We start from the raw sequence: 115,343 nt of genomic DNA on the forward strand, positions 1-115,343 counted from the left end.
AAGACTGTTCAGACGATCGTTTATTTGCCCTTCTTCCTTTCCTGGGTCATTATGGCCGGTATTTTCAAAGATTTCTTCTCCATCGACGGCATGATTAACGGTATCGTTCATAAGCTGAACGGCAGCGAACCGACTATGTTCTTCAGCAGCAACACCTGGTTCATGATTATCATCTATTTGACGGATGTATGGAAAGGCTTCGGGTTTAACGCTATCGTGTTTCTGGCGGCTCTGACGAGCATCAATCCGAACTTATATGAAGCAGCCGATGTAGACGGAGCTTCACGATGGGCCAAGCTGGTGAATATTACGCTGCCGAGCATAAAAGGTACGGTAGTGCTCATTCTCATATTAAGTCTTCAAGGGATTCTGAGCGGCGGCTTCGATCAAATCTTCAATTTGTACAATCCGCTTGTGTATCAGGTCGCTGATATTTACGACACGTATATTTATCGCATGGGCTTCCAGAGCAATCAATACGAGTTCGCTACTGCGGTTGGATTGTTCCGCTCGGCTGTGGCATTCATCTTCATTCTTGTCTCGCAATGGCTGGCAGAGAAGTATGGCGAATATAAGGTGTTCTAGATGACGGGGTGAAATTGATGGGGATTCGATTAACAAAAAGTGATATCATAACCAACACGATTATTTATAGTATTCTTACGATGCTAGCCTTAATGACGCTCGTTCCGCTGCTGAACATCCTGTCGATTTCATTTAGCAACAGCGCCAAGGCGACGGCAGGGCTTGTAACGGTTTACCCGCTTGGATTTAGCTGGACCACGTACACGACAATCTTTAAGGATCATGCGATTCTGACAGCGGTTGGCGTATCGGTGCAACGCGTCGTGCTTGCGCTCGTTATCGATATGGTGCTTGTCATCCTGGCGTCGTATCCATTGTCCAGAAGCAGCAAAGCGTTCCGTTCTCGGGGCATTTACATGTGGATCGTCATCGGTACAATGTTGTTTGGTCCAAGTCTAGTGCCGATGTTCTTTACGGTGAAGGATACGCACATGCTCGGCACAATCTGGGCGCTTGTCATTCCAGGCGCGGTCGGTCAGTTCAATATCATTCTCATGATGAACTACTTCCGCAACATTCCGTCTGAGCTGGAGGAATCGGCGAGCATCGATGGAGCGGGGCCATGGCGTCGTCTGCTGCAAATCTATGTACCGCTCTCCTTGCCGATTATGGCAACCATTGCACTCTTTATTGTCGTCGGCAACTGGAACGCTTATTTTGACGGCTTGATCTATTCCATCAATACGGACGACTACCCGCTGCAAACGTATATTCAGCAGCTTGTCGTCAATTACGATACGACGATCCGCGATGTGGATCAGGTTCGCAGCTTGCTAGCGGTCTCCAACCGCAGCCTTACGGCAGCGAAGCTCGTCATTACGATGATCCCAATACTGGTCGTATACCCGTTCATGCAGAAGTACTTCATTAGCGGTATTATGCTTGGTTCGGTGAAAGAATAGGGTTAGCCACCCTGCAAGCGGGCGATCGGAGGATTAAACCAAAGAATTAAATACGCTGTACGGGAGAAGAGCTGTATGTGAGGGTAGGTAACTACTCTTCCTGCAGCTCTTTTCATTCATTAAGCAGCTTGCAAGGTGTAAGAAAATCCAACCTACTAGCTTGGTTTATGATATAAAAGAACTATATCTCATACAGAACCATTATGTTGGAGGAATCATGTCGCATAACCACCAAATGCCCGTAACGGATCGATATCCCGCTTATAAGTCATTGTTTGATCATCATCCCGAAGCGATTTTATCTTTTGATTTGGAAGGTAGGCTTCTCGAATCCAATCATTCGGCACAGCGGAGGCTTGGATACGAGGCAAGCGAGCTTGCCGAATTGAGTCTGGATCGCTTGGCTGCCCCGGATTACAGGGAGCGAAGCAAGCAGGCGTTCGAGGACTCGGCAAACGGATCACAATACGAGTGCGAAATGGTCGTTTTGCATAAACGGGGACTACGTCTTGTGATGACATTAACGAGCTTCCCTATCATCATCAACGATGCAATTACTGGTGTTTATACGGTGCTGCGTGAGAGGGAGTCGAGTGATGGGGCTACTCTGGATGAGCAGCTTTCGAAAGCGCAGTTGAAATTCTTCTTTGCGAATGTCGATGATGCCTGCCTCGTACTGGATACGGAGCTGCATATTATTAAAATAAACAAAGCGTTCGAGTCCATATTCGGCTGGTCGGAAGAAGAAGTGCTCGGCATGCGGTTGCCGACAATTGTTGACCTGCAGCAGCAGGAGGTTGAACGTATTCGCAGCCTAGTGCTTGCCTCTCGGCAGGCGTATTGCTACGAAGCATTCCGAACCCGCAAGGACGGCAGCCTCGTCGAGATCGCCGTCTCCGCTGCCCCACTGCTCGGCAGTAATGGGGAGCCTGTCGCTATTGCATTGATAATGAAGGATATAGCTGAGCGTAAGAAGATGATCGAAGATCTGCGTGAAAGCGAGAAGCGACTGCGCGAGGTAATGAACGCCATGCCGGATCTCGTCAGCTATAAGGACGGGGAAGGTAGGTGGGTAGAAGCGAACCAGCATACGCTCATCATGTTTAAGTTAGAATCCATTCCTTACAAAGGGCTGACCAATAAGGAGTTGGCGGAGCAAAGCGGGCATTACGAAGAGATTCTCGCTAAAAGCCACGATTATGACGAGCAAGTTTGGGAGGTGGGTCATGCCATCCGTCAGCAGAATGGGCTTCCGGATACGCCGTACGGTGATCGTATATACGATATTATGAAGGTGCCGATCTTCCACGCGGACGGCAGGCGCAATGGTCTGCTGACGATAGGGCGCGATATCACAGAACTGAAGCAGACGGAGGAGTTACTCCGGACGACGGATAAACTCGCCGTAGTCGGTCAGCTTGCAGCAGGAATTGCCCACGAAATTCGTAACCCGCTAACGACGATAAAAGGGTTTATTAGCCTTCTAAACAAGCAGACGACCGACAAGAATGGCTGGTACCTCGATGTGATGCGCAGCGAGATTGAGCAGATGGAGTGGATTACGAACCAGTTCATGTCTGTCGCGAAGCCACAGTCGATGTCCTACAAGATGCACCGGATCGAGCTTGTACTGGCACAGGTAGCTTCGCTGCTCTATCCGCTCGCGCTGATGAATAATGTACAAATTCACCTGGAGACGGAGCCGGACATTCCAGAGGTGGAATGCGATGAGAATCAGCTTATCCAAGTATTCATTAACGTGATGAAGAATGCAATTGAAGCGATGAGCACCGGCGGCCAGATTAAAATTAATATAAGGCGAAGAGAAGAGAAGCATGTCTCCATTCGTGTCACCGACCACGGCTGCGGCATTCCATCGGAGCGCATCGCGCGGCTTGGCGAACCGTTCTATAGCATGAAGGAGAAAGGGACGGGCCTTGGCCTCATGATCTGCTACAAAATCGTGAAGGAGCATGGCGGGCAGATCAGCATCGAAAGTGAGCTCGGTCAGGGTACGACGGTTGATGTTGCCCTGCCGTTCACGCGCACAGCACGCTGATCTCTGCATTGACATCCTCGTATATACGATTTAATCTATATGTATTATAAAAAATATATATTAGATCGAGAGGATGTCCCAATGATGCAAGCTATTCGTCCTTCTTCCGTTCCTCTAGTTACAGTTGATCCTTATTTCAGCGTCTGGTCGGCGGCTGATCGCCTGACTGACGATTATACGCGCCACTGGACCGGCCAGCGCCATGCGATGACCGGCTTAGTACGTATCGATGGGGCAGTTTGGCGCTTCGCCGGCAAAGTGGAGCCGAGAGCGGACCGGTACTATACGGAGCCGCCTGCGCTTGCGCAGACCGGATTAACTGTGACGCCGCTTAGCACGGTGTACACGTTTGAAGCAGCAGGAGTAGCGATGTCGGTTCACTTCTTGACGCCGCTGCTGCTAGAGGATCTTGACGTCCTGTCGCGCCCAGCTTCGTATGTCTCCTTCGAAGTGAAGGCGACAGACGGACGCGAGCATGAGGTTAGTGTGTATTACGACGTGACGGGCGAATGGTGCGTCGATCTTCCGAAGCAAGCAGTGCTCTGCGAAGCGGTTGGCGGCGATGAGCTGCTAGCGCTACGCATGAGCCATGAGCAGCAGGACTATATGAACCGTTCGGGCGATGACCATCGCATCGATTGGGGTCATTTCTATCTGGCGGCGAAGCGCTCGGAGCCTGCCCGAATCTACGCGGGCACAGACGATCTGCGCAAGCGCTTCGTCCGTGGCGAGCAGCTGAAGGGCGAGCCAGTCGATGTGTCGGCAGCACGGGTGGTGGCGGATGCCAGCCCTGTGATGGCAGTTGTCTTCGACAGCGGCAGCGTCGGCGCGTCTCCTGTCAGCCATCTGGCTGTTCTTGCATACGATGACGTCTATGCCGTCGAGTATTTCGGCGATAAGCTGCAAGCGTATTGGCGCCGGAACGGTCAAGGCGCGGAAGAGATGCTCGCGGATGCCTTTGCGGAGTTTGATTCACTGCGCGAGCGCTGTGCGGCATTCGACCGGCAGCTGCTTGAAGATGGCACGAAGGCAGGCGGCGAACGCTATGCCGATCTGCTCGCTTTATCGTACCGGCAGTCCATCGCCGCGCATAAGCTCGTAACGGATACGGAAGGACAGCTGTTGTTCCTGTCCAAGGAATGTTACAGCAATGGCTGCATGGCGACGGTCGATGTCAGCTACCCGTCCATTCCGCTCTACCTGCTGTACAATCCAGCGCTCGTAGAGGGCATGATCCGTCCGATTCTGAAATATTCGTTGACCGATGCATGGCCGTTCGAGTTCGCGCCGCATGATATCGGCCAATATCCGATTGGCAACGGTCAAGTGTACAGCGATAACTCGCGAGATGGGCAAATGCCGGTCGAGGAATGCGGCAATATGCTCATCATGGCTGCTGCTGCATGTCTGGCTGGCGCAAACCGCCAATATATCTTCGACCATATCGAGCTGCTTGGCGAGTGGGCGTCATATCTGCTGGAGTACGGTCTCGATCCAGAGAACCAGCTGTGCACGGATGACTTTGCCGGTCATCTTGCCCGCAATGCGAACCTGTCCGTGAAAGCGATTATGGGCGTTGCGAGCTATTCGATTCTGAAGCAGCTGCAAGGCGAAGCAGAAGAAGCGGCTCGTTACCGCAGCGCAGCGCAAGATATGGCGGTTAAGTGGAACGAGCTCGCAGCAGATGGCGAACATACGAAGCTTGCTTTTGGCCAAGAAGGTACATGGAGCCTCAAATATAACTTGATCTGGGATGTGCTCTTCGGTACAGAGCTGTTCGACCGTGATATGATTCGCCGGGAAGTGGCTTGGTATGTGAAGCAAAGCAACAAGTACGGCACGCCGCTCGATAGCCGCGCGACGTATACGAAGTCGGACTGGCTCGTATGGTCGGCTGCGCTCGCGGAGCAAGACAGTGATTTCACTTCGCTGATCGAGCCAATCTGGCATATGCTGAATGACACGCCGGACCGTGTTCCGTTCTCGGATTGGACGGATACATTAACGACGAGACAGTTGAACTTCCAGCATCGCAGCGTTGTGGGCGGGATCTTCATGAAGGTGCTGAAGGACAAAGGCATCATGAAAGTATAGGTAACTTTCATAAAGAGGCGGCGTAAATGGACCATATACGCCGTCTTTCTTCATGTTTCAGCGCAGGCAGCAGGTGATACTTCCATTAGACAGACAGCCTAGGCAGGTGGGATAATAGCGGGAGTGAAATCATAAAGAGAGATAGATACGGGTGAATGGGATAGGAGAGCGAATCGTAAAATGAGTAGGGGAGAGCAACAATTAGGGGCACAGCAGCCCTCTTGGAAGAAGCTTACGCTGTTTGCGCTGGCATGGCCGATTCTGGTCGATACCGTCCTGCGGATGATGCTGGGCACGGCGGACGTCTTTATGTTAAGCCGTATTTCCGATGAAGTGGCCGGTGCGGTCGGGCTTGCGAATGAAATGATCATGTTCTGCGCGATGATGTTCGGGTTTGTTGCCGTCGGCACAAGCGTTGCGGTGACGCAATATCTGGGAGCCGGGCAGAAGGAAACGGCGAGCCGCATATCTGCGCAGGCGATTACGATGGTGTTTATTTTTGGCGTTGTGATCAGCGTGGTGCTCTTCTGCTTCAGCAAGCAGGGCCTTGAGCTGATGAACCTTGATCCAGCGCAGGTGGCGATTGCGAACAAGTACCTGAGGCTGATCGGCGGATTTATATGGATTGAGGCGCTCTCTTATGCCATCGCGTCGATCATTCGGGCGAACGGCAATACGAGAGGCGTTATGTATGTCACGCTCGGCATCAATTTGCTGCACGTTGCAGGCAACTATCTGCTCATCTTCGGTCACTTCGGCTTTCCGGAATGGGGCGTTACAGGTGCAGCGGTATCAACGATTACAAGTCGGTTGATCGGCGTACTGGTGCTGCTCGTGCTACTGTACCGAACGGTACCGAGCAAGATTCGGCTGAAGGATTACTTCCGTTTCGACAAGCAGTATGCGTCCAAAATATTAGGTATCGGCTTGCCGTCCGCAGGCGAGCATCTCGCATGGCAGTCGCAGCTGATGATGATTATGGTCTTTATTAACATGATCGGTCAGCAAGCGTTGAGCGCGCATGTGTACGTATGGAACATTTCGGCGTATTTCATGGCGATGTCGATGGCAATCGGCATGGCAACGGAGATTATCGTCGGTCATATGGTCGGGGCGGGCGAGAAGAGAGCGGCGTTCTTCCGGCTGCTGCGAAGCTTGAAGCTCAGCATTGCGTTAACGGCAGGCTTGGTGACGGTCGCTGCGTTATTCCGCTATCAGCTCCTCGGTTTGTTTACTGAGGATCCGAAGGTCATTGCAATCGGCGCTAGCATTCTTCTTCTGTCGATCGTTCTGGAGCCGGGACGTGTCTTCAACATCGTCGTCATTAACTCGCTCCGCGCAGCTGGCGACGCGAAGTTCCCGGTCCTCATGGGCATCTGTTCCATGTGGGGGATCTGCGTGCCACTCGCTTACTACCTGGGCATTCATCAGGATATGGGGCTGATCGGGGTCTGGATCGCTTTTGCCGTCGATGAATGGGTGAGGGGGCTGCTCATGCTCGCTCGTTGGAAGAGTGGCGTCTGGGCGCGCAAGTCGCTCGTCAGCCACGAGCATATGACCGTTTAAATGAGATGAAGCAAGCTATAGTCGGCATGACCGGGGCGACCCGCAACTCACAGATGTGACTTGCGGGTCGCTTTTTTTTTTTGGTTGAGAGTCGGAGTTTCCAACTCTCAGAGTTGATGACGAAGCTGAGAGACCACATAGGTTCTCTCAGCGCGAAAACCCGGCGCTTCGCTCGCTGAGAGAGCAAATACGCTCTCTCACGCTCGGAAAACGCCGAAACCTGGCTCGTTCCGAGTCTGAGTGACCGCATACGATCTCTCAGCGCGAAAACTCGGCGCTTCGCTCGCTGAGAGAGCAAATACGCTCTCTCGCGCTCGGAAAACGCCGAAACCTGGCTCGTTCCGAGTCTGAGAGACCACATAGGTTCTCTCAGCGCAAAAACCCCGGTGCTTCGCCCGCTGAGAGAGCAAATACGCTCTCTCACGCTCCGAGATCACCGCCCCCGGCTCGTACGCTCTCTCACGCTCCGAGATCACCGCCCCCGGCTCGTACGCTCTCTCGCGCGCGGAGATCGCTGCCCCCCGGCTCGTACGCTCTCTCTCGCTCCGAGATCGCCGCCCCCGGCTCGTACGCTCTCACACGCTCGGAGATCGCCGCCCCCCGGTTCGTACGCTCTCACACTCTCCGAGATCGCCGCCCCCAGTTCGTATGCTCTCTCGCGTCACGCGATTCCATTACGCATTCGGCTGCCAAACCTTCAGCTTGTTGCCGTCAAGGTCATAGCAGTCAAATTCTCTAAACCAACGATGTACGACCATCTCCTCGGCGCGAATGCCGTTCTCGCGGGCATGGTCATAAAGGCCGTCAATATCGTCTGTTCGAAAACAGACGACAGGCATCTCATAGCTTTCTCCGCTCTCGAGCCATTGATTCGTCTTGAAAGTTAGAGCCGTGCGGTCCGTTCGTTCACGCAAGAAAACCTCCTGTTTCCCTGCGAGCAAGTAATCCTCTTTGCGCTCTAGCCCAAGGTGCAGCGCGTACCACTCTTCCGCTTGCTTCCTGTCTGAAACAGGGATGTAGACACCGTCAATTCCAATCAACGCGGGCTGCTTCTTAACCATCCATTACACCGCCTCTGTAAAAATTGTCGAAAATAGACATTAATTATATAGTTTTGTCAGTCTATTTAAAGCCTAAATGAAATCGCTTACAATAGCAATTACGCACGGACATGCTTGGAAAAACCTACAATGGCATAGGAGTTGATTACACCGTTATGAAACTGCCTGTTGTACATTTGTGCGGGGATTTCGTCGTGAGGCGCAATTGGAAGCTGGAGCTGCGCCGGCTGGAACAGCATGAGCTCGTCTATTTCCCCATTGGAACGGGTACGACTTACCATATTGCAGGTAAGGTATATACGCTGGACAAGCCTTGCTGGGTCATTACGAGAGCGGGGGCCCTGCACGGCTATCAGTTCAGCGAGACGTCGGCGACCAGGCATCAATTTATACATTTTACGCTGGAAGACTGCTTCGAGCTTGCCCTGCTGACCGCGGATGGACCGGATGTCATTCCGATTCGCGATGGCGGATTTCAGGAGCAGATGCTTCGCCACCTAATTGAGGTTTCGTATACAGGCAAGGACAGCAGTCGCAGTGGATTCCTGCTTGCCGCGCTTCTCAATGAACTAAGCCAGCTAGGCTTCGCAGCCAAACAAAAAGAAACCGTTGCCGGTTCCTCTTATTCTCCTATAGTGGGCAAGGCGCTCGCCTATATTCGCCGCCATCTGGTCGAGCCCATCTCGGTTGTGGAAATCGCAAGCCACTGCGAGCTGTCGCAGGAGCATCTGTCACGATTGTTCGCACGCGAGGTGGGCATTCCGCTTCGCCAAATGATTATTCAGCTGCGACTGGAGCGTGCTGCCTATCATCTGCGCCACAGTACCCTCAGCATTAATGAAATTGCTTCCCAGTGCGGCTACTCCGAGAATCATTATTTCTCTAGAACGTTCGCCGCTTACTTCGGCATATCCGCTTCTGTGTACAGAGGGAAGTACGCAGCGCCTGCTGAGCGGCATGTCGTGTACGAGCAGCACATCGACGCGAAATACCCGATCAATACCTACATCTACGTTAACCCTTGATACCAGTCATCGTAATCCCCTCAATGATGTACCGCTGCAGCAGCAAGTAGACCACGAGAACCGGGATAACCGCGATTGTCGACCCTGACATCATGAGCGTCCAGTCCGTTACATACAGCCCCTTGAACGTACTCAGCATAAGCGGAACCGTAAACTTATCCGTCGTGCTTAAGAAAATAACCGGACGGAAGAAGTTGTTCCACGTTCCGAGGAAGGCAATAATGGCAAGCGCTGCGAGCGCTGGCTTCACGAGTGGAATCATAATACGCCAGTAGATGGTCCACTGGTTAGCGCCATCGACATACGCCGACTCTGATAGATCGCGTGGAATGCCGAGGAAGAATTGGCGAAGCAGGAAGACGCCGAACGCGCTGAATAACGAATCAGGAATAATCAGCGACAAGTGCGAGTCCAGCCAGCCGAGGTTTTTCAAAATAATATACAGCGGCACGATCGTTACTTGCTCCGGCACCATCAGCATCGACAGGAAAGCGATGAAGAGGATGTTGCGGAACGGAAAGTTGATTTTCGCAAAAGCAAACGCAGCCATGGAGCAGGTGAGAAGCTGGCCGATGACGATCGCAATTGAAATGTAGGCGCTGTTGAAGTAGGCCTTGTCGAACGGCATTGCCGTCAAGGAACGATGAATGTTCTCCCAGTGCCACGGATTCGGTAGTAGATTCGGCGGAACGAGAAAGATCTGAGACAGATCCTTCAGGCCGCTAGATACCATCCAGAAGAATGGGGCAATCATGAGCGCCGAAGCTACGATCAGAATGAGATGGAGAATGATGCCTGGGATATTCAGTTTGAGTGAAGCGCGCCTTGTAGCCGTACGCTGCTGCAGCTGCGTCATTGATTCCGTCTTCGCAGATTCCATGAACATTCATCCTCCTTATTCGGCGTAATGTACCCATTTGCGGGAGTAGTAGGTTTGCAGCACGGTTAGGACAAGAATGATTGCGAACAGAATAACAGCGGCCGATGCGCTTCTGCCGAACTGGAAATTCTTGAACGCGAGCTCGTACAGGTGGTAGACCATCGTGTAGCTGGCCTTTGCCGGTCCGCCGCTTGTCATGACGAAAGCGGTATCGAATACTTTGAAGGAATCGATAACGGCAATGATGGTGACGAACAGCGTCGTCGGTGACAGCAGCGGCACCGTAATGCGCCAGAACTGCTGATTTCTAGTCGCGCCGTCAATCATCGAAGCCTCGTAATAGTCTCTGGAAATGCCTTGCAGCCCGGCGAGGAACAGCACCATGTTGAAGCCGATTCCTTTCCAGATGCTTACGATTGCAAGCGATGGCAGCACGAGATTCAGGTCGGTCAGCCACTGCGGGCCTTTGACATTGAAGACCATCTTGAGCATAACATTGATGAGGCCGAAGTCGCCGTTAAGGAGCCACATCCACACGATTGCAACCGCAACCGAGCTCGTAACGACAGGCATGAAGAAGAATAGGCGATACAGCACGCGCATCCGCACGTTATTCAGGGCAACCGCAGTAAGCAGGGAGAGGAAGATGCCTGCAGGTACGGTGAGGACGGAGAACAGCAGCGTGTTCCTCATCGCTTTCTGAAAGTCAGGGTTATGGAAGGCATAGTTGAAATTATCGAGGCCGATAAATGTCGCCGCCTTAAACCCGTCCCAATCGAGCGTGCTGAGCACGAACGCACTGATAAGCGGGATGAGCGAGAAGGCTAGGAGCCCAATGAGCTGCGGGGCAATAAAGAAATAGCCCCATATGGTGTTCGAACGTTTAGGATTCATAACGCACCTCCGAAAGTAGCTCGAATGGAATAGTAGAGAAGGGGAGGAATGAATTCCTCCCCTTCTTAAGGCGTTGCTATATTATTTGGCATTAGCCTCAGCGATCTTCTTATTCACGCCTTCCGCCATTTTCTTCAGCGTCGTCTCTGCGTCCTGCTTGCCGAGCAGCAGCAAGTCGTAGTTATCCTTCACGACGTCCGAAGCGCCTGCTACAGCGGATTCCGAAGGCCAGAGCGCATAGCCGATTTCGCGAGCGTCCAGGAAGAACTGAGCGTGCGCAGGCTGAGCGTCTTTATCGAGAACCAGATCATCTACACCGGAAACGGAAGGAACGGCATTACCGCCTTTCAGACGGAACTGCTGGCCTGCCTTCGACACGAAGTAGGACAGGAAGTCATAGGTTTCATCTGGATGAGCCGTCTTCTTGTTCATAACCATGTAAGCGGTAGGGATGCCTGCTGGTTCCATTTTGTTACCTGTATTCGTAGGCAGAGGAACGATGTCGTACTGCAGCGCTGTGTTCGCGTTATACTGCGGCACCCACCAGCGTCCAGCGATACCGAAGCCGACTTGGTTGGACATGAACATGGCGTCAGGACCTTGTCCTTTCGGCAGGGAGCCGGAGAAGACGAAGTTCTTGCTCTTCACGTTGTCAGCCAGGTACTGGAAGGCTTCGAGCGATTTCGGATCTTTATCCGCAACGAATTGTCCGCCGAGATCTTTGTCGTACACTTTTCCGCCGTTTGTCGTTACCCACGAATAGATCGGGGAAGACCAATCTTCAAGCACGAGGCCGTATTTACCAGCCGCTTGGATCTTAGCCGTCAGCTCGGAGAGCTTCTGCCAGTTCCACTCGCCAGCTTCGTACAAGGCTTGCGGATCGTCCGTAATGCCGGCATCCTGCAGCACCTTCTTGTTGTAGTACATGACAAGCGGGTTACAGTCGACCGTTACGCCGAAGATTTGGTCGCCCTTCTTCGAACCGCCCCATAGCCCTTCGGCAAAATCAGACGCTTTGATCGGACTGCTTGGCTTGTCCATCAGCTGTGTCAGCTCAGTGATCGAGCCGTTGGCAATGAGCTTGACGACGGTCTGATCGCCCGCGTAGAACGCGTCTGGCGCTGTGCCGCCTTGCAGCTGCGTGATAAGCTTTTCTTCATAACCGTCGTTCGGTACAGCAACGAGCTCCCACTGTGTCTTCGGGTGATCTTTGTTGTACTGATCCGTTAATTCGTAGAAACGCTTTAGCTCGCCAGGGTTGCCCCAGGTACTCCATTTCAGGTGCAGCACTTCACCGTCAGAACCGGATTTGCCGCTGCTGCAAGCAGACAGCGCGAGTGATAGAACGACGAGTGAGCCTGCTGTAAATTTCAAACTTCTCTTCATTGTCCGAGTCGACCCCTTCCAGAATTGAAAATCTTCCAATTATGGCGATTTCTAGTGACTGTTCACGGATGTAAGTAAATTGTAATTCGAAATGGTAGCGGTTTCAATGTGCGTAATTCATACAAGATATGGACTTTTATGATCTGTGAAAGGAGCAAGTCCGTCTATTTTAAAGCGGAATAAGCCTTGTCAGACCTGGGTGGAAAGGGTATAAAGAAGAGGATAACAAGCTTCTCAATTTCTGGTAGAAGAGGAAGGGGCAGATACGCGTGGTGCTATCGCTTTCAAGCAAAGTGACGCTGAATAATGGCGTTCAAATGCCATGGCTAGGACTAGGAGTATGGCAGGGAAGACCGGAGGATGGCCCGCATGTCGAGGCCGCGGTGCGGACGGCAATTGAGGCCGGCTACCGCAGCATTGATACGGCGTCGGCTTATGAGAATGAACGCGGCGTCGGCCGGGCCGTTCGCGAGAGCGGCGTTCCGCGGGAAGAGATCTTCGTCACGACGAAGGTGGCGAACCCAGAACACGGCTATGACAAGACGCTGCGCGCAGTGGATCAGTCGCTTCGCGAGCTGAATATTGATTATGTGGATCTGTTTCTGATCCATTGGCCGGTTTCTGTTCGCGCGTCGTTCCTCGATACGTGGCGAGCGCTCGAGAAGGTGTACGCCGAAGGCAAGGTGAAAGCGATTGGCGTGAGCAACTTCCAAATTCACCATCTTGAGAAGCTGATTGGCGCAAGCGTTGTTGTGCCGGCTGTGAATCAAGTGGAGTATCATCCGCGGCTGACGCAGCTGGAGCTGCACAGCTACTGCAAGAGCAAAGGCATTCAGCTTGAGGCGTGGAGTCCGCTTATGCTCGGCCGTGTGCTTGAAGAGCCCGTCATTCAGGAGCTGAGCGAGCGTTACGGACGGACGCCCGCGCAGATCGTGCTGCGGTGGGACTTGCAGAATGGCGTCGTAACGATTCCAAAGTCTTCGAACCCGAAGCGAATCCACGAGAACGCCGAGTTGTTCGGCTTCGAGCTGTCGGCTGCCGACATGGAGCAGCTGAACGGCCTGAACCGGAACGAACGCTCTGGCATGGACCCGGATAAGTTCGAGCAGCTGTGGAGCTGGTAGCTCTGTTCTGTTCTGTTCTAGCTCTGTAGATAGAAACACCCTCGAAGCCCGATGTTACGGGCCCGAGGGTGTTTGTTGTTATAACGGCTATGCCGCTATGCCACGCCTTATGGCAAAATGTTGCCTGCCGCGCGGTAAATCGCGTACCACTCTTCGCGAGTAAGGCGAATCTCGCTTGCTTTGATGCAATCGAGCAGACGCTCCACATTCGTGGTGCCTGTTACCGGCTGCATGTTCGCCGGGTGACGGAGCAGCCAAGCGATTGCGATCGTTGTGTTGCTCACATCGTACTTCGCCGCGATCTCATCGATTTGGGCGTTTAGCTCAGGGAACTTGTCGTTGTCTAGGAATACGCCTTCGAAGAAGCCGTATTGGAACGGTGACCAAGGCTGAATCGTAATGTCGTTCAGGCGGCAGAAATCAAGAATGCTGCCGTCGCGGTGGATCGACGAATCGTTCACCATGTTTACGTTAACGCCATTAGAGATCATGTTGGCATTCGTGATGCTAAGCTGCAGCTGGTTCGCAATAATCGGCTGTTTAACCGATTTTCTAAGCAGCTGAATTTGGAGCGGGTTCTGGTTCGATACGCCGAAGTGGCGCACTTTGCCAGAGCTCTCAAGCTTATCGAATGCTTCCGCAACTTCGTCTGGCTCTACAAGAGCGTCAGGACGGTGAAGAAGCAGAATGTCCAGATAGTCGGTTCTTAGACGCTGAAGGATCTTATCGACCGACTCCAGGATATGCTCCTTGGAGAAGTCGAACTGACCTTGGCGAATTCCGCATTTGGATTGGAGGAAGATTTTCTCCCGAATCTCATCGTTCATATGTATGGCATCTGCAAAAATCTCCTCGCACTTCCCGCCGCCGTAAATATCAGCGTGATCGAAGAAGTTCGCACCTGCCTCTAGTGATGTTTGGACGAAACGCTCCGCCTCTGTCTTGCTAAGCGAATTGATGCGCATGCAGCCGACGGCCAGAACGGGCACTTCTAACGTGCTTGTACCAAGCTTAATCGTTCTCATTGGAATTGTTGTCCTCCTCTTCGTTTGGAAACGCTATACATCCCTTACCGATTGTGACACAGCTGGCCATACATCGCAAGGAGGCAGATTCAAGAACATCTGGCGCGAATTCCAATCTTGGCGGCTATGCAAGAGTATGTTATCGTGAGGATAGCGAACGAATGAACGAATGAACGAATGAACGAATGGTCGAATGAACGAACGAATGGAATGAACGAAAGACGCAAGGCGACCGGTACCACCTACCCGGGCGCCTTATTTTGTGCGGTTACCGCGCAACTGAAAGGAGGCATCCGTGTAGGTTATGAATGTAAAAACGTTAGTTATCTGTCTGTATGTCATGCTGATCTATTGGCTATCCTTACACGTATCCTTCCTGGATACGTTATTCTTCCCAACGATCGGCGCATTTAGCTTCTTGTTCCTGTCTCGTCCATTTACGAATCGCGAGCTGGCGAAGGTTGTATTAGGCGCTGTTGTGACGTCTCTGATTGGTTTGCTCCTCGTATCGTTGTATGCGAGTGCGATCACTTTATTTATCAATGTCGTCATTGCGATCTGGCTTATTCGCAAATTCAAATGGAATGCACCGCCGATTGCGGCTATTGCTCTTATGCCGTTCTTCTCTCATTCCCCACATCTGTGGGCGATTCCGATTTCGGTGACAATCGTGCTGCTAGGATTGATGGGCGTGCTCTACGTAGCTGGACTTGTGGAGAGTAAGTTCGGACAACGTCTGGAACTGCTTGCGGGCAGAAGCAAGGCGGCAGGAGAGCGCGATATTGCAAGTTAACCTTAGTGTCCACAGCCTGAAGAGGTTGTGGATTTTGTTGCTTTATATTCATATGTATAAATTGACTTACTCAAATTTGGTTGGATAAAATAATAGAAGCAAACTATAGAAACGTTAGTGGCATATCGTGCAGGAGGCAGACGTAATGGATTCAATTGGACTCATACTTGAAGGCGGGGGCATGCGGGGCATCTATACGGCGGGCGTGCTCGATTATTTCGCGGAGCAAAATCTTTATTTTCCATATACAATCGGGGTGTCGGCGGGGGCATGTATGGGGGCCAGCTACCTCTCTCGGCAGATCGGCCGGAACCGGGAAGTGAACGTGAACTGGGTGAGCGATCCGCGCTACATCTCGTGGAGCGGCTTTTTTAAGAAGGGCGAGCTGTTCGGGATGGACTTCATTTTCGACGAGCTTCCGAACCAGTTGGTGCCGTTCGATAATGAAGCATTCAACAACTGTCCGGAGGAATTCGTCATCGGCACGACCGATTGCGAAACAGGCGAGACGGTATACTATCGTAAGAGCGATCCGGATTTTGATTTATTAACCATTATTCGTGCGTCGAGCTCGCTTCCTTTTATCGCGCCGATTATTGAATATAAGGGACGTAAGCTACTGGATGGCGGCATCTCCGATCCGATTCCGCTGCGTCAGGCAGAGCGCGATGGCTATAAGCGCAATGTGCTCGTTCTTACCCGCAACGACGACTATCGCAAGTCGAGGAACCGGTTCGCCTTCATCGTTCGGCGCGCATACCGCAAATTCCCGAAATTCGTAGAGAAAATGCTGACGCGGGACCGTATCTATAACGATGAGCTGGACTATATCGCGGAGCAGGAGCGTAAGGGCAACGTATTCGTTATCCGTCCGCAGCAGAAGCTGATCGTCGGCCGTCTGGAGCGCGATTCGTCGAAGCTGGATGCGCTGTACTTGCAGGGCTATGAGGAAGCGAAGCTGCTGGCGCCGAAGCTGAAGGCGTGGCTGGAGCAGGGCTAGAGTGTACACGACTGAACTGAAAGCGATGAAAAACCCGGACCAAAGCGGTCCGGGTTTATTTTGTCGTTGTGTACATTTAGTGTGAAGCTTTCCGGCGCAGGCGGAATTGCTTCCAATGGAAATACATGAAGCAGCCTAAACAGAAGCCGCTTAAAGCGAGAACGACTGCAACTGTGAGCATGCCGAGGCCAATATAGCTCAGCACCGTGAGGTTTAGCGCATAGGCGACTAGTGTGACAGCGAGGAAAATGATCGCGAGCAGGTTGTTGAAGCGAAGAAGCTCGCGGCTCTCTGTTTTGGTGCTGACAGGGAATAGCGGCGACAGCACACGCACGAACAGGTTATAGCGCACGCCATAGGTTCGGCTGATGAGCTGAACGACAAGCGGTAGGAATAGAATCCACAGCTGACCGGTCAGGACGCTGACAATGATGCTGATCAAGATGCCCAGCTGGTTGCCGCGGACGCGGTGGAGCGGGACTTCATCAACGCAATCAAAAGATAAATTTATAGGTGGACGTTCCATGGAGATCAACCTCCGTTTCAATTAATTGGTGTCGATTTATTTTATTATACTCTAAAACATAGTTTTCGGGTAGGATTAATTTGAATGAAAATTCTACGTTTCTCGCCCGAACTCTTCTAGTTGGGTGGGCATGAGAATTTGCGGGAGTCTTTAGTGCCGAATATAGGTATAAAATACCACAATTTCTTCCATGGATTAGCAACTTTATATCGTTTACTATTAAGATTAATAGATTCAGCGTCATTAAATAATCGAATGACAATGGTTTGGGAGTCGATTATTAGAGGAGGGTTATAATGAGAAAGCAAGGGCTGATGAGGAAGGTTGCGGCACTGCTTGTTGTTGCGATGGTTGTAGGGCTCATACAGACCGCAGGGCTAGGCGCGGGGAAAGCAAAGGCAAGCGTTGTCGATGCTTTGGCAGGTTTGAGTTGGATTGCGAAGCCGGCGGTGACGAATGATCCGACGGAAATGTTCCGTACGGCTGCTTATGGGGCTGGAACGATTGTGGCGGCGGGTACGCCGACGATGTATTTCCCGGTTAATGATAGTGATAGCAATCCGAATAATGATACCGATGACTTGCTAGACATGCACGGTGGAAACTTCTATGAAACCTCTGAAACAGGGGCGTCATGGAATTCGGTAAATGCTGGAATTGCTCACGAATTGAGAAGCCTTGTATATGGGCCGACCGGTTTCGTAGGCGTTGGTTACGGCCAGCAGATTCAATACGGGCAGCAGAGCTACCATGGCAAAATAATGACCTCCGCCAATGGCTCGAATTGGTCGCTCACTACTCCTACAGAAGAGTCGGGTATGCAGCTATTTGGCATCACGACGAATGGGACTAACAAATATGTAGCGGTAGGCGCGCATAGCGATATTAATTTCAACCAGACGCCTGTTATTTTAACTTATAATGGAACGTCCTGGTCATCGCAATCTTCTGCGGTGAGCAGCGGGGCGATGAATGCTGTTACATATGGCAATAGCATGTATGTTGCGGTTGGCAGCAGCGGCGCGATTCAAACGTCGAGCGATGGTGGGAGCTGGACGCAGCAATCGTCTGGCGTTACATCAACTCTGCGCGGCGTTGCTTATGGTAACAGCAAATTCGTTGCTGTAGGAAGCAGCGGCAAAATCCTCACTTCGTCTAATGGATCGACATGGTCTGTGGCGACGCCTCCTGTGAGCGGGACTTTCAACAGTGTTGCCTATGGCAATGGAACTTTCGTCATTGCTGGCAATGGCGGAGTTATTCTGAGCTCGCAGGACGGATCTAGCTGGACCCAGCAGATATCAGGCACGACTCAAGTGTTGTACGGAGCAGCTTACGTGAACGGTGAGTTCATGGTGCTCGGCGCGAACGGCACGATTCTGATGGCGCAGCACAAGCTGAACTATACGGCAGACGCGAACGGTACGATTGCCGGCAATTCGGTGCAAGGCGCGAAGCTTGGCGGGAGCGGTACGGTTGTAACTCCAGTGGGGAGCACAGGATACGAGTTTGATAGCTGGAGCGACGGGCTCTTTGGGTCATCGGGCGGTGTGCGTACGGACAGCAGCATATCAGGCGATATCAGCGCAGTTGCTTCCTTTAAACGAATCATGCTTCCATTGACATACGTTACATCAGGTAATGGCCATATTGATGGATCGAGCAGCCAGTCGGTCCCGTATGGAGACAGCGGTACTGCGGTTACAGCCGTGCCGGATGATAACAATCATTTTGTGCAGTGGAGCGACGGGAACACGAGCGCAACTCGTACGGATCTGAACATCACGGCGAGCAAGACGATAACGGCTCAATTCGCGATCGATACTTACAATGTTGCCTACACAGCGGGCGCAGGCGGAACGGTTAGCGGTACGGCTTCGCAGACGGTGAACGTCGGAACGGATGGATCGCAAGTAACGGCGACTCCGAATACGGGGTATCATTTTGTCGAATGGGATGATGATAGTACGAATCCGACTCGCTCTGAAAGCAATGTTCGGGAAAACTTAAGCTTTACGGCTAGCTTTGCAATCGACACATTTACGCTGAAATATCGCGCAGGTACTGGCGGTAGCCTAACAGGCGGTGACGCAGATCAGACGGTAGAATACGGACAAGCTGCTACAGCAGTAACCGCAGTACCGGCTACAGGTTACAGCTTCGTTGAATGGAGTGACCATGTAACGACCGCAACGCGCTCAGACCTTAATGTTAAGAATAATATTGATGTACAAGCACTCTTTTCAATTAATAAATACACACTTTCTTATCCTGCAACTACAGGCGGCAGCGTTAGTGGCAGTGCTACTCAGATGGTAGATTACGGTTCTAACGGCACTGAGGTAACGGCTGTAGCGGATATAGGCTATCAATTTGTAGACTGGAGCGACGGAAACACGAACGAGACGCGACAGGATTTGGGCATAACAAGCAGCAAGTCATTTACGGCGAATTTTGCAATCAATACTTATCATCTCACTTATTCGGCGGGAGCTCACGGAACAGTTGACGGAACGCTGCAGCAAATCGTGAACTATGGTGCGGATGGCGCTGAAGTGACGGCGACACCTGAGACCGGGTACCACTTTGTGAAATGGTCCGACAATAATCTGTCAGCAAGCCGGACGGATGAGGAAGTCGAACAGGATATTACGGTGAGCGCGAGCTTTGCAATCAATCAGTACACGCTGGATTACGAGACGACCACAGGCGGAAGCTTGACAGGCAGCGCACATCAGAGCGTGAATTACAATGCTGACGGAACGGAGGTAACGGCTGTAGCGGGGACGGGCTATCACTTTGTTTCGTGGAGCGACGAGGTGTTGACGGCAACGCGTCAGGAGCTAGACGTTGCAGCGGACAAGCAGGTAACAGCGATTTTTGCAATTGACAGCTTTGTGCTGACCTATACAGCGGGAGCGAACGGCTCGATTACGGGCACAACGCCTCAAACTGTCGAGTATGGCGCGGATGGCGCGACTGTGACGGCGGTACCGGCAACAGGGTATCATTTTGTAAAATGGAGCGATAATGTTCTGAGGGCATCGCGGCAGGATACAGATGTGACCGGAGCGATTACGGTAACGGCGCAGTTTGCCATCGATACGTTTAACTTGAACTATACGGCTGGTGAAGGCGGCAGCATTGACGGAGAGGAAGCGCAAGTGGTTGAACGAGGCGCGGACGGCTCCGAAGTGACCGCAGTTCCAGTAACGGGCTATCACTTCGTAGATTGGAGTGACGGTGAAGATACAGCGTCCCGTACGGATACTGGCGTTACCGCTGACATTAGCGTAACAGCGAATTTCGCGATTAACGAATACACGCTGACGTATACCGCGGGAGCGCACGGATCATTGACCGGTGATCCGGAACAGACAGTGACGTACTTATCGGATGGCTCGGAAGTGACGGCAGTGCCGGCAACGAACTACCACTTCGTAGGCTGGAGCGATGGCGAAGATACGGCGACTCGTACAGACACTGATGTTACCGCCGGAATCAGCGTAACAGCGAATTTTGCGATTAACGAATATACGCTGACATATGCCGCTGGACTGAACGGAACATTGACAGGCGACACGGACCAGAAGGTAACGAATGGTTCAAATGGCGAAGCAGTGACGGCGGTTCCGGCAACAGGCTATCACTTTGTAGGCTGGAGCGATGGCGAGGAAACGGCGACCCGTACAGACATCGGCGTTACCGCTGACGTGAGCGTAACAGCGAATTTCGCGATAAACGTATATACACTGACGTATAGCGCGGGACCGAGCGGAACATTAACAGGCGTCACCGATCAAACGGTAACGTACGGCTCGGATGGCACGACAGTCGTGGCAGTCCCGGCAATGGGCTATCACTTTGTAGACTGGAGCGATAGCGAGGATACGGCGACTCGTACGGACATTGGCATAACCGCCGATCTAAGCGTAACCGCGAATTTTGCGATTAACGTATACACGCTGAAGTATATCGCGGGAACGAACGGAACATTGACAGGCAACGCTGACCAGACAGTCACACACGGCTTGAATGGCACGACCGTAACGGCTGTTCCGAACGCTGGTTACCGCTTTGTCAGCTGGAGCGATGGTGTTACAACTGCGGAGCGAACGGACTTGAATATCAGCAGCGACGTAACCGTAACCGCTTCGTTCAAGCACCTTACTACAAACAGCACTGGCGGCGGTGACAGCACGCCGCAGACGGAAGGCGCAGAAGTCATTATCGGAGGAAAACCGTACACGGTGGGCGAACTGCATGATTCTGAGCGTGACGGGCAAACCGTCACAACGGTAACGGTGGATGAAGGTAAAGTGAAAGAGCTGCTGGCAAGCGGGGGTCAAGCGCCTACGATTACGATACCAGTGAATACGGATGCCGACGTTGCGGTAGGCCAGCTCTCGGGCGGCATGCTTCAGCAGCTGGTCGCGAAGGAAGCGACTCTGCGAATAGAGACAGAAGGCGCAATCTATTCGCTGCCTACTCAGCTGATTGATCTGGAAGCGATGGCGAAGCAGTTCGGAACGGATGTACAGGCGAGTGACCTGACGGTAAGTATTGAAATCGGCAAGCCGACAGCGGCAGCTGCAGCAGCTGCTCAGCAAGCGGCGGAGAACGGGGATGTATCAATCATTGCCCCGCCGGTTAGCTTCTCGGTACATTTCTCCTATAACGGTCAATCGATCGAGCTGTCCTCGTTCCCTTCATACGTGGAGAGAATACTAAGTATTCCTGGAATGGATACGATGCAGGAAGCGACTACGGCAGTCATTATCGAGCCGGACGGCACGCTGCGTCATGTGCCGACAAAGCTGGTTCAGGTGGATGGCAAATGGTATGCAGTTGTAAACAGCTTGACGAACAGTATGTATGCCGTTGTGGACAAGCATGTTCATTTCACGGATATCATGAATCACTGGGCGAAGGATTCCATTATAAATATGGGATCACGTACAATCGTAGGCGGAACGGGCAATGAGTTATTTGAACCGAATAAAGCCATTACCCGCGCTGAGTTTGCAGCGATTATCGTTCGTGCACTTGGTCTTAAGCTGATGGATGGAACAGGCGGATTCACGGATGTTCAGCCATCGGCATGGTACGCGGATGCGGTTCAGACTGCTTATGCGAACAACCTTATTAACGGCTTCGAGGACGGCAGCTTCCGTCCGAATGCAAGCATTACCCGCGAGCAGGCGATGACGATGATCGCGAAGGCAATGAAGATCACAGGAATCGACGTGAATCTTCAAGCAGGCGACGCGGAAGCTCTGTTAATCCGCTTCGCGGATAAGGCGAGCGCTGGCGGATGGGCGGTAACCGGTATTGCAGCATGCTTGCAATCCGGCATCGTATCCGGTCAGAGTGCGGCTGCGCTAGCACCGAAAGCCGATATTACACGTGCAGAGGTTGCCGTTATTATCGAGCGGCTGCTGGTGAAGTCCAGCTTGATCTAATGTGGTTCAGAATATCGAATGACAGGAAAAAGGCAGTGACCAGGGGTCACTGCCTTTTTCTATGCCTGTTGGCGATTCTAACGGATCGTAATGAGCCTATTGAGTAACGTGTTCTAGGAGCATTATTGAGCTCAATTCCGGTCCGTTAGCGCATTCACTTCCACCTATTCATGCAGTTCATTCTCCATCCGAGCCTTATACTCCGCTGGGGTGTAGTCCGTGTACTTCTTGAACGACTTGCAGAAGTGGGCAGCGTCGAAGAAGCCCGTGTCGAGCGCAATGTCGGTCACTTGCAGATGGGTCGTGCGCAGCAGACGCTTCGCCTGCTCGATGCGAATCTTCATTAAGTAGCGGCCGAGCGGAATGCCGGTCATGCTCTTGAAGATTTGATTGAGGTACCGCTCGTTAAGCTCGTACCGCTCAGCGATTTCGGCTAGCGATAGGGGATCGCCGTAGTTTTCATTCAAGTCCTTGATGATCTCCTGGATCATCGGCTCATGCTTGAGTGTCTTCGAATTCGCCTTGCCATGGTACAGATGCACCGCGCGGTAGATCTTCACAAGAATATGAATGAACAGATGTTTAGTGAGATGAGGCGACGGCTTCCCTGAGCGCATCTCTGTGATCAGCGCTAAGAAGTCTTCTTCGAGACCCGGCAGTGTCAGCGGCTTCGATTGCAGATTTATGGTTTTGTAAATATGGCGCAGCTGCTCCTTGAGAGCTTCGTCCTTGAACTGAAAGGCAAGGAAGATGACCTTGAAGCTGCCTTCTTCACAGCTGCTATTGCGAATCGTATCGGGCAGGAAGAGCAGGTCATTCTGCGCAACATGTACAACGGTCCCGTCCTGCCGAATCGTATTCGTCCCTTGAATATAGTAGCTTAGCTCGAAGTCGTAGCCAACGCCATCCCAGCCCGTATTCCGCCAGATGCCGCCGGAATGCAGGTTCATTCGCGGCCATTCGAGATCAATCATCGCAATGAATTGTTCAAGCCCAGTCAGCAGTGTTTCGTTCGTTGTCAAAATTTATCCACCTTATTTTCTACCTTTTTTACAATCGCACTTCCATTATACAATACAGCCTTGTACATGCAACGTATAATCAAGTCATAAGTCAACCACATTAAAGGAGTGAACAAATATGCTACTCAAATTGACAGAACAAGAAAGACTGACAGGTGTCCCAGAACAGGAAACAATTGAGATTGCCATTGAGCAAATTAAGAAAAACGGATATATCGGTTTTGAAAGCGTACTCTCCGCTGAGCAAATTGCTGAGCTGAAGGATGCATTCCTTCCGATGTTCAACGAATATATTGAGCGTTTCGGCTACAACACAGGTACGAACCGTGCACAGATGCATCTACCTTTTGTACAACCATTTATTAATGATTACATGATTGCTAACGCGTTCGCGCTGCCAGTAATCAAAGCGGTTCTTGGCGAAGGCGTTCGCGCAACGTACCTCGCTTCGGATACAGCTTGCCCAGGCTCTGATTATCAGAACGTGCACTCGGATATGCCTCCGCTATTCCCTGACCTTGGCGTAGCGCTTCCTGCTTACAGCCTTGTCATGAACATTCCACTCGTGGATGTCAATGCAGAGAACGGCCCGCTTGAAGTATGGCCTGGCGGTACGCATCTGGATCCAGAGAACACGAAGCATACGTCGATTGACGGTCCTGACGTTCGCGCCGCAAAAACGATGTACTCGGAGAAAATCCATATGCCAGCTGGCTCGATCGTCATCCGTGACATCCGCATGTGGCACCGTGGCACGCCGAATGTAACGAACGAGAACCGCACGAACATTGCGCTCATCTACAACAACGATTGGTACGGCGCTGGCGGCTCGATCCACGTTCCGCAAGAAGCGTACGATCAAGCTTCCAAAGAAGTGAAGAGCCTGTTCCGTTGTGAAAGAATCGGCGTACCAGCTAAGATGCCTTGGCAGTGGTAATTTGCCCGAATTAGAGAAGGGCTGCAGCGAATTTGCTGCAGCCCTTTTTGGTGCGCGCGCTAACGATTCGTAAGACGACGCTTCTTCACTTCATTGATGCCAAATGCTCACTTAATGAGGATCTAGCCATGTCAGCCGATTCGCCGCGCATAATCCTGGAGCTGGATGGGCAAATCAATCGTAACGCTCGTGCCATGACCGGCCGTGCTGTCGATGCGCAGCTCTGCTTGCCTGCCGAACAGATGCTCAATTCGCTGCTTCGAATTCGGCAGCCCGATATGCCGAAGCCCCGGACTGCGGCGGCTCTCGCCTTCCTCCCATATGGACGCGAGTTGTCCATCCTCAATGCCGATGCCGTCATCGGCAATCGTAATGATGAGCCTGCCGTCGCGTGCGGTAGCGCTTAAACGGATAACGCCGTTATCATCCTTCGGGCAGATGCCGTGGAAGATCGCATTCTCGACGAACGGTTGAATCAGGTTGCGTGGAATGCTGCAATCCATCGCCGCATCGTCAATCGCCCACTCCACCTCGAACATATCCGCGTACCTGTAAGATTGAATCGCCAAGTAGTCGCGCAGCAGCGCAATATCCTCACGAAGTGGAATGAACGACTGCGCCCCTCCCATCTTGACCGCATCCTGCAAAATCCGAATGAACGAGCTGACCATCCGCACAATATCGTCGTTGCCTTGCTTTTGTGCCATGTAGATGACCGCATTAAGCGTGTTGTAGACGAAATGCGGGTTCAGCTGGGTTAATAGCAGCTCAAGCTCCATCTCTTTCTTCTCCTGCGCGTAGCGGATCGTTTCCTCCAAATGGACGCGAAGCTGGTCGATCATCCGGTTAAAGCCGACACCTAGCTTCTCGATCTCATCGCCCGTATGGATCGCCACGGACGTCTGCAGATTGCCGCTTGAGGCAGCGTTCATCGCATGATACAGCTGCATGATCGGCCGCGTAATGCGGAAGATCGCCGGCATCATGAGCAGCAGAATAAGCGCGGTGCTCGTGAGCGTGAAGATGCCGAGCAAGTAGATGATAATGCTCGCCCGTTCGATCAGCGAATGGCGCGAAGTGAAGGAGACTAGCTTCCACCCGTTGCCGGCCATCCGGTCAACGAGCATATAGCCGCCCTGCGTCTTATGCTGCGTCTCGCTCGCCTTAAGCTCGGCTGCATCTTGAAGGAGCTGTGCGAAATTGACTTTTAGCTCCTTCGTCGGCTTCTTCTGGTACAGCACATGGCCCGCGTTGTTCATCCAGACGAGCCCGTCCAAGTCCGCGCTGCCGAAGCTAAGCTGTGAATCAAAATCGCTGTAATCGAGATTTACAATGAGCTCGCCGATAACGCTGCCGCTTATTTTCTCGATATTGCGCACTTTGACGATGTAGCTGATCGTTTTGCTGTCGGTGGCGGGTCCGAAGAAGATCTGATGCGGCTCGGTGAAGCCGCTCGTCTGATTCCCGGCGCTGGCAAAGTTCTGATACCACGGCTCCTTCATCCGCTGGGAGAAGTAATCGTCGTACTTCGATTCGCTCCAGAACGTTTCGCCGCTTGGCATGACGAGCGCGAAGCTGGTCACTTCTTTGCGCAGCCCTTTGTAATCGTTAAGGAAGTTAAATGTATTCTGCAGCAGCATGAATTGATCGAATGTATCGGCAGAATTGTAAGTTTTATAGAACGTTTGCAGCTGATTCGATATGATAAGAGATGACGCGAATTGTGTAATATCATCGGACATATATTGCAGCTGCCTGGCGGTCTGGCGAAGCTTCGATTGATCGTCATGAATCATCTGTTTGACGAGAATCGTCTCGTAATAGTAATAGGTGAATCCGCCCGAGAGCAGAAAGCTGACGACGGCAACGATAACGATCCGCTGAAAAATAACCGAGCGCAGACTTCTCATCGGCTGTAATCTCCGCTTCGGTATTGATGGGGCAGCGTACCCGTCAGCTTCTTGAACACTTGGCTAAAATGCTGCGGCGAGCGGTAGCCGACCAGTGTCGCCACCTCGGTCATCTTCGTATCTCCATGACGCAGGATGCGCTTCGCATGGTGAATGCGATGCTCCGTTAAATAATCGAGAAACGTACGGCCGAGCTCGCGTTTGAACAGCTGGAACAAGTAAGAAGCGCTGATCTCGACGGCATCGGCGACAGCGTCGATACTGATATCTTCACGATAATGCGCATGGATGAATAGGATTGCTTTTTGCAGCTTATGCGAGATGCTCCGCGCTTCATCCAGTGCGGTGCACAGCTCGCGAAGCAGGCAGACGAACCGGGCTTGAATGTCCCGGGTGCTATAGACTGCATGGTACGCCTCTGTGTCGAAAGGGTCAATCTCGAGCAGCCCGCGCTTCACGCGGTGCTCGTTAATAAGTGCGGTTAGCCCTCTTGCGGTATGATAGAGGCCGCGCAAGTTCCAGACCGGCTGGCAAAGCGGCGTGAACAGCTTCGTGACAACGCTTTCAATTTGCGCCGAGCCATTGGCATGCTGGGACAGCAGCTCTGCGACTTCCTGCAGCCGTGCTGATGAGGAGCTGTGCGCGAAGCTTATGTCTTGTTGAGCTGATGGCAGCAGCTGCGGAAGTGGCAGATCATCCGCACAGACGGTTGCCTGTGGACCGATGAAGACGGCATGATGCAGTGCGGCGGTTATTTTGTGATAGGAGGCAGGGAGCGACGTAACTGCCCGTTCGTCCGCTTCACATGTATAGCAGATGGAGAAGCTTGCGGGACAAGTCTGGCTCAGCTGCTCGCGGATCGCTTGCAGCAGCGCATGGAATGACTCGCGCATCGGCGCAGCGATGGCGCTCTTCAGTGAGAACAGCGCAAGCGATTGATCCGCGTTCAGCGGGAAGGCGCCGACGAGCAGCCAGCCGCTGTCCTCAGCAGAGCCGGTCAGCTTCTGCTCCCAGGTGAGCCGGGGCAATGGCGCAGCTGCGACCGCGACTGCTGCTGGAACAGCTGAGAACGGGGTGTCGCTATGGAACACCGCCATCGCATAGGGAGGCTTTAGCAGCGGGGGAGTGCCATTCGGCAGGTTGCTGCTGCTCGCGAGCGTCGCTCCAGCCGTTCTGGTCACGAGCGCTTTCAGCTGCTCGCTGCGCTGAATGACGCGCTGCGCTTCCTCAGTCTCCCATGAGTCTTTCGCCTTGTTCACCTCAAGCAGCAGCTTATCGCTGTTTACTTCATGCTTGATGAGATAGCTGGACACGCTGCCGAGCGAGATCGCCTTGCGGGCGTATTCGAAATCCTCATAGGCGCTCATAACGATAAACTTAACGCCGAGCTTCCGCTCGGTTGCGGCGTGGATCAGCTCCAAGCCGTCCATGACGGGCATACGAATATCGACAATCATAATCTGCGGGCGAAGGTCTTCGCATAATTTCAAGGCGCTGCGGCCGTTTGTTGCTGTCGCTGCGATGTGGAAGCCGTGTGCCTCCCAATCTAGGAGGCTCTTCATATGCTCGGTAGCGATACGTTCATCGTCGACCAGAATGATCTTCATAGTGTAACCTCCATGTACAGGAAGATGATGGCTCTATTATACCTGAGCGTGTAGGGCCGGTAGAAGAGCAGTGTAGAAATGCAACCAAAAGTGTAGGTTTCTTATATTTCAGCGAGGTAGGTCTACGATTTATATTGAAAGCGGATACAAAAACGATCGCTAGGGGGAGATTCATCAATGTTGGAGCCGAAATGGAGAAAGCGAGTTGGTGCGGGACTGTCCGCAGCGATGCTGATCGGCTTGCTTGCAGGCTGTGGCGGAGGCAGCGGCAGCAGCTCGAACGGGAATACAGCAGCGAATGATTCGGCAAGCGGGAACGGGGCAGCAAACAATACAGCTTCAGACAACAACAACAACGCGACTGCGACAGACAGTGGAGGAAGTGCAGACAAGACAGAAGGCGAATTCGTCCTGTGGACGTGGGAGCCTGAGCACAAGACAGCGCTGGATTCTTTTCACAAGCTGTATCCGAATATTAAGGTGAAACGCGTTAACGTGTCAGCAGGCGACGTGACGAAGAAGCTGCAAACGACGATCGCATCAGGCGGTGAGCTGCCGGACGTCATTCGGATTGAAGCAGGGCAGAAAGCGAAAATATTCGATATGAATGTGCTGGAGAACCTCGAGGACGCGCCTTACAACACAGATAAAGGATTACTGTTCGACTATGACATTAACGCCTTCTCGGTAGACGGCCATCTCGTCGCCATTCCGGATGACATGAGCATTGCCGGAATTGCCTACTTGAAGCCGCTGGCGAAGGAGTACTTCGGTACCGATGATCCGAAGCAGCTGGAAGCGATGTTCCCGGATTGGAACGCCGTTATCGAGAAGGGCAAGGAAGTCGTCGCAAACAGTGGCGGCAAGGTAAAATTGTTCCCTGGACTTGGCGACGTCTATACGGTGCTGAAAGGACAGCGCTCCGGCCCGTTCTTCGACGGAGATAAGATGAATACGCCTGTGCTCAAGCAGCTGCTGACCGATCTCGTCAGCTTCCGCGATTCCGGAATCGTCGATAAGCTGGACCAATGGACGCCAGCATGGAACGCGACGTTCGCGCAGTCCAAATATATGTTCGCGATGTCGCCGGTCTGGATGCCGCAATATGTGATCGGAGCGAACGATAAGGCAGAAGGCCGCTGGGGTCTGATGGTGCCACCTGCTGGCGGTTACATTACAGGCGGCTCCTCGCACGGCATTCCAAAAGGTGCGAAGAACGCGGCTCTTGCGTGGAAATGGATTGAGTTCACGTCGATGTCGCAGGATGGAGCGACCGCGCAGAAGCAGGACGGCGTGTTCACGCACTTCAAGCCAGCCTATGATGATCCGGCGTTTACGAAGTGGACGTGGCCGAGCTTCGGCGATCAAGATATCGGCGAGAAGTACTTCAAGGATATTTCCGAGACAACAAAGGCCGTTCCGGAGAACGTGAATGACCTTCTGCTGAACGATGTCATGAACATTGTGCTGCAGACGCTATCCAAAGACAATTCGTTTGGCGTCGACCAAGCTTTCGATAAGATCAAGACGGAGCTTACGGCGAAAGCGCCAAACATTACATTCGAATAAGGCTGCGTCGAACGGGCCAACCAACTTAAAGACCAAAGAACGGCTGCGTATCTCCCGGGCTGTTCTTTGGCTTCTTTATCAGGAGCGTGAATAATGGATACTGCAAAACGCAAATGGGTTCCGTATTTCTTCCTATCTCCCTACTTGCTGTTCTATATGGCGTTCGGGCTTATACCGATTATTTTCTCCTTCTACGTCAGCTTAACGAGCTGGGACGGCATTAGCAGCAAGAAATTCGTCGGCTTCGCCAACTACAAGTTTCTATTCAACGGAGATTCGTACTTCTTTAAATCAATCGGTAATACGCTGCTGTTCATCGTGATGACACTACCTTTGCAGCTCATATTCGGACTTCTAATTGCAACGCTGCTCTACAGCCAGTATGTGAAGTGGCGGGCATTCTTTCAGCTCATTAATTTTCTGCCTTATATCGTGACGCCGGTAGCAGTCGGCTTGATGTTCAATCTGCTGTTCGACTGGCAAGCCGGGTTCGTGAACAAGGTGCTGATTCATTTGGGCATTATTGATGAAGGCATCTATTGGCTCGGCGACCCCGTGTACACGCGCCTTATTATCGTGCTGATGATGTTCTGGAAAGGCTTCGGCTATACGATGATTTTCTTCCTCGCGGGGCTTGCCAACATTCCGAAAGACTTGAACGAAGCGGCGCAGGTCGACGGTGCATCCGGCTTCCGCAACTTCTGGTCGATTACGCTGCCGCTGCTGCGGCCTGTCATTACGTTCATTGTGATTACGGGTATTATCGGTGGATTCCAGCTGCTCGAGGAACCGATGCTGCTGCTCGGCGGCGCAGGCATGGGCTCCAGTAGTGCGATTATCGGCGGACCAGACCGCTGCTGTCTGACGACGGTATGGAATATGTATGATACAGCTTACGGAAGCACGACGAGATATGGGCTTGGTGCCGCAATCGCGTATGGGCTATGCGTCATTATCGCGGTATTCTCGTTCATAGGCGTGAGATTTCAGAAGGGGGAACAGGAATGAATAGATCGCTCCGCACGACGCTTACGACTTCGACGATTGCACTGTTCTCCTTGTTTGCCCTGCTGCCGTTCTACATTATGATCGTGATGGGCACGTATCAGAATGAGGAGCTTTTTCAGAAGATTGTGCTGGTACCGGGTCACTACTTGATGGAGAACATCAAGACGGTGGCAGAGAGTCGGTTCGACCTTGCGTATTTGAACAGCTTCATCGTCTCGGCGGCGAGTACGGTGGTGTCGGTGTTTGTGAGCTGCTTTGCAGGGTTTGCGTTCGCGAAGCATGAGTTTAAGTACAAGAAGCAGATCTTCTCGGGCGTGTTGCTTACGATGATGATTCCGGGTCAGCTTGGTCTCGTCGCTTTTGTTATCGAGATGCGGTATATCCATGTCTCCAGCACACTGCTTCCGCTCATTCTACCTTGGGTCGCGAACGCATTCGGTATCTTCTGGATGACGCAGTTTATGAAGGGGGCAATTCCAACCGAGGTGCTGGAGAGCGCGCGGATCGACGGCTGCTCGGACATCGGTGTGTTTTTTCGGATTGTAGTAGCCTTCATTTATCCGGCAATTGCGACGCTGTCGCTGCTCGTCTTCCTCTGGTCGTGGAACAATTATTTGCTGCCGTTAATTATTATAAACAAACCGGAGCTGTTCACGATTCCGCTCGCAATCACCTCGCTCGGCAATGCGTACCGAACCGACTTGGCAGCGCAAATTCTCGGGCTCACGCTCGGGACCATCCCAGTGCTGATTCTGTTTATTTTTGGCTCGAAAAGCTTCATCCGAGGGCTGACGGCGGGTTCGGTGAAAGGTTGATCGGGTGCGGGCGGGCTGAGAGAGCGTAATACGTACTCTCAGCACAATAATCGGCCGATTGAAGCTCTGAGAGTACAGATTCAGCACTCTCAGAAAAGGAAACAGCCGAAATCGGCAGCTCGGCGGGCTGAGAGAGCGTAATTCGTACTCTCAGCACAATAATCGGCCGATTGAAGCTCTGAGAGTACAGATTCAGCACTCTCAGAAAAGGAACAGCCGAAATCGGCAGCTTGGCGGGCTGAGAATGCGTGTTGAGAGTGGCCGATTGAATCGATACTCTTAATATGCTCTCTCAGCACCACAGAAGAGCCACAACCCTAGACGGTTGTGGCTCTTTGCATCCAATCACATTAGGCATGCTGCTTCCAAGGGTTCGAGCGGCGGATAAGATACAGAATGGTCCACAGCAGCAGAAGCGCGGTTACCGGATGGATTGCAGCGAGCGCTCGCGCATCCAAATTAACCGAAATGTATTGGAAAATAATAAACAAGTACAGGACGGCCGACAGTGTAATCGTTCGCCAGCCCATGCGTCCAAGCGCCGCGAAGATAATCATGATGATAGGCGTGAATTCGAAGTAATGAATGAAGGACTTGTGCATCGACCAGTCGCCGTTATCGAATACGGCAAGACCGGCCAGGAAGACTTGAACGAACAGGGATGCGGCGAATAGCCATGCCAGCACGTAATAGATGATTTTGAAATTGCGTTTCATAGAGGCTTCAACTCTCCTTGTGGTTATATTCGGCTCTTGCGTTTACCGCCTGGTTTCCATATGGATAAAATGAACATCGCGATGAGGGATACGGTTTGAATAATGATCCCGATCCATAGCGATATATGATTCACGTTAAAACTTGCCGCGCTCCAAGCGGACAGACCGTCCGCATCAATGTGGTTCAAACCGTGCAAGGTCCACTCGTACAGCCCATACAGCCCGATGCCGATAGCGAGCAGCGTCAGCACTTCTTTGGCAATAATCCAGTAGTAGCGGAACAGTCCCCAAGAGGTCCATACCGATAGCAAAATGCCGGTTATGGTCGTGCCTATCGTCGATACCCGTACGCTTGATGTCGCCAGCAGCTTCATAATGTAGTAACACGCCTGAAGCACGGAGCCGCTGTCCGTGACAGAGGCCGTCAAGGCGAGAATGATGAAGACAACCTGCACGCCGAGCATGATGGAAGCGAAGAGGATGTGGAGCAGCAGAAGAATCCTTCGCTGCATTAAAGATATTTTGTTCATCGTGTTAAAGACCTCCTACAGATTAAAGCGGTAGCCAACGCCCCAGATTGTTTCAATATATTGTGGAGCGGACGGGTCGCGTTCAATCTTCTCCCGCAGCTTGCTAATATGGACCGTGACGGTCGCATGATCGCCGAGCGCATCCAGTCCCCATAATCGCTCGAACAGCTCCTCCTTGCGGAAGACGCGGTTCGGATTGCTGACAAGGAAGAGCAGCAGATCATATTCCTTCGCTGTAAAAGCAACCTCTGTCTCGTTCACGTAGACGCGGTGCGACTGCCGGTCGATGCGGATACCGTGCAAGGTCAGCTCGTCCCGCCGCCATTCACCGCTGCCGACGAGCCGGTCATACCGCGCCAGATGTGCTCGCACTCGTGCGACAAGCTCGCCGAGGCCGAACGGCTTCAGAATATAATCGTCGGCGCCGAGGCCGAAGCCGCGAATCTTGTCCACTTCTTCTTTCTTCGCAGAGACGATCAGAATCGGCAGGTTGCTTGCTTCGCGTACTCTCCGGCATATCTCATAGCCGTCCATGCCCGGCAGCATGAGGTCGAGCAGCAGCAAATCGTACTCGCCCTGGAGCGCAAGCGCAAGCCCCTGATCGCCGCGGCTCGCTATGTCTGCCGCGAAGCCGCTTGCATCCAGATAATCCTTTTGCACCTCGGCAATGACCGGATCATCCTCAATAATTAATATCCGCTTCTTCACAGCTGGTCTCCTCTCGGCAATCCATAATCCGCATCCTCTAGTAGGAGAGGCAGCTTGATCGTAATGCTTGTTCCTTGACCGACTACACTTTGCGCCTCTACCGTTCCGCGATGCTCCTCAATAATTTGCTTCACAATGGTCAGCCCGAGCCCGCTGCTTCCGGCCTGTGTCCGGCGCGATTGCTCCGCGCGGTAGAACTGGTTGAACACAAGCGGCAGCGCTTCGGCTGAAATGCCAGTGCCATTGTCGGCGATGCGGACCGTGACCGTCGTCGCCTCGGTGTTCACGAGCAGCGTAAATCGAAGCTCGCGCGGCTCTTGTTCCATATGCGCAAGGCTGTTGCCGACGATATTGAGCAGCGCTCGGTTCAGCTTCTCGCGGTCGGCCCGAATCCATGCAGGCTTGTCGATTAAACCGCTATTCACATAGGTCAGCGCTATACCCGCCATTCGAGGATCATGGCGCAGCTCATCAGCGGTCATCTGTATATATGCCGCGGCATCCAGCCGCTCCCAATTGAACGGCAGCTTGCCAATATCGAGTGTCGAATAGAGCAGCAGCTCCTCGATCATCCGGTTCATGTCGCTTGTTTTGCTCGCGATCATATCTAAGTACTTGCTGCGCTTCTCTTCTGTATCTGCCACGCCGCCTTGCAAGCATTCAACGCAGCCTTGAATCCCGGTAATCGGCGTCTTCAAGTCGTGCGAAATGTTCGCGAGCAGCTCCTTGCGGCTCTGCTCCAGCTGCAGCTGAGCACCGATGGAAGCTTGCAGCCTCACCCGCATCTCCTCAAAGGACCGGCTGAGCTGGCCGATCTCATCCTGCCGATTTAGCGGCTGCTGTTGCAGTCTGTGCTCCAAATTGCCCTCGCGGATATGGCTTGCTGCATCCTTCAATGCGTAGAGAGGCTTAATGATGCTGCGTGATACGAAGTAGGTGAGCAGGCCATTCGTCAGAATGAGCGTGCCGACCAGCGTCAGCAGCACAGTCGGAAAGAAGCGACGGAAGAAGCGGGCGACCGGCTCCATATCGGATACAATGACGACCGTTCCAGGCTGACCATCCGCCGCGGTGAAAGCGATCTGGTTCAGGCTCAGCTTACTGAAGTCGTCGCGTTTCCAGGGAGGTCCCCACCCGGCACCGCGGCCTTGCTCGTTGTTGCTTTTATCCTCTGCGAGCTGCTTCTTCACCTCAACCGCATTCAAGCCTTGCGAAGCATATGCAATTTCGCCGCCGCCGCTCAGAACAAGAAGACCAGCTTCGACTTTCGCCAGCTCCGACTCCGTCTCTTGGAGGAAAGCGGCGTCCCCGAGCAGCTTCGGATCATGCTGGGCAACGAACCGCAGTCCTGATCTCACTTCACTTCGACCGTCGAATAGATTACGGATCGCCGCGAACGGCACGCCGCCCTTGCTGCCGGCCGTTTCAGCACCGGAATCCTGCATGAACGCGCTAGCTGCGAGCAGCACAGTAAGCACGAGCAGTAACGCTGGGATGGCAATCATGGCGATATAGGAGAATACGAGTTTTTTTCGGATCGACATTAGGCTCACGCCCCTTTCTTCTCCCATTGTAAATGCCAGCTCTAAACAGCCTCTAAACCAATTCTAAAAAAAGTGTAAAATACAGGTTCTAACAGAAACTAAATGCTTTTTCCATAGTATTCAAACATCTATTCACTATAGTTAAACTAACCAAATTTCAGTTTAGAAGCAAAGGAGAATCACAGTTATGAACCGTCCCTCTATTCTTCAGCGCCTGACATCACGGAAAATCACCACGAAGCTGATGATCTCCACGCTTGTCATTTCGCTGCTTATCGTTGTTTCGATGTCGCTTGCGCTGTTTATTCCGAACTCCTCGGTGTTCCGGGATCAGATCAACGACAAGCTGACGCTGCAGACGCAGACTCTTGCCGCCCAGCTGGATGAAGATTTACAGCAAAAGCTTGCTAAGGTAGGAGCGCTTGCTAGCATCGGCGTCTTGAACGGGAATGATATGCAGAAGCATCAAGCGCTCATTACGAATTTCTCCAAACAGAACCCGGATCTCTTCGGAGCGGCGTTCTCGCTCGATCCGACCGGTAAGGTCGGTTTTAACAATGCGGGAACGCAGGTCGATTATTCAGGTGTTCCCGTATTGAAGAAGGTGTTTCAAGGGGAAGCGAGCATCGGGGATCCAACCGCTCCCAAGATCGACCCATCGAAGATGATCGTTCCTCTGGTGGTTCCGCTAGTGCAAGACGGCAAAGCAATCGGCTTCTATGCCGCCGGATATGATATTAACGAAGCTTCGAAATATATTAAGGAAGCCAAAATCGGAGACACCGGATACGCAGTCATGCTCGGCAGCAACGGCTTGATGGTGTATCATCCTGATGAAACGCTGCGAATGAAGAAGACGATTTATGACCTTAACATTCCGGAGATTATTGCTGCTTATGAATCGGCTGAAGCCGGTAAGAATACGTCTTATACGTACACCTTTAATGGAGTTAAGAAGATCGGCTACGCAGCTAAAACAAAGAGCGGGTTCGTCATCCAAATGGCGGTCCCGGAGAAAGAGCTGCTCGGGCCGATCTACACCATGATGACAACGACCATCATTACTGCGATTGTTGTGATGCTGGCTGCGCTCGTGCTCGTCTATTTCTCTGCCAGAGCATTGGCGAGACCGATTCTGTACATTTCTGAGATGGTGAACGTATTTGCGGGAGGCGATCTTCGGCCGCGGCTGAAGGTGAACTCGAAGGATGAGCTCGGCATACTGGCGGATCACATTAACGAGATGGTTGATTCCTTGTCATCGACAATCGAGCAGGTGACTTCCGCGTCGGAGAGCGTCGCTGCATCTGCGCAGCAAATTACGGCGAGCACCGATGAAGTTGCAAGAGGCAGCGTCAGCCAAGCTGACCGCTCGCATAATATGGCACAAGTATTCGAGAGCTTGGAGAGCTCGATCCAGCTTGTCGCTTCAAGCGCGCACAGCGCTAGAAAGCTATCGCAGGAAGCGGTCGAGATCGCAAGAGAAGGTACGGAAACGATCAGCCTCTCGATTGATAAGATGGAGCGTGCCAACACCCAGATGGAGCTGCTCGAGAGCGACTCCAAGAAGATCGGCGACATTATTGAAGTGATTGACGGCATCGCAGAACAGACGAACCTGCTTGCCTTGAATGCGGCCATTGAAGCAGCTCGAGCCGGGGAGCAAGGAAGAGGCTTCGCCGTCGTCGCTGATGAAGTACGCAAGCTTGCGGAACGAAGCAGTGAAGCGACGAAGCAGATCGGCGCGATTATTAAGAACATGCAAGATAACGCCGCTCGCAGCGTACACGCGGTTGGCGAAGGGGTTGCGCAGTTTGCGCAAACGCAGCATTCATTCGACGGCATCGTGACGAAGGTGAATGACACGTATCAGATGGTTGGCGAGATAACCGCTTCAAGCGAGAATCAGACGAAGCGGGCGTCCGAGATGCTGATCGAGATCGAGTCTGTTGCGGCGATTAGCGAACAAGCGGCTGCAGCGGCGGAAGAGACGGCCGCAGCCTCTCATGAATTAGCCACATTAGCTGTCAGACTGCAAGGCTCGGTGGATACATTTAAATATTAAGTTAGATGAGACGGTTCGCTGCATGCTGATGTGGCGGCCGTTTCTTTTTGCATACGGGCTTGTGCCGCACCTCCTATTTATGCTATAAATTAGGTAGAATTAGCACTCGGAAGCTTAGAGTGCTAAACCATATTGAGCCATGAATTGGGAGGGTATTACAGCCAATGATCAAGCAAGAATTTAAAGCGGAATCCAAGCGTCTGCTCGAAATGATGATCAACTCCATCTATACGCAGCGTGAAATTTTTCTGCGGGAGCTTATCTCCAATGCCAGCGATGCCATTGATAAAATTTACTACAAAGCGTTAACGGACGATAACCTCGCCTTCAACCAAGCAGACTACTATGTTAAAGTGACCGCGGATAAAGAGAACCGTATCTTGACGATCTCCGATACAGGAATCGGCATGACCAGCGAAGAGCTCGAGAATAACCTCGGCGTTATCGCAAAGAGCGGCTCCCTCGCTTTTAAGAAGGAGAACGAGAGCAAGGACGGCCATAACATTATCGGACAGTTCGGCGTAGGCTTCTATGCGGCGTTCATGGTTGCGGACAAGGTGACGGTGACAAGCCGCGCGCTTGGCAGCGATGAAGCGTTCAAGTGGGAATCCGAAGGCGCGGATGGATATTCCATCGAACCGAGCGAGAAGGCAGCGGTCGGCACCGAGATCGTGCTGCATATCAAGGAGAATACGGAAGAGGACAATTACGACGAATTCCTGGAGGAATACCGTCTGCGTTCGGTCATTAAGAAGTATTCCGACTTCATCCGTTATCCGATTAAGATGGACGTGATGGGCCAGCGTCCTAAGGCGGGCAGTGAAGCAGCAGAAGGCGAAGCGCCTGAGCTGGAGTCGTATGTGGAAGAGCAAACCGTTAACAGCATGGTGCCGATCTGGCGCAAAAATAAAAGCGAGCTGAAAGCCGAAGACTACGAGCAGTTCTACAATGAGAAGCGTTACGGCTTCGATAAGCCGCTGAAGCATATTCATATTAGCGCGGACGGCGCGGTCGTGTACCAGGCGATCTTGTATATTCCTGAAAATACACCATTCGACTACTACACGAAGGAATATGAGAAGGGGCTGGAGCTGTACTCGAACGGCGTCCTGATCATGAACAAGTGTGCGGACCTGCTGCCGGACTACTTTAGCTTCGTGAAGGGTATGGTCGATTCTGAGGACCTGTCCTTGAACATTTCCCGCGAAATGCTGCAGCATGACCGCCAGCTGACGCTTATTGCGAAGAATATTAAGAACAAGATTAAAGGCCAGCTGCAGAGCCTGCTGAAGGACGAGCGCGACAAGTACGAGACGTTCTATAAAGCGTTCGGCAGACAGCTGAAGTTTGGTGTATATAGCGACTACGGCATGAACAAGGACTTGCTGCAGGATCTGCTGCTGTTCCACTCCTCGAAGGAGAGTAAGCAGGTGACTCTGGATGAGTACGTCTCCCGCATGCCGGAAGATCAGAAGTTCATCTATTATGCGACAGGCACTTCAATCGAGCGGATTGAGAAGCTGCCGCAGACGGAGCTTGTGCTTGATAAAGGCTATGAGATCCTCTACTTCACCGACGATATCGACGAGTTCGCGATCAAGACGATCATGAGCTACAAGGAGAAGCAGTTCAAGAACGTATCGAGCGGCGACCTTGGCATCGAGTCGGAAGCAGATGATGCGACGAAGGATGCGGAAGAGAGCGGCAGCCAAGTATTGTTCGAGCAAATGCTTACGCTTCTCAGCGGCAAAGTGACGAAGGTGAAGGCGTCGAAGCGTCTGAAGAGCCATCCGGTCTGCCTCACGAGCGAAGGCGAGCTGTCGATCGAGATGGAGAAAATCCTCGCGGCAATGCCGAACAACGAGGACGTCAAAGCCGATAAAGTACTGGAGATTAACGTCAACCATCCTGTGTACCAATCGCTGAAGGACGCAGCGGAGAAGGATGCGGAGAAGCTGAACCTGTATACGCAGTTGCTATACAACCAAGCGCTGCTCATCGAGGGGCTGCCGATTCAGGATCCAGTAGCATTTACGAACGACATTTGTAAAGTGATGGTATAGGTTAAAAAGAATGCAAGAACGCCCGCTGCTTGGTTTGAGCAGTGGGCGTTATTTGTGTGTGGGTGAGAGGCAGCTAGCTTACGCTGTCTCTTTATTAATTCGGTCCATATACTTCGCTATTTCGGCAAGCAGAGCGGGTTTCACACCGTTGGCTGCCCGCGCCGCACCGAATTCTTCTTCACCTTCGTCCGGCCGATTGAATACGTAACCGTCCAAGTCGTGAATAATGCGGTGCGCATAAATGACTGCTTGAATGTCCCGTTTGGCGTTGCCGATCTGGATAAGTGCTGCAACGTCACGCAAGTCCTGTGCTGCCTTCTCGTTGTCGATGACCTCGGCCAACCGGATGTAAAGCTCAGGGTGATTCGTTAGACTATCAGGGCTGAATATCCCATCCTTCATCTGTTCAGCAGCTTGGGTCGAATGCCCGTATCCCGTTGTTTCTAAGTATCCGTTCTTATAGAGCCCGACGGTATTGTTCAAATTTCCGTGAATATACCTGATCGCCTTCGCTGCCTCTTCACGATTCGAAATCGCACTGTGGAGTGCCTTCGTCCGGTCCGCTTGCGGCAATGCTCCGATCAGCACCCGAGTATCGTTATAATCCACTTGGAACGCGTCGATGTTTTGTGCCTTATAGAAATTAAATTTGAAGCGTGTCAGCTCGAAATCGTTCGCGGCTTCCAACTGTTCTTTTGCATCTACCTTTGGCGTCACAGCTTCGGCTTCTGTATGGACATTCGACGGGTTGGATTTTAAATGGTGAAGTCCTACATATACAGCCCCGCTCATCATAACGGCGGCGGTCGAAATTCCGATCAAAGTAACTTGCCATTTCTTCATGATTAATCGCTCCTAAAATATGGATACTCCCATTATAACGATGTTAACGAAATGCTAAAAGTGGGAAAATAATACAGGTTCAAGGTGGAGGTCGATTACGCGCAATGAATAAATCTGAGAGGCCATATATGGTCACTCGTGCGTGAAAGGGGGCGATTATTAAGCTGAGAGTGCTGATTTGACTCTCTCAGAGCAGCGAATAGCTTGAGTAGGGCGGTTTCTGACGCTGAGAGACCATATACGATCTCTCGTGACCGATTATCCGTGGATTAGAAGCTGAGAGATCATATAGGATCTCTCAGCTTATTTATTGGTTCAAAACAGATTACGCAAGGCGCCGGGAGCCTGCGTGTATGCGAAGGTCTGAGTCGGGAATTGCGACTCTCAAGCGTGAAAAGGCGCTGGAATGTAGCTGAGAGTGGAGAAATCCGATTCTCGGCACATGAGGCAAAAGCACACGAAAAAGAGACCCACGATGGGTCTCTTTCGTACGCTTATGCTTACACTCACACTATGCTCATGGCTACGCTCACGTTTACACTCAAATTTACGCCCAGCAGGTTATTGCAGCGTTCCGCCATATGGGAACTGCGTCGAATAGCCGTTGAACTGTTGATATGCCTGATCGAGCTTCTGCTGCTCCTCGGCCTCGAGCTTGTAGTGGCCTTTTCGGAACATCACTTCGAATATCTCGTGCTGACATTGATGTGTCTCGTTTAGCACGGTCATAATGTCTTGATGCAGCGATAGATGGCTCGCTTCCCGGGCGGCGATGCCGAAGCTGTTGGCCAAGTACTTCTCCGTCGCCAGTACATCATTAATCCGGTCGCGGTCGGTTAGTTCGGGTCCCTTCACCTGTGGTTCGTAGGGAGGCTTCGGATTGGCAATCGTATTACTATTGTTCGGACTCATGTTGAAGACGCTCCTCCTTTCTAATGCTGCTGCGGCACTTGCTGCATCTGTGCGGTATTGTTGTTCTGCAAATGCTTCAAGAGCAGCTTGTAATGGCGCTCATGCATTTGGCCTGCTTTATTGATGGCCTGCTTGATCTCGGGATCAGAGCATTCATTCGCAAAATGGCTGCATTTTTTCATGGCGAGAATGAGCCACGATAATTGATCTTTCACATAGAGCGTGTCCTTGACTGTCATCACGTTTGGCGGCGTCTGCATAATTGCAGTTTGCTGCTGAGTTTGCGATTGCGTTTGTTGCAATGAAGTGACCTCCTTTGCCTATTGTCCCGCTTAGCTTACCGCAATCATGATGAAATTAACCGCAGTGACTGCTCATGTCCCCAGCATTTGCCTTGGTAGATTTGAGCGCTTTTAAGCTTTCTTTAAGGTTACGTCCGTATAGTTGTTGGAGCCAGATAGGAGGAGATGAATGCGTGGAACAACAAACACAATTATCGAGTCAAACACGTTTAAATAGATCGCGTGCGCCTAAGCTAAAGCCTACAAAAACGAAGCGCTTGAAGCGCAGAATGTTGCAGCTATTCATGCTGCTTATCGTCTTCATTCTATTAGGAGGCGGATGGTTCTACCTGACGCCGTCCGGCTCAAATCTGCGCTATATGATGGCAGATACGCTTATTACGAGCCAGCATCGCTACTTGGCGAAGTACCTTATCGGCCAGGATGAGCTAGACAAGCGGGTCGCCGATTACAACAAGAAGTTCGACCAGATGGCGGACGTGAAGGACAATCACAACATCAATTTGGCGGCACATCCGGAGGGCAGCGTAGGGATTGAGCCAATTACGCACAAAACCTTCAAGGGCTATCTCATGTACGTGCATGATCCGAAAATGATCCGTGTCGTCACAACGAACATTGTTGGCGAAGGAGAGCGCGTACTAAGCATGGTGAAGCGCACGGGTGCGATTGCCGGCGTGAACGGCGGCGCATTCGATGATCCGAACTGGGAAGGGAACGGCTTCAAGCCGGCCGGTATCGTCATGTCCGGCGGTAAGGTGCTGTACAAGGGCAATGGCATGAATGCCAAAGTGAATGTAGTGGGCATCGACAAGAATGGCCTTATGATCGCAGGTCGTTATACGCCGAACCAGCTAGTAAAGATGGGTGTCTCCGAAGCAGTAACGTTCCAGCCAAAGTTTATCGTGAACGGCAAAGGGCTTATTAAGAGCGAAGCCGACGGCTGGGGTATCGCTCCTCGTACATCAATGGCGCAGCTGAAGGACGGCACGATTGTATTCGTCGTGATCGACGGCCGTCAGCCGGGCTATTCGGTCGGTGCGACACTGTACGATGTGCAGAACATTTTGCTCGAGAAAGGCGCAGTAACAGCGGCTAACCTCGACGGTGGTTCATCGACCGTTCTCGTGAAGGACGATCAAGTCGTTAACAAGCCATCGAGCAAATACGGCCCGCGCTACTTGCCGACGGCTTTCCTCGTGTTCGACCATCCCGATCAGGTGAACGCCTTGAACATCTGGAGTGGAATTAATATGAACAATTTCGATTCCTCGAAGAAACGGACACAAAGCAGTGACGCAGCTTAATCGTTTCCTACTATTCTAATAGAGCGAGCATCTGACCGGAAACGGTTTGGTGCTCGTTTTCTTTTCAAATTCTAAGAAGGCCGTTTCACCTTGTCTCGGATAAAATCACCCCTCAAGGCAAATAGTAAATGGTGCTCAAGTGGAAAAACAGGAGGAACAAGAGTGGTTGTAAGTTGGCGTTTAATCGCAGCATTGCTGTGCATCATTCTGTTATGCGGCTTCGACAGGCCGGCGAAAGGGCGCTCATTCTATGAGCAAAGAGGCGATATTATATGGGAGCTGCCGATGGCGAAGAAGGACATCGCGCTCACCTTTGATGATGGACCGTCTCCGAAAGCGACAGAAGAGATTCTGGATCTTCTGAAGGAATACAATGCGAAGGCGACCTTCTTCGTGCTCGGTCACCGAGTGAAGCAGTTTCCGAACATCATCAAACGCGAGGTGGCTGAAGGCCATGAAGTAGCGAACCATACGTTCCATCATGTATTCTTCACGAACGGTATTACTCCAGCAACGGTTCAGAAGGAGATTGTAAGCACGGAAGACTCCCTGATTGAGCTGACTGGGCGCAAGCCGCAGCTGTTTCGTCCACCAGGCGGCTACTACAACGAGCAGACGGTTGAAATTGCGAAGAGGCTTGGCTACACGACAGTGCTCTGGTCCTGGCATCAAGATACGGAGGATTGGCGCAGTCCGGGCATCGGCTTTATCGTAAGGAAGGTGCTGAACAATGCGCGGAGCGGGGATATCGTGCTGCTGCATGACTATGTGACGGGCAATATACATACAGTTAAAGCATTGCGAGTGATTTTGCCGGAGCTTGCTGAGAGGGGGTTTCGGTTCGTGACCGTATCAGAGCTTATTCATGATAAGGCGAAGGAAATGATGAATATGGGAGAAGGCGGAATGATTCATGGAACCGAAGTACACCCGTGAAACACGATGTTTTAAAGTATCGCGCGTATTTCCGACTGACGTGAACAACCATGACACCTTGTTTGGCGGGAAGCTGATGTCGTACATTGACGACATCGCATCGATCTCGGTATCGAAGCTGTGCCGCTCGGCGGCTGTTACGGCTTCAACGGATTCCGTCGACTTCCTGCAGCCGATCCGTCCTACAGATTCCGTGTCGCTCGAGTCGTTCATTACATGGACGGGAACAAGCTCGATCGAGGTATTCGTGAAAGTCATTCGCGAGGATCTCCGAAGCGGCGAGCGCAAGATCGCAGCGACCTCGTTCCTCACCTTCGTCGCACTCGATGAACGGGGTAAGCCAACGCCTGTCCCGCAGATTGTGCCGGAGACCGAGGAGGAGCACAAGCTGCACGAAACGGCAGAACAGCGGGCGCTCATGCGCAAGCACCGCCGGGAGGAAAGTAAGAAATTCGCAGATTATTTGGTCACGAAATATCCGTGGGAATAGATGCGGGAGCCTGGGCATCATTGCCTGGGTTCTTTTTCTATGTCTTCTCCTCAATGAAGGATTTTTCCTGTGTTTACATCTATCCGCTTACCTACCAATTTGAAACGGTTCGACAGCGTTCGATCTTAAAAATGGACACAAGGATATAAAAAATGATCCGTATAAATCCTGAAAGCGCTTCATGTATAGTGTATATAGTTCCTTAAGGGGGTGGGCGGATGTCAGCAAATCATGCGCTCTTCGCTGGAAAGCATCAACACACGCGAACAGTCGAAGAAGTATCAGCATTGTTGAAACGTTTCTACTTAGTTGAGAAGGAAATAATGAGAACTCTCGGTGGTTACCTAATCAGTGTAACGAACTGGGAGCTAAATAAAGACTTGCCGCATCACTTATGGCAGGATTCCCTTAGGGCCGACGCGCTTCGCACGCGCATTATGGAACTGCGTTATCCGCGCCGCGATGTGGACGGTAACCACGATCCACAGCTTAGCCGATTGCTGTCGCTCCTCATTCGCTGCCTTGGCGATAACGAGCTTCTGGCAGGCGTCTACGACGTGGTGAAGCAAGAACTGATGCAGCAATATCAGATCTATCTGCAGCAAGCAGATCCGCTCAGCGATGCACCGACGATTGCCTTTATGTGGCAGTTCCCAGAGCAGATTCAGTGTCAGATCGATCATGTAAGTGAGATTCGAGATACACTGCTGCCGAAGGAAGATGTAAGTGAGTGGAGAAACGCCATTCGCTCATATTTGCAGGGTATTGGTGGCATTGTTGGAAACGGTGTCACAGGCGAGGAATCGATGGCTGCTGAAGCGGCTGATGCATGGATTATCGCGAATAGGCAACCCTACAAAATGCCGGCGAAAGCCGCACGCGATCCGAGATTCGTCCCGGCGCCAAGCTCCATCCCGCCGAAGAGAGCGGAATCCCCGATTGAAATTCAAGTGCTGCAGGCGATTTATCATCTGACCGAAATATGGGCAGCGGAAGCGCCAGGCCTTGCGATTTGGACGTGGGACGATATGCCGTGGGAATTTTACCTTGATCTGTCTCGCTGGGCATACGATGAGTCAAGGCATGTGAAGATGGGCGAGCTGAGGCTGATTGAATGGGGCTTCGATATCGGTATGGACGTTCCGGTCTACGAAGAAACATATGCATCACAAGTGACGAATGGCGGTAATGAGCTAGACCTCATGGCGCTGCTGCACCGATTCGAGATTGATGGTCCAGCCAACCGTGAGAAAGCGAAGCAGGAATTCGAGCAATTCGGCGATCTGCAAACCGCACACCACATTGATTATGATTGGGCGGATGAAGCCATTCACCTGAAATATGGTCACAAGTGGCTCATGCACCGTTTTAATAATGATTACGAGAAAATGCAAGAAGTGATGGAGAAAACACTCGCTTGGTATAACCAGTACGTTGAAGATATCAACAAAGTATGGGATTACGAGCCGTTCCTGTCGCGGATTGCAGATAAAATGAAGAGGATTGAGAGCGATTACAATGAGCAGCAATAATCGCGTAACGATTCAAGCAACAGGTGAGTCGTTTGAAGTCGCACCACGTGAATTCATCCTGGATGCTGCAATCAAGCAGCAAGCCAGCATTCCATATTCGTGCCGTAACGGTACGTGCAGGACTTGTATCAGCACTGTCGTCGAAGGTACAGTTGAACAACACGATATCGAGGATTGCTTGATCTCGCCAAGCGAGCTTGCAGCGGGCCAGCGCTTAATCTGCCTGGCAACCGCATCCGGCGATGTCGTAATTGAACCGCTTCGCAAACTTCCGAAGAAGCAAGTCGTTCAGTCTTAAGCAACACTGAATTCAGGTAATCCTAAGCAAGATTACAATAAAGGTTAACAGGGGGATTAAGATGAAAAAGCATTACGGCATTAAACTTGCATCGCTTACTCTCATTCTTTCGTTATCTGTTTCGCTGGCAGCATGCGGTAACAATAACAGCAACAACAACGGTAACACGGGCAGCACTAACGGTGGTTCGACGAACAACGGCAACGAAACGACGGATGTTTCGAAGCTGCTTGATGCGAACGCAGAGCCTGCGAAGGATCCGTTCGGTAAGTTCTCTCCAGCGATTGAAGTAACGACAGTTCACACGGACAACGGCGTTGCGAAGAACGCGCCGGACGGTTCAACGATCGAGAAGAACGTCTATACGCAAACTTGGGAAGACAAGCTTGGCATCAAGCTGAAATATAACTGGTCTGCACCGAATTCGCAGGCTGAAGAGAAGATGAACCTGATGATCGCATCCGGCGACCTGCCAGACTTCTTCTACGTATCGCCTTCGCAATTCGAGAAGTTGGTATCCACAGGCCAGCTCGAAGATATGACGGAGGAAGTGCAAGACTACGCGACAAAATATATGAAGAAATACCTGACAGGCGATTACCAAGGTCTGCTTGAAGGCGTGACAAGAAACGGTAAAATCTACGGTATCCCTAACGGTATGACATACCATGACCAAGGCAACATGCTCTGGATCCGTGAAGATGATCTGCAGAAAGCAGGCTTGTCCGCTCCGAAGTCGGTAGCAGATTTGGACAAGATCCTCGAAGCATTCAAGAACAATGATTATGACAAAACAGGCAAAGTGATGTATCCGATTCCGCTTGCTGATGCAAACCTGAACTCCACAAACTGGGGTATTGGCTCCGCGTTCTTCAATATGTTCCACTCCTACCCGGATATCTGGATCAAGAACAGCAAGGGCGAACTCGAGAATGGTATGTTCGGTGAAGAGTCCCGTGAGAATACGCGTAAAGCGCTTCTGAAGCTGCAAGAGTACTACAAGAAAGGCTATATCCATCCAGACTTCGCAACACTCGATGATACGAAGTACAACGAGCAAGTTGTGAACAGCCAGTCGACAGTTGTATTCGGCGGAATGTGGGATTCTTGGTGGCCTCTGAACCAAATTCTTGACCAAAAACCGGATGCGAAATGGGAGCCAGTTGCCATTCCTTCCGCTGACGATCAACCGGGCAAGTCTTCGGTTACAGCAACGATGCTGCTTGGCGTAAACGTAGCGAAGAAGGGCGTTAAGAACCCTGAGGCGCTTGTGAAGATGGAGAACCTATTCCACGACCTGAACAACAATCCAGAGACGATGCAATTCGGCAAATATAACACGGATCCTAAGAGCGGCTTCGGCTGGTTCCAGCTGTACCCAATGCACGTGTACAACCCATCGTTTAACTACGAAGGATTCCAGCAAGTTCAACAAGCGCTCACAGACGGTCAAGGAGACAAGCTGCCTGAAGCGTACAAGACGTTCTATGATCAAGCAAAAGCGTACCAAGACAAGAACGACAAGAATGGCTTCCCTCCTTACCTGACTTACACAAGCAAAGGTAGTGAAGGCGTAGTTGACCAGTACATCAAAGAGAAGCGTTTCGAAATGAACGAGTACACAGATATGCCTACGCAAAACATGCTCGACAACGCTCCAATCGTCAAGAAAGCTTGGGATGTTATGTTCCTGAATGTTGTTAAAGGCGGCGACATCAGCGGCTACGACGATTTCCTTGCACAATACGATTCGCTTTACGGCTCTGTAGTAAACCCAGAAGTTAACGACTGGTTCAAAGCAAAGAACAGTGAATCCGTTCAAACTTGGTTCGAAGAGAAGAAATAATTAATTTAAAGGCATGAAGAGTGCGGATGATTCATGCATCCGCACTCTCTGGTCTTTATCGCAATTAAAAGTAGTAAGGAGCGAGCTTATGAATGCATTTAAAATTCCTAGGAAGCAGCTAGCGCTGTATCTCATGCTGATTCCCCCGGTTGTTGTGTTGTTTATATATGCCTACCTCCCAATGCTCGGGGTTGTCATGGCGTTTCAACGGTACCAACCGACACTCGGCTTCTTTCATTCCGAATGGGTTGGGCTTGATAACTTTAAACGTCTGTATCACATCCCGGATGTGAAGCAAGTTATAGCCAATACGCTCTTCATTGCTACGATGAAAATCATTGTAGAGACGTTAGCTGCGATTACGGTTGCCATTCTGCTGAACGAGATTATGTCTAAAGTATTCAAACGCACTGTACAAACGATTATTTATTTCCCGTACTTCCTATCTTGGGTTATTCTTGGCGGTATTTTCCGCGATATGCTCTCCCGTGAGGGCCTCATTAACACAATGCTTGCCAAGTTCGGCGTTGACCCGATTATTTTCTTATCCAAGGCATCATGGTTCCCTTATATTCTTGTAAGTACTGAGACTTGGCAAATTACCGGCTTCGGTACGATTGTCTTCTTGGCTGCCATCACGACAATCGATCCGACGCTTTACGAGGCCGCTGTTATGGACGGCGCAAGCCGTTGGAAACAAACGCTGCATATTACGCTTCCAGGCATGAAGTCGACAATTGTATTGATGGTTACGCTTAGCCTGGGCTACATTCTTAACGCAGGTTTCGAGCAAGTGCTTATGCTTTATTCTCCGGCAGTGTATAAGTCAGGCGATGTTATCGATACTTGGGTATACCGGATGGGTCTTCAGCAAGCCCAATATTCACTTGGTGCCGCAATTGGCTTGTTCCGTTCGGTGGTCAGCTTAGTCCTGATTACCGTCTCGTACATGATTGCCCGCAAAATATCGGATCATCGCATTTTCTAGAACACAGGAGGGGACGCAAGTGGTAGACCGTTCGTTAGGCAAACGTATATTTACGGGCATTAATAGCCTTATCTTCATCTTATTTTCGCTGAGCTGCATCATTCCGATGGTTCATGTATTGGCGATTTCGCTTAGTAAGAGCACGGCAGTTACAGCCGGGAAGGTTACTTTCTGGCCAGTGGAATTCTCGACGAAGTCGTACGAATATATCCTTAAAAACTCCGAGTTCTGGAATGCGATGGGCATTTCTGTGGAGCGTGTCATTCTCGGTGTCTTGATTAGCATGATTCTGACCATCTTGGCGGCGTACCCGCTGTCCAAGGGTAAGCTTCATTTCAAGCACCAATCGTTCTTCGCTTGGTATCTTGTTGTGACGATGCTCTTCTCGGGCGGCCTTGTGCCTTCCTATATGATTGTTAGGAATACGCACTTGCTTGATACGATCTGGGCGCTTGTTATCCCAAGTGCAATCTCCGTCTTTAACGTGCTTCTCTTGTCGAACTTCTTCCGGAATATTCCGAAGGAAGTTGAAGAGTCAGCGTTCATAGACGGTGCGGGTCATGTCCGTATTCTGATGTCGCTGTACTTGCAGCTGTCGATGCCGATTATCGCGACGCTCGTCGTGTTCGCGGCGGTTTCGCACTGGAACGCATGGTTCGATGGCATTATCTACATGAGCAATCAGAAGAGCTATCCGCTGCAGTCCTACTTGCAAACGATTCTTCTCGATTCCAACTCAAGGGTCATTACGAGAGAGAATGCGGAGCTGATGAGCCGCGTATCCGACCGTACCATTAAAGCATCGCAGGTGTTTATCGCCGCGATTCCGATCTTGTTCGTATATCCGTTCATGCAGAAGTATTTCGTCTCCGGTATGATGATCGGTGCAGTTAAAGAATAGTTCTTCTCGTGCATGAAGCTGACCTCCGTTACAGGGGTCGGCTTTTTTTCTTCTTGTTTGCTGTTTTTATAGCTGATGCTGTCGAACGTGGGCGAAAATGGTTACAATGAGAAGAGTGCTATGGGAGGAGGTGTTTGATGATGATTGCTGGAGCTCTCACGCGAAGCTGGAGGACGCTGCTTGCCATCCTGCTGTGTGCCAGCCTAGTTCAGATCACCGCTTGCAAGCGTGGGGAGGAAGAGCAGCCGCCGAACGTGAATGAACGGCCAGTCAGCGTTCCGCCAACGACCACGAATAATAGTAATCCTACTTCGATTACCAATAATACCCCCATTACGTTGACCGTCTACGTGGATATGCCCTGGTTCTGGGTCGATTCGTTTACTGGGCCGATACCGGAGGAGCTGACGAAGCGGACAGGTGTGAAGCTGAACATCATCCGCAGTATGGATACGAAAGAACTGCCTGCCATGCTGGCTAGGGGCGATCTGCCGGATATCATCTATTCGGATCGGCTCGCAGACCGGCTGGCAACGAAAGAAACAAGCTATGCCTGGGACTTATTAATGAATGCCTATACGCCGAAATTCGTTGTCTCGGACGAAGAGAAGCAGCTGAACGCTTCGTCGGACGGACATTTCTATACGATCCGCAATTTCTACCAGAGGGAAGTCGACATGTTCAATCCGTACGCGGTTGCAGGGCCGGGGACGGCTGCGCTTACTATTCGCGACGACATGATGAAGAAGCTCGGTAACCCGCCGCTCCATACGTTAGCGGATTTGGAGCAAATTCTGATTGGTGTGAAAGCCAAGTATTCGAGTATGATTCCGCTCTTGCTGGATGAAAATTCGCAATGGAGCAAGTATTTCAAAGAGCGGTTCGGCGTGGAAGGCTTATATCAGCATGATGGCAAGGTTCAGAGCCAGCTTAGGAATCCGAAGACGCTGGACTATTATTTGTTTTTGAACCGACTGTACAGGGAAGGGCTTATTAAGCCGGAGAACTTTACGTTCAACCACGAGCAATATATCGAGAAACGGGACTCGGGCGCGGCATTCGCCTTCATTCGCAATGTGTATGATGCGAATGCGGCGAACAGCGCCTATAAGGCGGCGGGTATGGACATCCACGCCAAGCTCGTTACCTCGCCGCTGTCAGACTCCTTCGTACATGTGAGCGATACGATTGGCTGGGCCGGCACGTATGTAACGAAGAAGAGTCGCTACCCAGATGTAGCGATTCGGCTGCTGCAATACTTGCGAAGCGAGGAGGGACAGCGCCTGATGGCTTGGGGCATCGAAGGGGTGCACTGGCATATGTCAGCGGAGGGCTACCCGATCTTTGAGAAGCAGTTTCTGCAGGACAAGTACGCGAGCTATGAACAGTGGGTGCAGAAGTACGGCGTCTCGGTTTGGGCATTCGGCGTACACGGTAATATTGCGAATCAGGCTGCCTATGACCCGGACCAGCCGGAAATGATGGAGGCGCTGCGCGAAGAGAAGGAGCACACTGTCTATGAGCCGCTGCTCGCGCGCGTTAATCCGCCATCCGATACGAAGGAGGCAGGCATCGCAGGAGAAGTGGATGCGCTCATCAGCAGTGAGCAGACAAACGTTATACTGGCGGATACGCAGGAAGCATGCGTGGCGCAGTTTAATTTGATGGTGAGCAAGGCAGAGGGACTAGGCCTCTCGAAGCTCGAGAAGTGGATGAGCAACAAGTATGCGGCGATATTGAAGAAATAGAGGGTGGCGCTGATAATCATGGCCGACCTCTGACTGCCACTAACCGCTGCTGAACGCTGACGGTCTACTGACTGTCGACTGCCGCTCGCCGGCTAACGGTCGTAAACATCTTATAGGTCTGAATATATCGCTCAAAGGCCATTTGCTGAAGTGAGAGTGCTGAATGAACACTCTCAGCAGTGAAATGGCTGATTTTCAAGCACGAGAGATCATATACGATCTCTCAGCTCCAATAGCAGCTCGAATCCGGCCAATTGTTGCTGCGAGAGTGCCAAATTAGCACTCTCAGCAGTGAAATGGCCGATTTTCAAGCACGAGAGATCATATACGATCTCTCAGCTGCAGAAGCAGCTCGCTCAAAAAATAACGGACTCCAGAAGCGCTATTCACCGCTTTTCCAGCCTCAAGAGGCTGGTTTTATCGGAATAACGTCGCTGGAGTCCGTTACATTATTTAGAAGCGCTATTTTGGAGCCAATAAGGTCATCTGGATCCGTTAGCCGCGATTAGCCGTGTCCACATTGGACTGGCGTATAACAATCAAGAAGGATTTGATTGGCTATACTCCCCGAACTGGCGCGGGGTCATGCCGGTATGCTTCTTGAACACCTTATAGAAGTGCCGCGGATTCTCGAAGCCGGTCAGAACCGCTACCTCGCTCAGCGGCAAATTCGGACGTTTCACGATGAGCTCCTTCGCTTTCACAACCCGCAGCTGATGGATATACGCGAGAACGTTCATGCCGGTCTCTTTCTTGAAGAGGTAGCTGACATAGTTCGGATGGAGGCCGACCTGCTCTGCTACGGAGCCAAGCGATAGATCGGTCTGATAATTCGCCTCTATATACTCGAGCATTTGCTTGCCGGCATCCGGCTTATCCATTTCGGCAGGGAAGCTGTCTTCGTTCAGCTCTACTTCCGCTTCATCCTCATGGTCGCTTTGCAGATCAAGCTCTGCTTGAATTTGCTCGCCAATCTTCGTGAGCAGCTCGCCGAGCTGTTCATCGTTAATCGGCTTCAATAAATAATCGATGACCTTCAAGCGCAGCGCGCTTCGGGCATAAGAGAAATCATCATAGCCAGTCAGAATGATGAATCTGCCGCATAGATCTTCGTTCTGGGCGGCTTGAATGAACTCCAGTCCGTTCATCTGCGGCATATTAATGTCCGTCATGACGAGGTCCGCCGGATGCTGGCGCAAATCCTCTAGCGCTTCCTCTGCGCTTGAGACTCCTGCAATTTCATGAAACGGCAGGTCAAGCGCCTTCACTTTACGCAGCAACCCCCTCAGAATCGGCGCTTCATCTTCTACAATTAACAGCCTCATTATGATTCCCCCTTTCTCGGGATGTACAAGGCAACGGTCGTCCCTTCCCCGAGCTCACTTGTAATCCTTAGCCCGTAGGCTTGCCCGAATTTGCTGATCATGCGTTCATGCACGTTCATGACCCCGATGCCGCCGGACTTCTCGGATTCTTGCGGCCTAATCTCGCCATCTAGCGTGCGCCTCAGCATCTCTAGCTGCTCCGGTGTCATGCCGACGCCATTGTCACGAATTTCGACGATGGCAAGCTCGCCTTCGAGCCATGCTTCAATCTGCAGCACCCCGGTTTTGCTGCGCTTCGAAATGCCATGAATGACTGCATTTTCGACGAGCGGCTGAATAATAAATCGTGGGCACTCCCGCAGGAGCAGCGCTTGATCCCGAACGATGATATCGTACTGCAGTCGCTCCTCCATACGCACCTTGTAGATTTCCAAATAACTGCGAATATGCGATAGCTCGTCCTTCAATGTTGCATGACTGCTTCGCGATAAGCTGTAACGGATCGACTGTCCGAGCGCGTAGAGCATCTTCGCCACGTCAGGGTCCTCGTTTTCCTCGGCAGCCATCCGGATCGCTTCAAGCCCGTTATAGATAAAATGTGGATTGATCTGCGCTTGAAGAGCCAAGTATGCCGCTTCCTTCTGTCTTAGCTGAGAGATGTCGATCTTGCTCATCAGCTCGTCATTGCGCGTAATCATCGTGTTATACGACGAGACGAGGAAGGCGATCTCATCGCTGCCGCGGTCTTCATCGTAGCGTGCGAGCAAGTTCGTGCGCATGTGTCGTCCAAGCTTCAGAATACGCTGAACGACCGTAGAGAAGGTGACGAAGTAAGCGCCGGATAGAATGACGAGCAGTGCTGCAATGACAAGCACATACCACCTCACGAGACTATTCGTACGTTGGAAGAGCTCGTCCGTTGGCGTAAGCGCCATAATAGTCGCCGACATCTTCGGCACCTGGAATTTGTTCATCAGCAGCTCACCGCCAGATGCTTCGAAGTACTGATAAGGCCTCGGCATCTTAATCGAGGAGAAGATTTGCTCCTGATCGCCTGCGGTGAGCGGCATGTCAGGCTTGGAGACCGTGAAAAGATTGGTGCCGAGCACGTTGCTCTTGTCAGTGACATAGAAATAATGCGCATTCGCGCCGCTCGGATCGTTCGAATGGAGCAGGCTACTGACGAAATTACGCTTGAGGCGAATCTCCAGAATGCCGATCTCTTGCGTGAAATCCTCATTATACAGCTTCTTATAATACGTTAGCTGCAGCGCATCCGAGCTCTTATCGACGATCTGTTGCAACCAATAGCCTTCGCCAAGCTTCAGCTTGTCCACTTCGGGAGCAATGGTGCTGGCGCTGTCAACGATGCTGGCTCCGAGGTCCAGCACCTTCGGGTTCATTTTGTAGACACGGATTCGGTCAATGTACGTCGAGCTATTCTTATAGAAGGAGAACAGCGGCACGAGATCCTTCAAGTAGACGTATACCTGCTCGGACGCCGTTGTATAGTTGCCGGAGAGCAAGCCGCTCAGTGTGCGGTTCGTCTGGAACATGTCGTGAATCATCTCGATCTGGCTTAAGTTCATCAGGAAGGTGGAGCCAACCTGCTGAATGAGATATTCACGGTTCGTGGCGTAATCCTTCACGGCATTATTATGAAGCTGTTTATAATACAACGAGCCAATGAGCAGTGTCGGTAGCAAAATAATGACGACATAGCCGAGAATCATTTTCTGCGCGAGCCCAACTCGGAATTTACGGAACTTGCGGAACATGGTTTCACCTTCTTAGCTGTAAGCGAATCTTTCGTACCTCATTATAAAGTACTTTTCCGTGAATATACAGGTACTGCTTTCGCGTTGGCGTCAATATGCGTTTCATTAATTTTTTCTCATCATTTTCTCAGAAAGGAGCGATAACGGTGAGTGGCCTAAGGACGCGGTGCTCATTGAAAAATAGTGGGAGTTTTCGCTGTGTTATAGTGTTCTAGGCAAGCGAAGACAACAACACGAGCGATTAAATTCCTAACCTACAAATTCAGACATCAGGAGGAACTTACACATGAAAACAACGACTAACAATAAACGTTTCAATGCTAAAATGATCGGTATTACGCTGGGTGTATTCGTAGCGATTGGTGGTAGCATGCTCACAGCACCGGGGACAACGCACGCAGCGACAACCTCCAAGACGACTACAACGACGGCAACAGTCTCTAAAGAAGCTGCGACAGGCACAAGCTTGGTGGATAACATCATTGCGACAGGCGAACAATATCTAGGCGTGCAATATAAATTCGGCGCTAAATCCGGCATTACGAGCGCATTCGATTGCTCGTCGTTCATGCAATATATCTTTAAAGAGAACGGCATCGACCTGCCTCGTTCGTCCAGACAGCAAGCGCTGGTCGGTACGCCAGTGAAGAAAGCGGATCTGCAGCCTGGCGACCTCGTGTTCACGGACACGAACAAAGACGGCAAAATCAATCACGTAAGCCTCTACATCGGCAACGGCAAGCTGCTGCAGACGTATCGTGTCGGCGTCGGCGTGACGATTTCTGATTTTAAAGGAAGCGTGTGGGATCGTACATTCGTTACGGCGCGTCATGTTCTGAGTGGAGACAGCGAGACAGACACAGACAATGGTTCTGATGGGAACGTCGGTGGCGACACAGGTTCAGACACAGACACGGGCACTGATTCGGGTACAGACAATGAAGTGACGAGCACGACTGATCAGGTCAAATCCGGTGCAACGGACAATGATGGATATCACACGGACAAGCCTTATTACCGCAATAACCGGTAATGATTTGTTAATCATATGAACATTTTTATAAAGCGGTCGTATCCCAATGCTTTCAAGGGATGCGACTGCTTTTTTATTTGGGACGATTCGAGTATAATTTAGTAGATAAACTATGAATCTAGTGAAATGTTTCAGTAGGTTATTGTAATTCCGAGTATTCCGATGTATAATTCAAATTAACAAAATAACACGCATCATTTTTGAAGGGGCTGACAGCATGATTAGAAAAAGAAGTTTATCCGTAGTAATTGTTTTAGCCGTATTAACACTCGTAATTAGCGCGTGCGGCGGAAATTCAGCGAACAATAATTCGACTGAGAATTCGAATAAAGGCTCGAATGTAACGAACACTGGAACTGCAAACAACGGTGACGCAGCGACGGACACATCGACTGACGCTTCGCAGCCGAAAGACGGCGGCAACCTAATTATTGCTGTAGCTGCTGACCCTGATGTACTTAACCCAATCTATGCCGGCGACCGCGTTAGCTTGACGATTGACCAAGCGCTTTACGCACCGCTGTTCCAAATCAATAACGGTAAGAAAACATTCTACTTGGCAGACAGCCTGACGCCATCTGCTGATAACCTCACTTACACATTGAAGCTGAAGAGCGGCCTTACTTGGCACGACGGAGAGCCGTTGACTGCTGATGACGTTGTCTTCACATTCGATAAAATTCTCGACAAGAACCAGAACAGCTTCTTCCGCGATTACCTCGTATTCGGAGATAAGCAGGTTCAAGTAACGAAAGTTGACGATCTTACGGTAGAATTCAAGCTACCGCAAGTAAACCCGGCTTTCGAAGCAACACTTGTTCAGCTGACGCCGATTCCGAAGCATATTTTCGAGAAAGAAGCAGATATTCAGAAGAGCACGAAGAACGCGACGCCAGTTGGTTCCGGCCCGTTCAAGTTCAAAGAGTACAAAACAGGCGAGTATGTAACGCTTGAGCGCTTCGATAACTATTTCGAAGGCAAGCCGCACCTTGATTCCATCACGTACCGTGTTGCAAAAGACACGAATGCCGCTAACCTTGCCCTTCAGAACGGCGAGATTAACGTGAAATACCTGGATCCGCAAGACGTTTCGACGATTGAAGGTACTGGCAAGTTCGATATTCTGCCATACGCTGAAGGCCGTCTGTCCTACCTTGCATTCAACGAGAACAGCGACATTGGCGTGCTGAAGAAGAAAGAAGTTCGTCAAGCAATTGGCTATGCTCTGAACCGTGAAGAGGTCATCCAAGCTGCATATGCTTCCGCAGACTATGCAGATCCGGCTCACTCGGTCCTGACACCTGATACACTGTACCACACGAATGATGTACCAACGTTTGATAACGACGTTGCCAAAGCGAAAGAGCTTCTGCAAACGGCTGGCGTTAGCAACCTGAAGCTGCGCTTCATCGTGACGAGCGGCAACAAAGTGCAAGAAGCCATTTCCCTGTACACGCAACAGAAGCTGAAAGAAATCGGCATTGACGTTGAAGTACAAAGCTTGGATTCATCCGCATTCGGCGCGAAAGCTTACGATCCGAAAGCAACTGACTTCGATCTGTTTGTAGGCGGATATATTATGGGCTCTGACCCTGATGCATACAGCGTGCTGTACACAACAAACGGCTCGTACAACTCCTTCCACTACGGAAATGCAGAAGCTGACGGCTTGTGGAAACAAGGCTCGACTGAAGCTGATACAACGAAGCGCGGTGACGTGTACAAGAAGATTCAAGAAATTATCGCAGGTGATGCTGCAATTTACCCAATCGGCTACACGAAGACAATCGTTGCATTCGACAAGCAATTTGGCGGTGTAGACGAAGCGGTTCTGAAGCCAGTCGTAATCTTTGAAGATCCAGCAAAACTGTACTTTAAATAAGAAAAATTTCAAAAAATAAGCTGGGTGACACCAGCTTATTTTTTGCTACACAAAGCAGGGAGACTTCACGAATGAGACAACTCATCGCCAGACGTTTGCTGCAGACGATACCGATGCTGTTTTTCGTATCGATTGTCTGCTTTGCTATGATTAAGATGGCGCCGGGCGATCCGGTGCTTAACTTTGTTACACCGAGCATGCACGCGGACGATATTGAACGCATCCGGCATAACCTAGGGCTTGATCAGCCGGCTTATGTTCAATACTTCCACTGGCTGAAGGAATGCTTGACTGGAAATTTAGGGTATTCCCTCGTCAATCATAAGCCGGTTATGGATCAAATTCTGGAGCGTTTGCCTGCTACCGCGGGCCTTATGGGCACTTCGATTGCCCTTGCTGTAGTGCTTGCGATACCACTCGGGATGCTCGCTGGCGCATATCGGAACCGCTGGGTAGACAAGCTCGTTAATTTACTTGCCTATATCGGAATTTCGGTGCCGCTATTCTGGCTGGGCATTCTGTTTATGTATTTCTTCGCCGTTAAATTCGGCTGGCTGCCAAGTATGGGAATGCACACGATTGGCAAGGATTCGGCGCTTGATGTCATTAAGCACGGCATTCTGCCTTGCTCGGTTCTGGCGATCAGCTTCCTGTCCAGCTATGTGCGTTATATTCGTTCCAGTACGATTGGCCAATTGAAAGAAGATTATGTGCAAATCCAATATGCGTTCGGCTCGAATCAATTTGCGATTCTGTTCCGGCATGTGACGAAGCACGTGCTGCTGCCTGTCATTACGCTTCTTGGGCTCTCGCTCGCTGAGCTTGTCGCCGGTGCGATTGTTACGGAGACCGTATTCACTTGGCCGGGAATTGGCTCACTCACGGTGACCGCTGCGAAGGGGATGGATTATCCGATTATAATGGGCGTTACGCTATTTTCTGCCTTTATGCTCATGATCGGAAATCTGGCTGCCGACCTGCTGTACAGCGTAGCTGATCCAAGAATCAAACAGACGAGGTGACCTCATGAATCGCACCAAATGGAGAAATGTACGAAACGAGCTGTTTTCGAATAAATGGGGTATTGCGGCCGTCATTATTCTTGCTATCTTCGCGGTAGGTGCCGCATTGGCTTTCTTATCTCCGTATGACCCCAATAAATTGAATGTACTTGAGCGTCTGCAGAAGCCCGGTGCAGCACATTGGTTTGGCACTGATGATTATGGTCGTGATTATTTCTCGCGTGCACTCTATGGCGGCCGTGTATCGCTGATGGTCGGAGTAACTTCCATGCTGCTCGCAACAACGATCGGCGTCGTTATTGGCGTTGTCAGCGGCTACTTCGGCGGATGGATAGACAACGTGCTCATGCGGGCAGTCGAAGTGTTCATGTCGATCCCTTCGTTCCTATTGCTGCTCTTGCTCAGCATATTCTTGAAGCCTAGCGTAAGCGGCATCGTTGTCATTATTGCATTATTAATGTGGATGAGCATTGCTCGAATTATTAGAGCAGAGACGATGAGCGTGAAGGAACGGGAGTTTGTGCTCTATGCGAGAGCTTCCGGTCAGAGCTCGCTTGGTATTATCATCAAGCATATTCTGCCGAACCTGATGCCTGTTATCATCGTTGGCTCATCGAATATGGTTGGCTCCGCAATTATGCTGGAATCTTCCCTTAGCTTCCTCGGCTTCGGGGTGCAGCTGCCGAAAGCAACGTGGGGCAGCATGCTGAATAATGCGCAGGGTTTTCTCGGAAACGCGCCTTACTTGGCGGTTTTCCCAGGTTTATTTATATTGTTAACGGTTCTGAGTTTCAACGTGCTCGGTGATATTCTTCGTATCGGCTTCGAGCCGAAGCTGAACCGGCGCTAAGCTAAACGGTGGACATAAAGGAGTGAACACAGATGGCAGAACGGCTCTTGTCCGTCGATAATTTGAAAGTATCGTTCTTTACCCGCGATGGCGAGAATCAAGCGGTTCGCGGCGTAAGTTTTCATATTGATGCAGGCGAGACGGTCGGCATCGTTGGTGAATCCGGCAGCGGCAAAAGCGTCACGGCCAAAGCGCTCATGGCGCTCACACCTCCACCGGGCAAGATGGTCGAGGGTGATATAAAGTTCCGCGGCGAGTCGTTGTCGCGCCTGTCGGAGAAGGATTGGCGCAAGCTGCGCGGCAACCAGATTGCAATGGTGTTTCAGGACCCGATGACGGCGCTGAATCCCGTTCAGAGAATCGGCAATCAGATGGTGGAGGTCATTCGCCGCCACCGTGGTCTTGGGCAATCGGCGGCGCTGCGCGAAGCCATTGAAATGCTGCGTCAAGTTGGCATTCCGGAGCCGGAGCGGCGCGTGAATCAGTATCCGCATGAGTTCAGCGGCGGCATGCGTCAGCGCGTTATGATCGCGATGGCGCTCTCCTGCCAGCCTGAGCTGCTCATTGCGGATGAGCCGACGACTGCACTCGATGTGACGATTCAGGCGCAAATTCTGGATTTGCTGAGGCAGCTCAAGGAGCGCTCGAACACAGCAGTTGCGCTGATCACGCACGATCTTGGCGTTGTGGCGCAGGTGTGCAGCCGCGTCGTCGTTATGTACGGCGGCATGGTGATGGAGGAAGGCACGGTAGAGGACATCTTCTATCGTTCGAAGCATCCGTATACGCAGGGCTTGCTTCGCTCCCTGCCGAAACGGGAGAGCGGCTTCAAGGAAAGGCTCGTGCCAATTGACGGCACGCCTCCGAACTTGCTCGATCCGCCGCCAGGCTGCCCGTTCATGGAGCGCTGCCCGCATGCAATGTCGCAATGCGCGGCGCTGCCGAAGGTGACGGAAGTATCGCCGAGCCACCGATATATGTGCTGGTTAGCAGAAGGTGGAGAGGAGGTGCTTCATAATGAGCGAGCATGAATGGCTGGTTGATGTACGCAATTTGAAGAAGCATTTTACGAAGGGCCGAGATATTTGGGGACGGTCGACGGAGGTGCTGAAAGCCGTTGATGGCGTCAGCTTCCAGATTAAGCGCGGTGAGACGTTCGGTCTCGTCGGTGAATCCGGTAGCGGCAAGTCTACCGTTGGTCGCTGTCTGCTTCGGCTCTATGACTATACATCGGGTGAAGTACACTTTGATGGACATAATCTGTCCTCGCTAGGCGAGCGTGAGCTGAAGCCGTTCCGCAGCCGCATTCAGTCCATCTTCCAAGATCCGTACTCATCGCTCAATCCGGGGATGAATGTGCTTGAGCTCATCGGGGAGCCGATGGATATCCACGGCTTGCAGCGTGGTGAGCAACGCAAGGAGTTCGTCGCGTCACTGTTGGAGCGAGTGGGCTTAAAGCGCGAGCACCTGTACCGCTTCCCGCATGAATTCAGCGGCGGGCAGCGGCAGCGGATCAGCATTGCGCGGGCGTTGTCCGTGCGGCCGGATTTTGTCGTCTGTGATGAGCCGATCTCTGCACTCGACGTATCCGTGCAGGCGCAGGTCATTAACATGCTTGAAGATTTACAGAGCGAATTTGGTCTGACCTACCTGTTCATCGCACATGATCTGTCGATGGTGCGGCATATTTCTGACCGCATCGGCGTTATGTATGGCGGCCGCCTCGTCGAGGTAGCGCCAAGCGATGAGCTGTACGACAATCCGCTTCACCCGTATACGAAGGCGCTGCTATCTTCCATTCCGGTACCCGACCCTCACGTTGTGAGAGAGCGGGTAGAATGGGTCAGAGAAGCTGGCGCGGCGATTCCGGACTTGCGCGAAGTGAGCCCGGGACATTTTGTAGCATTGGATTAGGAGGGACTAGGACGATGACGGAAGTGGAAGAACGAGTGAAGCTCTCCCAGTGGGATGCGCTGTTGATGGAATCTCTACGTGTGCTCGGCTGGTCGGATGACGAGATCATCCAGCGCACGAAGCAAGGTGAGCTGCCGAAGGAAGACACGAGCATGTATCAGTTCAATTACGAGGAGCTAACCGCATTCGCGACGCAAGCTTCGGAGACATTCGAAGCGGCGGTGCGTACAGGATATCAGATCAAGTACAATACGATCCGCGGCATTCGCAGCTGGATTCATATTGCGTACAAGCTGGAGCCGGAGCTCGTGCTCGATGCGGGCAATGAGTCGGTCATTGCGGAGCTGACGCTTTCGCAGAAGGAACGCCTCGCGTCCGTCTTATCGCATGGCTGGGCCATTCAAGGCGAGCATGCAGGCGCGGCTGAGGAAGCTTCGCGGTATGTAATTGTGCCGCAGGGCTAATAGTAGGTGAGATGAAGCGCTCCTTTTGGGGCGCTTTTTGTTTTGCGGTTGGTTATCTGGGCCGCTCATGGACGTCTAACGAAACTCAGAATCGTTATTTGGAAACAATCGGCCGCAGTCGGTCGCGACCATGCACCGCTCCGCCGTAATCGACCGCAGTCGGCCCCGGCTGCTCGCCCTAACCCTCCTTCTTCCGCACCGCTCCCTCACGGAACACCGTCGGCGTCACGCCTTCGGCGATGCGGAATCGCTCGATGAAATAGCTCGGCTGCGAGAAGCCGACCTCGAGCGCGATTTGCTTGACCGGCTTTGCGGTGGCCATCAGCATCTGCTTCGACAGTTCGATTCGCTGATTGTTCAAATAGGTCAGCGGCGGAATGCCCATCTCTTCATGAAAAGTCCGGCTGAAATAAGCCGGGCTTATTTCGCATAGGTCCGCAAGCTTCTGCAACGGTAGTCTACGGGAGCAGTTCATGCGCATATATTCGGCAGCTCGCCGGATGCTGTGCGATAAGCTTCGCTCACCGGAGGTGTTTAGATCGGAGGTGTGGAGCAGCAGCTCCAGCATAAGCTCATACAGCAGAGCGGCTTGCTTCGGGAATTGCCTCGCGTTGTTCAGCCTGGCAGTCGTCCACAGCTCCTGCACGAGCGCCATTACCCGATCATTTTCCCCGTACGAGAATGCCCATACATCACGCAACGCTTTGTCCGCCAGCAGAGGGCTCATGCCTTCGCCAGCGAAATAGATCCACCACACCTCCCATGGATCATCGCCGTTCGTGCCGAAGAACTGCGGATGACCGCCATAGAGAAACCCCATTCCAGGCTTTAGCTGGGCCGTGCCATGCTCGGTCTGGATCCATCCTGTGCCTCTTACAACGAAATGAACATTGTAGAAGCTCGGCTGATAGGTCGTACCGCCCACGGAATGCTCGGGCTCGCCTTGGATATGCCCAATGCCAAGCGGGAAGCCGTGGAAACGATCGAAATCAGGCCTGGCGGTAAAATGCGCATCATACATGGCCATTGTCCCCTTTTCGCAAAATATTGATATCGTTCGCAAAATCGAGGTATCCTCTTCCTTTTATCAATAGTATATATTGAGTTTGTGTACTGGGAAATAACAAAAACGATATATTCGGACTGAACTATCATTATTAGAAAGGGGATGTGCAGCAATGGAATATACGACGTTTGGCAGAACGGGACTTCGCGTATCCAAGCTAGGCCTCGGAGGCGCGCCGATTGGAGGCGATTTCCGGGATATTGATGAGGCGGAAATTGAACGGGTCGTACATGAGTCGCTCGACCTCGGCATTAACTTCATCGACACGGCACCGCTCTACGGACTCGGCAAGTCGGAGGAACGAATCGGCAGGGCACTCACAGGCGGACGCAGGGACAAAGTAGTGCTGGCGACAAAAGCGGTCCGGTACGATTTTGCCTACAATTATGAGAATGTCATCCGTTCGGCCGAAGAGAGTTTGAAGCGGTTACAGACCGATTACGTCGATCTGCTGCAGCTGCATGATGTGGAAAAACAGCCGTATGAGCTCATTATTAATGAGGCGATTCCGGCATTGCTGAAGCTGAAGGAGCAGGGCAAAATCCGCTTCCTCGGCGTCACAACCCGTGATCTGCCTCTACTGAAGCGTTACATGGAAACAGGGGCCTTCGATGCGATACAATTTTATGCCCGCTACATGCTGCTCGATTATTCTGCGGCGAATGAGATCATCCCGCTGGCAAGAGCGAACGATATCGCCATTATTAATGGCAGCGTGCTCGGCATGGGGCTGCTCGCCGAATCTCCGGCCAAGTTTCTCGGTGAAGACATGCGTACCGAAGCGGCGAAACGGATGGAGAAGCTGGCGTTTCTGCGCCGCTCTGAGCCGAAAGGACTCATCGAGCCGGGCATGCGATTCAGCATGCAGAACCCAGACATCCATGTGACGCTGACGGGCACGGCCTCCAGTCGCTCACTGCATGCGAACGCTTCGTATTGCGACGGAGTGGGGCTCGCGCCAGAGGATCACGAGCGGGTGCTGTCACTTTTTGCGGATACTCCGTCCTTATTTGCGTGAGTTTACTCCATTAAGCAAAGGCGGCGTGATAACGACGATGAGGCAAAATATCGAGCGGTTCATGTGGGTGTCAGCGCTGAAGCCAGGCATGGAAGAGGCGTTCGTTCAGGAGTTGAAAGAGCAGCGGGAGCAATTGCAGGTCCGCTTGCACAAGCAAGGCGCACTGGTGTACAGCGTGTTCCGCGAAGGCAGTTATCTGTTTACATACTTAGAGCAAGCAGCGGATGGGCGAGAAAAGCAGATCGGTTGCATTTGGAATGTGGCACTGACCGCGCTGTTGCAGGCTTGGCCTGCCCTTGAAGGTGAGGCGGCGGGAACCTACGAGATGCGCATGAATGATATTTTCCACGACGATTGCCCGATGGACGATGTGCCCTGGAGACGCCCGGGGTATCGTGCGGAGCAGCGAGTCGGCAGCTTGGCGAGATTAAAGCCAGACAAATACAGCAGCTACGTCTTCTTGCACTACCAACTGCAAGAAGAGAAGCCACGGCTTTTTAACAAATATTATACGATTGGCAGCTTCGGGAGGTATATCTTCTCCTATCAAGAGCTGCCATCTCAGGTCGAGCAAGCTCGAATTGGACAACTTTCGACTAAAAATTCACCTTTAAATTGGGGCGAGGTGATGGAGCCACATTTCGAGCCATGGACAGAAAAGCCAGACGCAGAGCGGCTTTGGTGTGTACTGGAGGAGCTTTTTCATTATGAGAATAGCTGGTGACTGAGCGAAAGTTCCGTCGACCCCTCCGCCGCTAACGGATCGTTATGACCTTATTGCCGTGAAGATGGCAGCTGTGAAAATGTAACGGATTCAGGTGAGCTTATTCCCTCCAAATGCGGCAAACCCCGAAGCCGACCTCGAGCGCAATTTGCTTGATTGGCTTCGAGGGTTCAATGCGCTGATTGTTCAAGTAGGTCAGCGGCGGAACGCCCATCACTTCATGAAAAGTCCGGCTAAAGTAAGCTGGGCTTATTTCGCGCTTCTGCAACGGCAGGCTGCGGGCGCAGTTCATGCGCATATATTCAGCGGTGCGCCGGATGGCGTGCGACAGAGCGGCTCATCAATGCACAGCGGACTTGCCTGGCATACAACAGTTAACAAAGGATATAGGCGTAAGGTTCGGCGACCATCATGTGATCCGCGAAAAGTCCGCATCCACCCCGTGCCTCTCATAATGAGATGTATAATAAAAAATTTGGCTGCAACAGCTCCCGCTGCTCGACGAGCCATTCTCGTTTCTTCATTTTTATTGGAAATGTACCCGAGCTCCAGCAAGCCTCGCGCTGTTCAGCCGAGCAGTCATCCACAGCTCCTGCGAGAACGCTATCGCCCGATCATTTTCCCCATAAGAGACCAGTTGCTATCGTTAAATGTTTGTCGTTGTTTTCATAGATACATCATATTTGCAGCCGATTAACTTACACCGAACGGTTTATGGTTTTGAAGTTGTAACGAAGTTGGTGTTTGATCCGAAAAGCAGGGGAGAGGAAGCGGGACTTACGCTTTACAGTGATTCCGATGCCTTCGTGTACTTCGCTATACGCGATGGACTTGGTCAAACGGCACGGTTTCTATGCTTTACCGCGTCGCGAGTCGGTATATATGACAGAGGTGTGTATGGACATGAGGAGGGTTCCGCACTATAGAAACGTTCACGTGCAGCTAAGTGAGTATCAAGAAGTCGGGCAGCTAATGCTCGGCTTCTTTTTCATAATCACTTCTTAACAGAGTTAAACTTTGGTATATTGTTTTTGTGGTAATGTATCCAATAGTAGAAAGGAAGTCACCTCATTGTCTCTAGTTGGAGAAGAACGCAAACAACGCATCCTTGAATTGCTAGAGGAGTACGGCAAAGTCATATCGGTCGACTTGGCCAACATGCTTAACGTGTCCAAGGAGTCGATACGTCGCTATCTGGATGATCTGGAGCAGGAGGGATTGCTGCGCAAAGTGTATGGCGGTGCCATTAAGAATTATGACCGGGAAGAACAACCACATATAACCCGATTGGAACTGCACAAGGAAGAAAAGAACCGCATAGGGCAAATTGCAGCGGGACTTGTGAAAGACGGAGAAGTATTGTTTCTGGATGAGGGAACAACGCCTATGGCCATCATTCCCCATTTGACCAAAAGCGGTCTAACCATTATTACGAATTCGTGGCTGGTTGTATCCCTGTTGATGGAGCGCGCCATCAACGATCTCTATGATGGTCGCATCTTATGGTTGGGCGGGGAAATCAATGCGAAGCATGCGCGCTCAACAGGACCCGTAGCAGAAGAGCAATTAGACCATTACTATGTCGATAAAGCGTTTATTTCTGTTGATGGGATAGATGCTGAGGCTGGTTTAACCTGCCTGGATGATGGAAAGGCGGCGATTTCGCGAAAAGCAATCGCACATGCAACAGAGACTATTATTTTGACCGATCATTCCAAGCTTGGAAAACGCTATATGCATCGCATCCAATGGAGTCCTGCATTTTGCATTGTTTGCGATCAACCGCTTCCCAAAGAGTGGAAGCCGAGGCTTGCTGAGGAGAAGCTTAAATGGCTGACCACTAACGAGTAATTGATAAAGTCACACAAATAAAAAGATCGCCTCAGCTACCTGTTTGGACAGGCAGCTTGGCGATCTTTTTCATGTCTATCGGATATTGGCTTCAACCTAAGATGGCAATGAGCAAAATAGCCGATGCGATCGTAATCGAAGCAACAATGCGTTTCGTTCCTTGATTCTCACGTAATACGACGACGCCAAGAAATGTCGCAAATACAGTGCCGATTTCGCGTATGGGTGAAATATGCGCCATAGGTGCAACGTTTAAAGCATACAAAAACAACAAATAAGAACCAGGGGACAAGATTGCACCAAGCGTAATGATTTTCCCATTTCGTACCACTTCCTGTTTCAACTGCTTTGTTCGCAGAACATGTGGGGTTAATGCCAGCAGGCAGCCCAAATTGCCGACGCTAAGCAGTTCCATAGGTGATATGTAGTCCAATATAAGTTTATCGATAAAAACGTAAGCAGTCGTACAAAGTCCAACGCCGAACGCAAGCAATAATGGTTTGCGAGAATCTGACAATAGTCGGTTTTTAAACGACCATCCGCTTAATAGTACAAAACTCACAATCATGCTGCCGAGACCAAGCCAGCCCCATCCAGACAATGACTCCCCTAAAAAAGCAATGCCGATCAACGGAACGAGCAATGTCGCAGTTCCTCTCATCAACGGGTACAACTGGGACAAGTCTCCTACTTGGTAGGCCAACGACAACAATTTACCGTACACGCCTTGAATAATCATAGATAACAATATCAATCCATAAGCCAACAATGGCAATGGCGTGACCCAAAGACGATGAACAAGTAATGGGACGAGAATAAGTTCGCTTGGAACGAGAATCGCCCATAAGAAGGCAGCCTTGTCTAAACTTCTTTTTGTGAATAAATTCCACACTGCATGTGCGAAACCTGAACATAATACAAGACTAATGGCTATCCAGATCACAATAGTATTTTCACCTCCTTTAATAGATCTCCTACTGACAACTAAAATCACATTTTTACAGAATCAAGCTCTAAACCATTAATTTATTGTATTTCTATGATTCATTCTTGTTAATCGCCATTTACTTTCGTACATTTATTGATCAGAACGATAGTGTCTCTCGTTATCTCGTTCATTGCGGAAGATAAATAAATAATTCGTAAATAGTATATTCCAAACGTATTGTGGTTTCAACTGTTTTATTGTGCTTTGTGTTGTTATTATCTAATTTCATTCTGTAAAATGCGCGATATTTTTGGATTCTTGTGGTTTTATTTGAATTTGGTTTAAAATAGATGTTGAAAACGCTTAACAAATGATGTAACTTATGGATAACCACTTAAAACAACACAAAGTCAATGGGGAGATGTCATGAAGGATATCATATTGTTAAATCGAGAAAAACCAATGTACAAAGGCAATCTCCACCTGCACACGACTTGGTCGGACGGTCGATTACCTGCAGACGAGGTCGTCAACGTCTTTAAGGCGAAGGGTTATCACTTTATTTCCCTCAGTGATCATGATGTTTACACGCGTACGACTGAATTTGATACGACCGATTTCATTACCCTCCCAGGCACCGAGCGGGGAGAGCTGAACCAAGTACCAGATAAGAATCCAGGCTATCACTTCGGCGTGCTGGACGATCCTACCGTCGAGCCGCGAGAAGAGCGATATCCCCATCTGCATGCATTCCCTGTACCAGTGCCATGGATCGGAGATCATTCCCCGCAGCTATTGATCGATGAGCTGCGAGACCGCGGCAATCTCGTCGTCTTTAACCATCCAGAATGGCATCTGACACGATTCGAGGACATGGTGAAGTACGACGGCTTTTTTGCAGTCGAAATTTACAATCACTCTACCGAATGGTCGACCGCAAGCTCCTACGGCACAGCTTATTGGGATCACGCTTTGCAAAATGGCAAGCGCGTCTTCGGCATCGCCGCCGACGACTCACATACTCACCAGCCGGATTGGGCCATCCCGGAGTATGGCGGAGGTTGGATTCAAGTACAGGCGGATGCGCTCGCTCAGACGGAGGTAATCCGCAGCCTGAAGCAAGGACAGTTCTACTCCAGCTCAGGGCCTGAGGTGTTCGATCTGCGCGTCGAGAACGGAGAATTGCGAATTGAATGTTCTCCTTGCAAATTCATCATGTTCAAGGCATTCCCGCAGCGCGGCCCGTTCTACGGCAACTTTGCTACAGGTAAACCGCTCACGAGTGCAACTGCTACCATTGAAGAGGATATGATCTATATCCGTGTGGAATGTGTCGATTTCGAAGGAAACGTTGCATGGACGAACCCTGTGTTCGTCGAAGACTTGCTGAAATAGAAGGAGCGATAACACAACGTGCAATCCGTAATCTATTTGAATGGCGGTAAAAAGAAGTACAAAGGAAATCTTCACACCCACTCAACCAGAAGCGACGGTCAATACGAGACCGAGACAGTAGTAAGCGCATACAAAAACAAAGGCTATCATTTCATGTGCTTGAGCGATCACGAAATCTACTGGAAATCGGCAGCGTATGATGAGGAGAACTTCATCATGCTTAGCGGTTACGAAATGGCATGCGAGATGAGCTGGAAAGAGACGGGGCAGCAGTACCACATTCATGGCTTGCTGGATCGGACACTAGGCTCGGATCATGAATTCGCCCATGACGAAGAGCATGCCAAACCGGATTACGCCGGGCTTCACACGATTCAAGAATTAATCGATGAAATGATTGACAGAGGCAATCTCGTCATCCTCAATCACCCCACATGGTCGCGCAACAAGCCTGAGGATCTGCTCCAGCTGCACCGCTATTTTGCCATCGAAATCTATAATCATCAGTCCGAGATGGACGAAGCTGTCGGCTACGGCTTGCGGCACTGGGATTACTTGCTCAGCAATGGGCGCAAAGTATTCGGGATCGCAGCGGACGATGCACACCGTGGCTCCTTTGATAGTGCAATCTCGGAATTTTTCGGCGGATGGATCTCGGTAGAGGCGAATCGCCTGAACCAGGAGGACATCATTGATGCTTTGAAAGCCGGACGATACTACTCCTCAAGCGGGCCCGAGATTCAGGATTTGCGAGTTGAGAACGGCTATCTCAAAGTTGAATGCTCGCCCGTCAAATTCATTAAATTCATTACCGAGCCATTCAACGGGCGTACGCTGTACAACGAGGACGCTGCTCCAATTACCAGCGGATCGTTCCTTCTCGACTCCGGCATGAAGTTTGTTCGTGTGGAATGCGTGGACTTCGAAGGAAACACGGCCTGGTCCAACCCAGTATTTATAGACGAGCTTCTGTAAGCATCGAATGACTTCAATGATTTGAATACATTTCAAAGATATATTGGGAGGAATAACGATGAAAAAGTTTGCTGGCATTGCAATGGCAATGGTATTAGGTACTGGAATTATTGCGGGTTGTGGTGACTCATCCTCGAATAACGCGGAAACTGCGAGTAGCTCCAACAACGCGAATAACGCGAAAGCTACGAACAGCGCTGAGAAAAAGGTAATTACGATCTCGGTGCGGGAGAACACGTGGGGAGCACGCAAAGATAACTTTATTGAAGCCGAAAAGCGCTTAAACAAAGAACTCGAGTCTGAGAATGCAGCAATTAAAATTGATTGGTGGCCAGGCATCGACGACGAAGAGCTGGTGCTGCAAGCTCAAGCAGGCAAAACAGCGGACATCTTTATTAACTCCAGCGTAGACATTGGTTGGGAACGCGATGCAGGAATCATACGTGATATCGATTGGGTTGGCGATTCCGAGGTTTTCAAAAGTGTGCCTGAATCTTACGTAGACATTATGAAATACGACGGACATTATTACGGCGCAATTCAAGATATGGATGCTTCTCCCGTGTTTATAAGCCGCAAGGCACTACAAGGTTTGGGCTGGTCGCCAGAGCAAATCGACGGTTTGAAGGCGAACGTAGATAAAGGTGATTTCACGTTTGAGGACTTGGTTGGCCTAGCGGAACAAGCAAAAAGCAAAAAGCTTGTAAAAATGGGCTTCGCGGTAGAAGATAAGCGATTCGAAGGCTTCAACTATGCATTTGGCTTCAATAACTATGATGCGAGCAACAATATGCTTGAGCTGACACCAGACGCAAAGAACGTATACTCCTTCTGGGCGGATGCCAAGGATCGCGGCGTTATTGCAGAGAATATCGGTGATCTGGATACAGAAAAAACGGCTCCTATGTTCGTAAAAGGCGAAGTTTTCGCTCAATTTGCCCGTACAGAGTTCTACGGGATGATGCGTGAAGCAAACGGCATGCAAAATGATGTTCAAGGCTATAACCAATGGTTTAGTGAAAACGTCGTTTGGATTCCGGTTCCATCTGCAGAGAAAGGCGGTAGTCCTGTTTCGTACAGTAACCCTGCCATGATTTTCGTGGGCTCAAAGGTTGAGGACGATAAAATGCCTTATGTACAGCGTCTAATCGAGCATGTGCTGGATCCGGATCTTCAAGTTAACCACACACTTAAGAGCGGCAAGCTGCCGGTTACGCCTGAAGCTCAAGAAGACCCGCGTTTCAAAGAAATGCCCTTCTATAAAGATCATGCGTATATGGTTGAATTCACAAAAACACGCCCAGCGCTCCCTGATTATGCGACTTTTATTAAAGCCTATACGTTAGGCGTTGACTCGATTCTGACCAAAGGTAAGGATGCTGCTCAAGCGCTCGACATCTTTACAAAGGATGTAAAACAAAACGTACCTAGTGATCGTGTGAAGATTGAGTAGTCATTTTAATCAGAGAGAGGCGCTCTAACCCTAATTAGAACGCTTTTCTCAATTACGAAATTCGTATACGGTCGGAGGTTTGCCTAGCTCATGGTTGCAACTACCTACAAGAAACCTTTCAGAAAAGTCATCTATCCCTATTTATTTATTTTGCCCTTTTCCTTACTGGTGTTCGTGTTTTTTATTGTACCTGCTATCATTACGATTGGGATGGCCTTCACGGATTTAAACGCTTCAATGAAGCCGCATTTCGTGGGGATAACGAATTTTCGCAGAATTTTTACGGATTACAATCTTCCTATGGTTTTGGGCAATACGGCCGTTTTTGCAGTACTGTCTTTATCGATTTCGTTGGTCTTTGCTCTGATTATCGCAGTTGCAACTCAATATTTTCTTAAAGGCAAAATATCAGCGGTCGTATACAGGGTGCTGTGGCTTATTCCCAGTATTATGCCCTCAGTCGTGTATGTTACCTTTTGGAAGTATTTGTTCGATCCTACAGAAGATGGACTGATCAACCGATTTCTCCATAGTATGGGGATGATTTCGGAACCGGTGTCGTTTTTTACGAAAGGTGCTATGGCAATTGTCATATTGGCGACGATCGTTTCATCGGTTTCGGGTGGCATGATTCTGTTGTCCGCGGCCATTAATTCGATTCCCGAGGACTTATACAAGGCGGCGCGCGTCGATGGTGCAAGTGAAAAGTCAGTCATTACTAAGATCATTTTGCCGACACTTAAATGGCCGCTGATGTATATTACGATTTCGGATCTGATCGGCTTCGTTTCTTCGTATTTCTTCATTTTGCTGCTTACGGATGGAGGGCCGATGAGAGATACGACGACATTATCGTTATATGCCTTCCAACAAGCGTTCCAACTGAAGTATTACGGTTACGGCGCAGCAGTGTCACTGATTGTAGTGTTCATTTCCTTTGTACTGACGATGGCCCTGATTCGTCTGTTCGACTTCGATCAGATGATCAAGCCTTCTCGCATTGAAGACTAAATTCAGCAGACTAAAGGTGATTACTTATGTCCACCAGCTCACTTAAGAAAATGCTCGTGCATACCTATATGACGCTCTTTACAATTCCAATTGTCACCATGATTGTATGGTACTTTCTCGCGGCGACAATGAACTTCACAACAGGGGAGTTCTCCCTGGCTAATTTTTCCTTTGTTATGAAGCCGGTTGAATATGCAGGTGTAAAGCTGCCGGTCATTTGGCCGATCATCCGGAATACGATCGTTTATTCCTTGTTAATTGTCGTCATCGAAACAGGGATTGCAGTGCCGACGGCATATGCGTTCTCAAGGCTCGACTTTAAAGGCAAACGCGCATCTTTGAAATTCCTGTTTCTAATGCGTTCATTTCCTGGAATCACGCTGATTATTGCTACATTCTTTATCCTTGTGAAATTGGGGCTTGTCAACACATACCTTGGCGTTATGTTGGTGGCGACGACGGGCTCGCTTCCGGGTTTGATTTATATTATGAAAGGATTTTTTGATGACGTGCCATGGGATATTGAATGGGCGGCAATGGTAGACGGATCTACTCGGTTCGGTGCGTTCCGCAAAGTACTCGTTCCTTACGTATCTTCCGGAATTGGGGCCATATCGGTGTTTGCCTTCCTTGGCGCATATGGGGAGTGGTTCCTGTTCAAGCTCCTTATTTTTAATGATGATATGCTAACGCTAGCCGGGTATCTAGCTAAACTCGTCTTGAAAGAACAGCAAATCGTTAACTACGGCTTAATTACTGCAATCGGCTTGTTCTACACGCTGCCAATTATTCTGTTCTATATATTTACCCAGAAAGTTTTCATGAAGGTTAACTTAGGAGGAGCAAAGCAGTCATGATTACTCTGAAAAATATCGTCAAATCCTACGATAACAAAAAAGAAAGCGGACGAGCCGTAGACGGTCTTGATTTGGAAATCCGCAAAGGTGAATTTGTCGCGCTGTTAGGTCCTTCCGGCTGCGGTAAGACGACGACGCTCATGATGCTCGCAGGACTTCTGAAGCCGACCTCCGGCGAAATTTATTTCGGCGACCGGCTCGTCAATCATGTTGAGCCGAAGGACAGAAACATCGGGATGGTCTTTCAATCCTATGCGCTATATCCGCATATGACCGTTCGCGACAATGTTGCCTTCCCGCTGCGGGAGCGAAAAATGCCGAAAGCGAAAGCGTACGAGCGTGCAAATGAAATCAGCCGTATTGTGCAGATCGATCATCTCCTTGATCGTAAGCCGTCGCAGTTGTCCGGAGGTCAGCAGCAACGGGTCGCCATGGCGCGTGCCTTGGCTAAAGGTCCCGAGATTCTGCTCCTTGACGAGCCGATGTCTAATTTGGACGCACGTCTGAAGCTGGATGTGCGCGATGAAATCCGTAAGCTGCAGCGTGAACTCGGGGTCACTACGATTATCGTGACGCATGACCAAGAGGAGGCACTCGCGATTTCCGATCGCGTCGCTATTCTGAATGACGGCAAGATCCAGCAGTACGCTCCGCCTGACGAGCTATTTAATCATCCCGTTAATCTATTTGTAGCCAGCTTTCTAGGAAACCCTCCAATGAATCTAATTGAGGGGAAAATCGAGGAGCAGGGTGGAAGGCAAATGATCACGACAAAGGGTTTCAGCTACCGTATTCCTGAAGTGTACCGTCTGGAGGCCAAACACCTCGGTAAGAATGTGATGCTGGGTATCAGACCTCACGATATCTTATTGACGGATTCGACGGATGAAGAAGCCATTCCTTTGAAAGTTGACTTCGTTGAGAATCTTGGCAGCGTCAAGTTGGTGAAAGCGATCGATCCTCAGCAGAAACTTGATAAAATGCTGCGTTTTCTAACCGGGAACGAATCGAAAATAGCTTCAGGTGATCATGTTTATGTAAAAATATCGAACAACAATTTCCATATTTTCGATACGACGGACAATGGACATAATTTAATGTTCCATAGAAATGAGAACAAGCTCGAAAGACAGTTGGTTAGTCCTAGTGTATAACTAAACTTATGGAGTCGTTACCTTTGGCTTGTTTTGTAGAGATACAAACAAACCAATGGATTGACGGCTCTTGTACTTTATAGGGGTAGTTGCAGTGGTACTATGGAACAGAGGGGAGCGATGTAAGCATGATCCAAATACCGGAATTTATCCGGAAGGCAACTAGCTTTGTGCGGGCTCAGGATGGAACTATTGATCCGGATGACACGCTGCGCATTATCGTCGAATGGGAAGGCGTTAAAGCCTCTTCAAGACTTATCAATGCAGGCAAACGGCCGCAAGCGGTGAATGAAATGGTGTTGTTCAAAGGAGCATGGCACTACACTGAAGCTGCGAAATTTTATGGAGAGGGCTATAGCATGCTGTCGCAATATGGCGGGACGATTGGTAATCCGGAGCTCATCGGAGGCTACGACGATCACCTTCATTACCGGTTGCAGACGGCTGAAGGTTATTTTACCGTGTATAATATGGTCCTGTTGTCGCCGAATTCAGATGATTGCACGCTCATCGGCTTCTCTTCTTGTAAGCGTTTTACTGGAGAAATACGACTGGCTGATGGTCACTTCGAAATCGTGCTGAACGGTGAAGGACTCGTCATCGAACCAGGCGAATCCTGGGAACTAGAGCAGCTCGTCATTCTGCCTGGTGGACAACGAGAGGAACTTCTGGAATATTATGCCGGCCTAATTGCAGCCAATCATCCTCCGCTTCTCGTTGCATCCGTACCGAATGGTTGGTGCTCTTGGTATTGGTTCGGACCCCAAGTAACGGAGGAAGATATCTACCGGAATCTAAACGTCATCGGTCAGACAGTGCCGAAATTACAATATATCCAGATTGATGACGGCTATCAGGCGTATATGGGTGATTGGTTAACGCCGGGCCGCTCTTTCGGTAATATGCAAGGATTATGCCGGCAAATACGAGCGTCCGGCTCAGAGCCGGCAATATGGGTGGCGCCGTTTATTGCGGAGCGTAACTCCTCATTATTACGCGATCATCCCGATTGGTTTGTCCAGGACGCTCAAGATGGAGGTCCGCTGGCATCTGATACGATCTCGTTCGGCGGTTGGCGCAATGGCCCCTGGTATATGCTGGATGGAACCCATCCTGAAGCCCGAGGCTACTTGCGCCATGTGTTTAAGACGATGCGCGAGGAGTGGGGCTGCCGCTACTTCAAGCTCGATGCCAACATATGGGGCGCGCTTCCCGGAGGTCTTCGGTATAACAGGCAGGCGACGAAGACAGAGGCGTACCGGCTAGGCATGCAGGCGGTGTTCGAAGGTGCGGGTAGTGACAGCTTCCTGCTTGGCTGTAACGCTCCGATGTGGCCTTCGCTTGGCACCGTTCACGGCATGCGGGTCACCGGCGATATCGATCGGAACTGGCCGACGTTTGCGAGTCTCGCTGCGGAATGTTTCTGCCGCAATTGGCAGCATCAACGGCTATGGATTAATGATCCGGATTGTATAGTTCTTGAGAACCGTTTCCCGGAAGCTGATGCAGAGCAGGCAGTCGCGACAGGCATCGAGCCGGTAACGGAGCAGGAATTTCAATTCCATATGGCGTATATCGTCGCATCCGGGGGTATGGTGCTGTCCGGTGACGATTTGACAAGCATGTCCGCGGACAATGCCGCTATTCTGCGTAAAGCAGTGGCTGCCAATCATGCTGCGGCAAGGTTTGAGGATGACCGGTTTCGCATCGGCATCATCAAGGAGACAGACCGACAACTCATTTGTCTCTTTAATTGGGAGAATGATCCGATTTCGCTGAGCGTGCAGCTGGATGAGCCGGGGCGAATCGTGGATTATTGGAACGGTGAAGATTATGGGGAGCATCTGCAGCAATTTACGCTGGAGGAACTGGCTCCCCGTTCGGCGCGGGTGCTGGAGTTCACCCCTCTCTCTTTAAACAGAGAAGACTGAAAGAGTGCGTATGTAGAACTTAAACGAGAGGTTACTAAAGAGTGGAGGATGGCATTCATGGGAATGGATCGAAAAAGCGTTAATTTGGCCGTTATCGGTTTGGGCGGACGAGGTACAGGACTAATGCAATCGTTGCTCGACATGGAAGATGTGAGCGTTGTCGCCGTCTGCGATTTATATGAGGAGCGTGTTGAAGGTGCGCTTAAGTGTATTCGGGAATCGGGACGTACGCTGGCAGAGGCTTACTCCGATTATAAGATGCTATTGGCGCGAGAGGATATTGAAGGGGTCATCATTGCAACCACATGGGTAACACACGCAGAGATTGCCATCGCGGCGATGAGGGCTGGTAAATATGCCGGGATTGAAGTGGGAGGCGCCGCTTCGACCCAGGAGTGCTGGGAGCTGGTTCGCACTTCCGAGGAAACCGGTATGCCTTGTATGCTCCTTGAGAATTGTTGCTACGGCCGTGATGAGCTCGCAGTTATGAATATAGTGAAGCAAGGATTACTGGGCGAGCTCATTCATGGGCAATGTGGTTACGAGCATGACCTCCGCGAAGAGGTGGCTATGGGCATAGAGAATAAGCATGGCCGCTTCCATAATTACCTGCATCGAAATGGAGAATTGTACCCCATTCACGGGCTCGGACCTATTTCCAAAACATTTAACATTAACCGCGGTAACCGTCTCCTCATGCTTACATCCATGTCCTCCAAAGCGCGCGGCATCAAGCAATGGGCTACGAATCAATTTGGTGAGAATGATACCAAGGCGAAGCTTGAGTTTGCTCAAGGTGATATTGTAACGACAATGATCAAATGTGCTGGCGGCGAGACCATCCAAATCATTCATGATACGACACTTCCACGGCCTTACTCGAGAGCGGGCCGTGTGCAAGGGACGAAGGGGCTTTGGATGGAGGACAACAATTCTATACACATTGAAGGGCGCAGCGAGAATCACAAGTGGGAGTCATTCGATAGCTATCGCGAAGCGTACGAGCACCCGCTGTGGAAGCAATACTTGGCGCAAGGTGTGCGCGGCGGTCATGGCGGGATGGATTACCTCGTGCTGCGAGCCTTCATTGAAAGTGTACGCAATGGAACCCAGACACCTATCGACGTATACGATACAGCCGTCTGGATGTCGATTACGGCGTTGTCTGAGGAATCGGTCGCACTAGGCAGCATGCCCGTGGCGATTCCGGACTTTACGAAGGGCAAGTGGATTAATCGGGAGCCTGCGCCGGTGAGCGCGTACGAGCTGGATGCGATCCATGAGGATAAGTACGAGGAATAATAGCGAAGGAGTCCAAGGGAATGTCGGACACGGTATGCTTTTTGCAAGAAAGTGAGCTGCTTTATGCGAATAATTGGCTGAGGCTTCCGGCGGATGCACTGCTGACTCTTCAGGCTGCTGCAGCCAAAGTTGAGGCAGATCCGAAATGGCGGAATCTGGCTAATGAAGGGCGAGAGATATTATTTCCGGCTGCCGGAACCGTAGAGAGTCGGGGCAGTACCGATCCATCAGACTGGGTGTCACGGCTCGGAGAGATGACTGCACTGATCATTCCGCTCGTGCTGATAAGCGGCGTGCGGCAGCTTAAGGAGTTGTATAAGCTAAGGGATATTCCGGAGAAGGTGCTGATCGATACGCTCAGCGATCTCAAGCTTTGGATGGAGGAGTATTACCGCAAGCATGGCACCTGGGGGACAGACATATTGTGGCTGCATAATCATTTGAACTTTCACTTGTTCCGACTCGGGCGCCTTCAGTTTTGCCGAAGCCGCTGGAACGGTCATATGGTTGTGCTGCGTCACAAGGAAACACGCGAGACGATTGTACTTGCTGAAGCGGGACTTCGCTTCCGAAGCGACGGCTTGCTTGACGGTACGAGCGGCAGGTATGATGCCGAGGGTGTCTGGCTATCAGAGCTAGTCATTAACGATTCTCTGATTCAGGGACACCTTATATCACCGGAAGGGTACGCGCATCAGGAACAGCTGACCATTTCGCAATCGACCGATTGGGAAATGGTGCTGCGCGATGGGGATGCGGTGCTTGATATTCATATTGCTGCAGACGGTAAGCTCGATCCGGCGGCATGCAACGATTCAGTCCGGGATGCGGAGCAATTCTTCTCACGCTATTTCGCCGAAGAGAATTTCTGTGCCTATGTGTGCAACTCATGGCTGCTGGATTCGCAGTTCAAACATCTGCTTGCGCCTTCGTCAAATATTGTTCGTTTTCTTGACGGATCATTTATGCTGTATCCCGTTCCTAGCAGCGGCAAGGCAGGTCTCGAGCGCATCTTCGACTGGCGTTTATATACGGATTGGTCGGAGGCCCCACAGGATACGACATTACGCCGAATAATCCGGGGGCATATGATGAATGGCAACGAGCTGCGCGATATGGGCGGTTTCATGTTGAGGGGTGAGGCTGCATGGCGGTAGCGCGGTTACATTGTTAGAATCAGAAGCTTCTCACGAGTTCGCCGAACTTGTGAGAAGCTTTTTTCGTCATTTGGATTTGCAGACAATCTTTATCTCATCTTCATCTCAGCTGGACTTGTTCTTCATGCGTATGTCGTACACTGGATGTTACCATTCTTTTTTGATTCATCTGCCAGGTTTGATACACTGATTCTAGAACGAAAGCGAAACCGGAGCATCTAGAATGAAAACGATGTTGATCGTCGAAGACGAGGCCGTATTGCGTGAGATAAGTAAGGATTGAAGGCTATATGGTACTGGAGGCAGCGGAGGGGAAGGCTGCTCTGGTTCTGTTTCAAGAGAAGTAGATCTAATCGTGCTGGATATTATGCTGCCGGAGCTGCACGGATGGTCGGTGTGCCGCCGTATCCGCAAGTCCTCTGATGTCCCCATCAGTCCGCGTCGATGAACTTGGGTTTGAGCTGGTCGCTGATGACAATGTGACGAAACCGTATAGCCCGTCTGTCCTTCTCGTAAGGGCGAAGAGTCTGCTTGAAAGCCGCAGTAAGAATGGCAGAGCAGCACAGCCGGAAGATGCATTAAATATAAATGGAGTTAAGGTTCATTACCCATCGCGGACTGAAATGATTGACGTTGGAGCAGGCGGCGGATGAGCTGGCGGATCGGATCTGCAGCATCTGGAGTGAGGCGTTGAGCACGCTGCTGCAAGCATGGCCCGCTCTTGATGCTGGGGCGGCCGGCACGTATGAGCTGTGTATGAATGATATTTTCCACGACGATTGCCCAATGGACGATGTGCCCTGGCGGCGACCGGGATACAGAGCGGCTTTGGTACGTACTGGAGGAGCTCTTTCACTTGGAGAATAGCTAGTGATTTAGAAGGCGCGCAAAAAAGCCCACAACCATCGAAGGTGTGGGCTTTCTTTCTGCGCTTACGCCGCTTCATTCATCGGCACGGAATGCTGGTCGAAGCGGTTAAACATGACGTTGTAGATGAACGCGGATGCGATCGCGAGCAGTGCGAGCAAGCCGAACGTCCACGGGAAGCCGATCCAGCTAGTCAGCGGAATGGTCAGCGGCGCAATGGTGCGTCCGACCGTATAGCGGAGACTCGCTGCGGCAAAATATTGCCCGCGCATATGCTCAGGCGCTAGCCGCGAAACAAACGCCTGCTGCGGCCCCGCCGACATGAGCTCGGCAATGGTGAAGACAGCGATTGCTAGCGTGAAGCCCCAGAACGAGGACATCAAGCCGAACATATAGATGCCGGCAGCATAGAGCACAGCACCGCCGATGAAGACATAACGGTCGCGGAAGCTTGTAATCCACTTCGTAATGACGACGGTAAATAGTGCGACGAACAGTCCGTTTTCCGAGACGATGATGCCGAAGAGCTGCTGTCCGGTCACCTGCAGATTCCAGTCGCCAAACGAGAATATCGTTGAGAGCTTCACCGTTTCCTTCAGGAAGACCGGGAACAGTAGATCAAGCTGCATGAACGTTTGCGACAACAGGATGCCTGCGATAGTAAACAACAGGAACACGCGGTCTGTTGCGATGACGCGATAATCGCGCAGCTGTGTACCGATGACCTTGTACCACGGCTGGCCTTCCTTGGCCTGCGAGCGTTCTGCCACTCGAGCTGGACGTGACTCGTGTAACCGTGCGTTCATCACGAACGCGAGAATCGCGCACACTGCCGCTGCTGCTGCCAGAACCGGGTACGGATTTTCCGTATAGGTGAGCGAGCCAATCAGCGGACCGATAACGACGGCGACATTGGCCGCAGTATAGAAGATGGCGAAGACGCTCGCTTGATGTTTCTCTTCGACGACGTCGGAGACCATCGCTTGACTGGCAGGCCAGTAGATTGCGCCGAAGAAGCTTGCGATCGTGAAGCCGATGAAACCGATAGACGGCATCGATAAGAGTGGCGACGCGGCGAGCGAGAAGAGACCGTAGCCGAGGGCTTGTCCGAATGCGGCGAGTACCATCATACGCTTACGGCCGAATCTGTCCGCACAGTAACCGCCAAGCAGGTTCGCGAAGACGCTCAACAGCTGCGATATGACGAGCAAGGTGCCCGTCCAGCCTTTGCCGAATTGATCGGAGAAATAGATCGATAAGAACGGAAAGAAGGTCCAGAAGATGACATTGAATGCCGCTTCACCGCCGAGGCGGATTTTTAAGTTTAAATCCCAATCTTTAATTTTCATATGTGCCCTATCTTTCTAGTTGTAGATGCTTTAAGTGCTGTACCATCATACTACCTTTGCGTCAGAGGAGACAAGGCGTGCAGAGGCGTATCATTTTGGAAAATGAATGGGTGATTCGTGCTTTCTACAAATCGGCTCTGCTATAATGGAGGGAACGAGCAACTTACTTAGAATGCGAGAGGTGTCCATGTCTAGCGATACGTCTTATACGACCGAAGAAATAGCGAAGCTTCTAAAAATATCAAAGCTCACCGTATACGATCTCATTAAGAAAGGCGAGCTGCCTTCATACCGCGTAGGCAAACAGATCCGTGTCGATGCATCGGATATTGAAGCATACAAGCAACGCGCCAGAGGCATCGCCGTAACGCCGTTTCAGCAGCAACAGCAACTGGAGCGGGCGACTGCGGCAACCACTATCCAACCTCCACATGCAGCATCGCCCGAAAGGCCGCTCGTCATTACCGGCCACGATGTCAGCCTCGACATTCTGAGCAAGCATATCGAGAAGCAGCTGCCAGGCATACGTCCGCTGCGTTCGTTCGTCGGTAGCATTGACAGCCTGATCTCCATGTATAAAGGCGAGTCCGACATTGTCAGCACGCATCTGCTTGATGGCGATACGAATACGTACAATCTGCCGTACATTCGGCGGCTATTGGTCGGTCTGCCGATCGTCGTCGTCCATCTGCTGACGCGTTCCGCTGGTTTCTATGTACGGCAGGGAAATCCGAAGCAGCTGCATGGCTGGAGCGATCTGAGCAAGCCAGGGCTGAAGCTCGTGAACCGCGAGCAAGGATCAGGCGCGCGCGTACTGCTCGATGAGCAGCTGCGATTGCACCGAATCGCAGCCGGCAGTCTGCTCGGCTACGCCGATGTCGAGCACAGTCATCTCGCCGTTGCTGGCAAAATCGCCGCCAATATAGCTGATGTCGGCATCGGCATCCAGAAGGCTGCGAACATTGTTGGCGGCATTGACTTCATTCCGCTGATCGAGGAGCGATACGATCTTGTCATGCTGAAGCGCCCGGACAATATGAAGTGGATCGAGACCGTGCTGCATACGATTCAGTCGGACGCCTTCAAGAACGAACTGCGTACGATTCAAGGCTACGATCTGTCCGAGACAGGCCGTGTGCTGCTAGACACATAACCTGCTATTAACACAACAATGCCCTTCGCAAGCTGCGGTCAACTACCGCGGCGCGAAGGGCATTCTCCATTATCTTTAGCTATTCTTTCGTGATTCGATTCACCGCAAGCAGCATAATAAACGACAGCAGCACCATGGAGCCGGCCCAAGCCCAAGCGAGCTTCATGCTTCCGCCGTCCATCGCGACATAGATCGCTGTCGGAATCGTCTGCGTCCGGCCGGGAATGTTGCCCGCAATCATCAGCGTAGCGCCGAATTCACCGAGCCCACGAGCAAAGCCGAGAATGTAGCCGGTTGTGACCGATCGGAAGGCGAGAGGGAACGTAATGTACCGGAATACCTGCCATTCCGAGGCGCCGTACACCCTTGCCGAATTTTCCAGTGCGGGGTCTATTCCCTCGAAGCCAGCTTTCATTGTACGATAAGCAAGCGGGAAGGCGACCACAACCGCTGCAATAACAGCAGATTCCCATGTGAAAATAATCGGTCCGCCAAACAACGCTTCATACAGCTTCCCGGGCCAGCTTCTGCGCCCAAGCGCAACGAGCAGCAGGAAGCCGATGACCGTCGGCGGCAGCACGAGCGGGAGCATGAACAGCGCATCAAGTATGCTTTTGCCGAAGAAACGGGCTTTCGCCATCCGCCATGCGATAATGGAGGAGAGCAGCAGCATGACGATGCTCGCAATGAGCGAAATTTGAATCGATAGCTTTATCGGTTCAAAGAACGTAGGCCAATCCATAAATGATCATCCTAAGAGATAGATTATGACAGTTTGAAGCCGTACTTCGCGAATACCGCATCGGAAGCGTTCGATTGCAAGTAAGCGTAGAAGTCTGCAGCTTCCTTGGCATGCTTCGTTTCAGCAACGATACCTGCAGGATAAACGATTGGCTTATGCACGCCTGGAATGATGCGCAGCGCAATCTTTACTTTCTTCGACGTAAGCGCGTCCGTCTTATAGACGAAGCCTGCATCTACGTTGCCTGTTTCCACATACGTAAGCACTTGGCGAACATCCTTCGCGTAAATCAGCTTGGATTGCAGCGAATCCCACACTTTGCGCGTCGTTAGTGTATCCTTCGCGTATTGACCGGCTGGTACGGATTCTGGCTGTCCGATCGCGATGTTCTTGATATCTTTGTCCGTCAGCTGTTTCACTGTCGTGAATGCTTTATGGGAATTAGTAGGTACAACCATAACAAGCTCATTATACAGCAAAGTCGTGCTGCGGCTAATCAATTTCTCTTTTACAAGCGCGTCCATCTGTTTCTGACCCGCAGAGATGAACAGGTCGGCTGGAGCGCCTTGCTCGATTTGCTTCTGCAGGGTGCCGGATGCGCCAAGATTGAAGACGAGATCGATCGTTGGATGGCTCGCTTCATAGCTTTTCTCAATAACTGCAAGACTATCTTTAAGGCTTGCTGCTGCGGATACGAGCAGCTCTGTTTTCTTCGGTGCGGCAAAAGCCGGTTGTGCGACCGTGAGAGCGAGCAATGCCGCTGGCAATGCAGCTCGCAGCATCATGGAAGAGGTACGTTTCAATTTCAATTTCATTATGATCTTCACTCCATTCAATCTAGTAGTTATGTAATGTATCGTAACATAGACCACTATGATTTTGAATGGTTTATTTTATAAGTAGTGTGGTTTGGTTATGTTTAATGATATTTAGTATGAACGAAGAGGTGCTTCCGAGTGCATTTGCGCAAAACAAAACTATATCTATCGCTTGCAATCGGCATGTTTATGCTCGCAACGCTTACCATAACAGTCGACCAGCTGCTCGTCTTCAAGAAGGCGGTAGCCGTAGCCTCGATCAGCTCCGCCGATGAGGTTCAAATTCCGGTGCTCTGCTACCATTCGATAACGAACGCGAAGAAGGGTGAATATATCGTCAGCACGGAAACGTTCCAGGCTCAGATGAATTCGCTACACGAGCATGGCTACCGAAGCATCAGCTTAGAGCAATTCGACCAGCTCATGAAGGGCAAGCTGAAGAATAACGGCAAGATGGTGCTCATCACGTTCGACGACGGCTATCGCGACAACTTCACGAATGCTTATCCGATTTTAAGTAAATATGGGTTTACAGCGACGGAGTTCCTCGTTACTAGCTGGGTTGGCGGGGGCAGTTATATGAATTGGAGCGAAGCGGGGGAGCTGTACCGTGCGGGGTGGGACATTATGTCGCATACGCGAACGCATCCTTATTTGCCGCTGCATAAGGCGAAGGGACAGCGTGAAGAAATTGCCGGCTCCAAGCAAGACCTCGAGAAGCATCTGCCGGTGCCAGCGAATGTCATTGCATATCCGTACGGACTGCGCAGTGCAGAGACAGTAGATATTGTGGCTGAAAGCGGCTATACGTATGCATTCACATTCGATGATGGCATGACAACATCGAAGCAGAATCCGTATCTGCTGAAGCGTCTCTTCATTAAAGGTGAGATGGACCTGCAAGCGTTCGAGCGGAAAATGGCGTATTAGGGGCGCAAAACGGCGGGGGAGTAGATCCGACTCTCAGAGCCCCAAGCCCCGCCAAAATGATGGCTTGCAACTCTGAGAGTCGAGAAAGACGACTCTCAGTCCGTAAACAGCCGCAGTTCAGCTCCGAGAGTTCGGAAATCCGACTCTCAGAGCCCCAAGCCCCGCCAAAATGATGGTTTGGAACACTGAGAGTCGAGAAACGCGACTCTCAGTCCCAAAACAGCCGCAGTTCAGCTCCGAGAGTTCGGAAATCAGACTCTCAGAGATCAGTTATCCTACGATGTTGTGCTCTTAATCGTCCCCGATTTGCTTACCATCAAAGAACTGACCTTCCTGCAGCTTGTCCACGAACTGCTGCAGCCATTCGTAATAGCGGACGGCGTGCCGGAGTTTGTGCAAGTCCTGTAAGCACAGCTTCCGCTCCTCTTCGCTCGTCTCAAGTGCAAGAATCGTCTCCGACAACGGCTCAATGACTGGCTCAATCGCGGTCTTCATCACATCAATCTCCCGCTGCAGCTTCGAGGCGAAGAATAGCTGAAATGCTTTGAAGAAGTCGGTTTCCGCCGTGTAGAGGTCTTTGCGATCGGCTTTCTCGCCTAGCTTGGACACCATCTTGGAATCCATCAATGAACGGACGGCATAGCTCATGTTGCTCTTGCTCATATTCATGCTGCCTTGCATCTCATCGAGCGTCATCGGCCGATCCTCGAAGAATAGGATGCCATATAATTGACCGAATGAATAATTAACCCCATATAAGTCCATCGTCTGGGCAATCGCATCAATGACCTGTGCCCGAATTTCCTCGCGCTTTGAGCTAGGCTCTTTCATTTTCCCCGAAGTCGCTTTCTTCATCTTATACCGCCCCTCACGAAACCGTTCAATTAAATGGAATTATACCAAACCAATAAGAAGAATGGCAGTCACCTTGAGACTAACGTTCAATAAATATTGAATTCACATATAATATCACGATTTAACGAATTAAAACCTAATGTATTAAAAAAATATTGAATGTTGGATGTTCCTTCGCTTATAGTTAGTGAAAAGAGGAGGGAAATGGTGTGGCGAATTTAACAGCAGCAGGTGTAACCTATCCGATAAAGGCGATTCTGTTCGATAAGGACGGAACGCTCATCGATTTCATTTATACATGGGGCAAGTGGAGCGAGCATATGTTTGCCGAATTTGCGAATCAACTGAAGGCACGAGAACTGCCGCCTATTAGCGCAGACATTGCAACGCTCTGGGGCACGCGCCAAGATGGCGATGCTATTGTCGATTATGACCGGAACGGCCCGCTCGCGATGGGCACAATCGAGGATTTGGCTGCCATCCTGGCATGGCAGGGATATCTGGCAGGTATGTCTTGGGCGGAGGCGAAGATCGCCGTGCAGCAATGCAGACAGCATGCGGATCAGCAGCTTGAAGCCGCACGTGCATCCAAAGCGTTGCCTGGCGTAGTCGAGTTTCTGGCGCAGTGCCGCGAGCAAGGGCTGAAGCTAGCCGTCGTGACGGCAGATGAAACAGCCCCCGCGGTGAAGCATCTGAAGTGGCTCGGACTAGACTCCTATTTCGACGCTATCATTGGGACGGACCGCGTGGAGCGGGGCAAGCCGTTCCCGGATATGGCTTTGCTCGCTTGCCGCGAGCTGGATATTCAGCCCTCGGAGGCGGCGGTCATTGGCGATACGAATGGCGACATGCGCATGGCTGATCTAGCCGGAGCGGCAGTTGCGATCGGCATCGCTCCAACGAGTGGGGCTGCTGCTGCATCCAAGCTACCTGATGCGGACGCTATCATTATTACCTATGATGAGCTGAGGTTCGCTCATGACGCGGATGAAAGGTGAGGCGAAGATGGGCTGGATATTACTAGCGATTGCGATTGCACTTGAATTGTCGGGGACGATCTCCATGAAGCTGTCCGAAAGCTTCACGAAATTGGTTCCGTCGGTGCTCATGTTCGTCTGTTATGCTGCGAGCTTCACGCTCATTAACTATGCGCTCGGCTATTTGCAGGTGAGTGTCGTGTACGCCGTATGGTCGGGTGTCGGCATCGTGCTGATTACGTTGGCGGGCTATTTTATTTTTGATGAACGGCTTCCGATTTCTTCGGTTCTGTGGATCGGTGTCATTCTAGTCGGAGTGATCGGGCTCAAAGTCACAAGCAACGGAGGGGGATAAGTAGGGTGAATAGTAGAGATGATAAGCTGCTGCTGTCGTTCCAGGTCATCACGGATACGCATATTGTGGCAGACATGGAGCATGAGCATAATCGGAATTTGGACCGTGCGCTAAAGGATATTGCGGCGAATGCGCCGGAGAGCAGCGGTATTATGCATGCTGGCGATGTGACGGATAGCGGCGAGTTGGTGGAGTATGAGACGTTTCGACGGATTTGGCAGAGCAATCAGGTAGGGCTGCCGCCACTGTTCGTGACCAGCGGTAACCACGATATCTGCGACGATTGGCAGCGGTGCATTCCTCTCTTCATGTCGCAGACAGGGATGACAGGCATGTACCATGATCACTGGGTTCACGGGTATCATTTTATATTTCTCGGGACCGAAGAGGGTATTGGTCTGTACTGTACGCTGTCGGATGAGCAGCTGTCTTGGCTTGACACCAAGCTCGGTGAAGCGGCTGCACCGGATAAGCCGGTATTCGTCTTCCTGCATCAACCGCTCAAAAATACGGTGGCGGGCTCCTTGGAGGCGCAGAACTGGTACGGCGTTACACAGGACGAGGAGCTGAAAGCGGCGCTGGCGAAGCATCGGCAAGCCATCATGTTTACCGGACACACACACTGGGAGCTTGATGCTCCGCATACGTATTTCGATGGTGGCGGCGCGCTACCGGCGATGTTCAACGCAGCATCGGTTGCTTACTTATGGACTGATGAGGATGAGCATAAGGACGGCAGCCAGGGCTTCTATGTTGAGGTGTACGCAGACCGGGTGCTCGTGAGAGGAAGAGACTTCGAACGCGGCGAATGGGTGGAAGGTGCACGGTTTGAAGTGAAATGTGGAGCTTGATTGGATATTGCAGCATGAGCGAGAGGTCGCCAACCCGTCACCTCTTTGAGGCTTGCAACCTTACCCGCGCCTTCGCCGTCTTTGGTGGCAAGGGGGGACGATGATGCGTGAGAGAGGGTTAATGGCATTCATTATTTTGATTATGCTCGGCTGTGCGTTTTATGGAGGCTATATTGTGGGGAACTACGGCATAGAGGAACAGACTGAGAAGCAAGCACAAACGGTGCAGGCTCAGTGGATCAAAGAGGGCGAACCACCGATGCCGGCTGTTTCCGTGGAAGGGGTTCCGATGAAGGTGAAGCTTGGCGGCTACACTTGGTGCAAACCAGCAGGAGCGGATACTGCAAGCTGCCAAAGCGTAGATGCCTCAATCGCACAGATGGAGCCAGTCGTAGCGAAAGGCGGCTCGCAAATCCAAATCGAAGCGCCGGAGCGGATCAAGGAGCTGACGTTGATCAACATGAGCAAAGGGTTCGAAGGTGATTCGTACTACGTCCCGAAGGCTAAGGGCATCTACGAGTACAGCATCCACTGCGAATGGTTTCTGGACCAAGGGAGTGCGGAGTATTATTTTGAGATTAAGGTAGAGTGAAGAGGTCCAGTAAACCAGCTACCGTTAACAACAAAAAAGTGCCCGAGAGGAAGCCTTAATGACCTCTTTCTCGGACACTTGGGAGGCACCCATCGAGGCGGCCTTCCCTATGCAAGCAACTATACAATTAACTATCCATAATATCACGCCGCAGCGTGAACAAGTCCTTCAGCGCATCAGTCGACAGCTCGGTAATCCAGCCTTCTGAGCTTGTGATGACGTTGTCACTCAGCTGCTGCTTGTTCACCAGCATCTCATCAATCCGCTCCTCCAGCGTGCCGAGCGAGATAAACTTATGCACCTGCACATCGCGGGTCTGGCCCATCCGGTATGCGCGGTCCGTCGCCTGATTCTCAACCGCAGGATTCCACCAACGGTCAAAATGGAACACATGGTTAGCCGCCGTTAGATTGAGCCCGACACCGCCCGCTTTGATGGAAAGAATGAATATATTCGGCTGTTCATCCGCTGGCAGCGTCTGCGCTTGGAACTGATCGATCATCCGGTCGCGCGCCGTCTTCGACGTGCCGCCGTGCAAGTAGAGCACTTTCTCCTGCAGTTCATGCGCCAGCACCCGCTGCAGCATTTGCCCCATGCCAATATACTGCGTGAAAATCAAACACCGCTCGCCTTCCTCCCGCAGCTCCCTCACCATCGCAAGCAGCCTCTCCAGCTTGGCGGAGCGGGTGATGAGCGACTCGCTCTCGAACTCGCCATTTTCGCTAACTTCAGGAATCGCTTCCTTCGTCAGCAGCATCGGATGATCGCAAAGCTGCTTCAACTGAGTCAGCGCTGAGAGAATCGCACCTTTGCGCTCAATGCCTTCCTTCTTCGACACTTGCTCCATCAGCTCATTGACGGTCTGATCGTAGAGAGCCCCTTGCTCAGCGGTGAGATGGATGTACGTCTTCATCTCATTTTTATCCGGCAGGTCGAGCTGGATCGAAGGATCCTTCTTCTTGCGGCGCAGCATGAATGGCTTCACGAGCTTCTGCAGCTCCTGCGTCCGCTCCTCGTCGTGTTCCCGCTCAATCGCCTGCGCGAACTGCTCATTGAAGCTTCGCGAGCTGCCCAGATACCCTGGATTAATGAAATCATAGATCGACCACAGCTCAGACAGCCTGTTCTCGATCGGCGTACCTGTCATCGCAATGCGGTGTTTGGCGCGGAAGCTGCGCACAGCCACAGATTGCTTCGTTCCTGCATTCTTAATGTTCTGAGCTTCATCTAGGCAGATCGCCGACCAATGGAAGGAGCTGATCGTCTCTTGATCAAGCGCGGCTGTCGCGAAAGAGGTGAGCACGATGTCAGCCTCAAGCGAAGCTTCACAGAACGGATCGCCAGTGAGCCTTCTGTTACCGTAATGCAGCATAATACGCAGCGATGGCGCGAATTTGCGGAGCTCTTTCTGCCAGTTGCCGAGGACGGAAGTCGGACAGATGAGCAGGGCAGGACCTCGCGCGCCTCCGTGATCCGCTTGCTCCTTCACATGGAGTAAATAGGTAATGAACTGAACGGTTTTGCCAAGGCCCATATCATCGGCGAGGCAAGCACCAAGCCCGAAGCGGCGCAGAAAAGCAAGCCATGCGAAGCCGTCCCGCTGATAGCTGCGCAGCTCAGCCTGCAAACTAGCAGGCACTTCTACCGCAGGCCACTCGGACTGCTGCGTTAACTGGGCTATGAGCTTCGTCAAATGGTCATTCAGCTCGACTTCAAGCTGGATTTGCTCTTCGGAGCGCTCATCCTCACCTTCATTCGAAGCCTTCTCCTCACCATTCGCTTTCCGAGGCCACTGGCCGCCGTTACCGCTAAGCAAATGCAACTGAAGTACCTCTTGGAACGACAAGCCATTCTTCTTGTTAACCCGCGCCATCGCGCTGCGGATCTGTGCAATGAGCGCCGGGTCAAGCGGCACCCATTCGCCGCGGAATCGGACGAGCCGCTCGCCGCGGGCGATGAGCTCGGCGAATTCCGCCTCAGTCAGGTCGCTGTCGCCAATCGCAATTCGCCAGTCAAAATCAATGAGAGAGTCGAGTCCGAACAGCGAGCCACTGCCGCCTTTGCCGCCTTTGCGCTCTTCCTCGCCGGAGCGGACTTTCGCCCGCAGGCGCGGTTTGCGCTTGCTCGCTGCTTCCCACCAGCCCGGAAGCAGCACCTGCCAGCCAGCCGCAAGCAGGCGCTGGCTGTCTTCAGTCAAGAACTGCCACGCCTCGGTATCTCCGAGCGGGCTGTTCAATAAATCGCTGCCGCCGCCGGCGAGACGCGCTGCAGGCAAATTCGCCTGCAGCTGCGATAGCCACGCGGCGGACCGCTCATGCACGTGCGCCGACCATGGCGCCGGCCACGAACCAAGCGCTTCGCCGGCGAGCGTTAGCCGCGCCGACGCAAGCATGGAAGGCTCGTGCCGATCTTGCAGCACGAGCTGAAGGCGCCATGCTTCGCTCTCGCCGCCTTCTTCGAGGCTCGGCTCCAGCAGCTGCAGCAGCGGCCGGAACGGCGCTGTGTCGGCCTTCCAGCCGATGGCGACGAGCCATGAACGCGCGTCCATGCCCGCCGCTGCAACGCCACCGTGCTCCCGCGCGAATAGCAGCGGATAATCGCGGCGCAAATCCGCGGCCGCTTCCTCGCTGCCAAAGTGGCGCTCGAACACGGCTGCGGAGAACGCCGCGCGAAGCCCAACTGCGAAGCCGCCATCATCGCCGCTGTTCCAGCTTCCGCTTTTGCCATGCCCGTCGCCATCATCGCCACTGTTCCAGCTTCCACCACCGCCGCCGTTCTTACCGGGCACATCCAGTGCCTTCCGCAGCTTCGCCACCGAGGTGGCTTCAAGCGCTCCTTCGTCCCAAGTCCACGCTAGCTTTCCTTTGCGGAAAGCAGCAAAGCTTGGAACGATGGAGCGCGCATCGATGCTCGCGGAAACAAGCGGTGCCACCTCCGCCAGCTTCGCCGCGTCGCCTTCCCATACCCATTCGATATGAGTGAGCAAATGCCGCTCAGCGAAGAATGGAATGACCTGCTCCGAAGGGAGGACGACAAGCTCCAGCTCCTGTACTTTCTCGATCTCCAGCTCGGTGCCATAGAAGGAAGGCTCGTGCCAAGTAAACAACCGCTGCTTCACCGTCATCCCCGGCACGTACCCGCCACTTTGGCTAACGCCATAGATGAGCGCATCGCCATGCTCGGTCAAACTCACTTGAATAATTATCGTGTCCGTATACGTACTCATGGCAATTGCACTCCTCTCCGGAGAGGTATCACTGTCATGTCTCTATGTCTCAAGTTTGCTTTATAGCTACTCGCATCGCCATGCTCAGTCAGTATTACGTTTGTCCCTATCTTTCTGTTGTCCATACTCACTGCAATAGCCCTCCTTTTCGCAGCTCCTCCTGCAATGCCCGAAGGCGGCTATGGCGAGCGGCAAAAGCTGTAATGAAATGTTCCCAACGAGGCTCCTGCTTCAACTTGCGGTACAACTTGAGCAGCCGCTTCAGCAGCTTTACCGCTGCTTTGTAGCTGTCGCGGTTCTTGAGCAGAACGTAACGTTCCACGGCCTGATGGTAGAAGGGGAGCAGCAGCTCCGGCGCATCCTTCTCAATCGGCTTCAGCATCGTAGCACGGAAGTCCAGAGGCTCTCTGCCGCAGCTCATATGGTAGTCGATCCACTGGCGCCACTTGCCGTGCGCGACAAGTGCGTCCTCATAGAGCTTGCGCGAATAAGGAAGCATCGCTACAAGCGTTGTCCACATGCGCGATTCCGCATCCGGCACATGCGTGAGTACAGCACCCCAATAATCGCCATAGGTGCCGTCAAGTTCATCCGTACGGAAGCTGCCGAGGAGCGGGCCGAGCTCTGCGAGCCAGTTTGCCAACCGCGACCAAGCCTGCTCTTGAATGAGCGCCTCGAATAGAAGTGAAGCTTGCCCCGGAAGCAGGACGCCAGCGCTTCGAAGCAGCTCCCACGCCGCCTCATCCTTTTCCAAGTATAAGTACATCAAGCTTTGGGCAAAAGTCCATGGCAGCTTGGACAGCGTGCTGCCCATCTCCGTCTTTGCTGCCTCCAGCTGCTGCAGCTCTTTCTCAATCAACTCGCGCTGCGCCTCTGCGAGATTCGGCTTCAACCAGTACCGCCAGCAGGCGTGATACAGCTTGAAGAAGCAGTTCAAGCTCTTATCTTCCTTCAACATCTGCTCTCGTAAGTAGTGCAGCGTCTCAGTTACACGAGGCCACAGCTCGGATTCCTCAGCGATAGACAGCCCCCTAGCAAATCCGCGCATCGTCACTTCCAGCAGCTCATCCATCGCGAGCTGAGTGTGGTAGCCAATGAACAGGCCTGAGTGCCGCCAATCCTCCTGCGCGGGCTTGACCAGCTTCTCCAGCGTAAACAAATGCGCATGCAGCTCGTAGAGCTGATCCATAAGAAGCGATAACGGAGGCTTGAGGCCATGGATCACGGCCAAAATCTCCCTTGCCTCATGCATCGACCTTGCATGCTGGTTAATCGGACCCATCGCACGGGCGAATAGCTGATGCCACTCGGATACCGCCATCTTTTCCAATTCATCTGCAGTGACCGAAGGCCTTGCCGCCTTCATTGTGACCACAGCGTTCTTCCCACCGGAACTCGCCTTGGCAGCAGCAGCACCACCAGCGCGTACTGCCGTAGCAGCATTCACGAGGGCAGGAACTGACCGCTCCTGTAGCGCGGCATATTGAAGCAGGGCAGCAGTCATATGCTTGCATCCCTTGCTCGCCGGACAGGTGCAGGATCGTTGTTCCAGACTCGGCAGCTCCAGAGACACCGAATAATGCTCGGCACCTTCAACCACAGCTCTCAGCCGATCGGCCTGCGGCATCGTTACGCTAAGGACAGCGCCTTGCTTATAATATTGAAATCCCCGTTTTATCGTCAGGTCGTCAAAATATTTCGCAACTTGCTCCAGCAGCATCTGCCACTGTGCATCGTCAATTGTATACTCAAGATTCGTCATCATCGTTCGTCGTATCTCCTAAAGAGCGATAATTATAGCTTGCTCTCTATTATATCAGGTTTGCAGAGGACGGAAGGAGGTAACGGTCGCACTTCGTCTAAAAAGCGAACGTTATCATGTGCCTTTGTAAGATAGTTCGGGAATTTTCGTCAAAATCATACAAAAACCATTGACACTACGTACATTAACCATTAATCTAGTAAAGGTTTTGCCTAACTAATTAAATCTGCTAATCATGTTCGTATATCCTCAATAATATGGTTTGAGGGTTTCTACAAGGAGCCGAAGAATCCTAACTACGAGCACAGGACACGTCTATACGTGTGCCCCTGTGCCCGAGGTTAGGTTTTTTTATTTGGGGGATGCTAATTTTACGTTGAAATGGATATAGGAGGCGCTTTATTTCATGGACAAGCTGTTTAAGCTGAAAGAAAGAGGAACGACTGTTGGCACCGAAGTGATTGCCGGCATTACGACGTTCTTGACGATGGTGTACATCGTTATTGTGAATCCGGGCATTCTGAGCGAGGCTGGCATGGATTTTCACGGCGTATTCATAGCGACAGTGCTTGCTAGTGTGACCGCTACTCTCATTATGGGGTTGTTCTCGAACTATCCGATCGTGCTCGCACCAGGCATGGGACTGAACGCATATTTTGCCTACACGGTCGTTGGTGGAAGCGGATTCTCGTGGCAGGTTGCGCTTGGCGCTGTATTCATTGGCGGGGTGTTGTTCGTCCTGCTGTCGTTGACTCCGTTCCGCTACATGCTGCTAGATGCAATTCCATCCAGCCTCAAACATGCGATTACGGCGGGGATCGGTCTTTTCATTACATTCATTGGCTTGCAAAATGCAAAGATTATCGTAGATTCACCAGCAACTCTGCTTACACTCGGCGATTTAACGCAGCCTATGACTCTGCTTACCGTCGTCGGCCTTATCGTATCTCTCATTCTAATGGCTTACGATGTTAAAGGGTTCCTGTTCATCGGTATGCTCATTACCGGAATTATCGCTTACTTCACAGGTCAGCTACATATGCCGGATTCAATCGTGTCTCTGCCTAGCGGCCTGAATGCAACAGCGTTCCAGCTTGATATCGGCAGCGTGTTTACACAAGGGCTGTACTCGGTCATCTTCACCTTCCTGCTCATTACGCTGTTCGATACAACGGGCACGATGCTAGGCGTTGCAGAGCAGGCAGGTCTGCTCAAGGATAACAAATTCCCACGCTCCCAAGGTGCATTGCTTGCCGACGCTGTCGGCACTTCTGTTGGCGCGCTGCTCGGCACAAGCCCGACTTCGGCTTATATTGAATCGAGCGCAGGGGTCGCGGTTGGCGGACGAACGGGTCTTACGGCCGTTGTCGTCAGCGTGCTGCTTACTGCAACCTTGTTCTTCTCGCCGATTATTTCAGTGCTCGCGAGTATTCCGGCGATTACCGCACCGGCGCTAATCATTGTTGGCTTCCTGATGCTGAACGTGCTGCGGAAGATTGACTGGAGCGATCTTGAAGAAGCGTTCCCGGCGTTTCTGATCGTCGTCCTTATGCCTCTGACCTACAGTATTGCGACAGGCATCGGCATTGGCTTTATCGTCTATCCGGTACTGAAGCTGGTTCGTGGCAAAGCGAGAGACGTACATCCGATCTTCTATCTGTTCGCTGTCTTGTTCTTTATCCAGATCGTTTTCTTCAGCCATTAACAAATGTAAATAAAGTGTGAGTAAAATTTCTGCTCGGCGCGCTGATTTCCCTGAAAAAATCTAACAATTGCTTGCTATACTAACGTTGCAGCTTAGAAAAGTAACCGCCACGAAGGGTAGGAGTCAGGCATCTATGAACAAAGTCGTTGGATTAGGCGAATGGAAAAGTTCAAACAACAAGATCGACACCATAATGACATTCGCCCTATCCACCTGCGTGGCGGTTACAGCTTACTGTCCGATTAAGAAAGCAGCAGGTCTTGTGCACATTGTACTTCCTGAGCCGTTATCGAACCGGGATGAACAGAAGCGGCCGGGGCATTTTGCAACAACAGGCGTTCCGCTCCTCATTCAAATGATGGTGGAGAAGTACGGATGCCGCAAAGGCGATCTCGTTATTCAGCTGTTCGGTGGAGCAGAGCCTAAGCGTCGCGATTACTACCGAATCGGCAGCAGAAATTTGGAACAAATTCAGTCGATGCTAGCGCGTCTCCAAATGAGAGCGGCGAAGTCAGAAGTAGGCGGCCACGTCAGCCGTACTCTTCATATGAGTGTTGAGACAGGCGAAGTAACGCTGTCCACACTTCCGCTTAGCTCCTAAATGAATTTGTAAGCCTGCATTAATGTGAAGACATCTAGAGGATCTACGAGACTTTCGTCGAATAACAACGATGAATCCGAATATACCAAGCAGGTGTCTACATCATGTTGATCTGGTTTTTACTACTACTTACTATTATAAGCATAATGACAGCGGCTCTCCTTTGGAGCCGCTTTTCTCGCGTTCAGGCCAAATTGGCTCTCGTACAACTGGAGTACACCGATCTACTGCGGAAACAGCAGGGAATTACATTTAAAGTGAAGAAGATTAACGGGGAGTACCGTTATCTCATGTTTGAAGGAAAGCTGTACTACATGCTGGGCCTGACACAGGATGATGTCGGTAAGCGAATGGAAGAATTGATTCCTCCACATCGGCAAGATTATATTCGAGATATCTACGACCGCGCATGGGCGGGAGAGACTGTGCAGTATGAATCCGGCTTGAACGGACTTACGTACCTGAACAGTCTTACTCCGGTTATTGAGAACGGTGAGACAATTGAATTGATCGGCGCAGGCAGCGATATAACGGAGCGCAAGAAAGCAGAGCAGGCCATGCAGGAAAGCGAATCTCGTTATCGCCAGCTGGTAGAGCTGTCTCCGGATGCGATCTTCGTTGTTACGAATCGGCAGATCGTGTTTATGAATAAGAAGGCGATGGCGGTGCTTGGCGGTTCCAGCCTGGAAGAGTTCTTGGAAAGGCCGATCCAGGAGAACGTCCATCCTGAGTTTCGGAGTAGGGCAAGGCAGCATCTTCAGCAGGTCCTTGATACGAAAGGTGTACTCAGCCCGTACGAGACCAGATATGTGAAGCTAAACGGTGAGCCGATCGACGCGGAAGTTACGGCGGCCTATATGCTGTATCAAGAAGCGCCATCGGTTATTATTATTTTCCGCGATATTACGGAGCGTAAGCTTGCAGAGCTTCAACTGCAGGAGTCGAATATGCAGCTGATGAAGCTTGTGTCGCTCGATGGATTGACCAGCATTGCGAACCGCAGATTTTTCGATGAAATGATGGAGAAGGAGTGGGATCTCGCCTTGTCGGGAGAGCTTCCGCTGTCGATCATCCTGTGCGACATTGATTATTTTAAAGCGTATAATGACACATATGGTCATCAAGAGGGAGACAGCTGCTTGAAGCTGACAGCAGGTGCGCTCGACAAGTTCGCTCAGCAGAGTGGCGGATTCACTGCACGATATGGCGGTGAAGAATTCATTGTATTGCTGCCCGAGATTGCTGCAGAAGAGGCTGCCGATATCGGTGTTCGGTTGTGTGAGGCCGTGAAGGCGCTAGGAATTCCGCACCGTGCATCCCTGGTCAGTCCGGTCGTTACGATTAGCGCAGGCGTTACAACCTTCACGCCATCGGCAGGCGATGAGCTGGAAATGCTCATTTGGCAGGCGGACACCGCGCTCTATGAGGCGAAGCAATCTGGACGAAACCGCGTGCAAGTGTATGATGTATCTTTGATGAAAGAAGGTATCTAATGGCGAAGCAGAAATTTTATGTCGTCTGGTTAGGGCGCAAACCAGGCGTATATACAAGCTGGGCAGACTGCCAGCTGCAAACAAACGGGTTCGACGATGCGAAGTTCAAGTCGTATGAGAGCCGTGCGGCTGCTGATGAAGCATACCAAGGCGGATGGAAGAAGCATTGGGGACAAGGGAGTGCAGGTGCAAGTAGTGGCGGTGGCGGTAATTCGGGCGGCAAAAGCTCCTTCTACAAGCGCAAGTCTCCGTCTGCTGAAGAAATTGGGGAGATTGACTACAACAGCATCTCCGTCGATGTCGGTACGAATGGCAATCCAGGTCCTGTTGAGTACAAGGGTGTTGATACACAAACAGGCGAAGTGATATTCGCTGTAGGACCCATTTCGAAAGGGACGAATAATCTTGGCGAATTCCTCGCTATTGTACACGGGCTCGCGCACTTGAAGAAGCTCGGCAGCAACAAGACCGTTTACAGCGATTCGGTTAATGCGCTCAAATGGGTGAGAGAGAAGGCCGTCTCATCCACGCTCGTCCGCGATGACTCTACCACCGAGATCTGGCTTATGGTCGACCGCGCGATCCGCTGGCTGCAAACCAATACGTACTCGAATAAAGTACTGAAGTGGCATACGAAGCAGTGGGGCGAGATTAAAGCGGATTATGGGCGGAAGTAGGGTGGCATTATGGGGATGAAGGAAATAACCGAGCAGCAATGGCTGCAGCAGGAAGCCGCTTCGCAGGGCAAGGAAGCGGTGTTCTTCTTTACGCCGCTGTGCGGGACGTGCAGGATCGGGCTGCGGATGCTTGAAATTGCCGAAGCGGCTGGCATATCGACTCCGGTATTCTTAATGAATATCAACTATGCGCCGATATTGCGGGAGAAGTGGCGCGTTGCGAGTGTGCCGTGTCTGGTGCTGACCGAAGAGGGTAAGCCTGTTCAAATGGAATACGCGATGCAGTCCGTTGATACGCTATATCAGCTGCTAAAATAACATCATGTTATACTCCTGTGAAGTCCAAAGGACGGGGCATCTCAGGTATTTGAAGGCCGCTATGTCATGGCGGCCTTCGTTGCGTTTGGTTCGGTTGTTGAAAGAAGAGGAGGCTCACGATGTGCGCCTCCTCTTTTTAAGTGGCAATTTGGGCTAGTGTTAAGAGAGCTTCACGATGGTCAGCGCCGCACCAGCGGCACCGCTGATAAGTGTCGCGGCTCCTAGCAAGCCGAAGAATTGAAGCGTAATTGTCGACCCCGCGCTCAACGACAAGATGACCATGTTATTAAATTCGGATAAGGATAGAACTGGTGCGACGATAGATGGCGTGGACGGAGTACCGTTAATTAATAGCCGCGTACTGAGAAGCAGAGCTGCGGTTAGGTTGGCTTGATAGGAGATCATGTACGAACCGGCCGACGGAATGGTAAATGTATCGTTGGCGCCGTTCACTGTAATGCCGCCGTTTAATACCTGATTGTTCGGCAGCGGTACGTTGGTGCCGCCAAGAAGGACGGCGATAACTCCGCCACCGGTGTTGGCTGCAAAGCTTAATGTTGGTGAAAACCGTGCCAGTAGCGCCAGTTACTCCTGTTGAACCAGTAACTCCAGTGGCTCCGGTAGCACCAGTGGTTCCAGTTGCGCCAGTGGCCCCGGTTGCACCTGTAGCTCCAGTAGCTCCTGTAGCTCCTGTAGCGCCGGTTGAGCCAGTAGCTCCGGTAACACCAGTGGTTCCAGTAGCGCCAGTAGCCCCAGTAACACCTGTTGCGCCCGCTGCGGCAAGCAGTAGATAATCTGGTGACGATCCTGGTGTACCAGTCGGAGCTGTTACTAATGAGATATACGTACTGCCGTCCGAAGTGACGACTTGACCGGCAGGGTAGGTCGGAGCGTTGGCAGGATTGAAAGCGGTAATGCCTTCAAGTCCGGCACCGGTTGAGCCTGTAGCGCCTGTTGCCCCAGTCGAACCTGTCGCGCCCGTGGCTCCTGCAGCACCGTTCGAACCTGTAGCACCTGTAACTCCTGTAGCCCCCGTAGAACCTGTAGCCCCAGCTACACCTGTGTCACCGGTATTGCCAGTAGCCCCAGTAACACCTGTTGCGCCCGCTGCGGCAAGCAGTAGATAATCTGGTGACGATCCTGGTGTACCAGTCGGAGCAGCTACTAACGAGATATACGTACTGCCGTCCGAAGTGACGACTTGACCGGCAGGGTAGGTCGGAGCGTTGGCAGGATTGAAAGCGGTAATGCCTTCAAGTCCGGTGCCAGTAGCGCCAGTAGCACCAGTGGCCCCAATTGCACCTGTTGTGCCAGTGTCTCCTAAAGCCCCGGTCGAACCCGTAGCCCCTGTCGCCCCTGTCGCGCCAGTAGATCCAGTAGCGCCTGTGTTTCCAGTAGATCCAGTACCTCCAGTCGTTCCGGTTACTCCGATACCCGTAGCACCTGTGGTTCCGGTGGCTCCGGCAGCTGACAGTAGCAGATAATCCGGTGATGTCCCCGGCGTATCAGTCGGAGCCGCCACTAATGAAATATACGTGCTGCCATCGGAAGTGACGACCTGACCGGCAGTGTTCTCTTGCCAATCGACAAGATGCGGGACGCCGAGAATGGAATCGTACTGCTCTTGCCAGCCGTATTTGGCGTCAGGGTCGAGCTCAGCATAGCGCGCTGCCTTCAGTAATCTGTCGGACTCTTTTGCCCAGCCAAAGTGTTTCAATCGCAATGGGGACAGATGTGGGCCCGGATCGAAAATATTGTTCGGAAATCGCCCGCAATGCTGCCTTGCTTCATTCCACTGGTAAGGGAAACCAGGCGTGTACCTAGCGAGAAAAGGGCGGTACGTATGATGCGCTTGCCAGTATTGGTCATCACGGTATTGGCGCTCGTTCCAGAAGTCGTACAATCGGAACAAATAGCAGCTCGCCAGCGGATTTGCCAACATGGAAGCAATCTCAACCGCAAATTTGTCTTCAAAATATTCATCCGCATCCAGGTTCAAAATCCATTCCGGGCGCAGCTGGACAGTCGCGTCCCACTGCTGCCGCCGCAGCTCGATTTCGTTCGCGAATCGCGATATTTCGTTGCGCACGTAGAAGAGCGGGATGCCGTCAAGCCGCTCGTGGATGATCGTCGGTGTTGCGTCCGTACTGCCGTCGTCGATGATGACCGCCGCATCAATATATTCGCGGTGCCGCAGCAGCGCCTCGTCCAGATAGCGGCCTTCCTCGTTGCGCGCCGTCATCGAGAGCACAAGCTTCGGTCCAGCATTCCTCACGAAGAAATACGGAGCTCGGCGGCTTTCCAGCTCTTGAGGTGCTGTGAAGCGGAAGTATTGCAGCGCTCTCGGCATATCCGTATCGCGATAAATATGGAATGCAGGATAGTGGGTATCTACGGACAACCCGATGCCAAGCGAAGCTGCGCGCACGCAAAAATGCCGATCTTCCCCCCAAAGGGACAGATTCGGAATCGTTCGAAAAGAAACGGGCTGTTCAAGCGCTTCACGGCGTATCAGTGTGCAAGCGCCCAAGCCGCCGACGTCATAGACGCCCGGCAAGCGGAGCATCGTAAGAAGCTTCAGCTGTTCCAGCTGCATGTCTGCCGAATCTTTGTCCGACTGCCATGGCCAGTAATGGTCTTTGAGCCAAACCTGTGGCAGCTCCGATCCTTCTGGCTGCCACCGCGTCCAGAAAATCTCGGAGATAATCGGTTTATCCGCTTTCAGCAGCGACTCTACCGTCTCGGGATGAAGCAGCAGGTCTGAATCTACGAGGAACAAGGCGTCGTACCGCTCTTCCCTCGCGATCTGGATGAATCGATCCTTCCAATCCGCCACTTTGCTGATCAGCTCGTCATTCCAGTAATGCGTAACCTCGTCCTTTTTATAATCAGAAGACGCTTTGTTGCCTGCGATGAGCCTGACGGTTGACGAGCCTTGGGCATGAACGCCTTCAATGAATTGGGTGAGCATCACGCTGGCCGCATCTTCGTTGTCGTCGATAAATACGTAATCAGCTTGCCATGTTGTATGGCGCAGCCTCTCAAGCGACTGAAGGAATAGAGCTAGGATTTCTGGCTTTTGGCGAATAGGGTTGCTGATGAGAATGCGCCGAACGGTCAAACACACCACCCTCTCCAAATATTGGAATATTGATCTGTATGAGCCATAAAGTAGTAATATTCATGGGGTTTAATTGGAGAGGAGCGCGTCAAACGTGATTGCTATCAGCTTATGTCTCATCGTGAAAGACGAAGAAGATGTCATTTCCAGATGTTTGGAATCTGTAAAGAAAGCTGTTGATGAAATCGTTATCGTGGATACGGGCTCGACCGATGCCACCAAAGCCATTGCAGCGATGTACACGGACGCGATCTATGATTTTGAGTGGATCGACGATTTCGCGGCGGCCCGAAATTATGCATTCAGCAAAGCGACCTCGGCATACATCCTTTGGCTGGATGCCGACGACGTATTGCTGGAGCCGGATTTGAATAAGCTGCTCGAGTTAAAAAGCACACTGTCGCCTGATGTGGACACGGTCTCGATGGATTATCATTTGGTCAAGGACGAGTATGGCACCGTGACAAGCGTCCTGCGAAGGAACCGTCTCGTGAAGCGTGAGCGCGGATTCCGGTGGATTGGTGCGGTTCATGAATACTTGGAAGTGTACGGCGTCTCGCACGCCTCTGACATCGCGGTCACGCACGCCAGTCTCCGGCATGACAGCGATCGGAATTTGCGGATCTACGAGCAGCGTCTCGCAAGAGGAGAATCGTTCAGTGCCAGAGACCGGTTCTATTACGCTAACGAACTTAGCGATCATGCCCGTCATGAACAAGCGATTATGTCTTACAGCCGGTTTCTGCTATCTGGGGAAGGCTGGGTGGAGGATAATATTTCTGCCTGCGGGAAGATGGCAGACAGCTATGCCGCGCTTGGCGCAGACGACTTGGCGCTGGAATACGCGCTGCGATCATTCAAGTACGGCAGCCCCCGGCCTGACTTCTGCTGCCGCATCGGATACTGGCATTTGCAGAAGGGAGCGTATGCGATTGCAGCGTATTGGTATGAAGCGGCGTTTAACGCGCCGAAGCCGGAGCAGTCCTGGGCGCTGCATAACAACGCGTGCTCAACGTGGCTGCCTCATCTGCAGCTTTGCGTCTGCTATGACAAGCTCGGCGATCCCGCTAGAGCCTTCGTGCACAACGAGCGCGCCCGCGCTTATCGGCCGGCCGACGCCGCAGTCTTACATAACAAAGCTTATTTGGAAGAGGTGCTGAAAGCGAAGGTGGACGCACTCGCAGAGGGTGTGAATCAAGTGGATACCCCTGTCTAAGAGGAAGTGCCGCTATGAGCCAGAGGACGTGACGGGAGCAAAAGCGGAGATAGAGCTCGCCCTCGGTCAACGTGTTACTTCGCGGCAGCTGGCCGTGTGCAATGCCGGCAATGACGCATCCTGACCGAAGCTGGCCTTCCGTTTTGATCTAGCGTTCCTTCGTACTCGAAGGGGCGCTTTTATTTTTGCGTGAACCATATATAAATCTAACACTTATAAATAACTTTACTAACGGCTGTATGCTAAATTGGTAATATAATGATTCTACTGACCTATAGTATAGGGCCGCGGACGTGGTACGAATGGAGGCTAGTTGACGGTGACACAAAGCTTTAAACCCTTCTTGTTTATCCTGTTCATCTCGACTGTGCTTGTGGCAGGCATCAGCCTTTATTCCTACTCACAGTCCAAAGTGATTTTGAAGGAAAGAATGACACTATCTACCCAGCAAACGGTCATGCAAACGGTTGATGAGCTTAATCTGATGCTGCGCACCTACGAAGACCTCACCTACAACGTCATTACAGACGCCGGGATTCTCAGCAGTCTTCAAATCTACGGCGACATGCAAGGCGACCCACTTGATCGTTTTAACGCTGCTAATCAAATCAAATCGATCCTCTCCGTGCGGTTCTTCAGCAAAGCTGATATTAAAGACGTACATTTCTTTCCGATTGATAGCCTTGTTAAGGAAATTTCGACAGTCGGCCCTTCTGAACCAAGGCTCGCCTATGTGAATAGCGATTGGTACAAGCAGGCGATCGCCGGAAATGGACGCAATGTCTGGCTCGAAACTAGACGGACCGGGTTTCTGGAAAGCGGGCAGCCTTCCTTTGCCATTAGCCGGATTTTAACGCTGCCGACCGGAATGAAGTATATTCTATTCGTCGAAATCAGCACACAAGATGTCAACAGCGCGCTCGCTGAAGCCACTCTTGGCAAAACAGGCGAAATGGTGCTGCTGAACGATGGGAACCGGTTGCTCAGCCAATCGCGACAAAGTGTAATCGGCGATAAATACCGAATTCCTCTGCTTGCGCCGGATAAGGCAAACCGGGATGAGTCGAAGTATTTGATGCGGAACGCTGTAGCTCGTATTGATGGTAAACAACAGTTGGTCGTCACTGGCAAGCTGGCCTCGACAGGCTGGACTATAGAGGCAGTTGTGCCGGTGAACGAGCTGATTCAGGATACAGCGAAGCTCCGCAACACGATGCTGATCTGTATCGTCTTCATTGGCATTGCGACATTTCTGGTCAATTACTTGTATCAGCGCAGACGAAGCAGTGCGGCGATCCGCTATATGGCCTATCACGATCACTTGACCGATCTGGCGAACCGCAAGCTGTTTAATGAACTGCTGGATCGGGAAGTTAATGTATCGAAGCAGCAAGGGCTGCGTTTTGCCGTACTCTTCATCGACTTGGACAGGCTAAAGCTCATTAATGATACGTTCGGGCACGGCGCTGGCGATAAGCTGCTTGTCGATATTGCAACGAAGCTGAAGCGCCAGCTTCCGAAGGAGTATACGGCAGCAAGGTTCGGCGGCGATGAGTTTCTCATTCTGATGCCGAACGTTAGGGATGGTGTGGAAGTTGAATTGCTCATTCACGAGCTTGCCGCGCTCATCCAGCAGCCGATTTATTATCAGGACAAAGAGCTGTATTGCTCTGCCAGCATCGGCGTCAGCATGTATCCGCAGGATGGCGATGACGGACCATCGCTAATCAAGAACGCGGATATGGCCATGTACAGTGTGAAGGAAAGCGGCCGAAGCAGTCATCGCTTCTACGATATTGCGATGGACAAGAAGTCGTATGGCAAGTTTGAGCTGGAGCGCGATTTGCGTAAGGCGCTGGAGCGGGAGCAGCTGCTGCTCGTCTATCAGCCGCAGGTTCATTTGGAATCAGGCACAATCGTAGGTGTGGAAGCGCTCGTTCGTTGGAAGCATCATGAGCAGGGAATGATTTCTCCAGCTAATTTTATCCCCATTGCCGAAGAAACACGCCTAATCATCCCAATTGGCGAATGGATTCTGTACACCGCATGCAGGCAAAATAAATCGTGGCAAGAGGACGGTCTCCCTCCGGTTCATGTCTCGGTCAACCTGTCGATTCATCAGTTCCAGAGTCCCGGCATCGTCGATAATGTCGCTCGCATCCTGCGTGAGACAGGGCTTGCGCCGCAGTGGCTGGAGCTGGAGATTACGGAATCCATTGCGATGCATGATGTAGAGCAGGTTATTCGAACGCTGCAAGGCTTGTCGGATTTGGGGGTCAAAATATCAATTGACGATTTTGGCACCGGCTATTCCTCGCTCAGTTATTTGAAGAACTTCCCAATTGAACGTCTGAAGGTGGACAAGTCCTTCCTCGATAATATGATTGAAAGTCCGAAGGAACGCGCCATTGTAGGGTCCATCATTGTCATGTCGCACAGCCTTGGTCTTAAAGTGACTGCAGAAGGTGTGGAGAAAGTGGAGCAGGTGCAATTGCTGCGTGAGCTAAGTTGTGACGATGCGCAAGGGTATTACTATAGCCGTCCGCTGCTGCCTGACGATTGTGCCAAACGATTAGCCGAGAATGCAACTTTTGCGGTCAGGGGGTAGGTCAATGGGGATAACGGCAAGAGGAAGACTGCAGCTTCTGCATGGCTTGCTAGTGGCGACGACGGTTATGGCAACAGGCTGCAGCGCGAAAGATGCGAACTCGACAGGGGGCACCCAAGTAACGGATGCACAGGCGACCAGCCGCGAAGAGGAGAACAGCACCTCGGCGGAGGGCGATCTGAAGCTGCGAATGATGGAAAGCTTGACGAACCCGCAGCGAACGGAAATTCTGAAGTCGCTCATCGCACAATTCGAGCAGGAGAATAAGCCGATTCAAGTGGAACTAATCTCGCCGCCGTTTGATCAGGCAGATGAAACCATTGAGACGATGCTGTCAACGAAGCAAGACCTTGACGTGGTTGAAGTCCGTGAAATTAACGTTGCGGACTATGTGAACAAGCAATATATCGAACCGCTCGATGCATACACCGCTAGCTGGCAGGATTATTCCACGGTACAGCAAATTCCGCTTAGCGTGGGGAGCGTGAATGGCAAGCTGTATTTTCTGGCGAATGGACTGTACGAGCGCCAGCTCTACTATCGCAAAGATTGGTTTGATCAGGCGAATATTGTCCCGCCGTCTACATGGGGTGAGATCTATGACGCCGCTGTGAAGCTGACTGATCGCGCGCGTAATCAATACGGTTTCTCCTTCCGCGGCGCGAAGGGCGCGAACGGTGTCTTCGACGGTATGATTCGCACTTACAACGGAACAGCTATGAATTTGACGGACGGCGCTTTTCTAAACAGCGGCTCCACGATCTATTCAACGCCGGCTGCGGACGAGGCGCTGACACTCTATAAGAAGCTGTATGAGAATGCGTCGCCGAAGGAATCAGTGTACTGGGGATTTGATGAGCAGGTGAAGGCATTCACATCCGGTCAGACCGCGATGCTGCTGCAGGACAGCGACGTCATTCAGACGCTGCAGACTCAGATGAAGCCAGGTACATGGGCGGCCGTGCCGATGCCCAAAGGCCCAAGCGGCAAGTCGCTGATTACGGTCGGCGCAGCAGGCTGGGGCATTCCGTCAGCCTCCCCACATAAGGATGCGGCATGGAAGCTGATCGCATTCCTGTCGAGTTCAGATCAGAACACGGCGTTCAGCAAGCAATACGGGCTTGTGCCGATCCATACGACGGCAGCGACAGATCCGTTTTTCATGACAGGCCCTTATAAAACGCTGCTCGATATGACCAATGATCCGGATACCTATTTGTACTATCAAACCCCGATTAAGTACCCTGGTAATAATGAGTGGTCCAAAGTATCAACGACGACGGAGCAGGAGATGCTGCTTGGCAAAGCCACGGTGCAGGAAACGCTTGTGAAGTGGGATGCGTACTGGAAGGAGCAGCAGAGGTTGATGCTGGGCAAATAGATGGCAAGGTAGAGGGCAGTTCGATCCGAAGGGGTGGAGCTGTTTTTTTTGTCGAAAAGTAGGCGTTGACACAATATGGGAAAAGGGAGTAGCATAGGTGCCATGTTCATGAAGTAACCGTTTACATACCAATGTGATAGGGAGAGGGCATCGACTTGTACAACTTTAACGGCCTTGATATGGGGATTGGCAACTTAGCACGTTTGTCGAATGCGAAGACAAGATCAATCAGTCCGGAGAATTTTACAGGGGAACCTGGCCAAGGCGGCATGGCAACAGAAGGAACCGGCCAGAACTGTGCGCGAGACTTAGGTCTAGGCTGGAAAGTATCGCCTTCGGTGGAGATTGAGCCTGGCGCGACATTGACGATGGCTAACATTGAAGGTCCTGGCGCGATTCAGCATATTTGGCTGACCTGCTTCCCGGGCTCGTGGCGTAATATGATTATTCGCTTCTACTGGGACAATGAGGAGACACCATCGGTTGAAGTACCTGTCGGCGACTTCTTCTGCAACGGCTGGCAAGAGCGCTGCAATGTAAACTCGTTCCCGATTGCGGTCAATCCGGCGGGCGGGATGAACAGCTATTGGCAGATGCCTTTCCGCGGCTCGGCACGTGTTACGATGGAGAATACGTCCAAGACCGATAAAGCAGTGCTGTACTACCAAATCGACTATACGCTTACAGAAGTGCCGGAGGATATGGCTTATTTCCACGCACAGTGGAGAAGAAGCAACCCAGTTGCTTATAAAGATGTGCATACATTAATTGACGGCGTGACGGGAAAAGGCCACTACGTCGGAACGTACCTGGCATGGCAGGTGAACAACACCGGCTGGTGGGGCGAAGGTGAGATCAAGTTCTACATGGACGGCGATACGGAGTATCCAACGATCTGCGGTACGGGGACGGAGGATTACTTCGGCGGCGCGTGGAACTGGGAGCATCCGCAAGGGCAGTACGGCGTGTACTCGACACCGTTCCTTGGCATGCACCAGGTTATCAAGCCGGACGGCTTGTACCGGAGCCAGCAGCGCTTCGGCATGTATCGTTGGCATGTGCAGGACCCGATTCGCTTCGAGTCGGAGCTGCGCGTGACGATTCAAGATCTCGGCTGGCGTTCTGGCGGACGCTACCTGCCGCAACAGAGCGATATCGCATCGACGACGTTCTGGTACCAGGCAGAGCCGCATGCACCGTTCCCGGCGCTTCCGGGCAATGATGAGCGTGAAGTGATTTAGTCACAATGGATTGGACAAGCAGAGCCGACTCTTTATGGGAGTCGGCTTTGTTATTTACCTACGCAGCCGTTTAACGCCGTTATAGATGGACCACAAACCGACGGCGCAATAGAGCACTGTACGAAGGGTGCTTGAATATGGGGGGATGAACACAATTGTGATACAAACCAACCCTAGAAGAATCATGATATATGCATAGATTTTTATGCCCATTTGATTACACTCCCTTGCTCAATTACGTTCCTAAGGCGAAACATGCTATGATAAGTTTACCCTAATCTTTGGAAAAGTGGGAGATGTTTCGATGCCTAGACGCCGTCGTTCAAAAGGGTTTGTATGGTTCGTATGGTTCGTGGTGTATGCGGCGCTCGTGACCGCTTATGTCTGGTACACGTCGCCGAATAATGTACCTTCTTCGTATGCCGGAACAGCAGCTGATCCGACTACGTTCTTCTCGAGCAAGCAGCTCGCCGATAGTGCGAGATTGAATGCGATGCGCAATTGGATCTTCTTCATCAGCGCACCGTGGGAGTGGCTCATCTATCTGTTTCTGCTGTTCGGCGGGCTCGCTCGTTATTGGCGGGATGCGCTGGAGTCGCGGAGATTGCCGCTTGTCGTACGGTTTCCGCTCTACGTGCTGCTTGTAGATGCCGCTGCGTTCTTACTCTACTTGCCACTTCGGGCGCTTAGCTTTGCCTTGTCCAAGTCGTATGGCATCTCGACACAGCCATGGCCCGGTTGGCTCCGGGATAAGATCGTTGCCTTCGGCGTCGGCTATATCACCTTACTCGCGGTTACGGCGGTTGCGTTCTGGATCATGTCGCGCAGAGGACGCTGGTGGTTGAAGCTGTGGCTCATTTCGGTACCTTTTACCGCATTCATGATGTACGTGCAGCCGGTCATTATCGACCCACTGTATAATCACTTCACGCGTCTGTCCGATCCGCAGCTGGAACAGAAGATTCTTGCGCTCGCTGCCAAGTCTGACATTCCCGCGAGCCGAGTTTATGAGGTGGATATGTCCGCCAAAACAAATGCAATTAACGCCTATGTCACTGGAATCGGCTCGTCCTTGCGTATCGTGCTGTGGGATACGACGCTGAAGCAGTTGAATGAGCAGGAGATTCTGCTCATCATGGCGCATGAGATGGGGCATTATGCGATGCACCATCTCGAATGGAGCGCTCTCGGCGCGGTAGGTTCGTCGCTGGTCGTGATTGTCATTGGCGGTTGGATCTATATTTGGTCAATCCGTCGCTTCGGGGATAGGCTCGGTATTCGCAGTCGCTCAGATATAACGGCGCTGCCGTTGCTGCTGCTTATCCTATCGCTGCTATCGTTTGCGTCGCTTCCGGTGAGCAATTATGTGTCCCGCCAAGCGGAATCGGCGGCAGATGCGTACGCCATGGATCTGCTCGACACCGCTGACGGGTCAATCTCGATGCAGCAGAAGACCGCACTCGTTACGCTGAGCGATATGAATCCACCGATGCTCGTTCGCTGGTTCCGTGACACGCATCCGAGCGATATGGAGCGGATTATCGCAGCGATGGAGTTCGCGAAGGCGCATCCGCGTGCAGCGGCTGAGAGCAGCGCCGCTGTCAAAGGGGCCGCTTCAAGTGACTAGCGGCACAGCGGGAGGAGAGGTGTCGCTCTATCTGCTTGGCGGACTGGCGACGGCTCCGCTGTTTATGGAGAGTTTCCGCTCCGCCTTGCATGGCGTGCTGGGGCGGGAAGGGTACGAGGTGGCGACATCAGAGCTGCTGTTCCCGTACGGGAATTGGTCTCGTGGAGTCGTGCCGCAGATCTGGGAGATAGGCCGGGATATGCGGCGAAGCCCGCGCAAGACAGGGCGCTCGATCGGCGGCAGGCGCACGGTGGCGGCAATTGGCGAGAGTAGGCACCGCCTTGGTCTGTCTGCTTCGGGCGGAGGCAGAACGATTCTCGTTGGCCACAGCGGCGGCGGTGTCGCAGCGGTACATGCTGCGATGCAGCTGATGGAGCAAAGCAGCAAAGGGCGAAGTCCGCTCGTCGTCATGATTGGTTCGCCGCGCTGTCGCATTCCAGTGCAGCTTCGGCAGTCGGTGCTGTACGTGTATGCGACTCCTGCGGGGACACCATCGTCCGGCGGCAGAATTGCGGACATGATCTGCAAGCTGGGGACATTCGGCGGCTGGGGCGGTGGCAGCAGCGTGGATTTCGCCGGCAGAGCGCCGCGCCGCTCGTTTCCGGGCTGGAACCATAACAAGTACGGTCCGGCTGGCGCTTGCGGAGTGCCGATTGTTGGATGGCACCCGGATTATTTTCGCGAGCAGGCTCCATACGTCAATGGAATGGGGTTATCGAACCAGTGGCTGACCCTGCATGCCGTGTGGGAATGGCTGCGCGGCAAAATATAACTTGCCGCTTGCTAGTAATTTTGCTATTTTGCATAGTAGAAGATAAAGCTATCATTGGTAAGCTGATTAGGAGGATTTGGGGAGCATGTTGATTGGAGCAGTTGAAGCGGGTGGAACAAAGTTTGTTTGTGGGATTGGGAGCGAGGACGGCGTAATTCAGGATCGGGTAAGCTTCCCGACGGAGCAGCCGGATAAGACGATTGCTAACGTCATTCAATATTTCCGTGATAAAAAGGTTGAAGCAATTGGCATCGGCTCTTTTGGACCAATCAATATTGATCCAACAAGCCCACAGTATGGCTACGTCACGACGACGCCAAAGCCGCTCTGGGGCAACTATCCGGTTCTGCCGGAGCTGCGCAAAGTGTTCGACGTGCCATTCGGCTGGGATACAGATGTTAACGCGGCTGCGCTTGGTGAAGCGACTTGGGGTGCGGCGGCTGGACTCGACAGCTGCTTGTACTATACTGTCGGTACTGGTATCGGCGTAGGCGTCTATGCAGAGGGCAAAATGGTGCACGGTCTCGTTCATCCCGAAGGCGGCCATGTGCTGACACGCCGTCATCCGGAGGATACGTTCGAAGGCTCCTGCCCGTATCACAGCGACTGCTTGGAAGGTATGGCAGCTGGACCTGCAATTGAGCGCAGATGGAAAGTCAAGGGAAGTGAACTCGGCGTCGATCACCCGGCTTGGGAGATGGAAGCCTTCTACCTCGGACAAGCAGTAGCGAACGCGATTCTGCTGCTGTCGCCGAAGAAGATCATTCTTGGCGGCGGCGTCATGCACCAAGAGCAGCTGTTCCCGCTTATCCACGCGGAAGTGCGCAAGAACTTGAAGGGCTACATCAGCGCTGAAGCCGTGCTGGACGGCATCGGCAGCTACATCGTGCCGCCAGGACTTGGCGATAACGCTGGCTTGTGCGGTTCACTCGCGCTCGGCCTGCGTGCGCTGCAAGAGGCGAAGTAATATTGGATTTGAAAAAGGAAAGGACTCATGCCCTGTTGTGGCATGAGTCCTTTTGTTGTTTGTGGTTAAGGTGGCAGGGAACAAGAGAGAAGCGAGGTACCCGCATACAGACAATTCGAAGGCGGGAGCAAGAATAGTGGGAGGTAGTGATCTACAATGGCGAGATTGGCTGCGATTTCGAGTAAGAGGTGTACCTGTTACCCTATATTGGAATTGAACGAAAGAAGCTGGTCTGGTGGACTACATTGGGGTGAAACCGGAGAATTGAGCGAAAGAAGCTGGTATGGTGGACTACATTGATCAAAGACAGTCCTCAGGGTCACTACTTATGGGGAAATCAGAGAGTTCTCACCAAAGAGGGGTATCACGTACCCTTCTTTGGTGAGAAAGCCGCAGAGTGAAATCAGATTGCGAAATACTACTCCGTCAGCGACCGCACATATTGCAGCGCAGCGCCAGACAGCTCGTCCCATTGCGCCGCATGGGCATTTGGTACGCGAAGCCAGCCCTTCATCTGCTTGCCCGGGGACGGCTCGAATGTTGCCGCACCTTCGAGCGAATCAGCGCTGTTGCCCACTGGCAGCTTGAATACCATGTCTTCCTTGTAGAACATGGCGAACGCTTTCTTATTGATTTTCAAACATTTGGCGCCGAACATGCTGCCCTTCACGACACTGTCCGTGTGACTGAGGTGGTCACCGATTTCTTGATAATGCTGTTCATGCTGTGACATCCAAAGCAGCCTCCCTGATTATGATTTACGGCTCGCTCACAAGCTGCTTGCCGCTGTAGTTCTCAATTGTGACCGCATAGCCCTGTGGTACGATTAACCGATAGTGCAGCTCATCGCCTTCGATGCGCCAATCCAGCTCAATCGGGCCATCCGGCGTCGGCTGTTTGCCGCTGCACCAAGCGAGTCCGGTGTCCATGAAGGCAATCGCGAGCGATTGCTGCTTCCGGTCCACAGATGCAATGCCGAGCCCGTCCCGGTAGAGGCTGCGCACGACATGCGAAGCAAAGCCGTGATTGCAACTCGCTGTCGTCCGGTTATGCTCCCACAGCGTGCCTGTCCGCTCTGCCATGACGCTGAAGAATGCCCCAATCTCCGCGAGCAGCTGCTTTGCAAGGCCAAGCTGCGACAGCAGCTCCATGCGCAAATAATAGCCGATGAACGCGTTCGCCGGATGAATCCCGCTAATGTCGGCAAGTGGAGGTTCATTCGCGCTGCGAATCGGGCTGAAATCATTCACGAGACTCATGTACCAGTCGTTCTGCTCCTGCGGATCGGCAATACCGAAGAAGGCAGCGTAATACTGGCACACCTCGGTGCGGTTGTCCGTCACCTCAAGCACTCCATCCGCGTCCTCCATCGCCTGATCCACGTAGAACGAGCCGTCGTAAGACAGCTCTCTTATCATCTGTTTCACCATCGACGCATCATCGTAATAAGACTCGGTGCCATATAGCCGTGCAGCAGCTTCAAGAGCGCCGGCATACAGCATATTACTCGGGAAATTAATCCCCTTCACGAAATCATTCGCTTTCGACCACTCAATAAACACCCAGCCTTCAAGGTTCTCGAGCAGCCCGAACTCATTGCGGAAGCCTTCAAAATAGTGCAGGAGCGCTTCGACCCTTGGCTGCAGCGAAGCGATCAGCTGCTGATCGCCGCCGCGGGACTGAAACTCCTCCAGTTGAATAATGAACCAGAGCGCCCAGTTCGGAATAAACGTGCCGTCATAGTGATCCGCAGGATAGCACATCGGCAGCATCCCTTCCGGCAGATGCTCGAACCGCTCAGGAAGCAGGAAGTTTTCAAAGAAGTTATGCTCAAGCACCGTATCACCGGTCAGATCGGCCTCGACACGGGCGGCGAAGAAGCTGTCACACAGCCAGCCTGCACGTTCGCGGGAAGGGCAGTCCGTGAAGTTGTCGACTGCGTTCTGCCCAAACGATTCACGCGCCGCTTCGAAGATCGCGCCGAGAGATTCGTCAGAGCAGCTGAATCCGGCTTGATCGGCATCGGGATTGGCGTATTCCCGGAGCGTGCAAATCGTCATCGTGCAGCTGCCCTCAAGCGCAATTAGCTTCAAATACTTCAACGTGTACGGCTCGATTGTTTCGAAATCGTAAGCGCCTGGCTCACATGTTAAATAAATGACATTCGAGCATTCCAGGCGCAGATGATCAACATCTCCGTCTGTGAGAATTTCGTCGAAGGTCAGCACAATTCGTGAAGGCACCTCGCACCGGAAAGCGAATCCGATAAATCCAGTACGGTTGCAATCGAACTCGACTAACGCAGCGTCATGCTGTTCCAGGTGCAGCTCCCAAGGCAGCTTCGGCTCGCAATGGTCCTGCCAGTTTGTCCGCAGCAGGCCAAGCTCATCGGTCGGCAGCAGCTCGAGCTCATCGACCGGGAAGCCTTTCAGCATCGGTCCGATATCGCTGATCGCCCGGTCCCGCCAAGGCTCCACGGCCTCATCGCGCTGTTCAATCGAGCCTCGCGCCACGACGGACACAGGCGATACCACACCAAACTCAGGCTTGCTCACGCCGCGTGGGAGCAGCTGCTTCGCTTCCGCAACAGCTACTTCCACCGCTTCCGCAGGCTTCGCCTCTTCATCGTAACGCCAGTGGTGCATACCTGGTGTCAGCCGATAGGCTTCCATGAATGGACGCTGGAAGCTGTACCGCTGCACCTTCTGCACACGTTCCGGCAGCACGAACGCCTCGAATCCGTGGACGCCATCGTTCGCATTCCGAACCCCGCCGCAGCCAGTCGCAGCAATAACAATGCCATCCGACTCAACCTCCGCCTGCACGAAAGAAGGCTGATCCAGCGTATAAAAGCTGTTCACGTTGTAGCCGGCGACCTCAATGGTGACGATGCTCAGCTGTCCGGCCGCATATCCGTCCTTATTAAAGTTCCATTCATCGACGCGATAATAGCCATGCGGACCAGCGGCAGGTCCATGACCAACGAAGACGCCATTCACGTACAAGCGGTAACGCGCAGAGGCGGTAATTCGTATGAGGCAGCTGTCTGGCAGTTTGCCATCCACGTTCATAAGCTGAGCGCGGAAACCTCCGGTTATATTCATAGCCGTCTCAAGGCCAGCTGGCCAGATCGGCTGTGCTTTTACAAACTTCAACTCATGATCCCTCCATCTAACTATATACTCGGCCTGGCGACGCCGCAGCTCGCGCGGATAATAAGCTCCGACGGGATGACGATATTTTGGGCGCCGCGGTCCTTCTTGCGGGTGAGCAGCTTGTGAAGCAGCCTCGCGCCTTCCTTGCCAATCTCGTAAAGGTCCGTCGTTACGGACGTAATGCCATACTTCTCCGCAAGCTCGGAATTCTCGAAGCTAATGAGCGCGACATCGCGCGGAATGGACAAGCCCTGCTCACGGGCATATTCAATGACGCCGACCGCTTGAATATCGCGTCCGGATATGATCGCCGTCGGCGGCTCCTTCATCGTCATGAACGCAGTGGCAGCGCTATAGCCGCTTCGTTCTTTCTCATCACCTATGAATACATAGTCTTCACGGTAGCGGATGCCCGCCTCTTCAAGCGCATCGCGATACCCTTCCAGTCGGTCCTCGCAGACGAGAAACTCGAGTGGTCCCGGACTTATGAAGGCAATACGAGTATGCCCAAGCTGAAGCATATGCTGCGCGTTGCGGTAAGCGATATCATAATTGTCGACGTCAACCGAGTTAACCTGATTCTTCAGCCCGTTACTGCCAATGATGACGACGGGAAAATGATGCTCAGACAGCTCTTCAATGATCGATGAATCATGATTCGGCAAACAGATCAGCACGCCATCCATGGCACGCTCGCGCATCAGCTTAATCAGCTTAGGTGTTTTTGCTTTATGACCGATATTGTCCCAGGAGATAAGCAGATTGTAGTCTTTCTGGTCGAGCACCTCGCCGATGCCTTGCAGAAGATGCGAGAAGACGCTGTTGCCAGCGAAGGAGAAGAAATTGGAGGCGGGATGAGGCGTGAATAAGCAAATATTGTTCGTTTTGCGAGTGACAAGCCCTCGGGCGGCCGAGTTCGGCTGATAGTTCAGCCGTTTAATGACTTCGAATATGCGTTCCTTCGTTTCTTGCGCGACGGGAGCAGTCCCGTTGAAGGCGAATGAAACGGTCGAGATCGATACGCCGGCTTCCCGCGCAATATCTTTAATCGTGACGCTGCGGCCATCTTTTTTCATCGCACGCACCCTCTAAAAACGTTTTATATCGTAAACGTAGCATGACTTCCATTTTCCGTCAATTGGCTTGGCACTTCTACGCAAAATATAATAAAAACGTTTTGTATGGAGAACAGCCTTCACTCTTATCAGTTCGCCGCGGTCAGGGTATACTCGAATGGAATCCATACTGCTCAAGGGGGTTTCCGCCATTAAGGAGAAGAAGATCACACATACCATTCCATTCGGCTTCGAGCCTTCAAAGACGACGACGGGCAAAGGAACACTGATCTATTATGATACGTTCGAGCATACATCAGATGCGGAGCTGGACTTTGCAGCGCAGCTTGCCGGTGAGCGGGCGTTCATAAGGCTAGTGCTGTATCCACTGCATGAGGAAACGGTGAGAAGGATGACCAAGGAGCCGGTCCGCGCCTACCATAAGCGGCTAGATCAGCTGCACGAGTGGAGGCGCGAGCATAGCAGCGGGGGAGCTGGCATCATCATCGAAGGCTTCGAGGGCAAGCGGAAGAAGTATACACCGATGGACACCGCGCTGCGCCATCTGACACAGACGTATCCTTCGCCTTATTTTGTATATATGAGTCCTGAAACTGCTAATCTATTCGCTTCGTTCGAATCCTTCGAAGAGTGGATCGTGAAGCTGCGGCTGCTGCTGCCGATGGAGCCGAGCGTGCTGCATCCGAGACTTGCGGAGTACCGCGGACGCTGGGATGTTGCTTCTACATAACGAACAATAAAAAAAACCGACTCGCCCACATACGGGTAAAGTCGGTTTTGTTATGCTGCAGTCCGGTGAGGCTGAGCAGTGGGGTGATTGTTGCCGTCCGCAATCGCAC

At 51.8% G+C, this 115,343-nt stretch carries 97 protein-coding genes, 2 pseudogenes and 1 riboswitch (2 of these 100 cut by a window edge); of the genes and pseudogenes, 66 read left to right on the forward strand and 33 right to left on the reverse strand.

Going from position 1 to position 115,343, the window contains the following annotated elements; genetic code table 11:
* The 5 genes from BMY11_RS17990 to BMY11_RS18010 form a co-directional block, all read left to right on the forward strand.
* Positions 1-585 carry the 3' portion of an ABC transporter permease gene (locus BMY11_RS17990; protein ID WP_256217623.1) on the forward strand. The gene continues 324 nt to the left of window position 1, outside the view, so 585 of the gene's 909 nt are visible here — the last part of the coding sequence; its start codon lies beyond the left edge, outside the window; the stop codon is at positions 583-585.
* 17 nt (positions 586-602) lie between these two features.
* Entirely contained in the window at positions 603-1,487 is an 885-nt protein-coding gene (locus tag BMY11_RS17995; protein ID WP_090579139.1) for a carbohydrate ABC transporter permease, read from the forward strand.
* 217 nt (positions 1,488-1,704) lie between these two features.
* Positions 1,705-3,546, forward strand: a complete 1,842-nt coding sequence (locus tag BMY11_RS18000) for a PAS domain-containing sensor histidine kinase (RefSeq protein ID WP_090579142.1) — start codon at positions 1,705-1,707, stop codon at positions 3,544-3,546.
* An 81-nt stretch (positions 3,547-3,627) separates the two neighbouring features.
* On the forward strand, positions 3,628-5,640 hold the full coding sequence (locus BMY11_RS18005) for a glutaminase family protein (protein ID WP_371262870.1): 2,013 nt from the start codon (positions 3,628-3,630) through the stop codon (positions 5,638-5,640).
* Positions 5,641-5,820: 180 nt separating this feature from the next.
* The gene (locus tag BMY11_RS18010; RefSeq protein WP_090579145.1) at positions 5,821-7,206 is read left to right on the forward strand and encodes an MATE family efflux transporter; all 1,386 of its coding nucleotides are present in this window, start codon (positions 5,821-5,823) and stop codon (positions 7,204-7,206) included.
* 674 nt (positions 7,207-7,880) lie between these two features.
* Here the strand turns inward: BMY11_RS18010 and BMY11_RS18015 are convergent.
* Positions 7,881-8,267: a VOC family protein gene (locus BMY11_RS18015; RefSeq protein ID WP_090579147.1), complete on the reverse strand. Its 387-nt coding sequence runs from the start codon at positions 8,265-8,267 to the stop codon at positions 7,881-7,883.
* A gap of 155 nt (positions 8,268-8,422) precedes the next feature.
* Between BMY11_RS18015 and BMY11_RS18020 the strand changes: the two genes are divergently transcribed.
* Positions 8,423-9,292 (forward strand): AraC family transcriptional regulator, encoded by an 870-nt coding sequence (locus BMY11_RS18020; RefSeq protein ID WP_177182700.1) that lies wholly within the window; start codon positions 8,423-8,425, stop codon positions 9,290-9,292.
* Here BMY11_RS18020 and BMY11_RS18025 read toward each other — a convergent pair.
* From BMY11_RS18025 to BMY11_RS18035, 3 genes are all read right to left on the reverse strand, one after another.
* Positions 9,282-10,148, reverse strand: a complete 867-nt coding sequence (locus BMY11_RS18025; RefSeq protein WP_371262884.1) for a carbohydrate ABC transporter permease — start codon at positions 10,146-10,148, stop codon at positions 9,282-9,284. The two genes, BMY11_RS18020 and BMY11_RS18025, sit on opposite strands and share 11 nt — an antisense overlap.
* Positions 10,149-10,187: 39 nt before the next feature.
* On the reverse strand, positions 10,188-11,066 hold the full coding sequence (locus BMY11_RS18030) for a carbohydrate ABC transporter permease (RefSeq protein WP_090579156.1): 879 nt from the start codon (positions 11,064-11,066) through the stop codon (positions 10,188-10,190).
* Between the two features lie 81 nt (positions 11,067-11,147).
* On the reverse strand, positions 11,148-12,452 hold the full coding sequence (locus BMY11_RS18035; protein ID WP_090579158.1) for an ABC transporter substrate-binding protein: 1,305 nt from the start codon (positions 12,450-12,452) through the stop codon (positions 11,148-11,150).
* A gap of 317 nt (positions 12,453-12,769) precedes the next feature.
* Between BMY11_RS18035 and BMY11_RS18040 the strand changes: the two genes are divergently transcribed.
* A complete protein-coding gene (locus BMY11_RS18040) occupies positions 12,770-13,576 on the forward strand; it encodes an aldo/keto reductase (protein ID WP_090579905.1) in 807 nt (268 codons plus the stop codon).
* A 107-nt stretch (positions 13,577-13,683) separates the two neighbouring features.
* Here the strand turns inward: BMY11_RS18040 and BMY11_RS18045 are convergent, their stop codons facing one another.
* Positions 13,684-14,601, reverse strand: a complete 918-nt coding sequence (locus BMY11_RS18045) for an aldo/keto reductase (protein ID WP_090579161.1) — start codon at positions 14,599-14,601, stop codon at positions 13,684-13,686.
* A gap of 304 nt (positions 14,602-14,905) precedes the next feature.
* Here BMY11_RS18045 and BMY11_RS18050 point away from each other — a divergent pair, with 304 nt between their 5' ends.
* Both BMY11_RS18050 and BMY11_RS18055 read left to right on the forward strand, forming a co-directional pair.
* Positions 14,906-15,394, forward strand: a complete 489-nt coding sequence (locus BMY11_RS18050) for an HPP family protein (RefSeq protein ID WP_090579164.1) — start codon at positions 14,906-14,908, stop codon at positions 15,392-15,394.
* A gap of 145 nt (positions 15,395-15,539) precedes the next feature.
* On the forward strand, positions 15,540-16,394 hold the full coding sequence (locus tag BMY11_RS18055) for a patatin-like phospholipase family protein (protein WP_090579167.1): 855 nt from the start codon (positions 15,540-15,542) through the stop codon (positions 16,392-16,394).
* A gap of 76 nt (positions 16,395-16,470) precedes the next feature.
* On the opposite strand, the gene BMY11_RS18060 is transcribed toward BMY11_RS18055, so the two are convergent.
* Entirely contained in the window at positions 16,471-16,920 is a 450-nt protein-coding gene (locus BMY11_RS18060) for a DUF4395 domain-containing protein (RefSeq protein ID WP_090579170.1), read from the reverse strand.
* A gap of 296 nt (positions 16,921-17,216) precedes the next feature.
* On the opposite strand from BMY11_RS18060, the gene BMY11_RS18065 reads away from it, so the two are divergent.
* The gene (locus tag BMY11_RS18065; RefSeq protein ID WP_090579172.1) at positions 17,217-22,382 is read left to right on the forward strand and encodes an InlB B-repeat-containing protein; all 5,166 of its coding nucleotides are present in this window, start codon (positions 17,217-17,219) and stop codon (positions 22,380-22,382) included.
* 164 nt (positions 22,383-22,546) lie between these two features.
* On the opposite strand, the gene BMY11_RS18070 is transcribed toward BMY11_RS18065, so the two are convergent.
* Positions 22,547-23,404, reverse strand: coding sequence for a helix-turn-helix transcriptional regulator (locus BMY11_RS18070; RefSeq protein ID WP_090579175.1), 858 nt, complete (start codon positions 23,402-23,404; stop codon positions 22,547-22,549).
* A 118-nt stretch (positions 23,405-23,522) separates the two neighbouring features.
* Between BMY11_RS18070 and BMY11_RS18075 the strand changes: the two genes are divergently transcribed.
* The gene (locus tag BMY11_RS18075; protein WP_090579178.1) at positions 23,523-24,341 is read left to right on the forward strand and encodes a phytanoyl-CoA dioxygenase family protein; all 819 of its coding nucleotides are present in this window, start codon (positions 23,523-23,525) and stop codon (positions 24,339-24,341) included.
* A gap of 131 nt (positions 24,342-24,472) precedes the next feature.
* Here BMY11_RS18075 and BMY11_RS18080 read toward each other — a convergent pair whose 3' ends face one another.
* Positions 24,473-26,251 (reverse strand): sensor histidine kinase, encoded by a 1,779-nt coding sequence (locus BMY11_RS18080; RefSeq protein ID WP_090579180.1) that lies wholly within the window; start codon positions 26,249-26,251, stop codon positions 24,473-24,475.
* A complete protein-coding gene (locus BMY11_RS18085) occupies positions 26,248-27,858 on the reverse strand; it encodes a helix-turn-helix domain-containing protein (protein ID WP_090579183.1) in 1,611 nt (536 codons plus the stop codon). The genes BMY11_RS18080 and BMY11_RS18085 overlap by 4 nt, the downstream gene beginning before the upstream one ends.
* Before the next feature lie 177 nt (positions 27,859-28,035).
* On the opposite strand from BMY11_RS18085, the gene BMY11_RS18090 reads away from it, so the two are divergent.
* From BMY11_RS18090 to BMY11_RS18100, 3 genes are all read left to right on the forward strand, one after another.
* Positions 28,036-29,427, forward strand: coding sequence for an ABC transporter substrate-binding protein (locus BMY11_RS18090; protein WP_090579186.1), 1,392 nt, complete (start codon positions 28,036-28,038; stop codon positions 29,425-29,427).
* 93 nt (positions 29,428-29,520) lie between these two features.
* Positions 29,521-30,435: a carbohydrate ABC transporter permease gene (locus BMY11_RS18095; protein WP_090579189.1), complete on the forward strand. Its 915-nt coding sequence runs from the start codon at positions 29,521-29,523 to the stop codon at positions 30,433-30,435.
* Positions 30,432-31,250 (forward strand): carbohydrate ABC transporter permease, encoded by an 819-nt coding sequence (locus tag BMY11_RS18100; RefSeq protein WP_090579192.1) that lies wholly within the window; start codon positions 30,432-30,434, stop codon positions 31,248-31,250. Before BMY11_RS18095 ends, BMY11_RS18100 begins: the two co-directional genes overlap by 4 nt.
* Positions 31,251-31,600: 350 nt before the next feature.
* Here the strand turns inward: BMY11_RS18100 and BMY11_RS18105 are convergent, their stop codons facing one another.
* The 4 genes from BMY11_RS18105 to BMY11_RS18120 are packed head-to-tail and all read right to left on the reverse strand — an operon-like array spanning position 31,601 to position 34,748.
* The gene (locus BMY11_RS18105; RefSeq protein WP_090579195.1) at positions 31,601-31,966 is read right to left on the reverse strand and encodes a DUF6220 domain-containing protein; all 366 of its coding nucleotides are present in this window, start codon (positions 31,964-31,966) and stop codon (positions 31,601-31,603) included.
* 23 nt (positions 31,967-31,989) lie between these two features.
* Entirely contained in the window at positions 31,990-32,496 is a 507-nt protein-coding gene (locus BMY11_RS18110; RefSeq protein WP_090579198.1) for a hypothetical protein, read from the reverse strand.
* Between the two features lie 15 nt (positions 32,497-32,511).
* The gene (locus BMY11_RS18115) at positions 32,512-33,204 is read right to left on the reverse strand and encodes a response regulator transcription factor (protein WP_090579199.1); all 693 of its coding nucleotides are present in this window, start codon (positions 33,202-33,204) and stop codon (positions 32,512-32,514) included.
* Positions 33,201-34,748: a sensor histidine kinase gene (locus BMY11_RS18120; RefSeq protein ID WP_256217625.1), complete on the reverse strand. Its 1,548-nt coding sequence runs from the start codon at positions 34,746-34,748 to the stop codon at positions 33,201-33,203. The genes BMY11_RS18115 and BMY11_RS18120 overlap by 4 nt, the downstream gene beginning before the upstream one ends.
* A gap of 187 nt (positions 34,749-34,935) precedes the next feature.
* On the opposite strand from BMY11_RS18120, the gene BMY11_RS18125 reads away from it, so the two are divergent.
* On the forward strand, positions 34,936-36,813 hold the full coding sequence (locus BMY11_RS18125) for a methyl-accepting chemotaxis protein (protein WP_090579202.1): 1,878 nt from the start codon (positions 34,936-34,938) through the stop codon (positions 36,811-36,813).
* 164 nt (positions 36,814-36,977) lie between these two features.
* Positions 36,978-38,876, forward strand: coding sequence for a molecular chaperone HtpG (gene htpG, locus BMY11_RS18130; protein WP_090579205.1), 1,899 nt, complete (start codon positions 36,978-36,980; stop codon positions 38,874-38,876).
* A 78-nt stretch (positions 38,877-38,954) separates the two neighbouring features.
* Here htpG and BMY11_RS18135 read toward each other — a convergent pair whose 3' ends face one another.
* The 3 genes from BMY11_RS18135 to BMY11_RS18145 all read right to left on the reverse strand — a co-directional run bounded on the left by BMY11_RS18135 (position 38,955) and on the right by BMY11_RS18145 (position 40,933).
* On the reverse strand, positions 38,955-39,719 hold the full coding sequence (locus tag BMY11_RS18135) for a hypothetical protein (protein ID WP_090579208.1): 765 nt from the start codon (positions 39,717-39,719) through the stop codon (positions 38,955-38,957).
* A gap of 561 nt (positions 39,720-40,280) precedes the next feature.
* Positions 40,281-40,631: a spore coat protein gene (locus BMY11_RS18140; protein ID WP_090579212.1), complete on the reverse strand. Its 351-nt coding sequence runs from the start codon at positions 40,629-40,631 to the stop codon at positions 40,281-40,283.
* 20 nt (positions 40,632-40,651) lie between these two features.
* Positions 40,652-40,933 (reverse strand): hypothetical protein, encoded by a 282-nt coding sequence (locus BMY11_RS18145; protein ID WP_256217626.1) that lies wholly within the window; start codon positions 40,931-40,933, stop codon positions 40,652-40,654.
* Between the two features lie 269 nt (positions 40,934-41,202).
* On the opposite strand from BMY11_RS18145, the gene BMY11_RS18150 reads away from it, so the two are divergent.
* The 9 genes from BMY11_RS18150 (at position 41,203) to BMY11_RS18190 (ending at position 50,979) form a co-directional block, all read left to right on the forward strand.
* The gene (locus tag BMY11_RS18150; protein ID WP_256217651.1) at positions 41,203-42,240 is read left to right on the forward strand and encodes a phosphodiester glycosidase family protein; all 1,038 of its coding nucleotides are present in this window, start codon (positions 41,203-41,205) and stop codon (positions 42,238-42,240) included.
* A gap of 162 nt (positions 42,241-42,402) precedes the next feature.
* Positions 42,403-43,176 carry a polysaccharide deacetylase family protein gene (locus BMY11_RS18155; protein WP_256217627.1) on the forward strand — a complete coding sequence of 258 codons (774 nt, stop codon included), beginning with the start codon at positions 42,403-42,405 and terminating at the stop codon, positions 43,174-43,176.
* A complete protein-coding gene (locus BMY11_RS18160; protein ID WP_090579218.1) occupies positions 43,154-43,666 on the forward strand; it encodes an acyl-CoA thioesterase in 513 nt (170 codons plus the stop codon). The genes BMY11_RS18155 and BMY11_RS18160 overlap by 23 nt, the downstream gene beginning before the upstream one ends.
* 218 nt (positions 43,667-43,884) lie before the next feature.
* Complete coding sequence (locus tag BMY11_RS18165) at positions 43,885-45,198, forward strand: DUF455 family protein (RefSeq protein WP_090579220.1); 1,314 nt, start codon at positions 43,885-43,887, stop codon at positions 45,196-45,198.
* Entirely contained in the window at positions 45,185-45,496 is a 312-nt protein-coding gene (locus tag BMY11_RS18170) for a 2Fe-2S iron-sulfur cluster-binding protein (protein ID WP_090579223.1), read from the forward strand. Before BMY11_RS18165 ends, BMY11_RS18170 begins: the two co-directional genes overlap by 14 nt.
* A 61-nt stretch (positions 45,497-45,557) precedes the next feature.
* A complete protein-coding gene (locus BMY11_RS18175; RefSeq protein WP_090579226.1) occupies positions 45,558-47,342 on the forward strand; it encodes a type 2 periplasmic-binding domain-containing protein in 1,785 nt (594 codons plus the stop codon).
* A gap of 88 nt (positions 47,343-47,430) precedes the next feature.
* Positions 47,431-48,330 carry an ABC transporter permease gene (locus BMY11_RS18180; protein WP_090579229.1) on the forward strand — a complete coding sequence of 300 codons (900 nt, stop codon included), beginning with the start codon at positions 47,431-47,433 and terminating at the stop codon, positions 48,328-48,330.
* A 19-nt stretch (positions 48,331-48,349) separates the two neighbouring features.
* Positions 48,350-49,231, forward strand: a complete 882-nt coding sequence (locus BMY11_RS18185; protein ID WP_256217628.1) for a carbohydrate ABC transporter permease — start codon at positions 48,350-48,352, stop codon at positions 49,229-49,231.
* Between the two features lie 137 nt (positions 49,232-49,368).
* Complete coding sequence (locus BMY11_RS18190) at positions 49,369-50,979, forward strand: type 2 periplasmic-binding domain-containing protein (RefSeq protein ID WP_143069299.1); 1,611 nt, start codon at positions 49,369-49,371, stop codon at positions 50,977-50,979.
* Positions 50,980-51,518: 539 nt separating this feature from the next.
* On the opposite strand, the gene BMY11_RS18195 is transcribed toward BMY11_RS18190, so the two are convergent.
* Complete coding sequence (locus tag BMY11_RS18195; protein ID WP_090579235.1) at positions 51,519-52,304, reverse strand: response regulator transcription factor; 786 nt, start codon at positions 52,302-52,304, stop codon at positions 51,519-51,521.
* Complete coding sequence (locus BMY11_RS18200; protein ID WP_090579237.1) at positions 52,304-54,082, reverse strand: sensor histidine kinase; 1,779 nt, start codon at positions 54,080-54,082, stop codon at positions 52,304-52,306. The genes BMY11_RS18195 and BMY11_RS18200 overlap by 1 nt, the downstream gene beginning before the upstream one ends.
* Positions 54,083-54,368: 286 nt before the next feature.
* Here BMY11_RS18200 and BMY11_RS18205 point away from each other — a divergent pair, with 286 nt between their 5' ends.
* The 7 genes from BMY11_RS18205 (at position 54,369) to BMY11_RS18235 (ending at position 61,247) form a co-directional block, all read left to right on the forward strand.
* Entirely contained in the window at positions 54,369-55,115 is a 747-nt protein-coding gene (locus BMY11_RS18205; protein ID WP_090579240.1) for a C40 family peptidase, read from the forward strand.
* A gap of 217 nt (positions 55,116-55,332) precedes the next feature.
* Complete coding sequence (locus BMY11_RS18210) at positions 55,333-56,997, forward strand: ABC transporter substrate-binding protein (protein WP_090579243.1); 1,665 nt, start codon at positions 55,333-55,335, stop codon at positions 56,995-56,997.
* Positions 56,998-57,068: 71 nt separating this feature from the next.
* A complete protein-coding gene (locus BMY11_RS18215; RefSeq protein WP_090579246.1) occupies positions 57,069-58,019 on the forward strand; it encodes an ABC transporter permease in 951 nt (316 codons plus the stop codon).
* A 4-nt stretch (positions 58,020-58,023) separates the two neighbouring features.
* A complete protein-coding gene (locus BMY11_RS18220) occupies positions 58,024-58,869 on the forward strand; it encodes an ABC transporter permease (protein ID WP_090579251.1) in 846 nt (281 codons plus the stop codon).
* Positions 58,870-58,901: 32 nt separating this feature from the next.
* Entirely contained in the window at positions 58,902-59,900 is a 999-nt protein-coding gene (locus tag BMY11_RS18225; RefSeq protein ID WP_090579254.1) for an ABC transporter ATP-binding protein, read from the forward strand.
* Positions 59,887-60,783, forward strand: coding sequence for an ABC transporter ATP-binding protein (locus BMY11_RS18230; protein WP_090579257.1), 897 nt, complete (start codon positions 59,887-59,889; stop codon positions 60,781-60,783). Before BMY11_RS18225 ends, BMY11_RS18230 begins: the two co-directional genes overlap by 14 nt.
* Before the next feature lie 14 nt (positions 60,784-60,797).
* Entirely contained in the window at positions 60,798-61,247 is a 450-nt protein-coding gene (locus BMY11_RS18235; RefSeq protein WP_090579260.1) for a hypothetical protein, read from the forward strand.
* Positions 61,248-61,425: 178 nt separating this feature from the next.
* Here the strand turns inward: BMY11_RS18235 and BMY11_RS18240 are convergent, their stop codons facing one another.
* Positions 61,426-62,268 carry a helix-turn-helix transcriptional regulator gene (locus tag BMY11_RS18240; RefSeq protein WP_177182701.1) on the reverse strand — a complete coding sequence of 281 codons (843 nt, stop codon included), beginning with the start codon at positions 62,266-62,268 and terminating at the stop codon, positions 61,426-61,428.
* A gap of 157 nt (positions 62,269-62,425) precedes the next feature.
* Here BMY11_RS18240 and BMY11_RS18245 point away from each other — a divergent pair, with 157 nt between their 5' ends.
* Both BMY11_RS18245 and BMY11_RS18250 read left to right on the forward strand, forming a co-directional pair.
* Positions 62,426-63,331 carry an aldo/keto reductase gene (locus BMY11_RS18245; protein WP_090579266.1) on the forward strand — a complete coding sequence of 302 codons (906 nt, stop codon included), beginning with the start codon at positions 62,426-62,428 and terminating at the stop codon, positions 63,329-63,331.
* Between the two features lie 37 nt (positions 63,332-63,368).
* A complete protein-coding gene (locus tag BMY11_RS18250) occupies positions 63,369-64,055 on the forward strand; it encodes a hypothetical protein (protein ID WP_090579269.1) in 687 nt (228 codons plus the stop codon).
* A 100-nt stretch (positions 64,056-64,155) separates the two neighbouring features.
* On the opposite strand, the gene BMY11_RS18255 is transcribed toward BMY11_RS18250, so the two are convergent.
* A complete protein-coding gene (locus BMY11_RS18255) occupies positions 64,156-64,353 on the reverse strand; it encodes a helix-turn-helix domain-containing protein (protein ID WP_090579271.1) in 198 nt (65 codons plus the stop codon).
* A gap of 352 nt (positions 64,354-64,705) precedes the next feature.
* Between BMY11_RS18255 and BMY11_RS29725 the strand changes: the two genes are divergently transcribed.
* On the forward strand, positions 64,706-64,981 hold the full coding sequence (locus BMY11_RS29725) for a beta-xylosidase family glycoside hydrolase (protein WP_090579275.1): 276 nt from the start codon (positions 64,706-64,708) through the stop codon (positions 64,979-64,981).
* 145 nt (positions 64,982-65,126) lie between these two features.
* Positions 65,127-65,906: a DeoR/GlpR family DNA-binding transcription regulator gene (locus BMY11_RS18265; protein WP_177182703.1), complete on the forward strand. Its 780-nt coding sequence runs from the start codon at positions 65,127-65,129 to the stop codon at positions 65,904-65,906.
* A gap of 91 nt (positions 65,907-65,997) precedes the next feature.
* Here the strand turns inward: BMY11_RS18265 and BMY11_RS18270 are convergent, their stop codons facing one another.
* Positions 65,998-66,849 carry a DMT family transporter gene (locus BMY11_RS18270; protein ID WP_090579281.1) on the reverse strand — a complete coding sequence of 284 codons (852 nt, stop codon included), beginning with the start codon at positions 66,847-66,849 and terminating at the stop codon, positions 65,998-66,000.
* A 411-nt stretch (positions 66,850-67,260) separates the two neighbouring features.
* Here BMY11_RS18270 and BMY11_RS18275 point away from each other — a divergent pair, with 411 nt between their 5' ends.
* The 11 genes and pseudogenes from BMY11_RS18275 (at position 67,261) to BMY11_RS28545 (ending at position 78,936) form a co-directional block, all read left to right on the forward strand.
* Positions 67,261-68,229: a CehA/McbA family metallohydrolase domain-containing protein gene (locus tag BMY11_RS18275; protein WP_090579284.1), complete on the forward strand. Its 969-nt coding sequence runs from the start codon at positions 67,261-67,263 to the stop codon at positions 68,227-68,229.
* Positions 68,230-68,247: 18 nt separating this feature from the next.
* Positions 68,248-69,204: a CehA/McbA family metallohydrolase domain-containing protein gene (locus BMY11_RS18280; RefSeq protein ID WP_090579287.1), complete on the forward strand. Its 957-nt coding sequence runs from the start codon at positions 68,248-68,250 to the stop codon at positions 69,202-69,204.
* Between the two features lie 58 nt (positions 69,205-69,262).
* On the forward strand, positions 69,263-70,657 hold the full coding sequence (locus BMY11_RS18285) for an ABC transporter substrate-binding protein (protein WP_090579290.1): 1,395 nt from the start codon (positions 69,263-69,265) through the stop codon (positions 70,655-70,657).
* A 300-nt stretch (positions 70,658-70,957) separates the two neighbouring features.
* The gene (locus BMY11_RS18290) at positions 70,958-71,668 is read left to right on the forward strand and encodes a carbohydrate ABC transporter permease (RefSeq protein WP_256217652.1); all 711 of its coding nucleotides are present in this window, start codon (positions 70,958-70,960) and stop codon (positions 71,666-71,668) included.
* A 26-nt stretch (positions 71,669-71,694) separates the two neighbouring features.
* Positions 71,695-72,525 (forward strand): carbohydrate ABC transporter permease, encoded by an 831-nt coding sequence (locus BMY11_RS18295; protein WP_090579295.1) that lies wholly within the window; start codon positions 71,695-71,697, stop codon positions 72,523-72,525.
* Positions 72,522-73,679: an ABC transporter ATP-binding protein gene (locus BMY11_RS18300; RefSeq protein WP_090579298.1), complete on the forward strand. Its 1,158-nt coding sequence runs from the start codon at positions 72,522-72,524 to the stop codon at positions 73,677-73,679. Before BMY11_RS18295 ends, BMY11_RS18300 begins: the two co-directional genes overlap by 4 nt.
* 128 nt (positions 73,680-73,807) lie before the next feature.
* Positions 73,808-75,610, forward strand: a complete 1,803-nt coding sequence (locus BMY11_RS18305) for a glycoside hydrolase family 36 protein (RefSeq protein WP_090579300.1) — start codon at positions 73,808-73,810, stop codon at positions 75,608-75,610.
* A 57-nt stretch (positions 75,611-75,667) separates the two neighbouring features.
* Positions 75,668-76,912: a Gfo/Idh/MocA family protein gene (locus tag BMY11_RS18310; RefSeq protein ID WP_256217629.1), complete on the forward strand. Its 1,245-nt coding sequence runs from the start codon at positions 75,668-75,670 to the stop codon at positions 76,910-76,912.
* Positions 76,913-76,932: 20 nt separating this feature from the next.
* Positions 76,933-78,069, forward strand: a complete 1,137-nt coding sequence (locus BMY11_RS18315) for an acyltransferase domain-containing protein (protein WP_090579303.1) — start codon at positions 76,933-76,935, stop codon at positions 78,067-78,069.
* A 223-nt stretch (positions 78,070-78,292) separates the two neighbouring features.
* Positions 78,293-78,701, forward strand: a pseudogene (locus BMY11_RS29365) (response regulator transcription factor); the annotation flags it as partial.
* Positions 78,697-78,936 (forward strand): hypothetical protein, encoded by a 240-nt coding sequence (locus BMY11_RS28545; RefSeq protein WP_143069301.1) that lies wholly within the window; start codon positions 78,697-78,699, stop codon positions 78,934-78,936. The pseudogene BMY11_RS29365 and the gene BMY11_RS28545, both read left to right, overlap by 5 nt.
* Before the next feature lie 65 nt (positions 78,937-79,001).
* Here the strand turns inward: BMY11_RS28545 and BMY11_RS18325 are convergent, their stop codons facing one another.
* Positions 79,002-80,285, reverse strand: coding sequence for an MDR family MFS transporter (locus BMY11_RS18325; protein WP_090579305.1), 1,284 nt, complete (start codon positions 80,283-80,285; stop codon positions 79,002-79,004).
* A gap of 187 nt (positions 80,286-80,472) precedes the next feature.
* Between BMY11_RS18325 and BMY11_RS18330 the strand changes: the two genes are divergently transcribed.
* Complete coding sequence (locus BMY11_RS18330; RefSeq protein ID WP_090579308.1) at positions 80,473-81,438, forward strand: helix-turn-helix transcriptional regulator; 966 nt, start codon at positions 80,473-80,475, stop codon at positions 81,436-81,438.
* A 79-nt stretch (positions 81,439-81,517) separates the two neighbouring features.
* Here the strand turns inward: BMY11_RS18330 and modB are convergent, their stop codons facing one another.
* Complete coding sequence (gene modB, locus BMY11_RS18335) at positions 81,518-82,180, reverse strand: molybdate ABC transporter permease subunit (RefSeq protein ID WP_090579310.1); 663 nt, start codon at positions 82,178-82,180, stop codon at positions 81,518-81,520.
* Positions 82,181-82,203: 23 nt separating this feature from the next.
* A complete protein-coding gene (gene modA / locus BMY11_RS18340) occupies positions 82,204-82,998 on the reverse strand; it encodes a molybdate ABC transporter substrate-binding protein (RefSeq protein ID WP_371262885.1) in 795 nt (264 codons plus the stop codon).
* Positions 82,999-83,142: 144 nt separating this feature from the next.
* Here modA and BMY11_RS18345 point away from each other — a divergent pair, with 144 nt between their 5' ends.
* The gene (locus BMY11_RS18345) at positions 83,143-83,928 is read left to right on the forward strand and encodes a polysaccharide deacetylase family protein (RefSeq protein ID WP_143069302.1); all 786 of its coding nucleotides are present in this window, start codon (positions 83,143-83,145) and stop codon (positions 83,926-83,928) included.
* A gap of 291 nt (positions 83,929-84,219) precedes the next feature.
* Here the strand turns inward: BMY11_RS18345 and BMY11_RS18350 are convergent, their stop codons facing one another.
* Positions 84,220-84,783: a GbsR/MarR family transcriptional regulator gene (locus tag BMY11_RS18350; protein ID WP_090579321.1), complete on the reverse strand. Its 564-nt coding sequence runs from the start codon at positions 84,781-84,783 to the stop codon at positions 84,220-84,222.
* A gap of 209 nt (positions 84,784-84,992) precedes the next feature.
* Here BMY11_RS18350 and BMY11_RS18355 point away from each other — a divergent pair, with 209 nt between their 5' ends.
* The 4 genes from BMY11_RS18355 to BMY11_RS18370 all read left to right on the forward strand — a co-directional run bounded on the left by BMY11_RS18355 (position 84,993) and on the right by BMY11_RS18370 (position 87,558).
* A complete protein-coding gene (locus BMY11_RS18355; RefSeq protein WP_090579324.1) occupies positions 84,993-85,781 on the forward strand; it encodes an HAD family hydrolase in 789 nt (262 codons plus the stop codon).
* Positions 85,771-86,115: a DMT family transporter gene (locus BMY11_RS18360; protein WP_090579921.1), complete on the forward strand. Its 345-nt coding sequence runs from the start codon at positions 85,771-85,773 to the stop codon at positions 86,113-86,115. The genes BMY11_RS18355 and BMY11_RS18360 overlap by 11 nt, the downstream gene beginning before the upstream one ends.
* Positions 86,112-86,966 (forward strand): metallophosphoesterase family protein, encoded by an 855-nt coding sequence (locus tag BMY11_RS18365; RefSeq protein WP_371262886.1) that lies wholly within the window; start codon positions 86,112-86,114, stop codon positions 86,964-86,966. The genes BMY11_RS18360 and BMY11_RS18365 overlap by 4 nt, the downstream gene beginning before the upstream one ends.
* A 100-nt stretch (positions 86,967-87,066) precedes the next feature.
* Positions 87,067-87,558: a hypothetical protein gene (locus BMY11_RS18370; protein ID WP_143069303.1), complete on the forward strand. Its 492-nt coding sequence runs from the start codon at positions 87,067-87,069 to the stop codon at positions 87,556-87,558.
* A 127-nt stretch (positions 87,559-87,685) separates the two neighbouring features.
* Here the strand turns inward: BMY11_RS18370 and BMY11_RS18375 are convergent, their stop codons facing one another.
* Together BMY11_RS18375 and BMY11_RS18380 are read right to left on the reverse strand one after the other, a co-directional pair.
* The gene (locus BMY11_RS18375; RefSeq protein ID WP_090579330.1) at positions 87,686-90,784 is read right to left on the reverse strand and encodes a DEAD/DEAH box helicase; all 3,099 of its coding nucleotides are present in this window, start codon (positions 90,782-90,784) and stop codon (positions 87,686-87,688) included.
* Positions 90,785-90,911: 127 nt separating this feature from the next.
* The gene (locus tag BMY11_RS18380) at positions 90,912-92,549 is read right to left on the reverse strand and encodes an SWIM zinc finger family protein (protein ID WP_256217631.1); all 1,638 of its coding nucleotides are present in this window, start codon (positions 92,547-92,549) and stop codon (positions 90,912-90,914) included.
* Positions 92,550-92,765: 216 nt separating this feature from the next.
* Positions 92,766-92,865, forward strand: a riboswitch (purine riboswitch).
* Positions 92,866-92,952: 87 nt separating this feature from the next.
* On the opposite strand from BMY11_RS18380, the gene BMY11_RS18385 reads away from it, so the two are divergent.
* From BMY11_RS18385 to BMY11_RS18405, 5 genes are all read left to right on the forward strand, one after another.
* Positions 92,953-94,251, forward strand: coding sequence for an NCS2 family permease (locus BMY11_RS18385; protein ID WP_090579333.1), 1,299 nt, complete (start codon positions 92,953-92,955; stop codon positions 94,249-94,251).
* Between the two features lie 133 nt (positions 94,252-94,384).
* Positions 94,385-94,852, forward strand: a complete 468-nt coding sequence (locus BMY11_RS18390; protein WP_090579336.1) for a chemotaxis protein CheD — start codon at positions 94,385-94,387, stop codon at positions 94,850-94,852.
* A gap of 257 nt (positions 94,853-95,109) precedes the next feature.
* Complete coding sequence (locus tag BMY11_RS18395; protein ID WP_177182705.1) at positions 95,110-96,345, forward strand: sensor domain-containing diguanylate cyclase; 1,236 nt, start codon at positions 95,110-95,112, stop codon at positions 96,343-96,345.
* On the forward strand, positions 96,345-97,022 hold the full coding sequence (gene rnhA / locus BMY11_RS18400) for a ribonuclease H (protein ID WP_090579342.1): 678 nt from the start codon (positions 96,345-96,347) through the stop codon (positions 97,020-97,022). Before BMY11_RS18395 ends, rnhA begins: the two co-directional genes overlap by 1 nt.
* 15 nt (positions 97,023-97,037) lie before the next feature.
* The gene (locus BMY11_RS18405) at positions 97,038-97,340 is read left to right on the forward strand and encodes a thioredoxin family protein (RefSeq protein WP_256217632.1); all 303 of its coding nucleotides are present in this window, start codon (positions 97,038-97,040) and stop codon (positions 97,338-97,340) included.
* A gap of 159 nt (positions 97,341-97,499) precedes the next feature.
* On the opposite strand, the gene BMY11_RS29730 is transcribed toward BMY11_RS18405, so the two are convergent.
* Complete coding sequence (locus tag BMY11_RS29730) at positions 97,500-97,925, reverse strand: BclA C-terminal domain-containing protein (protein WP_371262887.1); 426 nt, start codon at positions 97,923-97,925, stop codon at positions 97,500-97,502.
* Positions 97,918-100,461, reverse strand: a pseudogene (locus tag BMY11_RS29735) (glycosyltransferase family 2 protein); the annotation flags it as partial. The pseudogene BMY11_RS29735 and the gene BMY11_RS29730, both read right to left, overlap by 8 nt.
* A 94-nt stretch (positions 100,462-100,555) precedes the next feature.
* Between BMY11_RS29735 and BMY11_RS18420 the strand changes: the two are divergent.
* The 7 genes from BMY11_RS18420 (at position 100,556) to BMY11_RS18450 (ending at position 110,273) form a co-directional block, all read left to right on the forward strand.
* On the forward strand, positions 100,556-101,677 hold the full coding sequence (locus BMY11_RS18420; protein WP_090579348.1) for a glycosyltransferase family 2 protein: 1,122 nt from the start codon (positions 100,556-100,558) through the stop codon (positions 101,675-101,677).
* A 319-nt stretch (positions 101,678-101,996) separates the two neighbouring features.
* Positions 101,997-104,285, forward strand: a complete 2,289-nt coding sequence (locus BMY11_RS18425) for a bifunctional diguanylate cyclase/phosphodiesterase (RefSeq protein WP_090579350.1) — start codon at positions 101,997-101,999, stop codon at positions 104,283-104,285.
* A gap of 4 nt (positions 104,286-104,289) precedes the next feature.
* Positions 104,290-105,666: an ABC transporter substrate-binding protein gene (locus tag BMY11_RS18430; RefSeq protein ID WP_090579354.1), complete on the forward strand. Its 1,377-nt coding sequence runs from the start codon at positions 104,290-104,292 to the stop codon at positions 105,664-105,666.
* A gap of 155 nt (positions 105,667-105,821) precedes the next feature.
* Positions 105,822-106,907 (forward strand): glycoside hydrolase family 172 protein, encoded by a 1,086-nt coding sequence (locus tag BMY11_RS18435; RefSeq protein ID WP_090579357.1) that lies wholly within the window; start codon positions 105,822-105,824, stop codon positions 106,905-106,907.
* A 304-nt stretch (positions 106,908-107,211) separates the two neighbouring features.
* On the forward strand, positions 107,212-108,534 hold the full coding sequence (locus tag BMY11_RS18440; protein WP_090579360.1) for a M48 family metallopeptidase: 1,323 nt from the start codon (positions 107,212-107,214) through the stop codon (positions 108,532-108,534).
* Entirely contained in the window at positions 108,527-109,306 is a 780-nt protein-coding gene (locus BMY11_RS18445) for a hypothetical protein (RefSeq protein ID WP_090579363.1), read from the forward strand. The genes BMY11_RS18440 and BMY11_RS18445 overlap by 8 nt, the downstream gene beginning before the upstream one ends.
* 85 nt (positions 109,307-109,391) lie before the next feature.
* Positions 109,392-110,273 (forward strand): ROK family protein, encoded by an 882-nt coding sequence (locus BMY11_RS18450; protein ID WP_090579366.1) that lies wholly within the window; start codon positions 109,392-109,394, stop codon positions 110,271-110,273.
* 418 nt (positions 110,274-110,691) lie between these two features.
* Here the strand turns inward: BMY11_RS18450 and BMY11_RS18455 are convergent, their stop codons facing one another.
* Genes BMY11_RS18455 through BMY11_RS18465 form a run of 3 tightly spaced genes read right to left on the reverse strand, consistent with a single transcriptional unit; the run spans position 110,692 to position 114,504 of the window.
* On the reverse strand, positions 110,692-111,006 hold the full coding sequence (locus BMY11_RS18455) for a hypothetical protein (protein ID WP_090579369.1): 315 nt from the start codon (positions 111,004-111,006) through the stop codon (positions 110,692-110,694).
* Positions 111,007-111,031: 25 nt separating this feature from the next.
* Positions 111,032-113,428 (reverse strand): alpha-L-rhamnosidase-related protein, encoded by a 2,397-nt coding sequence (locus BMY11_RS18460; RefSeq protein ID WP_090579372.1) that lies wholly within the window; start codon positions 113,426-113,428, stop codon positions 111,032-111,034.
* Positions 113,429-113,448: 20 nt separating this feature from the next.
* Positions 113,449-114,504, reverse strand: a complete 1,056-nt coding sequence (locus BMY11_RS18465) for a LacI family DNA-binding transcriptional regulator (RefSeq protein WP_090579375.1) — start codon at positions 114,502-114,504, stop codon at positions 113,449-113,451.
* 157 nt (positions 114,505-114,661) lie between these two features.
* On the opposite strand from BMY11_RS18465, the gene BMY11_RS18470 reads away from it, so the two are divergent.
* A complete protein-coding gene (locus BMY11_RS18470) occupies positions 114,662-115,234 on the forward strand; it encodes a hypothetical protein (RefSeq protein ID WP_090579377.1) in 573 nt (190 codons plus the stop codon).
* Positions 115,235-115,284: 50 nt separating this feature from the next.
* On the opposite strand, the gene BMY11_RS18475 is transcribed toward BMY11_RS18470, so the two are convergent.
* Positions 115,285-115,343: the final stretch of a hypothetical protein gene (locus tag BMY11_RS18475; protein ID WP_090579379.1), read on the reverse strand. Its footprint extends 187 nt past the window's final position; the window shows 59 of its 246 coding nt (coding positions 188-246); its start codon lies beyond the right edge, outside the window; its stop codon occupies positions 115,285-115,287.

It is taken from the genome of Paenibacillus sp. OV219, assembly GCF_900110075.1.
Taxonomy (GTDB): Bacteria; Bacillota; Bacilli; order Paenibacillales; family Paenibacillaceae; genus Paenibacillus_Z.

Coding starts and splice junctions, on each gene's coding strand:
- BMY11_RS17995 (WP_090579139.1), top strand. CDS start 603: ATGGGGATTCGATTAACAAAAAGTGATATCATAACCAACACGATTATT.
- BMY11_RS18000 (WP_090579142.1), top strand. CDS start 1,705: ATGTCGCATAACCACCAAATGCCCGTAACGGATCGATATCCCGCTTAT.
- BMY11_RS18005 (WP_371262870.1), top strand. CDS start 3,628: ATGATGCAAGCTATTCGTCCTTCTTCCGTTCCTCTAGTTACAGTTGAT.
- BMY11_RS18010 (WP_090579145.1), top strand. CDS start 5,821: ATGAGTAGGGGAGAGCAACAATTAGGGGCACAGCAGCCCTCTTGGAAG.
- BMY11_RS18015 (WP_090579147.1), bottom strand. CDS start 8,267: ATGGTTAAGAAGCAGCCCGCGTTGATTGGAATTGACGGTGTCTACATC.
- BMY11_RS18020 (WP_177182700.1), top strand. CDS start 8,423: ATGAAACTGCCTGTTGTACATTTGTGCGGGGATTTCGTCGTGAGGCGC.
- BMY11_RS18025 (WP_371262884.1), bottom strand. CDS start 10,148: ATGACGCAGCTGCAGCAGCGTACGGCTACAAGGCGCGCTTCACTCAAA.
- BMY11_RS18030 (WP_090579156.1), bottom strand. CDS start 11,066: ATGAATCCTAAACGTTCGAACACCATATGGGGCTATTTCTTTATTGCC.
- BMY11_RS18035 (WP_090579158.1), bottom strand. CDS start 12,452: ATGAAGAGAAGTTTGAAATTTACAGCAGGCTCACTCGTCGTTCTATCA.
- BMY11_RS18040 (WP_090579905.1), top strand. CDS start 12,770: ATGCCATGGCTAGGACTAGGAGTATGGCAGGGAAGACCGGAGGATGGC.
- BMY11_RS18045 (WP_090579161.1), bottom strand. CDS start 14,601: ATGAGAACGATTAAGCTTGGTACAAGCACGTTAGAAGTGCCCGTTCTG.
- BMY11_RS18050 (WP_090579164.1), top strand. CDS start 14,906: ATGAATGTAAAAACGTTAGTTATCTGTCTGTATGTCATGCTGATCTAT.
- BMY11_RS18055 (WP_090579167.1), top strand. CDS start 15,540: ATGGATTCAATTGGACTCATACTTGAAGGCGGGGGCATGCGGGGCATC.
- BMY11_RS18060 (WP_090579170.1), bottom strand. CDS start 16,920: ATGGAACGTCCACCTATAAATTTATCTTTTGATTGCGTTGATGAAGTC.
- BMY11_RS18065 (WP_090579172.1), top strand. CDS start 17,217: ATGAGAAAGCAAGGGCTGATGAGGAAGGTTGCGGCACTGCTTGTTGTT.
- BMY11_RS18075 (WP_090579178.1), top strand. CDS start 23,523: ATGCTACTCAAATTGACAGAACAAGAAAGACTGACAGGTGTCCCAGAA.
- BMY11_RS18080 (WP_090579180.1), bottom strand. CDS start 26,251: ATGAGAAGTCTGCGCTCGGTTATTTTTCAGCGGATCGTTATCGTTGCC.
- BMY11_RS18085 (WP_090579183.1), bottom strand. CDS start 27,858: ATGAAGATCATTCTGGTCGACGATGAACGTATCGCTACCGAGCATATG.
- BMY11_RS18090 (WP_090579186.1), top strand. CDS start 28,036: ATGTTGGAGCCGAAATGGAGAAAGCGAGTTGGTGCGGGACTGTCCGCA.
- BMY11_RS18095 (WP_090579189.1), top strand. CDS start 29,521: ATGGATACTGCAAAACGCAAATGGGTTCCGTATTTCTTCCTATCTCCC.
- BMY11_RS18100 (WP_090579192.1), top strand. CDS start 30,432: ATGAATAGATCGCTCCGCACGACGCTTACGACTTCGACGATTGCACTG.
- BMY11_RS18105 (WP_090579195.1), bottom strand. CDS start 31,966: ATGAAACGCAATTTCAAAATCATCTATTACGTGCTGGCATGGCTATTC.
- BMY11_RS18110 (WP_090579198.1), bottom strand. CDS start 32,496: ATGAACAAAATATCTTTAATGCAGCGAAGGATTCTTCTGCTGCTCCAC.
- BMY11_RS18120 (WP_256217625.1), bottom strand. CDS start 34,748: ATGTCGATCCGAAAAAAACTCGTATTCTCCTATATCGCCATGATTGCC.
- BMY11_RS18125 (WP_090579202.1), top strand. CDS start 34,936: ATGAACCGTCCCTCTATTCTTCAGCGCCTGACATCACGGAAAATCACC.
- htpG (WP_090579205.1), top strand. CDS start 36,978: ATGATCAAGCAAGAATTTAAAGCGGAATCCAAGCGTCTGCTCGAAATG.
- BMY11_RS18135 (WP_090579208.1), bottom strand. CDS start 39,719: ATGAAGAAATGGCAAGTTACTTTGATCGGAATTTCGACCGCCGCCGTT.
- BMY11_RS18140 (WP_090579212.1), bottom strand. CDS start 40,631: ATGAGTCCGAACAATAGTAATACGATTGCCAATCCGAAGCCTCCCTAC.
- BMY11_RS18150 (WP_256217651.1), top strand. CDS start 41,203: ATGTTGCAGCTATTCATGCTGCTTATCGTCTTCATTCTATTAGGAGGC.
- BMY11_RS18160 (WP_090579218.1), top strand. CDS start 43,154: ATGGAACCGAAGTACACCCGTGAAACACGATGTTTTAAAGTATCGCGC.
- BMY11_RS18165 (WP_090579220.1), top strand. CDS start 43,885: ATGTCAGCAAATCATGCGCTCTTCGCTGGAAAGCATCAACACACGCGA.
- BMY11_RS18170 (WP_090579223.1), top strand. CDS start 45,185: ATGAGCAGCAATAATCGCGTAACGATTCAAGCAACAGGTGAGTCGTTT.
- BMY11_RS18175 (WP_090579226.1), top strand. CDS start 45,558: ATGAAAAAGCATTACGGCATTAAACTTGCATCGCTTACTCTCATTCTT.
- BMY11_RS18180 (WP_090579229.1), top strand. CDS start 47,431: ATGAATGCATTTAAAATTCCTAGGAAGCAGCTAGCGCTGTATCTCATG.
- BMY11_RS18190 (WP_143069299.1), top strand. CDS start 49,369: ATGATGATTGCTGGAGCTCTCACGCGAAGCTGGAGGACGCTGCTTGCC.
- BMY11_RS18195 (WP_090579235.1), bottom strand. CDS start 52,304: ATGAGGCTGTTAATTGTAGAAGATGAAGCGCCGATTCTGAGGGGGTTG.
- BMY11_RS18200 (WP_090579237.1), bottom strand. CDS start 54,082: ATGTTCCGCAAGTTCCGTAAATTCCGAGTTGGGCTCGCGCAGAAAATG.
- BMY11_RS18205 (WP_090579240.1), top strand. CDS start 54,369: ATGAAAACAACGACTAACAATAAACGTTTCAATGCTAAAATGATCGGT.
- BMY11_RS18210 (WP_090579243.1), top strand. CDS start 55,333: ATGATTAGAAAAAGAAGTTTATCCGTAGTAATTGTTTTAGCCGTATTA.
- BMY11_RS18215 (WP_090579246.1), top strand. CDS start 57,069: ATGAGACAACTCATCGCCAGACGTTTGCTGCAGACGATACCGATGCTG.
- BMY11_RS18220 (WP_090579251.1), top strand. CDS start 58,024: ATGAATCGCACCAAATGGAGAAATGTACGAAACGAGCTGTTTTCGAAT.
- BMY11_RS18225 (WP_090579254.1), top strand. CDS start 58,902: ATGGCAGAACGGCTCTTGTCCGTCGATAATTTGAAAGTATCGTTCTTT.
- BMY11_RS18230 (WP_090579257.1), top strand. CDS start 59,887: ATGAGCGAGCATGAATGGCTGGTTGATGTACGCAATTTGAAGAAGCAT.
- BMY11_RS18235 (WP_090579260.1), top strand. CDS start 60,798: ATGACGGAAGTGGAAGAACGAGTGAAGCTCTCCCAGTGGGATGCGCTG.
- BMY11_RS18240 (WP_177182701.1), bottom strand. CDS start 62,268: ATGTATGATGCGCATTTTACCGCCAGGCCTGATTTCGATCGTTTCCAC.
- BMY11_RS18245 (WP_090579266.1), top strand. CDS start 62,426: ATGGAATATACGACGTTTGGCAGAACGGGACTTCGCGTATCCAAGCTA.
- BMY11_RS18250 (WP_090579269.1), top strand. CDS start 63,369: ATGAGGCAAAATATCGAGCGGTTCATGTGGGTGTCAGCGCTGAAGCCA.
- BMY11_RS18255 (WP_090579271.1), bottom strand. CDS start 64,353: ATGCGCATGAACTGCGCCCGCAGCCTGCCGTTGCAGAAGCGCGAAATA.
- BMY11_RS29725 (WP_090579275.1), top strand. CDS start 64,706: ATGTTTGTCGTTGTTTTCATAGATACATCATATTTGCAGCCGATTAAC.
- BMY11_RS18275 (WP_090579284.1), top strand. CDS start 67,261: ATGAAGGATATCATATTGTTAAATCGAGAAAAACCAATGTACAAAGGC.
- BMY11_RS18285 (WP_090579290.1), top strand. CDS start 69,263: ATGAAAAAGTTTGCTGGCATTGCAATGGCAATGGTATTAGGTACTGGA.
- BMY11_RS18290 (WP_256217652.1), top strand. CDS start 70,958: ATGGTTTTGGGCAATACGGCCGTTTTTGCAGTACTGTCTTTATCGATT.
- BMY11_RS18295 (WP_090579295.1), top strand. CDS start 71,695: ATGTCCACCAGCTCACTTAAGAAAATGCTCGTGCATACCTATATGACG.
- BMY11_RS18300 (WP_090579298.1), top strand. CDS start 72,522: ATGATTACTCTGAAAAATATCGTCAAATCCTACGATAACAAAAAAGAA.
- BMY11_RS18305 (WP_090579300.1), top strand. CDS start 73,808: ATGATCCAAATACCGGAATTTATCCGGAAGGCAACTAGCTTTGTGCGG.
- BMY11_RS18310 (WP_256217629.1), top strand. CDS start 75,668: ATGGGAATGGATCGAAAAAGCGTTAATTTGGCCGTTATCGGTTTGGGC.
- BMY11_RS18315 (WP_090579303.1), top strand. CDS start 76,933: ATGTCGGACACGGTATGCTTTTTGCAAGAAAGTGAGCTGCTTTATGCG.
- BMY11_RS18325 (WP_090579305.1), bottom strand. CDS start 80,285: ATGAAAATTAAAGATTGGGATTTAAACTTAAAAATCCGCCTCGGCGGT.
- BMY11_RS18330 (WP_090579308.1), top strand. CDS start 80,473: ATGTCTAGCGATACGTCTTATACGACCGAAGAAATAGCGAAGCTTCTA.
- modB (WP_090579310.1), bottom strand. CDS start 82,180: ATGGATTGGCCTACGTTCTTTGAACCGATAAAGCTATCGATTCAAATT.
- BMY11_RS18350 (WP_090579321.1), bottom strand. CDS start 84,783: ATGAAGAAAGCGACTTCGGGGAAAATGAAAGAGCCTAGCTCAAAGCGC.
- BMY11_RS18360 (WP_090579921.1), top strand. CDS start 85,771: ATGAAAGGTGAGGCGAAGATGGGCTGGATATTACTAGCGATTGCGATT.
- BMY11_RS18370 (WP_143069303.1), top strand. CDS start 87,067: ATGATGCGTGAGAGAGGGTTAATGGCATTCATTATTTTGATTATGCTC.
- BMY11_RS18375 (WP_090579330.1), bottom strand. CDS start 90,784: ATGAGTACGTATACGGACACGATAATTATTCAAGTGAGTTTGACCGAG.
- BMY11_RS18380 (WP_256217631.1), bottom strand. CDS start 92,549: ATGATGACGAATCTTGAGTATACAATTGACGATGCACAGTGGCAGATG.
- BMY11_RS18385 (WP_090579333.1), top strand. CDS start 92,953: ATGGACAAGCTGTTTAAGCTGAAAGAAAGAGGAACGACTGTTGGCACC.
- BMY11_RS18390 (WP_090579336.1), top strand. CDS start 94,385: ATGAACAAAGTCGTTGGATTAGGCGAATGGAAAAGTTCAAACAACAAG.
- rnhA (WP_090579342.1), top strand. CDS start 96,345: ATGGCGAAGCAGAAATTTTATGTCGTCTGGTTAGGGCGCAAACCAGGC.
- BMY11_RS18405 (WP_256217632.1), top strand. CDS start 97,038: ATGAAGGAAATAACCGAGCAGCAATGGCTGCAGCAGGAAGCCGCTTCG.
- BMY11_RS18430 (WP_090579354.1), top strand. CDS start 104,290: ATGGGGATAACGGCAAGAGGAAGACTGCAGCTTCTGCATGGCTTGCTA.
- BMY11_RS18440 (WP_090579360.1), top strand. CDS start 107,212: ATGCCTAGACGCCGTCGTTCAAAAGGGTTTGTATGGTTCGTATGGTTC.
- BMY11_RS18450 (WP_090579366.1), top strand. CDS start 109,392: ATGTTGATTGGAGCAGTTGAAGCGGGTGGAACAAAGTTTGTTTGTGGG.
- BMY11_RS18455 (WP_090579369.1), bottom strand. CDS start 111,006: ATGTCACAGCATGAACAGCATTATCAAGAAATCGGTGACCACCTCAGT.
- BMY11_RS18465 (WP_090579375.1), bottom strand. CDS start 114,504: ATGAAAAAAGATGGCCGCAGCGTCACGATTAAAGATATTGCGCGGGAA.
- BMY11_RS18470 (WP_090579377.1), top strand. CDS start 114,662: ATGGAATCCATACTGCTCAAGGGGGTTTCCGCCATTAAGGAGAAGAAG.